At 59.8% G+C, this 115343-nt stretch carries 103 protein-coding genes, 4 tRNA genes, 3 rRNA genes and 2 pseudogenes (2 of these 112 cut by a window edge); 59 read left to right on the top strand and 53 right to left on the bottom strand.

The window, feature by feature from the left end; translation table 11 throughout:
* Positions 1-434, top strand: partial view of a GspH/FimT family pseudopilin gene (locus RHM69_RS25055; protein WP_019817501.1) — the 3' portion only. The gene continues 148 nt to the left of window position 1, outside the view; 434 of the gene's 582 nt are visible here — the last part of the coding sequence; the start codon falls outside the window, past its left edge; its stop codon occupies positions 432-434.
* Here RHM69_RS25055 and ispH read toward each other — a convergent pair.
* From ispH to murJ, 6 genes are all read right to left on the bottom strand, one after another.
* Positions 388-1335, bottom strand: a complete 948-nt coding sequence (gene ispH, locus RHM69_RS25050; RefSeq protein WP_003188409.1) for a 4-hydroxy-3-methylbut-2-enyl diphosphate reductase — start codon at positions 1333-1335, stop codon at positions 388-390. The genes RHM69_RS25055 and ispH overlap by 47 nt on opposite strands.
* A 181-nt stretch (positions 1336-1516) precedes the next feature.
* Positions 1517-1954 (bottom strand): FKBP-type peptidyl-prolyl cis-trans isomerase, encoded by a 438-nt coding sequence (locus RHM69_RS25045; RefSeq protein WP_169855857.1) that lies wholly within the window; start codon positions 1952-1954, stop codon positions 1517-1519.
* 7 nt (positions 1955-1961) lie between these two features.
* Entirely contained in the window at positions 1962-2474 is a 513-nt protein-coding gene (lspA, locus tag RHM69_RS25040; RefSeq protein ID WP_014716859.1) for a signal peptidase II, read from the bottom strand.
* Complete coding sequence (gene ileS / locus RHM69_RS25035) at positions 2467-5298, bottom strand: isoleucine--tRNA ligase (RefSeq protein ID WP_019817502.1); 2832 nt, start codon at positions 5296-5298, stop codon at positions 2467-2469. Before ileS ends, lspA begins: the two co-directional genes overlap by 8 nt.
* A gap of 14 nt (positions 5299-5312) precedes the next feature.
* Entirely contained in the window at positions 5313-6251 is a 939-nt protein-coding gene (gene ribF, locus RHM69_RS25030; RefSeq protein WP_003188404.1) for a bifunctional riboflavin kinase/FAD synthetase, read from the bottom strand.
* A 119-nt stretch (positions 6252-6370) separates the two neighbouring features.
* Positions 6371-7909 (bottom strand): murein biosynthesis integral membrane protein MurJ, encoded by a 1539-nt coding sequence (murJ, locus tag RHM69_RS25025; RefSeq protein ID WP_014716857.1) that lies wholly within the window; start codon positions 7907-7909, stop codon positions 6371-6373.
* 253 nt (positions 7910-8162) lie between these two features.
* Between murJ and rpsT the strand changes: the two genes are divergently transcribed.
* Positions 8163-8441, top strand: coding sequence for a 30S ribosomal protein S20 (gene rpsT, locus RHM69_RS25020; protein ID WP_003188401.1), 279 nt, complete (start codon positions 8163-8165; stop codon positions 8439-8441).
* A 291-nt stretch (positions 8442-8732) separates the two neighbouring features.
* On the opposite strand, the gene ltrA is transcribed toward rpsT, so the two are convergent.
* Together ltrA and RHM69_RS25010 are read right to left on the bottom strand one after the other, a co-directional pair.
* The gene (gene ltrA / locus RHM69_RS25015) at positions 8733-10154 is read right to left on the bottom strand and encodes a group II intron reverse transcriptase/maturase (protein WP_011805433.1); all 1422 of its coding nucleotides are present in this window, start codon (positions 10152-10154) and stop codon (positions 8733-8735) included.
* A 484-nt stretch (positions 10155-10638) separates the two neighbouring features.
* Entirely contained in the window at positions 10639-11124 is a 486-nt protein-coding gene (locus tag RHM69_RS25010) for an FKBP-type peptidyl-prolyl cis-trans isomerase (RefSeq protein WP_003188398.1), read from the bottom strand.
* On the opposite strand from RHM69_RS25010, the gene RHM69_RS25005 reads away from it, so the two are divergent.
* The 3 genes from RHM69_RS25005 (at position 11123) to RHM69_RS24995 (ending at position 14489) form a co-directional block, all read left to right on the top strand.
* The gene (locus tag RHM69_RS25005; RefSeq protein WP_102666761.1) at positions 11123-11410 is read left to right on the top strand and encodes a DUF3565 domain-containing protein; all 288 of its coding nucleotides are present in this window, start codon (positions 11123-11125) and stop codon (positions 11408-11410) included. The genes RHM69_RS25010 and RHM69_RS25005 overlap by 2 nt on opposite strands.
* A 79-nt stretch (positions 11411-11489) precedes the next feature.
* Entirely contained in the window at positions 11490-13589 is a 2100-nt protein-coding gene (gene pta / locus RHM69_RS25000) for a phosphate acetyltransferase (protein WP_003188396.1), read from the top strand.
* On the top strand, positions 13590-14489 hold the full coding sequence (locus tag RHM69_RS24995) for an acyltransferase (protein ID WP_014716856.1): 900 nt from the start codon (positions 13590-13592) through the stop codon (positions 14487-14489).
* A gap of 193 nt (positions 14490-14682) precedes the next feature.
* Here RHM69_RS24995 and cysN read toward each other — a convergent pair whose 3' ends face one another.
* The 3 genes from cysN to RHM69_RS24980 form a co-directional block, all read right to left on the bottom strand.
* A complete protein-coding gene (gene cysN / locus RHM69_RS24990; RefSeq protein ID WP_003188392.1) occupies positions 14683-16581 on the bottom strand; it encodes a sulfate adenylyltransferase subunit CysN in 1899 nt (632 codons plus the stop codon).
* A gap of 9 nt (positions 16582-16590) precedes the next feature.
* A complete protein-coding gene (cysD, locus tag RHM69_RS24985; RefSeq protein ID WP_016971196.1) occupies positions 16591-17508 on the bottom strand; it encodes a sulfate adenylyltransferase subunit CysD in 918 nt (305 codons plus the stop codon).
* 252 nt (positions 17509-17760) lie between these two features.
* Complete coding sequence (locus RHM69_RS24980) at positions 17761-18519, bottom strand: Nif3-like dinuclear metal center hexameric protein (protein ID WP_020302961.1); 759 nt, start codon at positions 18517-18519, stop codon at positions 17761-17763.
* Positions 18520-18620: 101 nt separating this feature from the next.
* Between RHM69_RS24980 and algW the strand changes: the two genes are divergently transcribed.
* Together algW and RHM69_RS24970 are read left to right on the top strand one after the other, a co-directional pair.
* Positions 18621-19781, top strand: a complete 1161-nt coding sequence (gene algW / locus RHM69_RS24975) for a Do family serine endopeptidase AlgW (protein WP_003188388.1) — start codon at positions 18621-18623, stop codon at positions 19779-19781.
* A gap of 112 nt (positions 19782-19893) precedes the next feature.
* On the top strand, positions 19894-21987 hold the full coding sequence (locus tag RHM69_RS24970; RefSeq protein WP_200599256.1) for a TonB-dependent siderophore receptor: 2094 nt from the start codon (positions 19894-19896) through the stop codon (positions 21985-21987).
* A 523-nt stretch (positions 21988-22510) separates the two neighbouring features.
* Here the strand turns inward: RHM69_RS24970 and hemH are convergent.
* On the bottom strand, positions 22511-23536 hold the full coding sequence (gene hemH, locus RHM69_RS24965) for a ferrochelatase (protein WP_014716851.1): 1026 nt from the start codon (positions 23534-23536) through the stop codon (positions 22511-22513).
* Positions 23537-23550: 14 nt separating this feature from the next.
* On the bottom strand, positions 23551-24450 hold the full coding sequence (locus tag RHM69_RS24960) for a TIGR01777 family oxidoreductase (RefSeq protein ID WP_038448815.1): 900 nt from the start codon (positions 24448-24450) through the stop codon (positions 23551-23553).
* A gap of 212 nt (positions 24451-24662) precedes the next feature.
* On the opposite strand from RHM69_RS24960, the gene RHM69_RS24955 reads away from it, so the two are divergent.
* From RHM69_RS24955 to RHM69_RS24900, 12 genes are all read left to right on the top strand, one after another.
* The gene (locus tag RHM69_RS24955; protein WP_014716849.1) at positions 24663-25649 is read left to right on the top strand and encodes an NAD(P)/FAD-dependent oxidoreductase; all 987 of its coding nucleotides are present in this window, start codon (positions 24663-24665) and stop codon (positions 25647-25649) included.
* Entirely contained in the window at positions 25646-25861 is a 216-nt protein-coding gene (locus RHM69_RS24950) for a TIGR02450 family Trp-rich protein (RefSeq protein WP_014716848.1), read from the top strand. Before RHM69_RS24955 ends, RHM69_RS24950 begins: the two co-directional genes overlap by 4 nt.
* Before the next feature lie 112 nt (positions 25862-25973).
* Entirely contained in the window at positions 25974-26933 is a 960-nt protein-coding gene (locus tag RHM69_RS24945; protein ID WP_014716847.1) for a YbgA family protein, read from the top strand.
* 3 nt (positions 26934-26936) lie between these two features.
* Positions 26937-27866 carry a MerR family transcriptional regulator gene (locus tag RHM69_RS24940; protein WP_014716846.1) on the top strand — a complete coding sequence of 310 codons (930 nt, stop codon included), beginning with the start codon at positions 26937-26939 and terminating at the stop codon, positions 27864-27866.
* A complete protein-coding gene (gene phrB / locus RHM69_RS24935) occupies positions 27867-29309 on the top strand; it encodes a deoxyribodipyrimidine photo-lyase (RefSeq protein WP_014716845.1) in 1443 nt (480 codons plus the stop codon).
* A complete protein-coding gene (locus RHM69_RS24930; RefSeq protein ID WP_014716844.1) occupies positions 29302-29724 on the top strand; it encodes a nuclear transport factor 2 family protein in 423 nt (140 codons plus the stop codon). The genes phrB and RHM69_RS24930 overlap by 8 nt, the downstream gene beginning before the upstream one ends.
* A complete protein-coding gene (locus tag RHM69_RS24925; protein WP_014716843.1) occupies positions 29721-30503 on the top strand; it encodes an SDR family NAD(P)-dependent oxidoreductase in 783 nt (260 codons plus the stop codon). The genes RHM69_RS24930 and RHM69_RS24925 overlap by 4 nt, the downstream gene beginning before the upstream one ends.
* Positions 30500-31747, top strand: a complete 1248-nt coding sequence (locus RHM69_RS24920) for an NAD(P)/FAD-dependent oxidoreductase (RefSeq protein WP_014716842.1) — start codon at positions 30500-30502, stop codon at positions 31745-31747. Before RHM69_RS24925 ends, RHM69_RS24920 begins: the two co-directional genes overlap by 4 nt.
* Positions 31744-32553, top strand: a complete 810-nt coding sequence (locus RHM69_RS24915) for a DUF1365 domain-containing protein (RefSeq protein WP_014716841.1) — start codon at positions 31744-31746, stop codon at positions 32551-32553. The genes RHM69_RS24920 and RHM69_RS24915 overlap by 4 nt, the downstream gene beginning before the upstream one ends.
* Positions 32540-33811, top strand: coding sequence for an SAM-dependent methyltransferase (locus tag RHM69_RS24910; protein WP_014716840.1), 1272 nt, complete (start codon positions 32540-32542; stop codon positions 33809-33811). Before RHM69_RS24915 ends, RHM69_RS24910 begins: the two co-directional genes overlap by 14 nt.
* The gene (locus RHM69_RS24905; RefSeq protein WP_014716839.1) at positions 33804-34295 is read left to right on the top strand and encodes a DUF2878 domain-containing protein; all 492 of its coding nucleotides are present in this window, start codon (positions 33804-33806) and stop codon (positions 34293-34295) included. Before RHM69_RS24910 ends, RHM69_RS24905 begins: the two co-directional genes overlap by 8 nt.
* A 54-nt stretch (positions 34296-34349) precedes the next feature.
* Positions 34350-34652, top strand: coding sequence for a YkgJ family cysteine cluster protein (locus RHM69_RS24900; protein WP_003188364.1), 303 nt, complete (start codon positions 34350-34352; stop codon positions 34650-34652).
* A gap of 141 nt (positions 34653-34793) precedes the next feature.
* Here the strand turns inward: RHM69_RS24900 and RHM69_RS24895 are convergent, their stop codons facing one another.
* From RHM69_RS24895 to hemA, 6 genes are all read right to left on the bottom strand, one after another.
* Positions 34794-35312, bottom strand: a complete 519-nt coding sequence (locus RHM69_RS24895; protein ID WP_014716838.1) for an acyloxyacyl hydrolase — start codon at positions 35310-35312, stop codon at positions 34794-34796.
* 111 nt (positions 35313-35423) lie between these two features.
* Positions 35424-36218, bottom strand: coding sequence for a glutamate racemase (gene murI / locus RHM69_RS24890; protein WP_014716837.1), 795 nt, complete (start codon positions 36216-36218; stop codon positions 35424-35426).
* Entirely contained in the window at positions 36211-36966 is a 756-nt protein-coding gene (locus tag RHM69_RS24885) for a molybdopterin-synthase adenylyltransferase MoeB (protein ID WP_014716836.1), read from the bottom strand. Before RHM69_RS24885 ends, murI begins: the two co-directional genes overlap by 8 nt.
* Entirely contained in the window at positions 36960-37790 is an 831-nt protein-coding gene (prmC, locus tag RHM69_RS24880; protein ID WP_014716835.1) for a peptide chain release factor N(5)-glutamine methyltransferase, read from the bottom strand. Before prmC ends, RHM69_RS24885 begins: the two co-directional genes overlap by 7 nt.
* A complete protein-coding gene (prfA, locus tag RHM69_RS24875; RefSeq protein ID WP_014716834.1) occupies positions 37791-38873 on the bottom strand; it encodes a peptide chain release factor 1 in 1083 nt (360 codons plus the stop codon). It abuts the gene before it with no gap.
* Positions 38870-40159 (bottom strand): glutamyl-tRNA reductase, encoded by a 1290-nt coding sequence (gene hemA / locus RHM69_RS24870; protein WP_003188356.1) that lies wholly within the window; start codon positions 40157-40159, stop codon positions 38870-38872. The genes prfA and hemA overlap by 4 nt, the downstream gene beginning before the upstream one ends.
* Positions 40160-40403: 244 nt before the next feature.
* Here hemA and RHM69_RS24865 point away from each other — a divergent pair, with 244 nt between their 5' ends.
* From RHM69_RS24865 to RHM69_RS24780, 18 genes are all read left to right on the top strand, one after another.
* The gene (locus RHM69_RS24865; protein WP_014716833.1) at positions 40404-42128 is read left to right on the top strand and encodes a tetratricopeptide repeat protein; all 1725 of its coding nucleotides are present in this window, start codon (positions 40404-40406) and stop codon (positions 42126-42128) included.
* 4 nt (positions 42129-42132) lie between these two features.
* On the top strand, positions 42133-42750 hold the full coding sequence (gene lolB / locus RHM69_RS24860; RefSeq protein ID WP_014716832.1) for a lipoprotein insertase outer membrane protein LolB: 618 nt from the start codon (positions 42133-42135) through the stop codon (positions 42748-42750).
* Between the two features lie 49 nt (positions 42751-42799).
* Positions 42800-43603 carry a 4-(cytidine 5'-diphospho)-2-C-methyl-D-erythritol kinase gene (gene ispE / locus RHM69_RS24855; protein WP_178114207.1) on the top strand — a complete coding sequence of 268 codons (804 nt, stop codon included), beginning with the start codon at positions 42800-42802 and terminating at the stop codon, positions 43601-43603.
* 37 nt (positions 43604-43640) lie between these two features.
* A tRNA-Gln gene (locus RHM69_RS24850) sits at positions 43641-43715 on the top strand.
* Positions 43716-43761: 46 nt separating this feature from the next.
* Positions 43762-44703 carry a ribose-phosphate pyrophosphokinase gene (locus tag RHM69_RS24845; RefSeq protein ID WP_003171603.1) on the top strand — a complete coding sequence of 314 codons (942 nt, stop codon included), beginning with the start codon at positions 43762-43764 and terminating at the stop codon, positions 44701-44703.
* Between the two features lie 137 nt (positions 44704-44840).
* The gene (locus RHM69_RS24840; protein WP_003188351.1) at positions 44841-45440 is read left to right on the top strand and encodes a 50S ribosomal protein L25/general stress protein Ctc; all 600 of its coding nucleotides are present in this window, start codon (positions 44841-44843) and stop codon (positions 45438-45440) included.
* A 167-nt stretch (positions 45441-45607) separates the two neighbouring features.
* Positions 45608-46192 (top strand): aminoacyl-tRNA hydrolase, encoded by a 585-nt coding sequence (pth, locus tag RHM69_RS24835; RefSeq protein WP_010213318.1) that lies wholly within the window; start codon positions 45608-45610, stop codon positions 46190-46192.
* Positions 46193-46214: 22 nt separating this feature from the next.
* Positions 46215-47315 carry a redox-regulated ATPase YchF gene (gene ychF, locus RHM69_RS24830; RefSeq protein WP_014716830.1) on the top strand — a complete coding sequence of 367 codons (1101 nt, stop codon included), beginning with the start codon at positions 46215-46217 and terminating at the stop codon, positions 47313-47315.
* 321 nt (positions 47316-47636) lie between these two features.
* Positions 47637-48560: a sigma 54-interacting transcriptional regulator gene (locus RHM69_RS24825; RefSeq protein WP_014716829.1), complete on the top strand. Its 924-nt coding sequence runs from the start codon at positions 47637-47639 to the stop codon at positions 48558-48560.
* Positions 48561-48803: 243 nt separating this feature from the next.
* Entirely contained in the window at positions 48804-49028 is a 225-nt protein-coding gene (locus RHM69_RS24820; RefSeq protein WP_014716828.1) for a hypothetical protein, read from the top strand.
* 485 nt (positions 49029-49513) lie between these two features.
* Positions 49514-50314 carry a type III secretion system inner membrane ring lipoprotein SctJ gene (sctJ, locus tag RHM69_RS24815; RefSeq protein ID WP_014716826.1) on the top strand — a complete coding sequence of 267 codons (801 nt, stop codon included), beginning with the start codon at positions 49514-49516 and terminating at the stop codon, positions 50312-50314.
* Between the two features lie 13 nt (positions 50315-50327).
* Positions 50328-50909 carry a type III secretion protein gene (locus tag RHM69_RS24810; protein ID WP_224796991.1) on the top strand — a complete coding sequence of 194 codons (582 nt, stop codon included), beginning with the start codon at positions 50328-50330 and terminating at the stop codon, positions 50907-50909.
* On the top strand, positions 50887-51480 hold the full coding sequence (sctL, locus tag RHM69_RS24805) for a type III secretion system stator protein SctL (protein ID WP_200601347.1): 594 nt from the start codon (positions 50887-50889) through the stop codon (positions 51478-51480). Before RHM69_RS24810 ends, sctL begins: the two co-directional genes overlap by 23 nt.
* A 90-nt stretch (positions 51481-51570) precedes the next feature.
* On the top strand, positions 51571-51786 hold the full coding sequence (locus tag RHM69_RS24800) for a hypothetical protein (protein WP_014716823.1): 216 nt from the start codon (positions 51571-51573) through the stop codon (positions 51784-51786).
* Positions 51787-52179, top strand: a complete 393-nt coding sequence (locus RHM69_RS24795; protein WP_014716822.1) for a hypothetical protein — start codon at positions 51787-51789, stop codon at positions 52177-52179.
* A 14-nt stretch (positions 52180-52193) separates the two neighbouring features.
* Positions 52194-54335: a type III secretion system outer membrane ring subunit SctC gene (gene sctC / locus RHM69_RS24790; RefSeq protein ID WP_200600732.1), complete on the top strand. Its 2142-nt coding sequence runs from the start codon at positions 52194-52196 to the stop codon at positions 54333-54335.
* Positions 54332-54535 carry an HrpT family type III secretion system protein gene (gene hrpT, locus RHM69_RS24785; protein ID WP_014716820.1) on the top strand — a complete coding sequence of 68 codons (204 nt, stop codon included), beginning with the start codon at positions 54332-54334 and terminating at the stop codon, positions 54533-54535. The genes sctC and hrpT overlap by 4 nt, the downstream gene beginning before the upstream one ends.
* Positions 54532-54897: a transcriptional regulator gene (locus tag RHM69_RS24780; RefSeq protein ID WP_102666821.1), complete on the top strand. Its 366-nt coding sequence runs from the start codon at positions 54532-54534 to the stop codon at positions 54895-54897. Before hrpT ends, RHM69_RS24780 begins: the two co-directional genes overlap by 4 nt.
* On the opposite strand, the gene sctU is transcribed toward RHM69_RS24780, so the two are convergent.
* From sctU to RHM69_RS24725, 11 genes are read right to left on the bottom strand one after another with little or no spacing between them, the layout of a single operon-like run.
* Complete coding sequence (gene sctU, locus RHM69_RS24775) at positions 54898-55995, bottom strand: type III secretion system export apparatus subunit SctU (RefSeq protein ID WP_020301452.1); 1098 nt, start codon at positions 55993-55995, stop codon at positions 54898-54900.
* Positions 55992-56780 (bottom strand): type III secretion system export apparatus subunit SctT, encoded by a 789-nt coding sequence (sctT, locus tag RHM69_RS24770; RefSeq protein ID WP_020301451.1) that lies wholly within the window; start codon positions 56778-56780, stop codon positions 55992-55994. Before sctT ends, sctU begins: the two co-directional genes overlap by 4 nt.
* 10 nt (positions 56781-56790) lie before the next feature.
* Positions 56791-57054, bottom strand: coding sequence for a type III secretion system export apparatus subunit SctS (gene sctS / locus RHM69_RS24765; protein ID WP_014716816.1), 264 nt, complete (start codon positions 57052-57054; stop codon positions 56791-56793).
* Positions 57055-57061: 7 nt separating this feature from the next.
* Positions 57062-57715, bottom strand: coding sequence for a type III secretion system export apparatus subunit SctR (gene sctR, locus RHM69_RS24760; RefSeq protein ID WP_102666822.1), 654 nt, complete (start codon positions 57713-57715; stop codon positions 57062-57064).
* Positions 57712-58725 (bottom strand): FliM/FliN family flagellar motor switch protein, encoded by a 1014-nt coding sequence (locus RHM69_RS24755; RefSeq protein ID WP_014716814.1) that lies wholly within the window; start codon positions 58723-58725, stop codon positions 57712-57714. The genes sctR and RHM69_RS24755 overlap by 4 nt, the downstream gene beginning before the upstream one ends.
* Complete coding sequence (locus tag RHM69_RS24750; RefSeq protein WP_014716813.1) at positions 58722-59180, bottom strand: type III secretion system HrpP C-terminal domain-containing protein; 459 nt, start codon at positions 59178-59180, stop codon at positions 58722-58724. The genes RHM69_RS24755 and RHM69_RS24750 overlap by 4 nt, the downstream gene beginning before the upstream one ends.
* Complete coding sequence (sctO, locus tag RHM69_RS24745; protein ID WP_060766643.1) at positions 59177-59605, bottom strand: type III secretion system stalk subunit SctO; 429 nt, start codon at positions 59603-59605, stop codon at positions 59177-59179. Before sctO ends, RHM69_RS24750 begins: the two co-directional genes overlap by 4 nt.
* Positions 59592-60950: a FliI/YscN family ATPase gene (locus tag RHM69_RS24740; RefSeq protein WP_014716811.1), complete on the bottom strand. Its 1359-nt coding sequence runs from the start codon at positions 60948-60950 to the stop codon at positions 59592-59594. The genes sctO and RHM69_RS24740 overlap by 14 nt, the downstream gene beginning before the upstream one ends.
* Complete coding sequence (locus tag RHM69_RS24735; protein WP_038448786.1) at positions 60947-61846, bottom strand: FHA domain-containing protein; 900 nt, start codon at positions 61844-61846, stop codon at positions 60947-60949. The genes RHM69_RS24740 and RHM69_RS24735 overlap by 4 nt, the downstream gene beginning before the upstream one ends.
* A 37-nt stretch (positions 61847-61883) precedes the next feature.
* Positions 61884-63977, bottom strand: coding sequence for a type III secretion system export apparatus subunit SctV (sctV, locus tag RHM69_RS24730; RefSeq protein WP_200600734.1), 2094 nt, complete (start codon positions 63975-63977; stop codon positions 61884-61886).
* Positions 63974-65038 carry a TyeA family type III secretion system gatekeeper subunit gene (locus RHM69_RS24725; RefSeq protein WP_014716808.1) on the bottom strand — a complete coding sequence of 355 codons (1065 nt, stop codon included), beginning with the start codon at positions 65036-65038 and terminating at the stop codon, positions 63974-63976. The genes sctV and RHM69_RS24725 overlap by 4 nt, the downstream gene beginning before the upstream one ends.
* A gap of 264 nt (positions 65039-65302) precedes the next feature.
* Here RHM69_RS24725 and RHM69_RS24720 point away from each other — a divergent pair, with 264 nt between their 5' ends.
* The 6 genes from RHM69_RS24720 to RHM69_RS24695 all read left to right on the top strand — a co-directional run bounded on the left by RHM69_RS24720 (position 65303) and on the right by RHM69_RS24695 (position 69758).
* Positions 65303-65854 (top strand): RNA polymerase sigma factor, encoded by a 552-nt coding sequence (locus RHM69_RS24720; RefSeq protein WP_014716807.1) that lies wholly within the window; start codon positions 65303-65305, stop codon positions 65852-65854.
* Positions 65855-66089: 235 nt separating this feature from the next.
* A tRNA-Met gene (locus RHM69_RS24715) sits at positions 66090-66166 on the top strand.
* 128 nt (positions 66167-66294) lie between these two features.
* A complete protein-coding gene (locus tag RHM69_RS24710) occupies positions 66295-67074 on the top strand; it encodes a PhzF family phenazine biosynthesis protein (protein WP_020301448.1) in 780 nt (259 codons plus the stop codon).
* Between the two features lie 38 nt (positions 67075-67112).
* Positions 67113-68942 carry a gamma-glutamyltransferase gene (ggt, locus tag RHM69_RS24705; protein ID WP_200600736.1) on the top strand — a complete coding sequence of 610 codons (1830 nt, stop codon included), beginning with the start codon at positions 67113-67115 and terminating at the stop codon, positions 68940-68942.
* A 272-nt stretch (positions 68943-69214) separates the two neighbouring features.
* Positions 69215-69457: a hypothetical protein gene (locus tag RHM69_RS24700; RefSeq protein WP_197986766.1), complete on the top strand. Its 243-nt coding sequence runs from the start codon at positions 69215-69217 to the stop codon at positions 69455-69457.
* On the top strand, positions 69444-69758 hold the full coding sequence (locus RHM69_RS24695; RefSeq protein ID WP_019817027.1) for a helix-turn-helix domain-containing protein: 315 nt from the start codon (positions 69444-69446) through the stop codon (positions 69756-69758). Before RHM69_RS24700 ends, RHM69_RS24695 begins: the two co-directional genes overlap by 14 nt.
* A 22-nt stretch (positions 69759-69780) precedes the next feature.
* Here RHM69_RS24695 and ddlA read toward each other — a convergent pair whose 3' ends face one another.
* Positions 69781-70878 carry a D-alanine--D-alanine ligase gene (gene ddlA / locus RHM69_RS24690; RefSeq protein ID WP_038448779.1) on the bottom strand — a complete coding sequence of 366 codons (1098 nt, stop codon included), beginning with the start codon at positions 70876-70878 and terminating at the stop codon, positions 69781-69783.
* A 162-nt stretch (positions 70879-71040) separates the two neighbouring features.
* Between ddlA and RHM69_RS24685 the strand changes: the two genes are divergently transcribed.
* Both RHM69_RS24685 and RHM69_RS24680 read left to right on the top strand, forming a co-directional pair.
* Entirely contained in the window at positions 71041-71850 is an 810-nt protein-coding gene (locus RHM69_RS24685) for an AraC family transcriptional regulator (protein WP_060766646.1), read from the top strand.
* A gap of 437 nt (positions 71851-72287) precedes the next feature.
* Positions 72288-72524: a DUF6124 family protein gene (locus tag RHM69_RS24680; protein ID WP_014716802.1), complete on the top strand. Its 237-nt coding sequence runs from the start codon at positions 72288-72290 to the stop codon at positions 72522-72524.
* A 131-nt stretch (positions 72525-72655) separates the two neighbouring features.
* On the opposite strand, the gene RHM69_RS24675 is transcribed toward RHM69_RS24680, so the two are convergent.
* The 4 genes and pseudogenes from RHM69_RS24675 to RHM69_RS24665 all read right to left on the bottom strand — a co-directional run bounded on the left by RHM69_RS24675 (position 72656) and on the right by RHM69_RS24665 (position 75037).
* Entirely contained in the window at positions 72656-73231 is a 576-nt protein-coding gene (locus RHM69_RS24675; protein ID WP_019817028.1) for a flavin reductase family protein, read from the bottom strand.
* Between the two features lie 60 nt (positions 73232-73291).
* Positions 73292-73723, bottom strand: a pseudogene (locus RHM69_RS31175) (methyl-accepting chemotaxis protein); the annotation flags it as partial.
* Positions 73724-73831: 108 nt separating this feature from the next.
* Positions 73832-74518, bottom strand: a pseudogene (locus RHM69_RS31170) (PAS domain-containing protein); the annotation flags it as partial.
* Positions 74519-74704: 186 nt separating this feature from the next.
* Positions 74705-75037, bottom strand: a complete 333-nt coding sequence (locus RHM69_RS24665) for a DUF2790 domain-containing protein (RefSeq protein WP_014716799.1) — start codon at positions 75035-75037, stop codon at positions 74705-74707.
* Between the two features lie 226 nt (positions 75038-75263).
* Here RHM69_RS24665 and RHM69_RS24660 point away from each other — a divergent pair, with 226 nt between their 5' ends.
* From RHM69_RS24660 to RHM69_RS24650, 3 genes are all read left to right on the top strand, one after another.
* Positions 75264-76583: an OprD family porin gene (locus tag RHM69_RS24660; protein ID WP_014716798.1), complete on the top strand. Its 1320-nt coding sequence runs from the start codon at positions 75264-75266 to the stop codon at positions 76581-76583.
* A 337-nt stretch (positions 76584-76920) separates the two neighbouring features.
* The gene (locus RHM69_RS24655) at positions 76921-77595 is read left to right on the top strand and encodes a heavy metal response regulator transcription factor (protein WP_014716797.1); all 675 of its coding nucleotides are present in this window, start codon (positions 76921-76923) and stop codon (positions 77593-77595) included.
* Positions 77592-79052 carry a heavy metal sensor histidine kinase gene (locus tag RHM69_RS24650; RefSeq protein WP_014716796.1) on the top strand — a complete coding sequence of 487 codons (1461 nt, stop codon included), beginning with the start codon at positions 77592-77594 and terminating at the stop codon, positions 79050-79052. Before RHM69_RS24655 ends, RHM69_RS24650 begins: the two co-directional genes overlap by 4 nt.
* Positions 79053-79111: 59 nt before the next feature.
* On the opposite strand, the gene RHM69_RS24645 is transcribed toward RHM69_RS24650, so the two are convergent.
* The 4 genes from RHM69_RS24645 to RHM69_RS24630 form a co-directional block, all read right to left on the bottom strand.
* The gene (locus tag RHM69_RS24645; RefSeq protein WP_014716795.1) at positions 79112-82255 is read right to left on the bottom strand and encodes a CusA/CzcA family heavy metal efflux RND transporter; all 3144 of its coding nucleotides are present in this window, start codon (positions 82253-82255) and stop codon (positions 79112-79114) included.
* An 18-nt stretch (positions 82256-82273) separates the two neighbouring features.
* Entirely contained in the window at positions 82274-83380 is a 1107-nt protein-coding gene (locus RHM69_RS24640; protein WP_014716794.1) for an efflux RND transporter periplasmic adaptor subunit, read from the bottom strand.
* Between the two features lie 19 nt (positions 83381-83399).
* On the bottom strand, positions 83400-84626 hold the full coding sequence (locus RHM69_RS24635) for a TolC family protein (RefSeq protein WP_014716793.1): 1227 nt from the start codon (positions 84624-84626) through the stop codon (positions 83400-83402).
* Between the two features lie 109 nt (positions 84627-84735).
* Positions 84736-85641, bottom strand: coding sequence for a cation diffusion facilitator family transporter (locus RHM69_RS24630; protein ID WP_014716792.1), 906 nt, complete (start codon positions 85639-85641; stop codon positions 84736-84738).
* 217 nt (positions 85642-85858) lie between these two features.
* Here RHM69_RS24630 and RHM69_RS24625 point away from each other — a divergent pair, with 217 nt between their 5' ends.
* Positions 85859-87229: a gluconate:H+ symporter gene (locus RHM69_RS24625; protein WP_014716791.1), complete on the top strand. Its 1371-nt coding sequence runs from the start codon at positions 85859-85861 to the stop codon at positions 87227-87229.
* A 3-nt stretch (positions 87230-87232) separates the two neighbouring features.
* Here RHM69_RS24625 and RHM69_RS24620 read toward each other — a convergent pair whose 3' ends face one another.
* Positions 87233-88522 (bottom strand): MFS transporter, encoded by a 1290-nt coding sequence (locus tag RHM69_RS24620; RefSeq protein WP_014716790.1) that lies wholly within the window; start codon positions 88520-88522, stop codon positions 87233-87235.
* A gap of 186 nt (positions 88523-88708) precedes the next feature.
* On the opposite strand from RHM69_RS24620, the gene RHM69_RS24615 reads away from it, so the two are divergent.
* The 4 genes from RHM69_RS24615 to RHM69_RS24600 all read left to right on the top strand — a co-directional run bounded on the left by RHM69_RS24615 (position 88709) and on the right by RHM69_RS24600 (position 93963).
* Positions 88709-90127 (top strand): short-chain fatty acid transporter, encoded by a 1419-nt coding sequence (locus RHM69_RS24615; protein WP_003188294.1) that lies wholly within the window; start codon positions 88709-88711, stop codon positions 90125-90127.
* 195 nt (positions 90128-90322) lie between these two features.
* Positions 90323-92023, top strand: a complete 1701-nt coding sequence (gene acpA, locus RHM69_RS24610; protein WP_200600740.1) for an acid phosphatase — start codon at positions 90323-90325, stop codon at positions 92021-92023.
* A 119-nt stretch (positions 92024-92142) separates the two neighbouring features.
* Positions 92143-93312, top strand: coding sequence for a hypothetical protein (locus RHM69_RS24605; protein WP_200600743.1), 1170 nt, complete (start codon positions 92143-92145; stop codon positions 93310-93312).
* 135 nt (positions 93313-93447) lie between these two features.
* On the top strand, positions 93448-93963 hold the full coding sequence (locus tag RHM69_RS24600; protein ID WP_014716787.1) for a hypothetical protein: 516 nt from the start codon (positions 93448-93450) through the stop codon (positions 93961-93963).
* On the opposite strand, the gene can is transcribed toward RHM69_RS24600, so the two are convergent.
* Positions 93960-94604, bottom strand: a complete 645-nt coding sequence (gene can / locus RHM69_RS24595; RefSeq protein WP_003188288.1) for a carbonate dehydratase — start codon at positions 94602-94604, stop codon at positions 93960-93962. The two genes, RHM69_RS24600 and can, sit on opposite strands and share 4 nt — an antisense overlap.
* A 138-nt stretch (positions 94605-94742) precedes the next feature.
* On the opposite strand from can, the gene RHM69_RS24590 reads away from it, so the two are divergent.
* On the top strand, positions 94743-95147 hold the full coding sequence (locus RHM69_RS24590; RefSeq protein WP_014716786.1) for a hypothetical protein: 405 nt from the start codon (positions 94743-94745) through the stop codon (positions 95145-95147).
* A gap of 119 nt (positions 95148-95266) precedes the next feature.
* Here RHM69_RS24590 and rimI read toward each other — a convergent pair whose 3' ends face one another.
* Together rimI and RHM69_RS24580 are read right to left on the bottom strand one after the other, a co-directional pair.
* On the bottom strand, positions 95267-95719 hold the full coding sequence (gene rimI / locus RHM69_RS24585; RefSeq protein ID WP_200600745.1) for a ribosomal protein S18-alanine N-acetyltransferase: 453 nt from the start codon (positions 95717-95719) through the stop codon (positions 95267-95269).
* Complete coding sequence (locus RHM69_RS24580) at positions 95712-96458, bottom strand: hypothetical protein (RefSeq protein WP_014716785.1); 747 nt, start codon at positions 96456-96458, stop codon at positions 95712-95714. Before RHM69_RS24580 ends, rimI begins: the two co-directional genes overlap by 8 nt.
* A 187-nt stretch (positions 96459-96645) precedes the next feature.
* On the opposite strand from RHM69_RS24580, the gene mksB reads away from it, so the two are divergent.
* The 3 genes from mksB to mksF are packed head-to-tail and all read left to right on the top strand — an operon-like array spanning position 96646 to position 101457.
* Positions 96646-97923, top strand: a complete 1278-nt coding sequence (mksB, locus tag RHM69_RS24575; protein WP_014716784.1) for an Mks condensin complex protein MksB — start codon at positions 96646-96648, stop codon at positions 97921-97923.
* Complete coding sequence (gene mksE / locus RHM69_RS24570) at positions 97913-98620, top strand: Mks condensin complex protein MksE (RefSeq protein WP_014716783.1); 708 nt, start codon at positions 97913-97915, stop codon at positions 98618-98620. The genes mksB and mksE overlap by 11 nt, the downstream gene beginning before the upstream one ends.
* Positions 98617-101457, top strand: a complete 2841-nt coding sequence (gene mksF, locus RHM69_RS24565) for an Mks condensin complex protein MksF (RefSeq protein WP_060766653.1) — start codon at positions 98617-98619, stop codon at positions 101455-101457. The genes mksE and mksF overlap by 4 nt, the downstream gene beginning before the upstream one ends.
* A gap of 186 nt (positions 101458-101643) precedes the next feature.
* Here mksF and RHM69_RS24560 read toward each other — a convergent pair whose 3' ends face one another.
* The 10 genes from RHM69_RS24560 to RHM69_RS24515 form a co-directional block, all read right to left on the bottom strand.
* Positions 101644-103947 carry a PqiB family protein gene (locus tag RHM69_RS24560; RefSeq protein ID WP_019817032.1) on the bottom strand — a complete coding sequence of 768 codons (2304 nt, stop codon included), beginning with the start codon at positions 103945-103947 and terminating at the stop codon, positions 101644-101646.
* Positions 103940-104563 carry a paraquat-inducible protein A gene (locus RHM69_RS24555; RefSeq protein ID WP_019817033.1) on the bottom strand — a complete coding sequence of 208 codons (624 nt, stop codon included), beginning with the start codon at positions 104561-104563 and terminating at the stop codon, positions 103940-103942. Before RHM69_RS24555 ends, RHM69_RS24560 begins: the two co-directional genes overlap by 8 nt.
* On the bottom strand, positions 104550-105209 hold the full coding sequence (locus tag RHM69_RS24550) for a paraquat-inducible protein A (protein WP_014716779.1): 660 nt from the start codon (positions 105207-105209) through the stop codon (positions 104550-104552). The genes RHM69_RS24555 and RHM69_RS24550 overlap by 14 nt, the downstream gene beginning before the upstream one ends.
* Positions 105210-105400: 191 nt before the next feature.
* Positions 105401-105516 (bottom strand): 5S ribosomal RNA (rrf, locus tag RHM69_RS24545).
* A 151-nt stretch (positions 105517-105667) separates the two neighbouring features.
* A 23S ribosomal RNA gene (locus RHM69_RS24540) occupies positions 105668-108559 on the bottom strand.
* A gap of 247 nt (positions 108560-108806) precedes the next feature.
* Positions 108807-108882, bottom strand: a tRNA-Ala gene (locus RHM69_RS24535).
* Between the two features lie 30 nt (positions 108883-108912).
* A tRNA-Ile gene (locus tag RHM69_RS24530) sits at positions 108913-108989 on the bottom strand.
* A gap of 81 nt (positions 108990-109070) precedes the next feature.
* Positions 109071-110607 (bottom strand): 16S ribosomal RNA (locus RHM69_RS24525).
* The 16S, 23S and 5S rRNA genes sit together here with 2 tRNA genes alongside, the layout of an rRNA operon.
* Positions 110608-111179: 572 nt before the next feature.
* On the bottom strand, positions 111180-112673 hold the full coding sequence (locus RHM69_RS24520) for a CoA-acylating methylmalonate-semialdehyde dehydrogenase (RefSeq protein WP_014716778.1): 1494 nt from the start codon (positions 112671-112673) through the stop codon (positions 111180-111182).
* 39 nt (positions 112674-112712) lie between these two features.
* A complete protein-coding gene (locus tag RHM69_RS24515; protein WP_200599562.1) occupies positions 112713-114062 on the bottom strand; it encodes an aspartate aminotransferase family protein in 1350 nt (449 codons plus the stop codon).
* Between the two features lie 126 nt (positions 114063-114188).
* Between RHM69_RS24515 and RHM69_RS24510 the strand changes: the two genes are divergently transcribed.
* Both RHM69_RS24510 and RHM69_RS24505 read left to right on the top strand, forming a co-directional pair.
* Positions 114189-115109, top strand: coding sequence for a LysR family transcriptional regulator (locus tag RHM69_RS24510; RefSeq protein ID WP_003188270.1), 921 nt, complete (start codon positions 114189-114191; stop codon positions 115107-115109).
* Between the two features lie 88 nt (positions 115110-115197).
* Positions 115198-115343: the 5' end (the start) of a uracil-xanthine permease family protein gene (locus tag RHM69_RS24505; protein WP_200599560.1), read on the top strand. 1249 nt of this gene lie beyond the right edge of the window; only the first 146 of its 1395 coding nucleotides appear in the window; it begins with the start codon at positions 115198-115200; its stop codon lies off the right edge, out of view.

Below are 115343 nucleotides of genomic sequence, written 5' to 3'. Positions count from 1 at the left end.
GCTACGCACGCACCGAGGCCATCGCGCGCAACCGGGCGGTGGTCATTCATGCAAAGGACGAGGACTGGAGCCTGGGATGGCGCGTGATACTGGATGTGAGTGGGCGCGGCCACCTGGATGACGACAATCCAGTATTGCTGGAGCGCGAGGGCAATGGGCGCGTGTCGGTGGCCGGGAATGGCCCGGTTACGAGCCAGGTGCGCTTCAGCGGCCTGGGGGAGCCGGTGTTTGCCGGCGGGGGATTTCGTGCCGGCACCGTACATGTGTGTGACAAGGACCAGGCACAGAGCCTGTATCAGATCGTGCTGGCCCCCAGCGGGCGCATCAGCCTGCGCAGTGACAAGACCGAACAGGCATTATGCCGAGGCTATTCCAGCACCCTGGCCGTCAGAGCAGCGAGCGGACCCGCAGTTCCTTGGGCATGGAGAACGTGATGTTTTCTTCACGGCCCGCCAGCTCATCGGCGCCGGTGGCACCCCAGGCTTGCAACTGTTGGATCACACCGCGCACCAGTACTTCCGGAGCGGAGGCGCCCGCCGTGATGCCGATACGCTCGACACCGTCGAACCAGCTGCGCTGCATATCTTCGGCGCCGTCGATCAGGTACGCCGGTGTGGCCATGCGCTCGGCCAGCTCGCGCAGGCGGTTGGAGTTGGAACTGTTAGGGCTGCCGACCACCAGCACTACATCGCATTCGTCCGCCAGTTGCTTGACCGCATCCTGGCGGTTTTGCGTGGCGTAGCAGATGTCATCCTTGCGGGGGCCGCCAATAGCAGGAAACCGCGTGCGCAGGGCGTCGATGACGCGGCTGGTATCGTCCATGGACAAGGTGGTCTGGGTGACGAAAGCCAGACGATCAGGGTTGTGTACCTGCAAGTTGGCAACGTCTTTTTCGTCTTCCACCAGGTAGATGGCGCCGCCGTTGCTGGCGTCGTACTGGCCCATGGTGCCTTCGACCTCCGGGTGACCGGCATGGCCGATCAGGATGCATTCGCGACCGTCGCGGCTATAACGGGCCACCTCGATGTGCACCTTGGTCACCAGCGGGCAGGTGGCATCGAACACTTTAAGGCCACGGCCAGCCGCTTCGGTACGCACGGCCTGGGACACGCCATGGGCACTGAAGATGACGATAACGTCGTCGGGTACCTGATCGAGTTCTTCGACAAAGATCGCACCGCGTGCGCGCAGGTCTTCGACCACGAACTTGTTATGCACGACTTCGTGGCGCACATAAATCGGCGGCCCGAAGACCTCCAGGGCGCGGTTGACGATTTCGATCGCCCGGTCCACGCCAGCGCAGAAGCCACGGGGGTTGGCGAGTTTGATTTGCATGCTGTGCCTCGTGCCTTGCAGGCCAAGAAATTGGATCAACTCAGCTCTATAGAATAAGCATCTGTGGGAGCGGGCTTGCCCGCGATGCAAACGACTCGATGTATCAGATACACCTAGGTGATGCTATCGCAGGCAAGCCAGCTCCCACACAAGCCAGCCCCACAGGAACCGGTTTCGTCAGTTAGAGCGCTTTAACGTCGATGATTTCAACATCAAACGTCAAGGTTTTACCGGCCAACGGATGGTTGAAATCGATGGTCACTTGCGCATCATCGAAGGCTTTAACCACACCGGGCAATTCGGTATTGGCCGCATCATTGAAGATCACCAGCAAACCTTCCGACAGGTCCATACCTTCGAACTGCGAACGCGGGATGATCTGCACGTTTTGCGGGTTGGGTTGGCCGAAAGCGTTTTCCGGCAGGATCTGCAGGTTGCGCTTGTCGCCCGCCTTGAACCCGAACAATGCCGCTTCAAAACCAGGCAGCAGGTTACCGTCGCCAACCTTGAAGGTCGCCGGGGCTTTGTCGAAGGTGCTGTCGACCGTGTCGCCATTTTCCAGGCGCAATGCGAAATGCAAAGTGACTTCCGTGTTCTGGCCGATGCGTTGCTCAGCCAATACCTGATCAGTCATTGACGGTTTCTCCGGTTTTCTTGCTCTTGAACATATCCAGCGCCAGCATGATTGCACCAACGGTGATGGCGCTGTCGGCAAAGTTGAACGCCGGGAAGTAGTGGCGGTTCTGCCAATGCACCAGGATGAAGTCGATCACATGGCCCAGGGCGATGCGGTCATACAGGTTACCCAGCGCGCCGCCCAACACCAGGGCCAGCGCGATAGCCAGCCAGGTGTCGTCGCGGCCCAGGCGCTTGAGCCACACCACCAACACGGCACTGACCACCACGGCGATCAGCGCGAACAGCCAGCGCTGCCAGCCACCGCCATCAGCGAGGAAGCTGAAGGCGGCACCCGTGTTATAGGCCAGGGTCCAGCTGAAGTAATCCGGGATCACCACGATTTGCTGGAACATTTCCAGGGAGCCCTCGAAGTGAGCCTTGCTGACCTGGTCAATGACCAGTACCAGCAGGCTCAGTACGAGCCAGCCCAGACGTCCGAAACGACTGGCTGTATTAGGCATAGTGACGAACCTCGCCTTCACCGCTGATGTTGTCGACACAACGACCACAGATTTCCGGGTGCTCAGGGTTCACGCCGACATCTTCACGGCAGTGCCAGCAACGGGCGCATTTAGGGAAGGCCGACTTCACCACCTTGAGCTTCAGGCCCGGCACCTCGGTGACCACGGCATCTGCCGGGGCCTGGGCGAAAGGTGCCAGGCTCGCGGTGGAGGTGATCAGTACGAAGCGCAGTTCGTTGCTCAGCTTGGCCAGGTCTGCAGTCAGGCCGTCCTCGGCAAACAAGGTGACTTCGGCTTGCAGGTTGCCGCCCACGGCCTTGGCCGCACGCTGAACTTCCAGCTCCTTGTTCACCGCAACCTTGACAGCCATGACGCCTTCCCAGTACTCGCGGCCCAGTTCGAAGTCGGCCGGCAGTTCGGTCAGGCCTTCGTACCAGGTGTTGAGCATGACCGACTCGTTACGCTCGCCCGGCAGGTATTCCCACAGCTCGTCGGCGGTGAACGCCAGGATCGGCGCGATCCAGCGCACCAGCGCTTCGCTGATGTGGTACAGCGCGGTCTGCGCCGAACGGCGAGCCTTGCTGTTGGCGCCGGTGGTGTACTGGCGGTCCTTGATGATATCGAGGTAGAAACCGCCCAACTCCTGCACGCAGAAGTTGTGGATCTTGGAGTAGACGTTCCAGAAGCGGTATTCGCCGTAGTGTTCCTGCAACTCGCGCTGCAACAACAGGGTACGGTCCACGGCCCAACGGTCCAGCGCGAGCATGTCTTCGGCCGGCAGCAGGTCGGTGGCCGGGTTGAAACCGGTCAGGTTCGACAGCATGAAGCGCGCGGTATTGCGGATACGACGGTAGGCGTCGGCGCTGCGGGCCAGGATCTGGTCCGACACGGCGATTTCACCCGAATAATCGGTGGAAGCCACCCACAGACGCATGATGTCGGCGCCCAACGTATCGTTGATCTTTTTCGGCTCGATCACGTTCTTCAGCGATTTGGACATCTTGCGGCCCGTCTCGTCGACGGTGAAGCCGTGGGTCAGCAGCTCGCGGTACGGCGCGTGGTTGTCGATGGCGCAACCGGTCAGCAGCGACGAGTGGAACCAGCCACGGTGCTGGTCCGAACCTTCCAGGTACAGGTCGGCACGCGGGCCGGTCTCGTGGCCCATAGGGTGCGAACCGCGCAGCACGTGCCAGTGAGTGGTGCCCGAATCGAACCACACGTCGAGGGTGTCGCTGATCTTGTCGTACAGCGGCGCTTCATCGCCCAACAGCTCGGCGGCGTCCAGCTTGAACCAGGCTTCGATGCCTTCCTGTTCAACGCGCTGGGCCACGACTTCCATCAGCTCGACGGTGCGCGGGTGCAGCTCACCGCTTTCCTTGTTCAGGAAAAACGGGATCGGCACGCCCCAGTTACGCTGGCGGGAGATGCACCAGTCAGGACGGTTGGCGATCATCGAGTGCAGGCGCGCCTGGCCCCAGGCCGGGACGAACTTGGTGTCTTCGATGGCTTTGAGCGAGCGTACACGCAGGGTGTCGCCGCTGGTCGGCTCTTTGTCCATGCCGATAAACCACTGCGCCGTAGCGCGGTAGATCAGCGGGGTCTTGTGACGCCAGCAATGCATGTAGCTGTGCTGGATGGTGGCGGTTTGCATCAACGCACCGACTTCACGCAGCTTTTCGATGATCGGCTGGTCAGCCTTGAAGATGAACTGGCCACCGAAGAACTCGAGCGAAGGCACGTAGACGCCATTGCTCTGCACCGGGTTGATGATGTCATCGTTGACCATGCCGTACTTCTTGCAGATCACGAAGTCGTCCACCCCATAGGCAGGCGAGCAGTGGACAATGCCGGTACCCGAACCCAACTCGACGTAGTCAGCCAGGTACACCGGCGACAGACGGTCATAGAACGGGTGACGGAAGTTGATCAGCTCCAGCGCAGAACCAGTGGTGGTGGCGATCACCGAACCTTTTAGTTCGTAACGCGCCAGGCACGACTCGACCATTTCTTCGGCCAGCACCAGCAGGCGATCACCGACGTCCACCAGGGCGTAGGTGAATTCCGGGTGCACGTTCAGCGCCTGGTTGGCCGGGATGGTCCACGGGGTAGTGGTCCAGATCACGATGGCCGCTGGCTTGCTCAGGCTTGCCAGGCCAAAGGCCTCGGCCAGCTTGGCGTCGTCGGCGATCGGGAAGGCCACGTCGATGGTCGAGGACTTCTTGTCTTCGTACTCCACTTCCGCTTCGGCCAGGGCCGAACCGCAGTCGAAGCACCAGTTCACGGGCTTGAGGCCCTTGAACACGAAACCGCCCTTGACGATTTCAGCCAAGGCGCGGATTTCACCGGCCTCGTTCTTGAAGTTCATGGTCTTGTAGGGGTTGTCCCACTCGCCCAGCACGCCCAGGCGGATGAATTCGGACTTCTGGCCTTCGATCTGCTCAGTGGCGTAGGCACGGCACAGTTCGCGGGTCTTGTCCGCGCCCAGGTTCTTGCCGTAGGTCACTTCAACTTTATGCTCGATCGGCAGGCCATGGCAGTCCCAGCCCGGAACGTACGGCGCGTCAAAGCCCGACAGGGTTTTGGAGCGCAGGATCATGTCCTTGAGAATCTTGTTCAGCGCATGACCGATATGAATCGTGCCGTTGGCATAAGGAGGGCCGTCGTGCAGGACGAATTTCGGACGATCCTTGCCAATTTCGCGCAACTTTCCGTACAGGCCAATACTGTCCCAGCGCTGCAGGATCTGCGGTTCGCGCTGTGGCAGGCCGGCCTTCATTGGGAAGGCGGTGTCCGGAAGGTTTAGCGTGGCTTTATAGTCGGTCATTTAAGGCTCTTCGGTTAGCGATGGGCGCTAGGTGCGGCTAGTGCACGGGCGGCGGCGACATCCGCATTGATCGCCGTTTTCAACGCCTCCAGGGAGGCGAAACGCTGCTCTTCACGCAGCTTCTGGTGGAAAACCACCGTCAAACGCCGGTCGTATAAATCACCGGCAAAATCCAAAAGGTGAACTTCCAGGTGGGCCTTGCCATCACCTGCAACCGTGGGCCTGACGCCTATATTGGCGACTCCTGGCCACGATTGGCCGTCGATGTCGACGCTTACCAGGTAAACCCCGGTCAGCGGCACACGACGGCGCTTGAGTTGCACGTTGGCGGTTGGCGTGCCCAATTGGCGCGCCAGCTTCTGGCCGTGCAATACCCGTCCGGCAATGCGGAACGGGCGACCGAGCAAACGCTCGGCCAGGTCGAAGTCGGCGGCGGCCAGGGCGTTACGCACCTGGGTGCTGCTCACGCGCAGGCCGTCCAGTTCGACGGTTTGCGCGGCTTCGACAGTGAAACCCTGATTGACGCCGGCATGTTGCAGGAAATCGAAATCCCCGACCCGGTCACAACCGAAATGGAAGTCGTCGCCGACCTCCAGGTGCTGTACACCCAAGCCGTCCACCAGGATGCGGTCGACGAACTCGGCGGCGCTGAGGCTGCGCAAACGCTGGTTGAATGCCAGGCAGAGGACACGGTCCACGCCCTCCTCCGCCAACAGCTGCAGCTTGTCCCGCAAGCGCGCCAAGCGGGCCGGCGCGGTTTCGGGGGTAAAGAACTCCCGCGGTTGTGGCTCAAAAATCACCACGCAGCTGGGCACGCCCAACTCGACCGCACGCTCGCGCAGCCGAGCCAGGATAGCCTGGTGGCCACGGTGAACACCGTCAAAGTTGCCAATAGTGGCGACGCAGCCCCGATGCTCGGGGCGCAGGTTGTGGAGACCTCGAACCAGCTGCATAACGCGCTTCTTGCTCATAAAGTGGTCGATTATAACCACACCCAGCCCCGGACGACAGGCAACTGCGCAGGCCAAATGGGTCGAATCGATAAAACAACTGTTTTATCGCGGCAAAGTCTCTATCCCAACGACTTGCGATTGAAATCACGCAGGCGGAAACCCTGCAACAGCAACATCCCGAAGTACACCGCCACGCCCGCGACCACCAATACACCCAGGCGCATGAAGCGCTCCAGCATATTACCTTGGTCCCAGGCCGGCATGAGGTGCATCAGGGCAAAGAGCACAACCGACATCGCGGCGACCGCCACCAGCAGCTTGAGCGCAAACACGCCCCAGCCGGGCTGTGGTTGGTACATCTGCTGTTTACGCAATTGGTAAAACAGCAGGCCTGCGTTTATACATGCCCCCGCGCTGATCGCCAAAGCCAGGCCGGCGTGGGCCAGCGGGCCGATAAACACCAGGTTGAGCAGTTGCGTAACCACCAGGGTGAAAATCGCGATTTTCACCGGGGTACGGATGTTTTGCTGAGCGTAGAAGCCGGGCGCCAGCACTTTGATCACGATAATGCCGAGCAGACCGACGGAGTAGGCGACCAGCGCATGCTGGGTCATCAAGGCGTCATGGGCGTCGAACTGCCCGTATTGAAACAGCGAGACCGTCAACGGTTCGGCGAGGATGCCCAGGGCCAGGGCGCACGGCAACACCAGCAGAAAGCATAGGCGCAGGCCCCAATCGAGTATGCGTGAGTATTCCTGGCGATCCTTGCTGGCGTAGGTACGCGCCAGGGTCGGCAGCAGGATGGTGCCCAACGCCACGCCCAGCACACCGGATGGCAATTCCATCAGGCGGTCGGCGTAGTACATCCACGACACCGAGCCGGATACCAGCAACGAGGCGAACGCGGTGTTGATGATCAGGGAAATCTGACTGACCGACACCCCGAGGATCGCCGGCAGCATGTTGCGCATCACGCGCCAGACGCCGGAATCCTTGAGGTTCAAGCGCGGCAGTACAAGCATGCCGATTTTTTTCAGGTGCGGCAGCTGGTACAGCAACTGTGCCAGGCCGCCGGCCAGGACCGCCCAGCCCAGGGCCATGACGGGCGGATCGAAATACGGCGTAAGGAACAACGCAAAAATAATCATGCTGACGTTCAGCAAGGTCGGCACAAAGGCCGGTACCGAGAAACGATTCCAGGTATTGAGGATCGCCCCGGCGAGCGAAGACAGGGAAATCAGCAATATATAAGGAAAGGTCACCCGCAGCAGATCAGTGGTCAGCGCGAACTTTTCCGGCGTATTGGCAAAACCGGGCGCCGTGGCCCAGATCACCCAGGGCGCGGCGAGCATCCCGACGATGGTTACCAGCATCAGCACCAGCGTCAGCAAACCTGAGACGTAGGCGATAAACGTACGGGTCGCCTCCTCGCCATGCTGGGTCTTGTACTCGGCCAGAATCGGCACGAACGCCTGGGAAAACGCGCCTTCGGCAAAGATCCGCCGCAACAGGTTGGGCAGTTTAAAGGCAATAAAGAACGCATCCGTGGCCATGCTGGCGCCAAAGATGCGGGCCAGCAGGGTGTCACGCACGAACCCCAACACCCTGGAAATCATCGTGATAGAGCTGACGGCAGCCAACGATTTGAGCAGATTCATTGAAAGAGTTTGCGCCTATAGATAAAGAGCAGGCGAACTACGCGCCCACTTATGCGATACTGCGCGCCTGCAACAGCACAGAGCCAAAGCTCGCGAGTTTACAGGTCAAGCGCCGGAAATAAATCACCCGCCTCTTCAGATCGACCACTCAGCAGTTCGCATCAGCCGCCCTTGACAACCCGTCAAGTCATCGGCATGATTCGCGGCCTATTTTGTTTGCTATTTCCTAAAAAGTCTTTCGAGGAGCTCGACGGTGGCCAACACACCTTCCGCCAAAAAACGTGCAAAACAGGCTGAGAAGCGTCGCAGCCACAACGCCAGCCTGCGTTCCATGGTTCGCACCTACATCAAGAATGTAGTCAAAGCCATCGACACCAAAGACGCTGAAAAAGCTCAAGCAGCTTACGTTCTGGCTGTGCCTGTTATCGACCGTATGGCCGATAAAGGCATCATCCACAAGAACAAGGCCGCTCGCCATAAGAGCCGCCTGAATGGCCACATCAAGGCTCTGAGCGTTCCTGCTGCAGCCTAAGTGGTAACAACTGCCACGTAGCCCAGGTTGCGTAACAGTTAAGAAATGCCCCGTACCGAAAGGTCCGGGGCATTTTTGTTTGCCCCCTGAAAACTGTAGGAGCGAGCTTGCTCGCGAAGATCGTTAACGATGACGCGGGAAGCCTGGCGCCCGAGGGGTTCTCAGGTTTTTCGCGAGCACGCTCGCGCCTACAGAAAGTTGACCGGGAATATTCTCAAGGATCGAGTAGGAGGCGGATTCACATCCGCCGTCCTCTCACACCACCGTACGTACGGTTCCGTATACGGCGGTTCAGGTTATACGGTTAAGTCGGTTTATCGTATCCAGTATCGAGACCAGCCCGAGGCGGTCCCACAGCTTCTTCGGCAACGCCTGATTCATATGGGGCGCTCCCGAGTTCCACCATGGGCCTCGGCCATTGACTGCCGATTTCCACGCCCGCGCCGCATTAAGTCCCAAGCGTATCAAGTTGCGCGCCCTCGTAGAGGGCCGCTTCCATTGACGCCAGACGATACAGCGAAGCTTGTGACGCACCCAGCCGTCCAATTCCTCAAGTGGCCGTCTGCTCTGGCTCAGCTTGAAGTAGCCCGCCCATCCGCGCAGCACGGGGTTTATCCGCTCGATGACAGTCGCCACCTTGTGGCCCCGCGCTTTACGTAGCAGCTCTCTGAGCCGGTCGCGCAAGCGACCCAGGCTCATCGTCGCCACTCTCAGTCTCGGTTGCTGATGCCAGCTCATCCCGTAACCCAAGTAATCACACATCCAAGACCCGGCTACTCGGCTCTTATCCCGATTCAGCGTTAGTTTCAGGCGCTGATTCAGGAAGCGCTCAACACTGGCCATCACTCGTTCGCCAGCACGAGGGCTGCGCACATAGATGTTCGCATCGTCGGCATAACGCACGAAGCGATGACCCCGCCGTTCCAGCTCGCGGTCGAGTTCGTTGAGCAGGATGTTCGACAGCAACGGCGAGAGCGGGCCGCCTTGCGGCGTCCCTTCCTGCCGTCGGCTGGCGATCCCACCCGACATCTCACCGGCTTGGAGGTACCGCCGGATCAGTCTGAGCACGCGTTTATCTACGATTTGGCGCGCCACGTACGCCATCAGGAGATCGTGGTTGACCCGGTCAAAGAATTTCTCAAGATCGAGTTCCACGCACCAGCGATGCCCTGCCGCCACATGGGCGCGGGCTGTCTCGATGGCTTGGTGGGCGCTTCTGCCCGGACGGAAGCCGTAGCTGTAATCCGAAAACAGCGGGTCGAAGATCGGCGTGAGCTGTTGCAGCAGTGCCTGTTGGATCAGGCGATCCACGACGCAGGGAATGCCCAGTTGTCGGGTGCCGCCTTTGGGTTTGGGGATGTCGACGGCGCGTACACCTTGCGGGTGGTATTCGCCGGCCAGCAACCTCCTCTGGAGGATCGGCCAATACTGATTCACGTAGTCCGCCAAGTCGTCGACCGTCATGCCATCGGCACCCGGCGCGCCCTTGTTGCTGACCACGCGCTGATACGCACGTCTGAGGTTGGCCGGTGCAAGCACCCGCGCCATCAGCGTGTCCGGCTCCGCGTTCGTCCACGTCACAGATGCCGTCGATACCTTTGCGCTGTCAGCCGTCATCCTCGGATTCTGTCCGGGACTCGGAGTCACAGTCTTCTCTTGGAGAAATTTCTGCATTTCGGTATTCAACGAGACTCTGACGCCTACTGGCGGCATAACCTGTTCGGCCCTTGGTGGCGCGGTTATTCGCCACTTACTACGGCTTCGGCTGACTTCTGCACGCTCATCCCATCGCCTCTCGACGCTCGGTAGCACACTGGCAAACGTGCAGATCTCCCAGGGTAATTCGCGCGACCTTCCTGCTTATGCCTGTCGGATCTACGTCACAGCGTTCCGTGCAAGTATTGGGCTTTGAAGATTTTGGCCTTCTTACCCCGCTGCGCCGCCTCTATCCGCTTCCTGTTCGTCAGGCCAGCATTTTGCCTCGGGCTTCCTTCAGATTCGCAGTCACCCGCGACACCCTTGCCTCTGGCTAACACTTCCCCTTGCCGGGTGTGTAGAGGACTTTCACCTCCCAGTCACCAGCGTGGCCACCACAGCCAAGCTGGTTGCGCTTGCGCGCAACGCGCCATGCCTGGCGCACCAAAAAAACGCCCCGAACCAGTCGGGGCGTTTTTGATACCGATTGATCAAACCACAATCAATGGTGATGACCGCCTTCACCGTGGACGTGGCCGTGAGCCACTTCTTCCTGGGAAGCGTCGCGGATGGCCACGATCTTCACTTGGAAGTTCAGGCGCTGGCCAGCCAGAGGGTGGTTGCCGTCAACGGTAACGTCGTCGCCGTCCAGGTCGCGGATGGTGACGATCTGCATTTGGCCGTCCGGCGCGGAAGCGTGGAACTGCATGCCCACTTCCAGCTCATCAACACCTTCGAACATGCTGCGGCTCAAGGTGCTGACCAGTTCGGCGGAGTATTCGCCGTAGGCATCTTCAGGTTCTACGGCGACGGTCAGTTCGTCACCGACGTTCTTGCCTTCCAGAGCCTTTTCCAGGCCCGGGATGATGTTACCTGCGCCTTGCAGGTAAACCAGCGGCGCGCCGCCGGCGGAGCTGTCGATGACCTCACCAGCGTCGTTGGTCAGGGTATAGTCGATGGAGACAGCCTTGTTAGCGGCGATCGTCATGGGGCGAGACCTTTTGCATAAGAATGAAGAACGGACAAGTCTAAACAAGGATTTGCCCGAAAGCGAACGGAACCCGGACGGACGGGGCCGATCAACGGTCACGATCACAGGTTTTCATCAGGACGACGATGGCCACTGGGTGGCCGAGCTGTCCTGCGGCCACACCCAGCACCTGCGCCACCAACCGCCCTGGCAGTCGCGCGCCTGGGTGCTCGACCCCGCGCAACGCCTTGAAAAAATAGGCCAGGCCTTTGCGTGCGGCTGGTGTGCGCAAGGGCACGAATAACGATAACCTTGGCGCCTGATTCGCGGTAGGCACTCACCCATAGAGCGCCACCCAAGCCATGCACCTCCAGAGAATTCGCATGCAGACTTTTTTTATCGCGCCCACCGATTTTGGTGTGGGTCTGACCTCCATCAGCCTTGGGCTGGTGCGCACCCTGGAACGGGCCGGCCTGAAAGTCGGTTTTTTCAAACCCATCGCCCAGCCACACCCTGGCGATACCGGGCCGGAACGCTCCACCGAGCTGGTGGCGCGCACCCACGGCCTGAAACCGCCGCAGCCCCTGGGCCTGGCTCACGTGGAGCGCATGCTCGGCGACGGCCAGCTCGATGAGCTGCTCGAAGAGATCATCACCCTTTACCAACAGGCAGCCGTAGGCAAAGACGTGCTGATCGTCGAAGGCATGGTGCCGACCCGCAGCGCCAGCTACGCGGCACGGGTCAACCTGCACCTGGCCAAGAGCCTGGACGCGGAAGTGATCCTGGTCTCGGCGCCGGAAAATGAAGTGCTCACCGAGCTTTCCGGCCGTGTGGAATTGCAGGCCCAACTGTTTGGCGGTCCCAAAGACCCGAAAGTGCTGGGCGTAATCCTCAACAAGGTACGCACCGACGAAAGCATGGAAGCCTTCTCGGCGCGCCTCAAAGAGCATTCGCCGCTGTTGCGCAGCGGCGATTTCCGGCTGCTCGGCTGCATCCCCTACCAACCCGAGCTGAATGCCCCACGCACCCGCGACGTGGCCGACCTGATGGGCGCGCAGATCCTCAACGCCGGCGACTACGAAAGCCGGCGCATGACCAAGATCATCATTTGCGCACGCACCATGCGTAACACTGTCGAGCTGCTCAAACCCGGCGTGTTGGTGGTGACCCCGGGAGATCGCGATGACATCATCCTCGCCGTCAGCCTGGCCGCCATCAATGGCGTGCCGCTGGCCGGGCTGCTGCTGACCAGCGACACCCTGCCCGACCCACGCATCATGGATCTGTGCCGGGGCGCCTTCCAGGCCGGGTTGCCGGTGTTGTCGGTGAGCACCGGCTCCTATGACACCGCCAACCAGCTCAATAGCCTCAACAAGGAAATCCCTATCGATGACCGCGAGCGTGCGGAAATCATCACCGACTTCGTCGCCAGCCACCTCGATGCGCGCTGGCTGCACCAGCGTTGCGGCACGCCGCGGGAGATGCGCCTGTCGCCGGCAGTGTTCCGTTACCAGTTGATCCAACGCGCCCAGGCCGCCAACAAACGCATCGTGTTGCCCGAAGGCAGCGAGCCGCTGACCGTACAGGCCGCCGCAATCTGCCAGGCCCGCGGCATTGCCCGTTGCGTGCTGCTGGCCAAGCCTGCGGATGTGGAGGCAGTCGCCCGCGCCCAGGGTATCGACCTGCCCGAAGGCCTGGAGATTCTCGACCCCGACCTGATTCGCCAACGCTACGTGGAGCCAATGGTCGCCTTGCGCAAGAGCAAAAGCCTCAACGCGCCCATGGCCGAGCAACAACTGGAAGACACCGTGGTGATCGCCACCATGATGCTCGCTCTCGACGAAGTGGATGGCCTGGTCTCCGGCGTTATTCACTCCACCGCCAATACCATTCGCCCTGCCCTGCAACTGATCAAGACCGCGCCGGGCTGCACCTTGGTGTCGTCGGTGTTCTTTATGCTGTTCCCCGAGCAGGTACTGGTGTACGGCGACTGCGTGATGAACCCGCACCCAAGCGCTGCGGAACTGGCGGAAATCGCCCTGCAAAGCGCCGACTCGGCGGCCGCGTTCGGCATCACGCCACGGGTGGCGATGATCAGCTATTCCAGCGGTGACTCGGCCAGCGGCGAGGAGGTGGAAAAAGTCCGCGAAGCCACCCTGCTCGCCCACGAACAACAAAGCTCGCTGCTGATCGACGGCCCGTTGCAATACGACGCTGCCGCCAACGAAAACGTCGCCCGACAACTGGCGCCCAACAGCCAGGTGGCAGGCAAGGCCACCGTCTTTGTATTCCCGGACCTGAACACCGGCAACACCACCCACAAAGCCGTACAACGCAGCGCCGATTGCGTGAGCCTGGGGCCGATGCTCCAGGGCCTGCGCAAACCGGTCAATGACCTGCCACGAGGCGCCCAGGTGGACGACATCGTGTACACCATCGCCCTGACGGCGATCCAAGCCGCCAACCGACCCATGGATATCTAAATGCTGGATTTTCTACCTGCCGCCGTGCGCGGGGTGATCGCTTCGCTGTTGCTGGCGCTGAACACGATCCTGCTGTGTTCGTTCCTGTTTATCGTGGCGCTGTTCAAGGCGCTGCCGTTCGCCAAGCGCCTGAGCGAATGGCTGATGAACCACACCCATGAAGCCTGGGTCACCAACAACAAGGGTTGGATGAACCTGGTGCGCCGTACGCGCTGGCACCTGACTGGCCTTGAGGGCCTGGACTACCAGCACTCGTACCTGGTGACCAGCAACCATCAGAGCTGGGTCGACATCATGGTGTTGCAGTACGTGCTCAATCGGCGCATTCGCCCCCTGAAGTTCTTCCTCAAGCAAGAGCTGATCTGGGTACCGGTGATTGGTCTGGCGTGGTGGGCGCTGGGCTTTCCCTTCATGAAGCGCTACAGCAAGGCTTATTTGGAGAAGCACCCGGAGAAGAAAGGCAAAGACCTGGAAACCACGCGCAAGACCTGTGCGAAGTTTCGCGACAACCCCGTGGGGATTTTCAACTTTGCCGAAGGCACACGCTTTACGCCGGGCAAGCATGCGCAGCAGCAGTCACCGTTTCGCTACCTGCTTAAACCCAAGGCGGGCGGCATTGCGTTTGTACTGGACGCCATGGGCGAGCAGCTCAAATCACTGATCAATGTGACCATTCACTACCCCGCCGGGCGCCCAGGTTATTGGGATTTGCTGTGCGGTAATGTGAAGGACGTGGTGGTGCACTTTGAAGAGGTGCAGATACCGGCCGAATTCATCGGCAAGAATTATGAGCAGGATGGGGAATATCGACTGGCGTTCCAGGGCTGGATCAACCAGTTGTGGCAAGACAAGGATGCATTGTTGGAACAGCTGCACAAAGACTTTCCGGCCAGCCGCTGATCAACATGTGGATGCAATTTAATGTGGGGGCTGGCTTGCCTGCGATAGCGGTGGATCAGCTAAGGATCAATAAACTGACAGTCCGCCATCGCAGGCAAGCCAGCTCCCACATTGACCGAGTCCACATTTGAGAATATGTAAAAAGCCCGCCACCGGGTAACCGGTGGCGGGCTTTTTTGTGCGGCAATAAAGCTTAGATCGCGCCGCGCTGACGCAACAGTTCCAGCACTTGCTTGACGCTGTCTTCCAGCGACAACGCCTGGGTGTCGATCACAAGGTCGGCATTCAGCGGCACGTCATACGGGAAGGATTCGCCAGGGATGTTATCCCCACCGGCCGCGTACAAACCTTGCGGGTCACGCTCGGCGCACACCAACGGCGATGCCTGCACGTAGACGGTCAGCAGTCGGTCCGCACCAATCAGCGCCTTGGCCTGTTCACGGCCTTCGGCATCCGGCGCAACGAAGGCTGCCAGAGTCAACAGGCCGGCTTCATTGAACTGACGCGCCACATGAGCGGCACGACGCCAGTTCTCGGTACGCCCGGCACGGTCCTGCGGCAACCCTTTGTTCAGGTCGTGACGCAGGTTCTGGCCGTCCAGTACGAACACCGCACGGCCCATGTCGAACAGCTTGCGCTCGACCGCATAGGCCAGAGTGCTCTTGCCTGCGCCCGACAAGCCGCTGAACAACACCGTGGCCGGCTGCTGGCCGAAACGCAGGGCGCGCTCTTCGGTGGCGACATGCGCCAGGCTGCCGTGCTGCGCAGCGCCGCCATGACCCACCGGTGGCGCGATGATCATGCCCGCGGCGACCGTGCCGTTGGTCAAGCGATCGATCACGATGAACGCGCCGGTGGTGCGGTTGCTGTCGTAACCGTCCAGGGCGATGGCGGCGTCCAGGCTGACCTTGACCCGACCAATTTCGTTGAGCTGCAGCGAACTCGCCGGGCCTTCGGCCAGGGTGTTTACGTCCACGCGGTGCACGATGCTGGTGATGGAACCCGGCACGTAGCTGGTGGCGCGTTTGATGTCGTATTTCTTGCCCGGCAGCATCGGTTCTTCAGCCATCCACACCAGCATGGCGTCGAAGGCGTCGGTCACTTGCGGCACGTTGTCGGCATGCACCAACAGGTCGCCACGGGAGATGTCGATCTCATCTTCCATGGTCAAGGTCACGGCCTGGCCTGGGCCTGCGTGTTCCAGCTCACCTTCAAAGGTGACGATGGATTTGACGCGGCTGCTCTTGCCCGACGGCAATACCACCACTTCGTCACCCTTGTGCACGATGCCGCTCGCCAGGGTGCCGGCAAACCCACGGAAGTTCAGGTTCGGGCGGTTGACGTATTGCACCGGGAAACGCAGGTCGGTGTAGTTGCGGTCGTTGGCGATCTCGACAGTCTCCAAGATCTCCATCAGCGACTGGCCGGTGTACCAGGGCGAACGCTCGCTCTTGTTCACCACGTTGTCGCCCTTGAGCGCCGACATCGGCACGAAGGCCAGGGTGCTCGGCTTGAATGCGATACCTTCGGCGAACTTCAGGTAATCGGCCTTGATCGACTCGAATACGCTTTGGTCAAAGCCGTTGATGTCCATCTTGTTGATGGCCACCACGATGTGTTTGATGCCCAGCAACGAGGCGATGTAGCTGTGACGACGGGTCTGGGTCTGCACGCCGTAGCGGGCGTCGATCAGGATGATCGCCAGGTCACAGGTAGACGCACCGGTGGCCATGTTGCGGGTGTACTGCTCATGGCCGGGGGTATCGGCGATGATGAATTTGCGCTTGGCGGTGGAGAAATAGCGGTAGGCAACATCGATGGTGATGCCCTGCTCACGCTCGGCCTGCAGGCCATCGACCAGCAACGCCAGGTCTATATCGTCACCGGTGGTGCCGGACTTCTTCGAGTCGCGGGTAATGGCTTCCAGGTGATCTTCGTAGATCATCTTGGAGTCGTGCAGCAGGCGCCCGATCAGGGTGCTCTTGCCGTCATCGACGTTGCCGCAGGTCAGGAAGCGCAACATCTCTTTGCGCTCGTGCTGGCCCAGGTAGGCGAGGATGTCCTCGCTGATCAAATCAGATTGATGCGACATGACAGCCCCTTAGAAATAGCCTTGACGTTTTTTATCTTCCATCGAGCCTGCACCATCGTGGTCGATGACACGGCCCTGGCGCTCGGAAGTTCGCGTCAGGAGCATTTCCTGAATGATGTCCGTCAGCGTCTCGGCTTCGGACTCCACCGCACCCGTCAACGGGTAGCAGCCAAGGGTGCGGAAACGTACTTTCTTTTTGACGATACGGGCTTTGTCTTCGTCGGACAGGTGCTCGAGGATGCGGTCGTCGTCGATCATGATCAACGTGCCGTTCTTCTCGATCACCTCGCGCTCGGCGGCGAAGTACAGCGGCACGATCGGAATGCCTTCCAGGTAGATGTACTGCCAGATGTCAAGCTCGGTCCAGTTGGACAGCGGGAACACGCGGATCGACTCGCCCTTGTTGACGTTGCCGTTGTAGACGTTCCACAGCTCCGGGCGTTGGTTCTTCGGGTCCCAACGGTGCTTGCTGTCGCGGAACGAGTACACGCGCTCTTTGGCACGGGATTTCTCTTCATCGCGACGGGCACCGCCGAATGCTGCGTCGAAACCATGCTTGTCCAGCGCCTGCTTGAGGCCCTCGGTCTTCATGATATCGGTGTGCTTGGCACTGCCGTGGGTGAACGGGTTGATGTTCTGCGCCACGCCATCGGGGTTGATGTGGGTGATGAGGTCCAGCCCCAATTCCTCGACCATCTTGTCGCGGAACTTGTACATCTCCTGGAATTTCCAGCGAGTGTCGACGTGCATCACCGGAAATGGCAGTTTGCCCGGGAAGAAGGCCTTGCGTGCCAGGTGCAGCATCACGGCGGAGTCTTTACCGATCGAGTAGAGCATCACCGGGTTATCGAACTCGGCGGCGACCTCGCGGATGATGTGGATGCTTTCCGCCTCCAGCTGTTTCAGATGCGTCAGTTTGTCGACCATGGTTACTCACGGAAAAACGATCTTATGGACGGCCAGCGGGCCGTGTTCGAGCGAGGCATGCTAGCACAGCAACTTCTTCTATTTAGGGAGCCAGCTAGACCGAAACGGTATATGAATATGCCGCCGAGTTTGGCGCCCAACTCGCTCAATGTGGGATCTGGCTTGCCTGCGATACAGGCGCCGTGCTCCTTCAGGCTGACCGAGGTGATGCCATCGCAGGCAAGCCAGCGCCCACGGTGTTCATGCTGTGCTTTAGATCGGATTGGGGCAGTCGATGAACAGATGCTCCAGGGCAAAGCGCCGCGCCAGATAGTCGCCTAGCGCCTGCACGCCATAGCGTTCGGTGGCGTGATGGCCGGCGGCGATGAAGCTGATGTCGTTTTCCCGGGCGCTGTGGAAGGTCTGTTCGGACGCTTCACCGCTCAGGTACAAATCGACACCCGCGGCAATCGCCTGGTCGATGTAGCCCTGGCCGCCACCGGTACACCAGCCGACGCGGCGAATCATCTCGCTGCCTTCGATCAGCAGCGGTTCGCGGCCCATCACGTCCTGCACGCGACGGGCGAAGTCGCGGGGTGACAAGGGCTCGGCCAGGGAGCCGACCAGGCCGACGATTTTTGGGTTGCCGGGGTCCAGCGGGCCTTCGACGGTGATGTCCAGGTGGCGAGCCAGTTGCACGTTGTTGCCGACATCGGCGTGCAGGTCCAGGGGCAAGTGGTAAGCCAGCAGGCTGATGTCATGCTTGAGCAGGGTTTTGAGGCGGCGCTGCTTCATGCCGGTGATGCATGGGTTTTCGCCCTTCCAGAAGTAACCGTGGTGCACCAGTACCAGGTCGGCCTTGGCTTCGACGGCGGCGTCCAGCAGGGCTTGGCTGGCGGTCACGCCGCTGACGATGCGCATCACTTGGGGCCGGCCCTCGACCTGCAGGCCATTGGGGCAGTAATCGGCAATTTTGGCGCTGCCGAGGTAGCGGTCGGCTTCCTCGACGAGGGTAGTAAGGGGCACGGCCATAAAAGACTCCTAAATATCCCGTTCGCAGGCGTCACAGCCTCGTATAATGCGCGACATTATGGGCGCTCTCCCGCCCCCTGCAACCTGTCAGGACTTACTTGATGCTCAAGGCACTGCGTTTTTTTGGATGGCCATTGTTGGCTGGCGTGCTGATCGCGATGCTGATTATCCAGCGTTATCCCCAGTGGGTGGGCCTGCCCACACTGGATGTGAACCTGCAACAGGCGCCGCAGACCAACACAGTGGTGCAAGGGCCGGTGACCTATGCCGATGCCGTGGTCATCGCCGCTCCGGCGGTGGTCAACCTGTACACCACCAAGGTCATCAACAAGCCCGCGCATCCGTTGTTTGAAGACCCGCAATTTCGCCGCTACTTCGGTGACAACGGCCCCAAGCAGCGCCGCATGGAATCCAGCCTCGGCTCCGGCGTAATCATGAGCCCCGAAGGCTACATCCTCACCAACAACCACGTGACCACGGGCGCCGACCAGATCGTGGTGGCCCTGCGTGACGGCCGCGAAACCCTGGCCCGTGTGGTGGGCAGCGACCCGGAAACGGATCTGGCGGTACTCAAGATTGATCTGAAGAACCTGCCGGCCATCACCCTCGGCCGCTCCGACGGTTTGCGCGTGGGCGATGTAGCGCTGGCCATCGGCAACCCTTTCGGGGTGGGGCAAACGGTGACCATGGGCATCATCAGCGCCACCGGGCGTAACCAGTTGGGCCTTAACAGCTACGAAGATTTCATCCAGACCGACGCGGCGATCAACCCCGGCAACTCGGGCGGTGCGCTGGTGGACGCCAATGGCAACCTGACTGGCATCAACACCGCGATTTTTTCCAAGTCTGGCGGTTCACAGGGCATTGGTTTTGCCATCCCGGTAAAGCTGGCGATGGAAGTGATGAAGTCGATCATCGAGCACGGCCAGGTGATTCGCGGCTGGCTGGGCATTGAAGTACAGCCCTTGACCAAGGAACTGGCCGAGTCATTTGGCCTGACCGGGCGTCCAGGCATCGTGGTAGCGGGGATCTTCCGCGACGGCCCGGCGCAGAAAGCCGGCCTGCAACTGGGCGATGTGATCCTCAGCATCGACGGCGCGCCGGCGGGTGATGGCCGCAAGTCGATGAACCAGGTGGCGCGGATCAAGCCGACCGACAAGGTGGCGATCCTGGTGATGCGCAACGGCAAGGAGATCAAACTGTCGGCGGAAATCGGCCTGCGCCCACCACCGGCGACCGCGCCAGTCAAAGAAGAGCAATAACTGTCGCGACCCAAGCGCCCGTTCGCGGGCGCTTGTAAGGCCATATTTCTTAGCGATTCATTCTCATTAGCCATGTTATATTGTTTCAATATCGCTATTGGAACGCTCTATCATGTCGTCTCGAAAGTTTGTGCCCTTGGCCGGCCTGACCCTGGGTTTGCTGCTCGACCCTGCCTACGCCGAAGAAAACACCCTGGAACTGGACACCATCAGCGTCACTTCCGACGCCTATGAATCCGCTACCGGTCCGGTCGACGGCTACCGTGCCACCCGCTCTGCCAGTGCGACCAAGACCGACACGGCCTTGCGCGACATCCCGCAGTCGATCAGCGTGATTCCGGCCACGGTACTCAAAGACCTGGGCAGTACCAGCGTTGAACGCGCCCTGGAATTCGCCGGCGGTGTGTCCAAGCAAAACAACTTCGGCGGCCTGACTCTCTACGAATACAGCGTGCGCGGCTTCACCACATCCGAGTTCTACCAGGATGGTTTCAGCGCCAACCGTGGTTACCCCAGCACCCCGGACGCGGCGAATATCGAGCGCATTGAAGTGCTCAAAGGCCCCGCCGCCAGCCTTTATGGGCGTGGCGATCCCGGCGGCACGGTGAATATCGTCACCAAGAAACCCCAGCCCGAGGCCTTCACCACGCTGCAAACCAGCGCAGGCAGTTGGGACCGTTACCGCACCGCGCTGGATGTGAATACGCCGCTGGACAGCGAGAGGCGTGTGCTGACGCGAGTGAACCTGGCCGTTGAAGACAACCACAGCTTTCGCGATCACGTCGACGCCAAGCGCGTGTTCGTCGCACCCTCCTTCAGTTGGCAACTGGACCCGGACACCACGCTGCTGGTGGAAAGCGAATTCGTGCGCCACAGCTCCACCTTCGACCGGGGCATCGTCGCCAACACCGGCATGTCCCATTCCACCTTCCTCGGCGAGCCCAACGACGGCAATATCCGCAACCACAACAACCGCATTCAGGCGGCGTTGGAACACCACCTCAACGACGCCTGGAAACTGCGCCTGGCCAGCCATTACAAGCAGGGCAGCCTATGGGGCGATGCTTCGGAAAGCCGAGCGTTGAACGCAAACGGCCACAGCGTCAATCGCCGCTACCGTGAACGCTCCACCGGTTGGCATGACAGCATCACCCAGCTGGAACTACGCGGGGTGTTCGATATCGGCAGTTGGCAACATGAGCTGTTGATCGGCACCGAATACGAGGATTACCGCAAGAAAGAGCGTGTGACGACGATCGCTGGCGACTATCCCATCGACATCTACAAACCGGTGTACGGCCAGCCCAAACCCAACGGCAAACGCTCCGGTACCGACTTCTTCGAACAGACCAAAAGCCACGCACTGAACCTGCAAGACCAGATCATCTTCACCGACCGCCTGCGCGGCATGATCGGTGCGCGCTTCGAACACTTCGAACAAAGCACCGACGACTTCACCCTCAACCACGCCAAGAGCCGCCAAACCCACGACGCCTTCACTCAACGCGCCGGCCTGCTCTACCAGCTCACGCCAGAAGTCGGCGTGTTTGCCAACGCCTCCACCTCGTTCAAGCCCAATGGCGGTCTGGATGCCGGTGGCAAGTCCTTCAAGCCCGAAGAAGGCGTGGGTTATGAGGTGGGCATCAAGAGCGAGCTGTTTGACGACCGCCTCAGCGCCACTCTGGCGGCCTTTCATATCGAAAAGGAAAACGTGCTGACCCTGGACCCGGCGACCAACCTCAACCGCGCCATGGGCAAGGCCCGCAGCCAGGGCTTCGACCTGCAAGTAACCGGGCAAGTGACCGACGCAGTCCGCGTGATCGGCGCCTTGGCCTACATCGACGCTGAAGTGACCAAGGGCGACAAAATCATCCCCACGGGCAGCCGCATTCTCGGCGTGGCCAAGCGCAGCGGCAGTGTGTTGGGTGTGTATGAATTCCAGGACGGCGCATTGCGTGGCTCAGACCTGGGCGCAGCGTTCACCTATGTAGGTGACCGCTCAGGCGAAGCCGGCACAGGCTTCGAACTGCCCGCCTACCACACCGTGGATTTGCTGGCCCATTACAAGGCCACGCAGAACGTGACGGTGGGGCTGAACCTCAACAACCTGTTCAATGAAAAGTACTACGAGCGGTCCTACAGCAACTATTGGGTCAACCCCGGCGAGCCGCGCAACTTCACGGTTAGCCTGACCCTTAATCTGTAGATACAGTCAAAATGTGTGGCTTGCCTGCGATGACCATAGGTAATCACGATGCGAAGCGAGCCGCTCTTGATCTTGATCTGCTTGTGATCTTGATCTCAGGCGCCCCGTTAAACCACGCTGGCCGAACGCAGGCTTGAATTCGTGGGTAACCCGGCAGGACGCCGGGTTAGCCGCCCCGCGCCATGGATGGCGCGTGGCGGCGGCCCACGGATTCAAGCCTGTGTTCGGGCACACCGAGCCTAGGCGAGGTGCCGAGTGGTGGGGCAAGAGCCCTTTGGTTACTTTGGGCTGGGCCGGCATTCCGGCTCTTTTCCAAAGTGACCCGCTGTAAAAGCGGAACCCTAAGCAGCCGTTACCGCAGGAATGGATATGTACACAATCCAACTGTGTTGACTGCCATGCCGCCTTCGCGAGCAAGCCCGCTCCCACAATTGGTCCGCGGGGGGTCAAGTAGGGAAGCGTCGCGGTTAGGCCGCCATCGCAGGCAAGCCAGCTCCCACAATTGGATCACCGCAGGGCTCGATTACAAGGCAACCGGCGCCCGTTCGCACAGGGTATTAAGCGCCGCCGCCCACTGCGGCTCGTCATTCAGGCAAGGCACCAACACCAACTCCTCGCCCCCCGCTTCACGAAATTGCTCGCGACCGCGATCGCCAATTTCCTCCAACGTCTCAATACAGTCGGCGACGAACGCCGGGCACATCACCAGCAGCTTCTTCACCCCTTGCTGGGCCAATGCCTCAAGGCGCGCCTCGGTGTAGGGTTCGATCCACTTGGCCCGGCCCAGGCGGGACTGGAACGCCACCGACCATTTGCCCTCCGGCAAACCCAGCCGCTCGGCCACATCCCGCGCCACGCTGAAGCACTGCGCGCGGTAACAGGTGGCAAGCACTTCAGGGGATGCGTTCTTGCAGCAGTCGGCGTCCTTGAAGCAGTGCTGGCCGGTAGGGTCGAGCTTGGTCAGGTGACGCTCAGGCAAACCATGGAAACTGAGCAGCAAGTGATCGTAATCCTGCTCCACATAAGCGCGCACACTCGCCGCCAGCGCATCGAGGTACTCAGGCTGATCGTAGAACGGTTGCAGGATCGAAAACTGCACATTCAGTTGCTTGTCGCGCACCACTCGCTTGGCTTCCTCTATCACCGTGGTGACGGTGCTGTCGGCAAATTGAGGGTACAACGGCGCCAGTGTGATTTTTTGAATACCCTGGGCGGCCAGGCGCGTCAGGACCGTTTCCAGGGACGGTTCGCCGTAACGCATCGCCAGTTCCACCGGGCCTTGGGTCCACTGCGCGGTCATCTGCTGTTGCAGGCGGCGGCTCAGCACCACCAGCGGCGAACCTTCGTCCCACCAGATCGACGCATAGGCATGGGCCGATTGCTCGGGGCGCTTGATCAGGATCAGCGACACCAGCAAGCGCCGCACCGGCCACGGCAAGTCGATCACATAAGGGTCCATCAGGAACTGATTGAGGTAGCTGCGCACATCGGCCACTGAAGTGGACTTTGGCGAACCCAGGTTGACCAGTAACAACGCGTGATCGGTCATGCAACATCCTATCTTTAGAGGCGGCTGGACAAGTCGTCCAGAGCCGCACGCAACTCAGTGAACTGGAAAGTGAAACCTGCGGCCTGCAGCCGTTCAGGCAAAGCCTTTTGCCCGCCCAGCAACAAGCCGGACAACTCACCCAGGCCAACCTTCAACGCAAATGCCGGCATCGGCATGAACGCCGGGCGGTGCAGCACCTGGCCCAAGGTCTTGGCAAATTCGCGGTTGCGCACCGGGTGTGGCGCGCAGGCATTATAAGGACCGTTGGCGTCTTGCTTGTGCAGAAGAAAATCAATCAGGGCGATTTGATCCTTGATATGCACCCAGGGCATCCACTGCCGTCCACTGCCAATCGGCCCGCCCAGCGCCAGTTTGAACGGCAGCAGCAGGCGCGACAAAAAGCCGCCCTCGGCAGACAGCACCAACCCCGTACGCACCAGCACCACGCGAATGCCCAAGGCTTCGGCACGCTGGGCGGTTTCCTCCCAGGCGATACACAACTGGCTGGGGAAGTCATCCAGCACCGGGCCGCTGGCTTCGGTCAGTTCGCGCTCGCCGCCGTCGCCGTACCAACCCACCGCAGAACCGGAGATCAGCACCGCCGGTTTTTGCTCCAGGCTTTCCATCCAGGCCAGCAAGGTTTCGGTGAGGTGAATGCGACTGTTCCACAGCAATGCCTTGCGCTTGTGGGTCCAAGGCCGGTCGGCGATAGGCGCGCCTGCCAGGTTGACCACCGCGTCCACCGCGCCAATCACCTCTTGTAGACGAGCCACCCCGAGCACCTGCGCACCACACACCTGGGCGACCGTTTCCGGTTGCCGGCTCCACACCGTCAGGCGATGGCCTTGCGCGAGCCAGTGCTTGCAGAGTTGGCGACCGATCAAGCCGGTACCGCCGGTCAGCAAAATATGCATGGGACTCTCCTCATGTAACGTTCGCCGCCGCTCACTGGTCTATTTTATAAGCAGGGATCAATTTGATAATTGAGCGTGACGGGGGTTCAAGCCTTAGCTTAACCATAGGTCACGCCACACAATCAGGCACGCCAAAACTTATACCAAAAAACAATATTGTACAGCTATTGGTGTCGGCGTAGTCTGTACCCAACGGTAAAACGAGGCCTCCCATGACTGTTCCCATCGCGATCATTGGTACCGGCATCGCCGGTCTCTCCGCCGCCCGAGCGTTACAAGACGCCGGGCACGCAGTACAACTCTTCGATAAAAGCCGCGGCAGCGGTGGCCGCATGTCCAGTAAGCGCAGCGACGCCGGCGCGCTGGACATGGGCGCGCAATATTTCACCGCCCGCGACCGGCGCTTCGTCAACGAAGTGCAGCGCTGGCAAAGCAACGGCTGGGCCGAGCAGTGGAAGCCCCAGCTGTATAACTTCAAGTCCGGGCAATTGACGCCCTCCCCCGATGAGCAGATCCGCTGGGTGGGCACACCGCGCATGAGCGCCATCACCCGCGCCCTGCTCGACGACTTGCCGGTGGAGTTCGGTTGCCGCATCACCGAAGTCTTCCAGGGCACGCAGCACTGGAACCTGCTCGACGCGGACGGCGGCAATCACGGCCCTTTCAGTCACGTGATCATTGCCACGCCGGCGCCCCAAGCCACCGCCCTGCTGGCCGCCGCGCCCAAGCTGGCGAGCGCCGCCGCCGGGGTGAAAATGGACCCGACCTGGGCCATCGCCCTGGCGTTCGACAAGCCCCTGGATACGCCGATGGAGGGCTGCTTCGTGCAAGACAGCCCACTCGACTGGCTGGCGCGCAACCGCAGCAAGCCTGGGCGCGACACCACCCTCGACACCTGGGTGCTGCACGCCACCAGCGCCTGGAGCAAGGCCCACCTAGACCTGCCCAAGGAAGCGGTGATCGAACACCTGCACGGCGCCTTTGCCGAATTGCTGCACAGCGCCATGCCCGCGCCGTCGTTCAGCCTGGCGCATCGCTGGCTCTACGCACGCCCCTCCAGCAGCCATGAGTTCGGTGTGCTGGCCGACGCCGACCTGGGCTTGTTCGTTTGCGGCGACTGGTGCCTGTCCGGTCGGGTGGAAGGTGCCTGGTTGAGTGGCCAGGAAGCGGCGCGACGCTTGATCGAGCACCTGCAATGAACCGCATCAACCCCGCCAAACTGCTGCTGTCAAAATGGACGGCAGCTCATCCTCGCCACAAGGAAAAACACTTCCTGGTCACCGAGTTGTTCCGTGACGACGAGGGCACGGTGCTGGACATCGAACTGCAGGCCATCCTGACTCGGCGCGCCGAACGCCTGCCCTGGCAGACCCTGAAAAACGCTGAAGACTGGAAAATCGGCTGGAAATAAAGCGGCGGCACAAACCTGTACAAATTATTTGACTTGTACAACATCGAGCCTATGATGAGATTTAGTTGTACAAGATTTTTAGCTTGTACAGGATTCTTGCAGAGGTTTGCTTATGTCCAGCCATGTGAAACCGAAGATCGCCATCAGCGCCTGCCTTCTGGGTGAGAACGTGCGCTTCAATGGCGGTCATAAACAGTCCCTGCTATGCAGCCAGACCCTGAGTGACTACTTCGATTTTGTCCCGTTGTGCCCTGAAGTTGCCATCGGCCTGGGCATTCCTCGGCAAGCGATCCGCCTGGTCGGCGATCCCAACCAACCGCAGGCTGTGGGCAGCGTAAACCCTGCGCTCAATGTCACTCAGCCACTGGACGATTACGGCCAGCAAATGGCCCGGGAACATACCGACCTGTGCGGCTACATTTTCATGCAAAAGTCACCGTCTTGTGGGCTGGAGCGGGTCAAGGTGTACCGCGACAACGGCACGCCCGTCGACGGTGGCGGGCGCGGTATTTACGCCCAGGCGTTTTGTGCCCGCCACCCCAACCTGCCGGTGGAAGAGGACGGTCGCCTGAACGACCCGGTGCTTCGAGAAAACTTCCTCACTCGCGTATTCGTGTACGCCAGTTGGCAGCAACTGTTGGCCGACGGCCTTACCCGTCACCGCTTGCTGACGTTTCACTCGCGCTACAAGTACCTGCTGATGGCCCACAGCCCGGCGCATTACAAAAGCCTGGGCCACTTGCTCGGCAGCATGGGCAAGGGCATTGACCTGCAAGCTCTGGCCGACGGCTATTTCAGCGAACTGATGGCGGGCCTGAAAAAATGCGCAACTCGCGGTACCCATACCAATGTGCTGCAACACATCAGTGGCTACCTCAAGCAGGCCATCAGCGCCGATGACAAACAGGAAATGCAGACCGTCATCGGCCAATACCGCCACGGCATCGTGCCACTGGTGGTGCCGCTGACCCTGCTCAAACACCACTTTCGCCAACATCCGGACCGCTACATCGCGCAGCAGGCCTACCTGCAACCGCACCCGGAAAACCTCAGCCTGCGTAATGCGATCTAACCCATGAAACCTGCCCTGCTCGACGAACCCGGCGAAGACATCGCCCTGGCCCTGGAAAACGGCTGGCTGCCGATCCGCGAGGTGGCGCGCCAGACCGGCGTGAATGCGGTGACGCTGCGCGCGTGGGAGCGCCGCTACGGCCTCATCGTGCCCCAGCGCACGCCCAAAGGGCATCGGTTGTTCAGCGCCGAACACGTGCAACGCATCCAGGCCATCCTCACCTGGCTCAATCGCGGCGTGCCGGTCAGCCAGGTCAAAGGGCTGATCGACTCCGCCCAAGGTAGCCCGGAGCCGATGGAAAACGAGTGGCAGAGCCTGCGCCAGCATTTGGTGAGTGCCATCAGTGAACTGGCCGAGCGCCGGGTCGATGACGCCTTCAACCAGGCCATGGCGCTGTACCCACCACGCACCTTGTGCGAGCAACTGATGCTGCCGCTGCTCAACGAGCTGGAACAACGCTGGCAGGGCCAGTTCGGCGCGCAGATGGAGCGGGTGTTCTTCCTGTCCTGGCTGCGCAGCAAGTTTGGCGCACGGATCTATCACAACAATCGTCAACTCCACGGCGCGCCGCTGTTGCTGGTCAATCATTCCGACCTGCCCCTGGAACCCCACCTGTGGCTCAGCGCCTGGCTGGCCAGCAGTGCCGATTGCCCGGTGGAAGTGTTCGATTGGCCGCTGCCGATGGGCGAACTCGCCCTGGCGGTGGAACACCTGCAACCGCGTGCGGTGCTGCTGTATTCGAGCAAGGCGTTGCAGGTGCCGGCCCTCAGCAAACTGCTGGGCGGCATCCGTTGCCCAACCGTGATTGCCGGACCAACGGTGTGCATCCACCACGCCGAGTTGGGCGTATTAACCCAGGACATCCCTGAGTTGTCCGTGGCCGAGGACCTGTTGTCGGCCCATCAATTATTGATCCAGCGTGGAATTGTCTGAATGCATCTGATCTGGTTGCGCACCGACTTGCGCCTGCACGACAACACTGCCCTGGCGGCCGCGAGCCAGCGCGGCCCCGTCGCGGCTGTTTACCTGATCACACCCGAGCAATGGCAGGCGCATGATGACGCGCCGTGCAAAGTCGATTTCTGGCTGCGCAACTTGCAGCACCTGAGCCAGGCACTGGACAACCTCAACATCCCCCTGTTAATCCGCCACGCCGCGACCTGGGACCAGGCGCCGACGGTACTGAGCCAACTGTGCCGCGAGCTGTCGGTGGAGTCGGTACACGTCAACGAGGAATACGGCATTCACGAGAGCCGCCGCGACAGCGCCGTGGCCCAGGCCCTGGAAGCTGACGGCGTGACCTTCCACAGCTACCTGGACCAACTGTTTTTCCAGCCGGGTAGTGTGCTGACCAAGACCGGCACCTACTTCCAGGTGTTCAGCCAGTTCCGCAAGGTCTGCTACAGCCGCCTGCACAGCGCCCTGCCCCGCAGGGTGCCGACGCCAAAGGCCCAGGCGGAGCCTGGCGTGAAGAGCGACCCTGTGCCAACGGCAGTCGAAGGGTTCCCGACACCCAGCGAAACCTTGCGTGCCCTCTGGCCCGCTGGCGAAGACGAAGCGCGCCGTCGCCTTGATGCCTTCGCCGATCAGCAGATCAGCTATTACAAGGACGAACGCGACTTCCCGGCCAAGCCCGGCACCAGTCAGCTTTCTGCCTACCTGGCCGCCGGAGTGGTTTCGCCGCGCCAGTGCTTGCACGCCGCGCTGCAAACCAACCAGGGCGAGTTCGAAAGCGGCGACATCGGCGCCATCACCTGGATCAACGAGCTGCTGTGGCGCGAGTTCTACAAGCACATCCTGGTCGGCTACCCACGGGTTTCCCGCCACCGCGCGTTTCGCCCGGAAACCGAAGCGCTGGCCTGGCGCAAGGCGCCCGAAGACCTGGCCGCCTGGCAACAGGCGCGCACCGGCTTGCCGATCATCGACGCGGCCATGCGCCAACTGCTGGAAACCGGCTGGATGCACAACCGCCTGCGCATGGTGGTGGCGATGTTCCTGACCAAAAACCTGCTGATCGACTGGCGCGAAGGCGAGCGCTTCTTCATGCGCCACCTGATCGACGGTGATCTGGCGGCCAACAACGGCGGCTGGCAGTGGAGTTCGTCCACCGGCACCGACTCGGCGCCGTATTTCCGGATATTCAGCCCGCTGAGCCAATCGGAAAAATTCGACGGCGACGGCGTATTCATCAAACGCTGGCTCCCGGAACTGGCCGCGCTGAATAAAAAACAAGTGCACAACCCCGAAGCGGCTGGCGGCCTGTTCGGCGTGGCGGATTACCCGCGTGCCATCGTCGATTTGAAACAGTCTCGCGAGCGCGCCTTGGCCGCATTTCGCCGGCTGCCTTCGCGTCAGGAGATGGCCGAACATGAGTGACTTCCTGCGCCAGTTCGCCCCCACCTTCGCCACGCTGGACAAGCACAACCTGCACCTGCTCGGCCGCCTGTACAGCGAGGACGTCGCCTTCGCCGACCCCCTGCATGAAGTTCAGGGCCTGCCAGCGTTGCAGCGTTACTTTGCCGACTTGTACAGCAACGTCAGCGAGCTGAATTTTGACTTCCACGGCTTCGATACCGTGGCCGAAGGCGAGGGCTACCTGCGCTGGACTATGCGTTTTCGTCACCCACGCCTGGCCGGCGGCCAGGTGATCGAGGTGCCAGGCTGTTCCCATTTGATGTGGCACGACAAGGTTTACCGCCATCGCGACTACTTCGATGCCGGCGCCCTGCTCTATGAACATGTCCCCCTACTGGGTCGCGTTATTCGTTGGCTGAAAAGGAGAATGGGATGAGCCTTACACCGCCCCGTCGTTATTGGCTGACCGGCGCCAGCAGTGGTATCGGTGCGGCGCTGGCCGTGGAGTTGCTCGAGAGCGGCGCCCAAGTGGCCCTGAGTTCCCGCACCCAAGGCCCGCTGGATGCCCTCGCCGTTCGATATCCAGGCCAGGTGCTGGTGGTGGCCGGCGACCTGACCAACAGCCAGACCGTGCGCGAGATCGGTGAGCGTATCAGCGAGGTCTGGGGTTCGCTGGACACGGTGATCCTCAACGCCGGCACTTGTGAATACGTCGACGCCCGGCAATTTGACGCCTCGATCATCGAGCACGTGGTGCGTACCAACCTGCTGGCGAGCAGTTATTGCATCGAGGCCGCGCTGCCGCTGTTGCGCGCCGGGCGTACCCCGCATCTGGTGGGCGTGGCCAGTGCCGTGACCTACCTGCCCATGCCTCGCGCCGAAGCCTACGGCGCGTCCAAGGCCGGCCTGCGTTACTTGTTCGAATCCCTGCGTATCGGCCTGTCGCCAGAAAACATCGATGTCACGGTGATCAGCCCAGGCTTCGTCGACACGCCGCTGACCGAGCGCAATGATTTCCCGATGCCCCTGAGCTGGCCGGCCGACAAAGCCGCGAAACACATCTTCGCCAAGCTGGAAAAACGCCCGCTGGAAATCGCCTTTCCGGCCCTGTTCATTGCCACCTTGTGGCCGCTGTCGAAGCTGCCCAACCGCGCGCAACTGATCATCGGCAAACGCATGCTGCGCAGCCCGCCACCGAAGAAGGACGACCTGTGAAGATCGCCATTATCGGCAGCGGCATCGCCGGGCTGACCAGCGCCTACCTGCTCAGCCGTCGCCACGACATTACGCTGTTCGAGGCCAGTGACTGCATTGGCGGGCATACCCACACGGCCAAGGTGACGGTCGACGGCAAAAGCTATGCGGTGGACACGGGCTTCATTGTGTTCAACGACTGGACCTACCCCAACTTCATCCGTCTGCTGGAGCAGATCGGGGTCAGGTTCAAACCCACCGAGATGAGCTTTTCGGTGTGTGACCAAAGCACTGGCTTTGAGTACAACGGCAACAACCTCAACAGCCTGTTTGCCCAGCGCCGCAACATCCTGTCGCCGGGGTTCTGGGGCATGTTGCGCGATATCCTGCGCTTCAATCGCCAGGCGCCCCTGGACTTGCAAGAGCAGCGCATCAGCGCCGACATGACCCTGGGCGATTACCTCACCGCTGGCGGCTATGGCCCCAGGTTTATCCGGCATTACATCGTGCCGATGGGCGCGGCCATCTGGTCGATGTCCCTGGCCGATATGCTCAAGTTTCCGCTGCAGTTTTTTGTGCGTTTCTTCAAGAACCACGGCTTGCTCTCGGTGAGCAACCGCCCGCAATGGTGTGTGATCGAAGGCGGCTCCAGCTGTTATATCGAGCCGCTGACCCGCAGCTTTCGCGAACAGATACGGCTCAACTGCCCTGTGCATAAGGTGCAACGCAGCGACGAGGGTGTGGTTATCCACAGCCCGGCCGGCAGCGAAACCTTCGACCGCGTGGTGTTCGCCTGCCACAGCGATCAGGCCCTGGCCTTGCTCGATGACCCCAGCCAGGCCGAACAGCAGATCCTCGGTGCCCTGCCCTACGCCGACAACGACGTGGTGCTGCACACCGACACACGCCTGCTGCCCGACCGCAAACTGGCCTGGGCCAGCTGGAACTATCGGCTGACGGGCAACGTGCAACAACAGGCCGCCGTCACCTATGACATGAACATCCTGCAAGGCATCGACAGCGCCACTACCTTTTGCGTCAGCCTCAACCAGACGCCGATGATCAACCCGCTAAAGATCCTGGCGCGCTACACCTACGCCCATCCGCAATACAGCCTGGCCGCAGTCGCCGCACAGGCACGCTGGAAAGAATTGAACGGCGTGCGCAATACCTTCTACTGCGGGGCCTACTGGGCCAACGGCTTTCACGAAGACGGCGTGGTCAGCGCTCTGCGCGTGGCCCAGGCGTTTGGGGAAACCCTGTGAACAGCGCCCTGTACAGCGGCTGGATCGCCCATCGGCGGTTTACGCCCAAGGCCCACGCCTTTCGCTACCGCATCGGCCTGCTGTACCTGGACCTCAGCGAAGAGGACGAAGTACTGGGGCTCTCGCCGCTGGCTGGCACGAGTCGCCTGGCGCCTTTCGGTTTCCGCCAGCAGGATTACCTGCGTGAATTCACGCGCCACGGCATGAGCTTGAGCGATGCTGTGCGCGACGAAGTCGGCAAGGCCCTGGGGCATACGCCCCAGGGCGCTATCTGCCTGCTGACCCAGGCCCGCAGTTGGGGCCTGGCTTTTAACCCGGTGAGTTTCTTCTACTGCTTCGAGGCTGACGGGCGACTGGCCGCGATCCTGTGTGAAGTGACCAACACCCCATGGCGCGAGCGCTATCACTACGTGCTGCCTGCCCAGGCACTGGGCGCCGATGAGCACCAGCATTTCGCCGTGGCCAAGGCCTTCCATGTGTCGCCGTTTTTGCCTCGCGAGCTGGAATACCGCATGAGTTTCAGCCCGCCCGCAGCCAGGCTCGGCGTGCATATGGCCGATTGGCAGGGCACGCAAAAAGTCTTCGACGCCACCTTGAGCCTGGAAAAACAGGCACTGAGCCGCGCCAGCCTGCATCGCTATCTGTGGCGCTTCCCCTGGATGACCGCCAAGACCGGCCTTGCGATCTACTGGCAAGCCTTGCGCCTGCTGCTCAAACGCACACCGATTTTTTCCCACCAGGCCGCCGATGGCGCCTCTCGCACCGCAGTCGGGTATACCAAGGATCGCCACCATGAAATCCCCTAGCTTATCGGTCAAGGCTAACCGCCTGAACGTCAACGGCATGACCGCTGCGCTGTTGCGCAAAGGCGTGTTGCGCCAGCTCAGCCAATTGCGCCACGGCCAGTTGGTGATCATCGAGGATGGCGAGCGGCAAGTCTTCGGCGCACGGGAAGCGCACCTGCTGGGCGAGATCCAGATTCTCGACGCGGCGGTATGGGGGCTGGTAGCGGCCAATGGATCGATCGGCGCCGGCGAAGCGTTTATCCATGGTTACTGGACCAGCCCCGACCTCACCGCCGTCGTGCGGGTGATGGTCAGCAATCTGGAGGTGCTCGACGCCATGGAAGGCGGGCTGGCACGCCTGGCCCGGCCGTTCACTCAGGGCCTGCACTGGCTCAACCGCAACACACGCAAAGGCTCGCAAAAAAACATCGCCGCCCATTACGACCTGGGCAACGACCTGTTCGAAGAATTTCTCGACCCCACCATGATGTACTCGGCGGCGCAGTTCCTGACGCCTGATGACACCCTGGAGCAGGCACAGCTGAACAAGCTGGCGCGGATTTGCCAGAAACTGGCGCTCAAGCCCAGCGACCATCTGCTGGAAATCGGTACCGGCTGGGGCAGCATGGCGTTGTATGCGGCGCAGCATTATGGTTGCCGGGTCACCACCACGACCTTGTCCAAGGAGCAGTTCGCCTACACCGCCCAGCGTATCGAGGCGCTGGGCCTGCAAGATCAAGTGACCGTGCTGCTGAGCGATTACCGCGACCTCACCGGTGAGTACGACAAGCTGGTGTCGATCGAAATGATTGAAGCGGTGGGCCATCGTTTCCTGCCCACCTATTTCAAACAATGTGCCCAGTTGCTCAAGCCCGACGGCCTGATGCTGCTGCAAGCCATCACCATTCGTGAACAGCGCTTTGAGCAAGCCAAGCGCAGCGTCGACTTTATCCAGCGCTACATCTTCCCTGGTGGCGCGCTGCCCTGTGTACAAAACATGCTGCAGATCGTCAGCCGCGAAACCGACATGAACCTGCTGCACATGGAAGACTTCGGCCTGCACTACGCTCGCACCCTGCGCCTGTGGCATGAAAACTTTCGCCGCGCCCATGGCCGTCTTGCGGAACTCGGTTATGACGAATACTTCCTGCGCCTGTGGGAGTTTTACCTGTGCTACTGCGAAGGCGGCTTTATGGAGCGCACCATCGGCACCGCGCAGTTGCTGCTGGCCAAACCGGCGGCCATCAATCCGCCGCTGCTCGGGCGTTTCAGTGCTTAAATCCCTGGCCAATGCCGTGCTGTTTCAGTGCGGCTGGTTTGCCTGCGTACTCGGCGGCGATAGCCGTTGGTTGCTGATCGGCGTCGCGGCACTGGGCGCACACTTGCTGTGGATAAGTGCTTGGGCAAGAGAGGGGCAAGTGATTCTGGCCGTGACGGTGCTGGGAACGCTGGTCGATACAGCACTGCGCGGGCTCGGCGTGTTTGAGTTCAATACGCCGGGACCACTGATTCCGCTGTGGCTGATACTGTTATGGGCCTTGCTGGCCACCACCTTGCGCCATTGCCTGGCCTGGAGCGCACGGCCCTGGTGGCTGGCCAGCCTGCTAGGCGCGGTGGGCGGGCCGTTGTCTTATTACGCCGGCAGCCAATTGGCAGGCGTGAGTTTTGCGTACGGCACCACCCCGACACTGATCGGCCTGGCGCTGTTATGGGCCATGCTCTTTCCGCTGTTGCACGGGGTTGCACAGAGGCTGGAATACTGACGCCCGTCCGAGCATTCATACGCGTCTAGCGCACTTGCCTTACACTGCGCGCCTATGACCAACATCCCTCACATTCAAATCACCGAACCCGTCACCTGCTCGACGTGCGCGGCCTGTTGCTGCCAGCTGGAAGTCATGCTGATCACCGACACCGGCGTGCCGCAACGCTTTATCGATACCGACGATTGGGGAGGTGAGGTGATGCTGCGCCTGGACGACGGCTGGTGCGCAGCGCTGGACCGCGACACGATGATGTGCACGATCTATGAGCTTCGGCCGTTGATTTGCCGGGAGTTCGAGATGGGGGCGCCGGAATGCCTTGAAGAGCGCGAAGGTATTACCACGGCCTATCGCTGACCCCGAACTTCGTGACGATCACGGGCTTGTGTGGGAGCGGGCTTGCTCGCGAATGCGGTGGGTCAGTCTAAGTATGTGCTAGCTGATACACCGCTTTCGCGAGCAAGCCCGCTCCCACAGGGGGGCCAAGTGTTCTTGAGATTAGAGCGGCATGGTGTAGTGCAGCGAGTAGCTCTCTACCCCATCGTTATTGCTGCTGATGCCGGCATTGGAATAATGCGTGGCACGAATGCCCACTTCATGCCCGCCGTTGAACCGCAGGCCGAAACCCAGGCGGTCTTCGAACTGGAAGGACTGGCCGATGTTGTTGTCTTCCAGCCGAGTGCGAGAGAACAACGCCACGCCGATACCGGCTTCGATGTAGGGCTTGACCGACTCGCCGGCAAACTCATACACAAATACCGGCGAGAACGACAGGCTGCTGGCGCCTGCACGGTCGTCCCCTTCCCAATAGGTATAGGCGCCGCTCCAGTAGCCGGTCAGTCGGCCGACATTGCTCTGCATCCAGCTTTTGTCCCAATCGGAGGTCAGGCCCAGGCGGTAGGTCAGCGTCGAATCGCTGGTGCTCCCCAAGCCGAACTCCAGGCCGGCGGCCTGGGCTGAAACAGAGTGTCCCAACATAGCGGCCGCAATCGCAGCCAAACAGAACAAGCGCTTCATGTGAAACGTCCTTTGCAAACGGAATAATTGGGTTATGTACAGGCTAACGGGCTATAGAAGCCGACGCATAGCCAGAAGTTCAGCTTTTTTCAGTGTTATTTCACGAAATTTTCACGAGCCAAAGCTTCGCACAACTCCAGGATGTTTCCAAAGTGTCGGTAGGATATTTCTTAGGTGACACAGATCGCCGCTGGTCCAGAACTGTGTAGCTTCAGGTTCGCCAGCGGCCAGCAGGTCGCGCTCACCCAGCAAGCGCTTGAGCTGGCGCGCCACAGCGGCGCCGGTATCAATGAGGATGATGCTGGGGGGCAGCATCTGCGCCAGGAGTGGCTTGAGGAAGGGGTAATGAGTGCAACCCAGGATGATGGTGTCGCAACCGGCGCTGAGCAGCGGCTCTACATAGCCTTGCAGCAGGGCGCGCAAGGCCGGGCTGTTGAGGTCGCCGGCTTCAATCAGCTCCACCAGGCCTGGGCACGGCTGGGTAATCACTCGCACATCGGTGGCGAAGCGGTCGAGCAAGGCGGCGAACTTGGCGCTTTGCAGGGTACCGGTGGTGGCGAGCACACCCACCACGCCACTGCGCGTGGCTGCGGCCGCAGGTTTCACCGCAGGCTCCATACCGACCAATGGCCAGTCAGGGTAATCCTGGCGTAAGTCGGCCACGGCGGCGACAGTCGCCGTATTACAGGCAATCACAAAGGCCTTGGCGCCCCGCTCGCGGAAAAACTCAGCGACCGAGCGAGAACGCTCAAGAATGAACGCCGGCGTTTTCTCGCCATAAGGAATGTGCCCGCAGTCAGCCACGTACAACAGTGACTCGTGGGGCAACAACTGCTGGATTTCTTCCAGCACCGTGAGGCCGCCGATGCCGGAATCGAACACACCAATAGGCGCGCCCTTAACCATGCTTTGCCCCGCAGACGCTGCAGCCTGGGTCACGCTTGACGCGCAACTCGCGAAAACGCGTGGTCAGCGCATCGATCAACAACAGGCGCCCCACCAACGGCTCACCAAAACCGGCCAGCAGCTTCAAGGCTTCCAGCGCTTGCAGGCTGCCAACCACCCCCACCAACGGCCCGACAACGCCGGCTTCGCTGCAGGTCAGTTCAGTGTCGCTGCCGTGCCCGTACAAACAGTGGTAACAGGGGCTGTCGGCGCGACGGGGGTCGAATACCGACAACTGCCCCTCAAGGCGAATGGCCGCGCCACTGACCAGGGGTTTGCCGGCGGCGACGCAGGCCGCGTTGACCGCCTCGCGGGTAGAGAAGTTGTCGCTGCAATCGAGCACCAGGTCCACTGCGTTGACCGCAGCGGCCAGCGAGTCGGCATCCAGCGCAGCACGATAGGCGACCAGGGTGACTTCAGGGTTGATCGCCCTCAGGCGCCCCATGGCCGAATCGACCTTGGTCTGCCCCACGCTGTCGGTGTCATGGATGATCTGGCGTTGCAGGTTGGTCAAATCGACTGTATCGAAATCCGCCAGGTGCAATTCGCCCACCCCAGCAGCGGCCAGGTAAAGCGCCACTGGAGCGCCCAGGCCACCCAGGCCGACGATCAACGCGCGACTCTGCTTCAGGCGCAATTGGCCGTCGATGTCGACAGGCTGCAACAGAATCTGCCGGCTATAGCGCAACAGCTCCTGGTCGGTCAGCACGGGCGGCGCCCCAAGGTGATGCGTTGGTGACCGCCGAGGTCGATGCGGCTATGTACGCCTTCGAACCCCTGGTTCAGCAACAATTCGCGCACGGCCTGGGCCTGGTCGTAACCGTGCTCGAGCAACAGCCAGCCTCCGTCGTTCAGGTGGTCAGGAGACTCTTGGGTGATCAGGCGCAAGTCGTCCAGACCATCGTGCCCCGCCACCAGCGCACTGGCCGGTTCGAAGCGCACATCGCCGGCCGCCAGGTGCGGGTCATTGTCGGCAATGTAGGGCGGGTTGCTAATGATCAGGTCGAAGCGGTGGCCTTGCAGGGCGCTGAACCAATGGCTGTTGAGCACCGTAGCGTTATTGAGGTGCAGACGTTGACGATTGCGCTCGGCCAGGGCCACGGCCTCCAGCACGCGGTCGACCGCCGTGACCTGCCAGGCCGGCCGTTCGCTGGCCAGGGCCAAGGCGATGGCACCGCTGCCGGTGCCCAGGTCCAGGATCTGGGCGGGCGTGGCGGGCAGCAATTCCAGGGCAGCTTCCACCAGCAACTCAGTTTCCGGGCGGGGGATCAAAGTGTGCGGTGCTACTTCCAGGTCGAGTTTCCAGAAGCCTTGCTGGCCGAGGATATAGGCCACCGGCTCGCCGCTGCGGCGTCGCTGCAGGTAGCCGGCAAAGGTCAGGGCATCTTCGCTGCTGACGATCTTTTCCGGCCAGGTATGCAGGTAGCTGCGCGATTTGCCCAGGGCAGCGGCCAGCAGCAACTCCACGTCCAGGCGCGCCGTTGGCGAGTCGGGCAGGTCAGCGGCGCGCAGCAGGCTGGCAATGATGGTCATTCAGTCACCTATCGCCGCCAGTTGGTCGGCCTGGTATTCGGCGAGCAACGGCTCGATCACCGCATCCACGCCACCGGCGAGAATTTCGTCGAGGGAGTACAGGGTGAGGTTGACCCGATGGTCGGTAACCCGGCCTTGGGCAAAGTTGTAGGTGCGGATACGCTCGGAGCGGTCGCCGGAGCCCACCAGCAGCTTGCGTTCGCTGGCAATTGCGTTGGCCGCGGCGCTGGTCTGCTGGTCGTTCAACTTGGCCGACAACCAGGACATGGCCCGTGCACGGTTCTTGTGCTGGGAACGTTCTTCCTGGCACTCCACCACAATGCCCGACGGCAAGTGAGTGATACGGATCGCCGAGTCGGTCTTGTTAACGTGCTGGCCACCCGCGCCGGATGAGCGGTAGGTGTCGACGCGCAAGTCCGCCGGGTTGATCTCGATGGCTTCCTGTTCGTCCGGCTCAGGCAACACCGCGACGGTGCACGCCGAGGTGTGGATACGGCCTTGGGACTCGGTGGCCGGCACCCGCTGTACGCGGTGCGCACCGGACTCGAACTTCAGCTTGCCATAGACGTTGTCGCCTTCAACCCGGGCGATGACTTCTTTATAGCCGCCGTGCTCGCCCTCGTTCTCGGAGAGGATCTCCACCCGCCAGCCACGACGCTCGGCATAACGCGAATACATGCGGAACAGGTCGCCGGAGAAAATCGCCGCCTCGTCGCCACCGGTGCCGGCGCGGATTTCGAGGAACACGTTGCGTCCGTCGTTAGGGTCCTTGGGCAGCAACATGCGTTGCAAGTCACCCTCAAGCTCAGCGAGTTTGTCCTTGGCTTCGCGGACTTCTTCCACGGCCATTTCACGCATGTCCGGGTCGCTGTCCTTGAGCAGGGCCTGGGCACCTTCGAGGTCGGCCTGGACTTTCAGCAGGTTTTTATAGGTGGCCACAATGGGCTCAACTTCGGCGTATTCCTTGGAATAGGCACGGAATTTGGTCTGATCGGAAATGACCTCGCCATCGCCGAGCAAGGCGGTCAGTTCTTCGAAACGGTCCTGGAGCACGTCCAGTTTATTGAGCAGTGACGCTTTCATTGCGGTTTTTTATCCGAAGAGCTGTCTGACGCGCCCTCACCGAGGGCAAAGAGTTCCTGGGCCATGGCCAGCGCATCGAGGCGGCCTTCGGCGGTAAGCTTTTTCAACTGGACGCTAGGCGCGTGAAGCAGTTTGTTGGTCAGGCCACGGGCCAATTGCATCAGCACCTCTTCGGCGCCACTGCCATTGGCCAGCATGCGCTGGGCCTTGAGCAACTCTTCATCACGCAGGCGTTCACCCTGCTGACGATACGCCTTGAGCACATCCACTGCCGCCAGTTCACGCAGGCGCACCATAAAATCTTCGGCACCGGTGCTGACCATTTCCTCGGCGGCCTGGGCGGCACCCTGCCGGCTCTTGAGGTTTTCAGCGACCACTTCATGCAGATCATCGACGCTATAGAGGTAAACGTCGTCCAACTCGCCGACTTCGGGCTCGATATCCCGGGGAACGGCGATATCCACCATGAAGATCGGCTTGTGCTTGCGCAGCTTCAAGGCGCTCTCGACCGCGCCCTTGCCCAGAATCGGCAATTGGCTGGCGGTGGAACTGATGACGATATCACTGCGTACCAGTTCAGCGGGAATGTCCGACAGCAGCACCGCATGCGCACCGAACTGCTCGGCCAGAATGCTGGCGCGCTCCAGGGTGCGGTTGGCGACCACGATGCGCTTCACGCCAAGATCGTGCAGGTGACGGGCCACCAGGGTGATGGTTTCACCAGCGCCGATCAGCAGGGCCTGGCTGCGCTGCAAGTCGCTGAAAATCTGCTTGGCCAGGCTCACAGCGGCAAAGGCCACGGACACCGGGTTTTCGCCGATGGCCGTATCGGTACGCACTTGCTTGGCGGAATTGAAGGTGGCCTGGAACAGGCGGCCCAGCAATGGGCCGACGGTGCCGGCCTCACGCGCCACGGCGTAGGCGGACTTCATCTGGCCGAGAATCTGCGGTTCACCCAACACCAGCGAGTCGAGACCGGCCGCCACGCGCATCATGTGACGAACTGCCGCATCCTCTTCATGCACATAAGCGCTGGCGCGCAGGTCATCGAGGCTCAAATGGTGATAATCGGCCAGCCAGCGCAGCACCACATCCGCCGAGAGATGTTCCTGCTCTATATAGAGCTCGCTGCGATTGCAGGTCGAAAGAATCGCAGCTTCGCGGCTGTCGGTAAGCCGGCAGAGCTGCTGCAGGGCCTCAACCAACTGCTCTGGCGTAAACGCCACGCGCTCGCGCACGTCTACGGAGGCAGTCTTGTGGTTAATACCGAGTGCGAGGAAGGCCATTCAATATCGCTGATGATGTCGGGAAGCCGACAATTGTCCTACTTCGAAAGATCCAGAACAACCACCGTCGTCTATTGTCCCTATATCTTATGCCTATCAATGCACTTTTGTAGGAGCGAGCAAGCTCGCGCCTACAAAGGAAAGGCAAAAGGCAGCAATAGTCGTATTCCGAGTGCCCCGGTTATGTTTGGCCGAAGGCTTGTGTCATGATGATCCGACCGCAGGTTAGTCGTCCTCTTCCTATATGAATAGATCTTCCGCGTTGCTCCTCGCTTTTGTCTTCCTCAGCGGCTGCCAGGCCATGGCACCCGTGTCGCCGGACGCTACGTCGCCGGTGGAAGACAGCACTCCCGCCCCTGAAAAACCCAAGGTTTATTCCTCGTTCAGTGAAGAAACGATCTACAGCCTGCTGACCGCTGAACTGGCCGGCCAGCGCAATCGCTTCGATATTGCGCTGGATAATTACGTGACCCAGGCCATCAACACCCAGGACCCGGGGATTTCCGAGCGAGCGTTTCGCATCGCCGAATACCTGGGCGCCGACCAGGCAGCGCTGGACACCTCGCTGATCTGGGCCAAAAACGCGCCGGATGATCTGGAAGCCCAACGCGCCGCGGCGGTGCAACTGGCGCGTGCCGGGCGCTATGACGACTCCATGGTCTATATGGAGAAGGTTCTGCAGGGCAAGGGCGACACACATTTTGACTTTCTTGCGCTATCGGCCGCCGACACCGACCAGGACACGCGCAACGGCCTGATGAAGAGTTTCGATCGCCTGCTGCAAAAGCATCCGAAGAACAGCCAGTTGATTTTCGGCAAGGCCCTGCTGCTGCAACAGGACGATGAAGCCGACGCCGCGCTCAACCTCTTGGAACAGAACCCGCCGGAAGAAGGCGAAATCGCGCCGATCCTGTTGCGTGCACGCCTGCTGCAAAGCCTTAACCGCGGCAAGGAAGCGATTCCGCTGCTGGAAAAAAGCATCAAGAAATACCCCGGCGACAAGCGCCTGCTCCTGACCTATGCACGCATGCTGGTTGAGCAGGACCGGATGGAAGACGCCAAAGTGCAGTTCGCCAACCTGGTCCAGCAATACCCGGACGACGACGAACTGCGTTATTCCCTGGCATTGGTGTGCCTGGAAGCCAAGGCCTGGGACGAGGCCAAGGGCTACCTGCAAGAGCTGATCGAACGTGACAGCCACGTGGATTCGGCGCACTTGAACCTGGGCCGCATCGCTGAAGAGCGCAACGACCCGCAGGCGGCCCTGCTTGAATACGCCCAAGTCGGCCCCGGCAATGATTATCTGCCAGCGCAGTTGCGCCAAGCCGACATCCTGATGAGCAACGGCCGCACCGACGAAGCGGAAAAACGCCTGGCCGCGGCCCGCGATGCCGAGCCGGACTATGCGATCCAGCTGTACCTGATCCAGGCCGAGACCTTATCGGCCAACAAGCAGGGCGAACGCGCCTGGAAGTTATTGCAACAGGCGTTGCTGCAATACCCCGACGATTTGAACCTGCTGTACACCCGCGCCATGCAGGCGGAAAAACGCAATGACCTGGCGCAGTTGGAGAAAGACCTGCGCCTGATCATCAAGCGTGACCCGGACAACGCCATGGCCCTTAACGCCCTGGGCTACACCTTGTCCGATCGCACCACGCGCTACGCCGAAGCCAAGGTGCTGATCGAACAGGCCCACGCGCTCAACCCGGAAGACCCGGCCGTACTCGACAGCCTGGGCTGGGTGAATTACCGCCTGGGCAACCTCGACGAGGCCGAGCGCTTACTGCGCCAGGCGCTGGAGCGTTTCCCGGACCAGGAAGTTGCCGCACACCTGGGCGAAGTGCTCTGGGCCAATGGCAAGCAGCGCGAAGCCCGACAAATCTGGGAAAAGTTCCTCAAGGAACAACCCGACAGCCCTATCCTGCGCAGCACCATCAAGCGCCTGACCGGATCCGAGACCCTTTAAGCTTATGTTCTTGCGCCACATTATCGTTTTCAGTTTCATCGCCCTGCTCGCCGGTTGCGCGGGCATCGGCAGCCGTGAATCCGTTGAAGGCCAGGGCAACCCGGCACAATGGAAACAACACAAGGACCAGCTCAGCAGCATCGATGGCTGGCAGATCGAGGGCAAGGTCGGGGTGCGTGCGCCGAAAGACTCCGGCAGCGGCACCCTGTTCTGGCTGCAACGCCAGGACTACTACGACATTCGCCTCTCGGGCCCCCTGGGTCGTGGCGCAGCCCGCCTGACTGGCAGGCCAGGGCAAGCAAGCCTGGAAGTGGCCAATCAGGGCCGCTACGAGGCAACCTCTCCGGAAGAACTGCTGGAGCAGCAGATTGGCTGGAAGCTGCCCGTCTCTCATCTGGTCTGGTGGGTCCGCGGCCTGCCGGCACCTGACAGCAAGAGCCGGCTGAGCCTCAATGGCGACAGCCGCCTCGCCACCCTGGAGCAGGATGGCTGGCAGGTCGAATATTTGAGCTACGTGGAGCAAAGCGGCTATTGGCTTCCCGAACGTATCAAGCTGCATGGCACCGACCTTGATGTCACGCTGGTGATCAAGGACTGGCAACCGCGCAAACTGGGGCAATAACGTGTCCGCACAAAAATTGACCCTGCCCTCCCCGGCCAAGCTCAACCTGATGCTGCACATCCTTGGCCGTCGTGAAGATGGCTACCACGAGTTGCAGACGCTGTTTCAGTTTCTCGACTACGGCGATGAGCTGACCTTTGCCGTGCGTGAGGATGGCGTAATCCAACTGCACACCGAATTCGACGGCGTGCCCCACGACAGCAATCTGATTGTGCGGGCAGCCAAAAAACTTCAGGCACAATCCGGCTGCCCACTTGGCATTGATATCTGGATCGACAAAATCCTGCCCATGGGCGGGGGTATCGGTGGCGGCAGCTCCAATGCCGCGACCACTTTGTTGGGCCTCAATCACTTATGGCAACTGGGCTGGGACCACGATCGCCTTGCTGCGCTGGGCCTCACGCTGGGCGCCGACGTCCCGGTTTTCGTGCGGGGGCACGCCGCATTTGCTGAAGGCGTTGGGGAGAAACTCACCCCTGTAGAGCCCGAAGAACCTTGGTATGTCGTGCTGGTGCCGCAAGTATCTGTAAGTACAGCAGAAATTTTTTCAGATCCGTTGTTGACACGTAACTCTTCTCCCATTAAAGTGCGCCCCGTTCCCAAGGGAAACAGTCGAAATGACTGCTTACCGGTTGTAGCAAGGCGTTATCCAGAGGTACGTAACGCTTTGAATTTGTTAGGTAAATTTACCGAAGCAAAATTAACCGGCACTGGAAGTTGTGTGTTTGGGGGCTTCCCAAGCAAAGCTGAAGCTGATAAAGTCTCGGCCCTTCTTACAGAGACCCTTACAGGGTTTGTAGCAAAAGGAAGCAACGTTTCGATGTTGCATCGCAAGCTGCAAAGTCTGCTCTAAAAGGAACCGAGTGTTAGGCACTCGTTGCAACAGATACAGGGGCGTCGCCAAGCGGTAAGGCAGCAGGTTTTGATCCTGCCATGCGTTGGTTCGAATCCAGCCGCCCCTGCCATTTTCTAATACTCATCCAGGTTACCCTCAGCCTCTAGGTACTGCGCGTGTCCAAGATGATGGTCTTTACGGGGAATGCCAACCCCGATCTGGCTCGACGTGTCGTACGTCAGCTGCATATCCCTCTCGGTGACATCTCTGTCGGTAAATTCTCCGACGGCGAAATTACAGCCGAGATCAATGAAAATGTCCGCGGTAAAGACGTCTTCATTATTCAGCCGACCTGCGCTCCGACCAACGATAACCTGATGGAACTCGTCGTGATGGCTGATGCCTTCCGCCGCTCCTCAGCGACTCGAATCACAGCTGTAATCCCTTACTTTGGTTATGCCCGTCAGGATCGCCGTCCGCGCTCCGCACGTGTAGCTATCAGCGCGAAAGTCGTTGCTGACATGCTGACCGTGGTAGGTATCGACCGTGTGCTCACGGTTGACCTGCACGCTGACCAAATCCAGGGGTTCTTCGATATTCCGGTAGATAACATCTACGGCTCCCCCGTCCTGGTGGATGACATCGAAGACCAGCGCTTTGAAAACCTGATGATCGTGTCCCCGGACATTGGTGGCGTCGTGCGTGCACGGGCTGTTGCCAAATCCCTGGGCGTGGACCTCGGGATCATCGACAAACGCCGTGAGAAAGCCAATCACTCTGAAGTGATGCATATCATCGGTGATGTCGAAGGGCGCACCTGTATTCTGGTTGATGACATGGTCGACACCGCCGGCACCCTGTGCCACGCGGCGAAAGCCTTGAAAGAGCACGGTGCAGCAAAAGTCTTCGCCTACTGCACACACCCTGTGCTGTCGGGCCGAGCGATCGAAAACATCGAGAACTCCGTGCTGGACGAACTGGTGGTGACTAACACCATCCCGTTGTCCGCCGCAGCTCAAGCCTGTGCACGTATCCGCCAACTGGATATTGCACCGGTCGTTGCCGAAGCGGTTCGCCGCATCAGCAATGAAGAATCGATCAGCGCGATGTTCCGTTAAGGGTCAAACCAACGGATCACCTCACTGACGAAAAGCGCCCCGCCCCAGCATTCCGCTGGGGCGGGGCTTTTTTGCCCATATCGAGTTCGGCGCTGGTCGCAAACGCCCCTCGATGATGGCTATTTTGGAGATACAACATGAACGAATTTACTCTGAACGCCCAAGCGCGTACTGACCTGGGGAAAGGTGCGAGCCGCCGCCTGCGTCACGCCGCCAACATCCCAGCCGTTGTCTACGGTGGTAACAAGCCTGCTGAATCCGTGACCATCCTGGCCAAGGAAATCGCCAAGCTGTTCGAAAACGAAGCTGCCTACAGCCACGTTATCGAGCTGAACGTCGACGGCGCCAAGCAGAACGTCATCGTTAAAGCGATGCAGCGTCACCCTTCCAAGCAGTTCATCATGCACGCTGACTTCGTTCGCGTTGTAGCTGGCCAGAAACTGACCGCCATCGTGCCTGTGCACTTTGTGGGTGAAGAAGCTCCGGTCAAGAAAGGCGGCGAGATCTCTCACGTCCTGAACGAAATCGAAGTGACCTGCCTGCCGAAAGACCTGCCTGAGTTCATCGAAGTCGACCTGTCGGCTCTGGAAATCGGCGCCATCGTTCACCTGTCCGACCTCAAGGCCCCTAAAGGCGTTGAGTTTGTCGCACTGGCTCACGGTGATGACAAAGCTGTTGCCAACGTTCACGCTCCACGCGTTGCTCCAGAAGAAGCTGAAGAAGGCGCTGCAGAGTAATTCACTCTGTATTGCCGGAGCTTGAGGAAACATCGCGGACCGAAACGTAGCGAGAAAGCGGGCGATAACGCGGCGTTTACTCTTGAGTAAATGATGTAGTGTCGTCCACTTTCGCCGCACCTGGGTACGGCGATGTTATCCACAACTCCAAAGGAAGGGCTCCTGTCGTGACTGCCATTAAACTGATCGTTGGCCTGGGAAATCCAGGCGCCGAATACGAACAGACCCGGCATAACGCGGGGGCCCTTTTTGTTGAGCGCATCGCCCACGCCCAAGGCGTCAACCTGGTGGCCGATCGCAAATATTTTGGCCTGACCGGGCGCTTCTCGCACCAGGGTCAGGATGTTCGTCTACTGATTCCCACCACCTATATGAACCGCAGCGGCCAGGCTGTCGCGGCGCTTGCGGGCTTCTTCCGGATCAAACCCGAAGAAATCCTGGTGGCCCATGACGAACTGGACCTGCCACCCGGCGTAGCCAAGCTCAAGCTCGGCGGCGGGCATGGTGGGCACAATGGCCTGCGTGACATCATCGCGCAGTTGGGCAATCAGAATAATTTTTACCGTCTGCGGCTCGGCATTGGCCACCCAGGCGTTGCCAGTATGGTTTCAAATTTCGTCCTGGGTCGTGCGCCACGCGCCGAACAGGAAAAACTCGATGCCAGCATCGATTTTGCCCTCGGCGTGCTGCCGGATATCTTCGCCGGTGAATGGAACCGTGCGATGAAAAACCTGCACAGCCAGAAGGCCTGACTCTTATCCGAGGGGAAACACCATGGGATTCAATTGCGGCATCGTCGGCCTGCCCAACGTCGGCAAGTCCACCCTGTTCAACGCCCTGACCAAGTCCGGTATTGCGGCGGAGAACTTCCCCTTCTGCACCATCGAACCCAACAGCGGCATCGTGCCGATGCCGGACCCGCGTCTTGACGCACTGGCGGCCATCGTCAATCCCAAGCGCATCCTGCCGACCACCATGGAGTTCGTCGACATCGCGGGCCTCGTCGCCGGCGCCTCGAAAGGTGAAGGCCTGGGCAACAAGTTCCTGGCCAACATCCGCGAAACCGATGCTATCGCCCACGTGGTCCGCTGCTTTGAAGACGAGAACGTGATTCACGTCTCCAACAGCGTCGACCCCAAGCGCGACATCGAGATCATCGACCTGGAACTGATCTTCGCCGACCTCGACAGCTGCGAAAAGCAACTGCAGAAAGTCGCGCGTAACGCCAAGGGCGGCGACAAGGATGCAGTGGTCCAGAAGGGCCTGCTGGAGCAACTGATCGCGCACTTCACCGAAGGCAAGCCAGCGCGCAGCCTGATGAAGAACATGGGCGCAGACGAGAAGGCCGTGATCAAGGGCTTCCACCTGCTGACCACCAAGCCTGTGATGTACATCGCCAACGTTGCCGAAGACGGCTTCGAGAACAACCCGCTGCTCGACGTGGTCAAGGCTATTGCCGACGAAGAAGGCGCCATCGTTGTTCCGGTGTGCAACAAGATCGAAGCGGAAATCGCCGAGCTCGATGACGGCGAAGAAAAGGACATGTTCCTCGAGGCCCTGGGCCTGGAAGAGCCTGGCTTGAACCGCGTGATCCGCGCAGGCTACGAAATGCTCAACCTGCAGACCTACTTCACCGCCGGTGTCGAAGAAGTCCGCGCCTGGACCGTCAAGGTCGGCGCCACCGCGCCACAGGCTGCTGGCGTGATCCACACCGACTTTGAGAAAGGCTTTATCCGAGCTGAGGTGATCGCTTACAACGACTTCATCCAGTTCAAGGGTGAAGCCGGTGCCAAGGAAGCCGGTAAATGGCGCCTGGAAGGCAAGGACTACATTGTTAAAGATGGCGATGTGATGCACTTCCGCTTTAACGTGTAAGCACCACCGCAGTATTGACTGCGAACAAAAAGCCGATGCATTGCATCGGCTTTTTTGTGGCCGGCATTTAAGCTTACAAATAAAAACACATATCCAAATACTCAACTATCTCAGAATTCTCCTACTTACCTTTTTCGACGCTTTAACCAAACTAAAGCCGAGCACATTAAAAACTTAAACTTACAGTCATTTTCCTACATTATTCCGGCACATAACTACCTCTTCGCCGGGTGACAACTTTTATATTCTGCGTTCTACTGAGTTGGCGCTTGCACACCGTCCTTCTACAGTGAAGTACTAGCGAACAGGGAGTACACATCGATGTCGGCCTACGTCCAGAAGGATAATACAACAGACGTTTCACTCATCGATGGTCAGGAAATTGAAACCACACTTAACAACACCGCCGCGCTTAACGTTGACATCCTGCTGTTGGGAGAAACGGGTACCGGCAAAGATACGCTTGCACAACGGATTCATCGCTTATCGGGTCGACGAGGTAATTTTGTCGCCGTGAACTGTGCGGCCATCCCTGAAAGCCTGGCGGAAAGCCAGCTGTTCGGTGTCAACAGCGGCGCCTACACCGGGGCAGTGCAATCAAGGGCTGGATTTGTCGAAGCCGCCCACTTGGGTACTCTGTACCTTGATGAGATCGACAGCATGCCCTTGAGCCTGCAAGCCAAGCTACTGCGTGTGCTGGAGTGCCGCGGGGTGGAGCGCCTGGGTTCGACTCGGTTCATTTCCGTGGACATGCGCGTCATTGCATCGGCCCAGCAATCCCTGCAAATCATGGTCGACCAGGGCGCCTTCAGGCGTGATCTCTACTTTCGGCTGAATGTCGTGAACATCGAACTGCCCGCCCTGCGCGATCGGCGCGAGCGCATCATCCCGTTGTTTCTGCAGATGATTCAGGAAGAAGCAGACCAGTTCAATTGCACACCTCCATCGCCTTCTGACGGCCTGTTGCATGAACTGCTCTGCCACCCCTGGCTGGGTAATGTTCGCGAGCTACGCTCGGCGGCGAAACGGTTCGTCCTGGGCCTCCCGCCGCTCTCAGCCCCCGCCTGCCGTCAGCCGCCCCCTCAGACGGACCTGAAGGCACGCCTTCAACAAATTGAAAAAGCGTTGATTGAAGAGTCGATGTACCGTCACCAACACTGTGTGGATACCGTAGCCATTGAGCTGGGGGTTGCGAAGCGCACGCTGTATTACAGAATGAAACAATTGAACATATCATTGGCATAAGCTTGATGACGCCCGGTTCAAAAATCTTATAGTCAAAACCTCAATGATACGAGCCAGCACATGAAGAGCCGATAGTTTCTCAAATATTGAGGATCATATTTCGTTACACCTCCGCTCAAAACTTTTGGAACGCATCCGTTTTATAGGCCACACAATTATAGCTGCAAAATATGTCAACAGCGTCATATCTATGATGATGTTACGGGCAGCGAATACAATTCTTAATTCACAAAGGACCCTTATATGTCAACTATTACCTCAGGTTCGATCTATTCACAAGCGTTGGCAAACACGTCTAACCCATTCACTAAATTTAACGGAGGCACAGGAGACGGATTTGCTGGAGGTGGCGAAGATGGCGCCGAAGGCATCTTCGAAAAGATGAAGGCTGATGCCATAAAAAACGGCTGGAGAAGCGCTGAAGTGAAAAACATTCAAGGGTTGATCCGGTCGGGGTCCGGTCAATAATTATCGGGTGATCGATTACCTTTCAGGCTCTCTAGTCCGAAAGGTAATCATCCCCCCTCCCGACAGGCCAGTGTGTACGCCTGTAAAGCTGCGCCCACTTTGATCGAGTAAACCGCCATGCGAATAGCAAACGACCCTTTCTCACAGAAAGGCAGCAGTACGGAACATACCCGTGCAGCCCAGGAACAGTCGCCAGACGGTATGGATGCCAGTTTTTTCACATCGATGCTTGAACGCCCCACCAACGCGACTTCTGCCAAGCCTGAAGTCTCGCTCCTTTTGACAGAGGCCTCAAAGCACCTCAGTCACTCAAGAGATGGCTTCGCAAAAATAATCCGCTCAACCAAAAAAGGTATAGATGTTGAGGCCATCAGTACTTACCCACGAGAGTTATATAGCGCACAACTCACATCACAACTCATGGTGAAATGTCTGGCCAAGACAACACAGTGCATCGACAAGATCAGTAACATGCAGTCCTGAGCATGAATAACTCTCTGCGTGTCGTTTTAGTTTTGATCATGGCTTTTATACTGAGCGGATGCGGTGACCGAGTGGAACTTCATCGCCAATTGTCCGAGCAAGAAGCCAATGAGGTCGTCGCCGAATTGGCTGATAAACATATTCGTGCGCAAAAGACCCCGGCCAAAGATGGCGTCGTCGTAACGGTCAATACAAACGACATCGGGCGCGCCGTACGTACCTTGGAAGCGGCAGGCCTTCCTCGACTTGCCCGGACCACCATGGGGGATACATTTCGCAAGGAAGGGGTCATTTCCACCCCCCTGGAAGAGCGTGCCCGCTACATCTATGCCTTATCCCAAGAGCTTGAAACCACCTTGTCCAAGATCGATGGCGTTATTGTCGCACGCGTGCATGTGGTGTTGCCCGAGCGCATTGCGCCAGGAGAGCCGGTCCAACCTGCATCTGCCTCCGTGTTTATCAAGCATGATCCACGCCTGGATCCCGACAACATCCGTGCGCGGGTCCGCAGAATGGTGGCAAGCAGTATTCCCGGGATGACCACAGCGGTGGATAACCCGCAAAAACTCACTGTGGTGTTTGTACCTGCCTCCACTTATCAGGAACAGCAACGCCTGGTGTATTTCGGCCCCTTCCTGGTGCCTGGCGACGATCTCGGCTTCTGGCGAACCAGCATAATGATTGTGCTGCTCGCTCTGGTTTCGGCCGTGGCCGCCATGATCTTCCTCCAAGCGCGGCGCAAGCGTCACTCCCAGGAGCCGGCCATTAAAGGCGACTCAGCGGGGTCAACGCATGGCACCTAGACCCGACCCTCTCATGCGTGAACAACTGGCCTGGGCTCAGTGGTGGGCTTTTCCCTGGAAGCAGGCCCACGAAGACTGGCGAGGTGAGGAGTATCGTGCGATTGAAAGGCTTTTTTACAACGGCCGGTCAGTGCCCGACAACCTGACGGGTTTTAAAGCCTGCTTGCCTGCTGCGCCTCACGCTACCGTGCTTCGGTTGGCCCTGGCCACGACGGATCAACTGAACCTGGGGCTGGCATTGGTCACGCACATATTCAATCCCGAAGCGCCATCACCATTGAGTGAAAGTCATCACCAGTGGTGCATGCGCCTCTCCATGGCGCTGCACCCCTCCATGCTGCCCCCACATTCCGATCCACTGCGACTGCTTCATAGCTGGGTTGAACCGGCTATCTGGCAGCGTCTTCGATTGCGCTTTCCCCGTACACGTGTGAGCGAGGCTGAAATAGCAAACGCCCCACTCGAACATGCAAGCGGCCGATTGAACACTCTCTGGCAGGCCGTCGTCTGGCGCGTCACGACCATGGCGAGCGGCAACACGCCCCTGTCTCGCACAGGTGAGGAAAACAGTAATGTTATGCCGACATACTATTGAGTTACGCAATGACGCATCCGGCGCACGAGGAAGCCTTATCAAGCGCGAAGAGCTTGCCCATTGGGAACACGCCAACCACCTCTTGAGCCACGCCAAGGCCCAGGCCGACGAATTGATAAGTATGGCCGAGAAAAAATGCGAGGCCATGCTTGAACAAGCCTCATTGGAAATCTGGCAACGCGCAGATGCACAACTCAAGCAATGGGAACGCGACCGTCAAACGATGCGCGACAACCTTGAACACTATGCGACCTCCATAACCAACCAGGCCATTCGCTGCTTGCTCGGCGAGACGACTGCCCCGCAAAGGCTCGCAGCACTGTTAAAGCACTTGCTGGAGAGCCAAGTTCAGGAAGTCAGCGCGACGCTGCTCTGTCATCCCCTTGATCTTGAGGAAATAAGGCAAAGCCTTACACGCCACAAGAGCAACGCCTGGAAGTTAAGCGCCGACGACACAGTTCATCTTCAGACCCTCGTACTGAAAACAGATGAGGGCGACTTCCGTATCAGCTGGAACGCCATGCTCGACACTTTTTTCAAGCAGGATAAAGAGTACTTGATCGAGATTTAATCCTACGAACATAGAGACTTTCTTTATGTTAAGCACTCAGAGCTGACTGTTTAAATTCATCCATCGACAATAGAAAACCGAGGAAAAATCATGGATTTTTTCAAAGAACTGACTCATTCGATTGCCCGAAATAAAACATCGACATACAAGGAGTTCAAAGCCGGCTTCGAAGAAAGCCTGGCCGCCGAAGACAGCGAACTCTTTCACAACTTGGTAACGCGTAGAGAGGTCACCTTTGCGCTTTATAACGAGCACGGTAAAACCGTCAACCAAATGCTTAAAACAACTATTGAAAGCTTCCAGTAGATGAAGGCGCTCGTGAGTGACTGGTTGAGCAGCGGAAAGGAAAAAATCGCTCTATTTGAGGGCGACGACGAAGTCACCCTGCAACGTCAGGGAGACACCGTTTTATTGGGGGCTCAACTGACCTCTTCTCTACCCGATAACTCAGCCTTGCAAGGCTGGCTGCGCCTGGGCGCGGCCAGCTTGAATCATTTTCAAGGTGCATTGGCTCAAAAAGCCGACACGGGAGCGCTATGGGTGATTAACAGCCTGCGCGCCGACCGTGGAGAAGCCGGCCTGCTTGGCTGCCTTGAAGCCCTGCTCAACCAACGCGACACATGGCGCGCAATCAATGCACGACTTGCTCGCCCAGTTCAAAACCTCAAACCCACCCCGCTAAGTTCACGTTCGTACTAATTAGAGAACTGTCTATGTCTAACAAGACCCATAAGGGCAATCGCTCGTACCTTGGCTCGCCTGCCGCTACAGCCAAAAGAACCCACTGGCGGAATGTGTTTTTGTTTTCCTGGTTGCTGGTTTCAGCACAAAGCGCGCTGGCCGCCATCCCTTCGGAATGGAAAAACACCGCCTACGCTTATGAAGCCGAGCATAAGCCGGTGCGCGAGGTACTCGAAGATTTCGCCCAGACCTTCGGTACACAGCTGCAGATCGAGGGCCTGCTGGAAGGCATCGTCAATGGCAAGATACGCGCTAACACCCCGCAGTCATTGCTCGACCGCCTGGGGGTAGAGCATCGCTTCCAATGGTACCTGTACAACAACACGCTCTACGTCAGTACTCTGGACCAGCAAGAGTCAGCGCGCCTGGAGGTCTCCTCCGAGACCATTGCCGACCTCAAGCAAGCCCTCACTGATATCGGCCTGCTCGACAGCCGCTTCGGTTGGGGTGAGTTGCCCGACGATGGCATCGTGTTGGTCTCAGGGCCTCGGCGCTATATCGAGCAAGTCAAACAGTTCAGCAGCCAACGCCGCTCGGTGGACGAAAAACAGAGCGTGCTGAGTTTCCCGCTGAAGTTTGCCAATGCAGCGGATCGCCACGTGGATTATCGCGGCCAGAAGATCACCATTGCCGGTGTTTCCAGCATTGTGCGGGGCTTACTGGAGCCACGCTCCAACGCGACACCCCCTGCGTTAGCCCAGCGCCCCGCCTCACAGCCCGCCCCTCTCGTACCCAACGTTCCCCGCTTGAGCAACCCGTTGCTGGGGCAGATGCTCGCTACAAACAGCACTCCCATGCCAATGGATATTGGCGCCACACTCACCCCGCGGGCGCCGGCCCCCACCAGTCGCATTCGCGTCGAAGCCGATATGCGCAATAACGCGGTGCTCATTTATGACCTGCCAGAGCGCCAGGCCATTTACCGCGAGTTGATCGCTCAACTCGATGTGGCGCGCAAGTTGGTGGAAATCGATACGATCATTCTGGATATCGAGCGCACCCAATTGCGTGAATTCGGCGTGAACTGGGGGTTTCAGAACAGCCGTTTCCGTGGTGGTGCAAATATGGCGCCCGGCACATCGCAGCAGTTGTCGATCGAGAATCGCGACCGTTTCTATGCTGACATACGCGCCCTGGAAGCCAAGGGGCTGGCGACCATGGTGTCCAACCCCTCCGTGCTCACCCTGGAAAACCAACCGGCGGTGATCGACTTCAACCGCACTCAGTACCTGACACCCGGTCGTCAGAACGCAACCATCCTGCCGGTCACCGTGGGTACCAGCGTGCAGGTCGTGCCCCGCGTCATCACCAGCCGAGGCAGCCATCAGATTCACTTGGTGGTGGATATCGAGGACGGTACGTTCGATGAGTCCAACCCCAATCGTGACCTCAATAACTTGGATGTGCGCCGCGGTAACGTCAGTACCCAGGCGGTCATGGCGGAAAAACGCTCAATGGTGGTGGGCGGATTCCATGTCACGGAAAGCACCGACAAGCACAACAAGGTGCCGCTGCTGGGCGATATCCCACTGCTGGGCAAGGCGTTGTTCTCTTCAAGCGAACGGCAGAACAATCGGCGTGAACGCCTGTTCATCATCACCCCACGCGTCATCGGCGACCAGGCCGATCCGTCCCGCTACTTGCCTCAGGCAGACCAGGCCGAGTTGCAGACGGCCCTTGCACCACTGGCCAGGCGCAACGCCCCTCACCAGCCCGAGATCAAGCGTAGCGACATCATCAGCACGTTGGCGCATCTGGTGACGGGAGAAGTGCCCAAGGCCTTCAAGTTGGCGCCCATGCCCCTGGGATTGAACACGCTGTGCAGCCCCCGCGACTTGCTGGCGCTGAACACCGAGCGCAGCCAATGGTACGCAGGCCCCGAGTACAACGTCGCCGTCGTGGTGATGCGCAACCAGTTCAACCGCAATGTGCGCATCGATGAAAAAGAATGCAGTAACTCGCAGACTTTGGCCGTCACCGTGTGGCCACGCGCCTGGTTGAAGCCGGGAGAAGAAGCCGAAGTCTTTATCGCCATGCGCCCGGTGAAGAAGGATGAACACCTCAGCGTACCGCGCCCTACCTTGATTACTCCTGTCAAAAAGGCCCGACCATGAAGCATCAATTGTTGTGCGTCACCCTGATCGGTGCGGCGCTGCTCGTCAGCGCTTGTACCCCAACATGCAAAGGCGACTCCTGCTCACGCCCGCAGTCGACCGCGCAGAAGATGGTGATCTGGTGGCCATCGCACATGCGCGTCCAGCCTGGACCGTCCGGGGAGCGCGCGGACTACCAGACGGTATCGCTGGAGCGATGAGCACGACGCAAATGCCCGGCAACCAACCCCAGGTAGTGCTGAACGACCTGGTGAGCGGCGCTGCCGCTCACCAGTCCCTCGCGCCCGGTATCAAAGTGTGCACGTTGCAGGCCGGCAATCGCCCGGGGCTGGCTCTGCATGTCGCTCGCGAAGCGTTGCAAGCCGGGCAATTGCAACGGATATTACAGCGCCGCTTTGAGCAGGCCCTGGTCTTCGAGGGGTGCTTTGTCTACCTCGATGCCCAGGGCGCCATGGTGATCTGGCACGCGCTGCCAACACCGCCCGGCAATCTGGACAGGACGCTGAGCCGGATGCTCTCGCTGGCAGGTCTCAGTGTCCTGGACCCACGATCCATTCGCTGATCAGCGCTGGTCAAGCTCCGGGAGCTCCAGCGTCTCGCGTTTGGCGTCATCGTCCAGCTCGCGCAAGGTGCGATAGATCAACGCCACGGCCTGCAGGGTTTCGCGAGGAATGCTGGCTCCCAACTTTTTGGTGTAGATCGTACGCGCCAACCACACACACTGAATCACGGGCACCTCGGCGGCCTTCGCGCGCGCGATCAGTTTTCGCGCCTCGTCGTCCGTGCCTTTACTGATCAGCAGGGGCAGAGGCGTCTTGCCAGGACGGTAATACAGGGCGACCGCAAAGTGCGTCGGGTTGACTACCAGCATGTCTGCCTCTTCCAGCTTGGGCAGTTTGACCTTCGGTTCCTCCTGGGCCAATTGCTGCGCCAACTGACGGCGCTGCCCCTTCACATGAGGGTCGCCTTCCATGTCTTTGTATTCTTTGACGACCTCAACCTGTGTCATGCGCATACGCTTGGCGAAGAAGTGCTTCTGCAACGTCAGATCGATCAACGCCAACACCAGCAACAGCCCCAGGCAGGCATGCAGCAAGTGACGGAACAACGCGATCAGCGCCAGTAGGTAACTCTGCAGATCGCTGTTGGCAAGATTGATCAACGCCCCCAAAGAGGGCCAAACCACCACGTACACAATCAGGCCCAGGAGGAACGCCTTGGCTATGCTCATCAACAGATTCATCAAAGACTGGGCAGAAAACATCTGCTTGATCTGGCTGATAGGGTTGAGGCGATTGAAATCCAGCTTGAGCGTTTGCGGGGCGAACAACAAGCCGAACTGCATCCAGCTGCCAATCAGCTTCGCAGCAATTGCAAGCCCGGCCATCAGCAGAGAGAACGAGAAAAACATGACCAGGCCCTCCACCAGTACTTCTTCCAGCACTCGCACAAACGGCTGGCTCAAGCGCGACATCGGGAACACCATCAGTTGCTGAAAGCGCTGCAAACTGGTCTCGGCAGTGAACAAGGCGACTTCACTGATAGCCGTCAGTGCCAACAGCTTGCTCACATCCTGGCTTTGCGCGACCTGACCTTTCTTGCGTTGGTCACGCAGTTTCTTGGCGGACGCCGGGTGCTTTTTTTCCCCCGAATCACTCACGGTGCCGAGACCGAGAACAAAAGCCCCAGATAGTGCTTAAGGTCACCCAGCTGGCTCATACGCCCGACAATAAGATCCTGCAACAATGCAAAGTACAGCAACAAAATACCGATTCCCGCCAGGCATTTAACCGGTGGCGCCAAGGTACTCACTTGCAATTGCTGGCTGTAGACGCCCAGCAACGCGATGCCAAACTCCAACAGCAACAACACGGCAATAAAGGGCGCAGCGTAAAGCATCATGTGCATGAACGTGTCACTCAGCATCCCGACAAATACGCTCATGCCATCAGCCGCTGGAAACGGAAACCACACGGTGGGTGGCCAGATCAGATAACTGTCCCAGATCACCTGGGTCAGCGTGCCCAACCCCAGAACGGCCATCAACAGGTAAATCGCCAGTTGCTTGAACATGTGCCCGATCGGTGTCGCGTCCGGCCCCAGTGACGGGTTAAGTTGGCCACCTGCCAAGGCTCCACGCTGGTTGTCCAGCAGTGCCCCGACCGACTCGAACATCCAGAACGGCATCGCCAGCAACACCCCGAGCAGCAACCCCAGGACCACTTCCTTGATCATCAGCGCACCGAGCATGATTGCTGAAGGGTCCTGCCCTGCCAAAGCTGCGTGAATACCCGGCGCGGGCAGCAGCGCCAGGACCATCACGATGGTGTGCCGAGGCAGGCCTCGCACGTGCTGAAAACAAAACGCCGCCACCAAAATGCCACAGGGGTAAATACGCGCCATGCCAATCACCAGGCTGGGCAGGTAGTCAAGATAAAGCAGCACAGGCAACGCCTCAGTTCAGGGCCGAACGGCCGATCATTTCAAACGTCAGGTTGATCAGCTGGATCAACTCAACGCCAATCCAGCGGCCCGTCAGGATCAATGTGACACCCACCGCCACCAGCTTGATACCAAAGGGTAATGTCTGGTCCTGGATCTGCATCAGTGCTTGTACCAGGGAAGTCAGTACCCCCACCACCACCGCCACGATCAGCGGCGGCGCCGACAGTACAACCACCAGCAACATGCCCTGCTTGAACAGCACGATAGGTTCCATACGCCACTCAGAGATAAGAAAGGAACAGGCTGTCGAGCAACCGCGACCAGCCAGACACCAGCACGAACAGCAGCAGCTTGAGCGGCAGGGAAATGGTCATCGGCGAGACCATCTGCATACCCAGCGCCAGCAGCAGGTTGGAAACAATAAGGTCGATCACGATGAAGGGGATGTAGATCAGGAACCCGATCTCGAACCCCGCCTGCAATTGCGAAAGCACAAAGGCCGGAATCAGCAGGATAAGATCCTCACGCTGCACCTCCTGCGCCATTTTCGCTGGCCACAGACGTGCGGTATTTTCCAATAGATGGGTCAGCACATCCGGGTCCACATTACGCAGCATGAAGGCACGCAAGGGGTTGATGGCCTCATTGCCGGTACTCAGAAACGTTTGCACGTTGGTCATGTCCAGAGGCGAAGCCCTGAGGTTCTCGGCGATCTCATACCCCACCGGTGCCATGATGAACAAGGTGGCAGCCAGGGCGATTCCGTTGATGGCCATGCTTGGAGGCACCTGTTGTACGCCGATGGCATTGCGGGTAATCATCAGCACAATCACGATTTTCAAGAAGGCTGTGCAGACAACCAACAGCATGGGCATCAACGACAACGCCCCCAGAAATACCGCCAGAACTACCGGGTCCAGCCCCTGAAGAATCATCGACCGAACACCACTCGGGACAACTGCAACCCCAGACGCCCGTCAACTTCCACCAACTGTCCCTGGCCGATGGGTCGATCACCGTAATACAGTCCCGCCGTGCCCGGGGCGAAACCGGCAATGCCCAATACCGAGCCGGGCACGAGGTTACGCAGCTCCCCCAGGGTAAGGTTCAGTGTTCCGCAGCGTACGTTCAGCGTCATGCTCAACTCATCGAACGGCTCGGGGCCGAATACGTCCATGACAGGTTCATCGTTTTCATGCCCCGAGTAATGAGGTACAGCTAAATCTTCGTCCACGGACATGTCCTCGATAGAAGTAAGAATGAAACGTAACCGCCCGTTGTCATCGTCAATGCCCCCGTGCAGGCGCTCTCTGCCAACCTGCACATAGCCGCTGCCCAGGGCCTGGAAAAAGGTCTGTTCAAGCACCAGCACATCGCCGGTCCGCAGGCTACTGGCCTGTACAATCGGTAACCGCAACCGCCCAAGGGTCACGGCAATTGCCAATTGAAACGACAACGGCAGTGGCGCAGCCGTGGCCCGCCAGGAACTCGCCTCGTGCAAGGCCAAAAAGCTTTCGGGGCTCAACCAGGCATAACCCTCAGCCCAGGATGCCCCCAGGGTCACGGTGAGGCGGCAGCCAAACCCCCTTGGTCGCTCGGTGTGCAGCAATCTCACATAACCCAACAACGACCGCACTTCGGGGCTCAGGTAATACTGGAACAACGCCCAGAACCAGGAGTCTGGTTCGTTGTCGGCCCCAGCGAGGGTCACCGGACACTCGCCCATCAGGCTGAGCAACGGCCCTGCCTTAGCGAGCGCCAGCACGCCGCACTGCGTGTCAAAGCACACCGCTTCACTGCCAACTGGCGCACGTCCAGGCTCAAGCCGCAGCTCACCGGCCTGACCCGCGACATGGAACGGCAGGTACAGGCCGCGCCCCAGTCGGTTGCGTGCGGCAACCAAGTCGCTCTTGATCGACGGGAATGTCAGTAGCGGTACGATCATAGGTTGCCGACGCTTGGCACAAGTACGCTGACTGGCCGCCCCAGCGCTTGCGCAAAACGTTCCTCACACTGCTGTCGTACGCCACTGAGCCAGCGTGCCGTGGCGCCCTGTTCTGCTTCCAGCTCAATGGTCCAGGCGCTCTGTTCTCGGCGCACGCTGGCATTGATCCGTCCCAGACGTGGCAAGTACAACACTGCCTGCAACGGCCATTGCGAACCGGCCAATACACGCGGCGCCAGCTGTTCGGCGAGCGCCTCGATCATGGCGATACCGGATGCTGATTTTTTTCCCGATAAGGAGGCTCCCGTCCCTGTGCCCTCACGCTCATCAGCAAACAGCCGCGCAAACAGTCGCCCTTGCTCCCAGGGCACCACGCCCGCTGTTCCCGGCTCACGTTCTTCCCGTGGCTCACGCAGGGGCGGTCTTTGAGGGGGTTTATTAGCAACCTTAGTCATGCCGGCTCCCGTGCCAGTAAAAGTGATAACTCCTGTAACTTTTCGACCTGTCGCAAGCATTCGGTGGCTTGCCTCTGGGCTTTGCCAACGTGGCTTTCTTTTACTGGCCGTTGGCTGCGCAACGCCTCAAGCTGCCCCTCTTCTCGCTGGGTGCTGGCGGATAAGGTGTGTTCCTGCGCGCGCCAGGATTTCAGCCCCTTCAAGGTCAGGGTCTGGCCCTGATGCTGACTGAGCAACTGCGCACTTTGCCGGGCTTCCTCCTGCCGAGTCTGTTCAAGTGCTTCCTGGGCCTGCTGGATGTGCGCAAGCAGGGCCTGCTGCGCACGCTTGGCCTCACGCAGGGCACGCTCGGCCCGATCGGCCCGGTGCCTGCGCAGGCGCCGCAGCGTCTCCACCTCACCGAGCAGTACGTCAGAATGGGACATGGGCGGTCAGCTCCTTGAGTTGCTCCAGCGTGACAGCCATCGGTGTCGGCTCACGCAAATCCTGGCGCAGGAAACCATCCACCGCTTGGCGACTGTTCACCGCCAGGTCCGTCAGGGCATCGCTGCCAGGCTGGTACTCGCCCAGCTTGAGCATCAACTCAATCTGCTGGTACGCCGATAGCAAACGCCGCAACGCCGTGCCCGCCTGGATATCCGCAGGTTCTGCGACGTTGCTCAATATTCGTGAAAGGCTCGCCAGCACATCTACCGCCGGATAGTGCCCACGCTCGGCCAATTTGCGCGACAGCACGATATGGCCGTCAAGCAACGAACGCACTTCGTCGGCCACTGGGTCGTTCATGGAGTCCTGCTCGATCAGCACCGTGTAGATCGCTGTGATCACACCGTCACGGGTCAACCCGGCGCGTTCCACCAGACGCGGCAGCAAGCTGTACACCGAAGGCGGCAGACCACCGCGTCCCAGGGGCTCACCGGCAGCCAGGCCAATTTCGCGCTGGGCCCTGGCGAAACGAGTCAGGGAATCAATCAGCAACAACACCCGTTGACCCTTGCGCCGGAAACCTTCAGCCAACGCCGTGGCGGTGAATGCAGCGCGAGCGCGCTCCATGCTGGAGCGATCAGACGTAGCACACACCAGTACCGCTTTGGAGCGCAATTGCTCATCCAGCTCATGGTCGAGAAACTCACGCAACTCGCGGCCTCGCTCGCCGATCAGGCCGAACACGATGACGTCGCATTCGACGTTACGGGCGATCTCGGCCAACAGAGTCGTCTTGCCGCAACCGGCCCCGGCGAACAGACCGACGCGCTGGCCTTCACCCAGCGTCATCAAGCCATCAATGGAACGCACCCCAGTGGCCAGGGCACGGTTGATCCGCGGGCGCTCGGTGGGTAACGGCGCTTCACACAGCACCGCACTGGTATCGGGCAGTTCAGCTTCGACAAACGCACTGGCGCCCTGCCCCGTAATCGGTCGCCCGAAACCATCCAGTACTTGGCCCAACAGCGCCTCGCTGACCTGCACACGATGCGAAACGCCCAGGCGCTCAACGCCAGCGCCCACTCGTACGCCTTCCAGATTACCCAGGGCACTGAGTACTGCATCCTGCTGATCAAAGCCGATGATTTCGGCGAGCATGAAATCGCCCGGCCCTTTTTCCACTTGGCACAAATCGCCGATGCGCGCCTGAGGCAATCGGCATTGCAGCAACATGCCATTGACGCGCTGGATGCGACCACGCATCGCCACTGGCGCAAAGCTGCTCAGCGCCTGGGCCTGGCGCTGTTGCCAGGCGTCGAGACGCGCTTGCAATTGCGTACTCACCAAAGCACCTCATAACGCTGCGCACCGTCGAAAACCACCTTGCTGTTGTCGATCAGCACCAGGCGCAGGCCGTCTATCTGATCCCCCAGAAAAAGCCGGCTGCCCTCTTCCAGAACCACGTGGCCGTTCGGTCCGCCCACTATCTGCACAATCCTGAACGGCAAGGCCTCATCGCGCACACGGACACGACTGATCACCGGCACCGCACTGTCGAATTGCTCACCAAAACGGCTGAGCATCCGCGACACCAACTCCACATCTTCCTGGGAAACATCCCCGCTCAGCACGACTTGGCCGTTGATCACCTGCAAGCCGATGCGCGGGTTCAACTCACGCTCGCCAAGCATCTTCACCAACTGTTGGCGCACATCAATCGGTGAGGCCAGTTCCTGTTTGCCAGCCACCGCAGGCATCAGCGAAGCCTGGGCCTCATGCTCCCCTGTCGAGACCATGCCCACTACGGCGATGATGATCGCCATCACCAGCACCAGGCTGATCAAGCGCTTTTGCTGCGAGGGCGCAATGGCGGACAACATCAGTGCCTGCACGGGTTCATCCGGCGATGGCACCGCTGCGGCCGCCGGCGCCACAGGCTCGGGCCACGGTTGATCCGCCAGGGTGACGCACAACCTTACGCTGCCCACCAGAAAGGGCACGTTCAATGCCAGATTCGGGATCTGCGCCATGGCTTGCCCAGCAGCCCCGTACAACAGTTCCGCCTGGGCCTGCACCGACCAGTTAGCCTCAAAAAAGCGCAGCAACGCATGCTGCTCGGCAACCCCTGGATCGTTCAGCACCAAGTCAGCATCTGCCTGGGCGCCAATGCTCCATTGTTCGCCAAACAACGGCAACGCAGCGCCCTGGCGCTGGCCATCAAGCACCCTTAGCTCATACATTATCGAGCCCTCCTTCGTATTAACCATGGCCGCAGGCTCATGCCGCCGCCCCCCGCATCAAGGCTTCGTGGCCCAGGTCTATGCGCCCCAGGACCTTGACCTTGGATGTGCTTCCCAACTCAGCGAAAGACAGCACCGGTACATGGTTGAACTCTTCCAGCAGCAAGGTCCGCAATGGGCTGCGCAAGTCTTGCGCCACCAACATCACACTTTTTCTCTTGGCCCTTAGTACAAAGGCTTGGTTGAGCAAACTGATAAAGGCCGCGCTGTGGTTCTCGTCCAGCGCGAAAAACACGCCGGTCTGGGTCTGGCGCAGCGCCTCGCGCAGGATGTTTTCGCTCTGCGGAGATAACAGCCAGGCATGCAGGCCATCGGCCTCGCTGTACTGGTGGTAGATCTGTGCCTTGAGGGCAATGCGCGCATAGTCGGCCAGGGCTTCCGGCTCACGCTCATGCTGCCCGTACTCGATCAGCGACTCGACAATCAGCCGCACTGCTCGCAGCGGTACGCCTTCACTGGCCAGGCGTTGCAACACCGCCGAAAAACGCGAGAGCGGCATGATGCGCTGCAGTTCCTGCACCAGTTCCGGCTGGTTATGCTCAAGCCAACTCAAGATCGACTTGCTCTCCTGAATCCCCAGGAACTGCGGCCCGCTGAGCATCATTGCCTGCCTCATGCGTTCCAGGATCAGGTGCGTAGCCGTGAAGCGCTCCAGCTCTGGGTCCTCCAGCAGCGGGTCATCAGGAGGCAACCAGAGCCAATCCTGTTCATCCCGCTCAGCCAGCCCCGGTATGGCGTGCTCAGGCTCAACCGTCAGCGCCTTGCGCTCAACAGCCACATGGTTGACCACTGACGCCCTGACCATGGGCACCTCATGCACGCAAAAGCGCATTTCATCGGCGGCCAGGGAATCATCGAGTTCAACTTCGAACGGCGGCAATGTCAGGCCGATATTGGCGACCAGCGAGTTTCGCGCCTGGCGAATCCCATGAATCAGGTCCGTCACCTCAGGCGTTCCGCGCAGCACGGGGGAAAACTGCAACAGGTAGGGGCGCGACGGATCAAATCCGCGCAAGTCCTCTTTACCGTTCTCTTCAGGTCGAACGACCTCGGCGGCTTCGTTGGCGGGCTCTGCCTGTCGTTGACGCTGGCGTACCAGGTAGTAACCCACACAGCCGGTGATCAGCGCGATAAGAATAAACACCAGGGTAGGCATGCCCGGCACTAGGGCAAACGCAAGCATTCCCACCGAGGCAATCACCCAGCTCTTGGGCTCGCTGGTCATTTGCCGAGCAATTTCGACGCCCATGTTACTGACGCCTTTGCGTCCATCCGGCGCCACGCGGGTGATGATCATGCCCGCAGTCAGAGAGATCAGCAGCGCTGGAATCTGTGCTATCAGGCCATCGCCAATCGTCAGCACCGAATACAACGAAATGGAATCGGCAGCGCTCAACCCGTGCTGGAACATGCCCGTGGAGAAGCCGCCCAACAGGTTGACCACGACGATGATCAAACCGGCGATGGCGTCGCCTTTGACGAACTTCATGGCGCCATCCATGGCCCCAAACAGCTGGCTTTCACGCGACAGCTGATCGCGTTTGTCGCGCGCCTGCACACCGTCAATCAACCCGGCACGCAAATCGCTGTCGATAGACATCTGCTTACCCGGCATTGCATCCAGGCTAAATCGCGCCGCGACCTCGGCAACCCGCTCCGAACCCTTGGTGATCACCAGGAAGTTGACCAGGGTCAGGATCAGGAAGATCACCATCCCCACCGCCAGGTTTCCCCCCACCACAAAATTACCGAACGCCTCAACGATGTCACCGGCGTCCTGTTCCAACAAGATCAGGCGCGTGGTCGCGATCGACAGCGCCAATCGAAACATAGTGGTCAACAACAGGATCGACGGGAACGACGAGAACGCCAAAGGGCCCGGTAGATAAAGCGCCAGTACGATCAACAGGCAAGATATGCAGATATTGAGAGCAATCAGAATATCTACCAGCCAGGTCGGCAGTGGAACGATAAAGATAAAGATAATGGCCATGACCACCACAGCGCCCAGCACTTCAGCTCGCTGTGCCACTTTGAGCAGTAAGCCATTGATGGTCGACAGCAGAGTCACGTCATAGCCTCGGCCAGCTCAGGAGAACGCTGGGTTCCGCCATCGATCCGGTTCAGTTCGTCCATCACCGCTACAAACTTGAACAAGGTTTCCTCACGGACTCTGGTGTCAGGCCACAAGGCCAAAGGTAACTGCCGGATCAGAGGGTAAAGCGCGTTGAGAGCTGTCAATTGCCTGGTAGGCGAACCACTCCCCATCTCATTCCCCAACCGCAGAATTTCATCGGCGCCTATGCCGCTGCTGGCATATCCGAGCAGGCGCTGCAGCAGCGTAACGGCCTCATCCTCCATCTCCAGGCGCTGCTTGCACGTCACGCAACTGGCCAGCACTGCGCTCAACTGCCCGCAGCTTCGCAGCCCCACCAGCAAGGAGCGCAGCAATGGTGTAGGCACCGAGGACACCAAGGCGGCAATATCGTCTGCCAGGGCTTTACGCATCACGTTAAGCCCTTCTTGAAACCCATCACCGCCGTATACACCCAGCAGGGCTTGCATCATTGTTGCCAGGGATTGGCGCGTGACCACGCTGGCGTAGTAGAGCGCACGTAGGGCCTGGCGCTCCTCGGGGTCCACGCTGGCGGCTTGCAGTGTTAAGGCGATGTTCAGGCCGGCCTGGATTTCGCCCTTGAAACGCGCCTCCAGCTTGGCGATGGCTGCGTGTGCAAGGGCCGCTTCGGATTTACGGACTTCAGCGTCCGCCTCGCTCACCACATGCTTGAGCACCACGAAAGCACGCGCCGGGTCGCCTCCGGCGAGGTCGAGCAATTTTTCGAGACTGGCGCTTTGCAGCAACTGCATCCTGATTCGGCGCGAAACCGAAGCCATGCTCGCCTGGGCCGGGTGACCCAACTGGTCATAAAGCTCCACCAGCTTTTCAGCCGCAGGCACGCGCACGCCCATTTGCCGATGGGCCAGCGGGAGCTTATTGAGCTCCACTTCCTGATTGAACAGATGGGCCAGTTCGTCGACACCCTTCGCAGGTGCAGGCACGGAGCCAGTGTTGATAACAGGTTGATCCGAGCTTTGGACCGTTTGCACATCGTTGCGAGATTCGACTTTCATGGACAGGCCAGTTCAGGAAGAGTGTTTTCCCTGTGTGGCGAGGCCCACCCATACGGTTCCATAGAAATTTGAGGCTGAGCCGGGTTTGAAAAGACTTGCACAGGCACCTGTTCCCCCGTGCAAAAGTCTGCGTAAAAACACCTCCATTCAAAATATTTATCTATGTATATCAAGCTATTAAACGATTTTTTCTCTTTGGCACACGCAGTGCAATCGGGTTCCTGTCGATACGTTTTCGACTGCGTCTACCTTAAGGAAAAAATCATGAATATCCCTATTGAAGCCTTAGTTCACCTTGGTGGCAATTCGCCTCAATTCATGCTCCATCTGACAGACGATCAACAGAAAAAACTGCGGCGCTTCATTCACAAACGGGTCCTCAACCCGGAAGACGCGGATGATCTATTGCAACTGACTTACTTGGAGGCCTGGCGCAATCGCGAGCGCTTCAGTGGTACCGCGACGCTCAGCACCTGGATGTGCGGCATCGCGCAGAACCTGATCCGCAATCACTTCCGGCGCCTGTATGCCAAGCCCTCTCATTGCGAATTCGACGAGTCGCTGTGGCATGGCCATGAAGAAAACCACAGCCTGGATTGGGAATTCGAGGTCAACCGACGCCTGGAAAATACCCTGAGCGCAATTGATCACTTGCCCACAGAGATGCGCAGAACACTGTATGCCTCCCTGGAAACCGACGGCAGTTACCAGGACACCGCCGACGTACTGGACATTCCTATCGGCACCGTGCGCTCGCGCCTGTCACGGGCACGCGAACAGCTCAAGCGCGTCACCCACACCCCACTGCATCAGTAAGTTGAACTAGCCAGTCAAGCGTTGGGCGACAGGGATATCTGCCCAACACTGTCGGACTGGGCCCGTGAGTAGACCCTCGAAGACGCTTAGCGCTTGCGCTCCCCTCATGCACGGTGCATTCGCCACCGCCCGTCGCCAAAATCAGCGCTTTGGCTTAAACAGTTGAAAGCGTAGAAAAATTTTCAACAAAAACGCTTGACGCATTGCCGTTCCAAGCGAATAATGCGCGCCACTTGGCTACATAGCTCAGTTGGTTAGAGCATAGCATTCATAATGCTGGGGTCCGGGGTTCAAGTCCCTGTGTAGCCACCAAGTACTAAAAACGGCTTACCGAAAGGTAGGCCGTTTTTTTATGCGCGCAAAAAAACTCCCCAACTGTATTTTGACGCCCCCCAACCCCACTGTTAGTGTCCTGCCTCCCCTAAACACGGAGTGCCCCGATGCAACTGGACATCTACCAAGTCGACGCTTTCAGCCACCATCCCTTCGGCGGCAACCCGGCAGCGGTGTGCCCACTCACTGAGTGGCTGGCCGACGAGCAACTGCAGCAGATTGCAGCCGAGAATAATCTTTCGGAAACCGCGTTCTTTGTACCCCGTGGCGAGTTCTATGAGTTGCGTTGGCTCACGCCGGAAGTTGAGGTGGATCTGTGCGGCCATGCCACGTTGGCAGCCGCGTGGGTATTGATCCACAAGTTGGCGGACGCCCCGCAGGTTCTGCGCTTTGCCACCCGTAGCGGCGAATTGCGGGTAACGCGCAACGGCGATGAGCTGGCGATGGATTTTCCGGCCAAAAAACCCGAACGCTGCGAGCCGCCCCACGGCATGTTGAGCGCCCTGGGGCTTGAAAACGCCGAGGTGTTTGGCACCGACGACTACATCGTGCTGGTGGAAGATGAAGCACAGGTGGCGGCTCTCACACCGGACTTTGCGCGGCTCAAAGGCCTGCCTAAACGCGGGGTTGCGGTGACCGCTAAAAGCACTCGGTTTGATTTTGTCTCGCGCTGGTTCGGCCCGAATGTGGGCGTTAATGAAGACCCGGTTACCGGCTCGGCGCACACGTCGCTGGCACCTTTCTGGGCCGAGCGCCTGGGCAAATCGCAATTGAGCGCCGAGCAAGGCGGCCAGCGTAAGGGCCAGCTGCGCTGTGAACTGCAGGGTGACCGGGTGATTATTTCCGGCAAGGCCGTGCTGTACATGCAAGGCACGATTTACCTGTAAACAACGCAGTAGCCCAAGGACCACAGCACCTTCTCAACATGAACGGAGTTCAGCGCGTGTTTTTGATTTCCCGCCGCAGCCTGACAGTCATCGCCGCAACCCTGGCCCTCACCGCCTGCCACACGCCCGTCAACGAACAGCCTCCGGCGCCAGAGCTGGGCTCGGGCTACCGCACCGACCTGAGCACCCGCCACGCCGAGCGCCATATGGCCGCCGCCGCCAACCCGCTGGCCGCTGAAGCCGGGCGTGAAATGCTGCGTCAAGGCGGTTCAGCCATTGATGCGGCGATTGCCATGCAAGCGGTATTGACCCTGGTGGAACCGCAGTCTTCCGGCATCGGCGGCGGTGCGTTCATCATGCTGTGGGATGGGCACAACGTGCAGGCTTATGACGGCCGCGAAACTGCGCCGGCCGGGGCCACGGAGCGTCTTTTCCTGAAGGCCGACGGTACGCCCATGGCGTTCACGGATGCGCAGATTGGCGGGCGCTCGGTGGGCACTCCAGGGGTATTGCGCGCCCTGGAGATGGCGCACAAAAAGAGCGGCCACTTGCCATGGGCCAAGCTGTTTGAACCGGCGATTCGCCTGTCGGAGCAAGGCTTCGCCATTTCCCCACGCTTGCACAGCTTGATCGCGGCTGACCGCTTTATCGCGCAATCGCCCGACATGGCGGCGTACTTCCTGAATGCCGATGGCTCGCCAAAAGCCACCGGCACGCTGTTGAAAAACCCGGCTCTGGCCGCGGTGTTCAAGCGCATCGCCAAGGAAGGGCCGGATGCGTTGTACCAAGGATCGATTGCCGATGAGATCGCACGCAAGGTGCAGGGCCATCGCAATGCCGGCAGCCTGTCCCAGGCTGATCTCAAGAGCTACACCGCCAAGCAACGCGCACCGCTGTGCACCGACTACAAACAATGGAAGGTCTGCGGCATGCCACCGCCGTCCTCGGGCGGGATTGCCGTGGCGCAGATCCTCGGGACACTGCAGGCGCTGGAAACCCGCACCCCGCGCCTGGCCATCGCCCCTATGACACCGGTCAAGAGTGCCTCGCCGGCCGGGCTTGAGCCGACACCCGAGGCCGTGCACCTGCTCGCCGAAGCCGGGCGCCTGGCCTTTGCCGACCGCGCGCTGTACGTGGCCGATGCAGACTTCACCCCCGTACCCGTCGCCGGCCTCGTCGCACCGAGTTACCTGGCGCAGCGCGCCACGCTGATCGGCGAACGCAGCATGGGCATCGCCAAGCCCGGCCAACCCGCCGGTATTCAGGTAGCGTATGCGCCAGACCGCTCGCCGCTGCGCATCTCCACCTCACAGGTGGTGGCGGTGGACGACCAGGGCGGCGCCGTGTCGATGACCACCACGGTTGAAGCGGCATTCGGCTCTCATGTGATGGTCCAGGGCTTTTTGCTCAACAACCAGATGACCGACTTCTCCTTCATCCCCGAAGAAAACGGCCAGCCTGTGGCCAACCGCGTGCAACCGGGCAAACGCCCACGCTCGGCCATGGCGCCGACCTTGGTGTTCGACCGCAACTCGGGCGAACTGCTGGCTACCGTCGGCTCCCCCGGCGGCTCGCAGATCATCGAGTACGTGAGTAAATCCCTGGTGGCCATGCTCGACTGGAAGCTCGACCCGCAGGCGGCCATCAGCCTGCCCAACTTCGGCAGTCGCAATGGTGCTACCGAGTTGGAAGCTGGGCTGTTCAGCCCGGCGCTTAAACAGGCGCTCAAGGACAAGGGCCACGCCCTGAGCGAGATCGAGATGACCAGCGGCGTGCAGGCCATCGTGCGCACACGGGATGCCCAGGGCAAGGTGACGCTCAGTGGTGGCGCGGACCCTCGGCGTGAAGGTGAGGCGTTGGGTGATTAAGGTGTTGATCTATCCGTACAGGCTTATAAAAAAAGACCTGCACCCTTACGCCTTAAATCCTACGCGGAGCGCCAGAACTCAAAGTGCCATGTCATCTTTTGCGATAAAAACCTTCTTGAGCAGCCCCATCTCACCTGCGATTTTCTGGCCCGCCCTTTCTTGCCAGAGGCTACGTCAAAGACGTAGAATTTCGCGTGTTCACTCTCATAGAATCCCCTCTCTTCAGCAGGCAATGGCCTGACTATTGGACTGAAGATGAAAAAGGTATCTTCATGGCGTTTCTCGCCAGCCATCCTGATGCTGGAAATGTCATTCCGCGCTCGGGAGGTTGCCGAAAGATACGCTGGAGCATGGAGGGCCGGGGTAAAAGTGGATCAGTGCGGGTCATCTACACCACACAACTGGAGTGCGGAGCAGTCGTCGCGCTACTGATTTATGGCAAGAGCGCCACGGAGAATATTCCGGCACATATCCTGTACAAAATCGCAAAGGAAATGAACCATGCCACTCACTGATAAAGAACTGAAGGAACGTGACGCCAAACGCAATATAGGCGAAGAACTACTCACAGCCATTCAGGATGTCAAAGCGGGACGTTACGGTGCCGTGCAGCACGTTGAGGTCACTCAGGCTGCCGAAGCAAGAAGCAAGACAGGGCTCTCACAACCCAAATTTGCCGAGCTTCTGGGCGTGTCAGTAAGAACCCTTCAAGAATGGGAGCAAGGGCGTCGCGCACCTTCCGGAGCAGCACGTTCGCTACTGCATATTGCGGCCATAAGGCCGGACGTTTTTCGCGAAGTACTCAGTAACGCCTGATCGCGTTACTGCTTCGGGCCAATCACTGGCGGTTGATCTTCAAGCCCTTGCGCCCCGCATGCCGCTCCAGCGCCAGCTCGATCAACCGGCTCACCAGCTCGCTGTAGCTCATGCCTGCCGCCTGCCACAGCTTGGGGTACATGCTGATGCGGGTAAAACCGGGCAGTGAGTTGATCTCGTTGATCAGCACTTCGCCGTCCTGCGTCAGGAACACATCCACCCGCGCCAACCCGGCGCAGCCCAACACTTCAAACGCCTCAATGGCCAGGCTGCGGATCCGCTCGCTGGCGTCATGACTGATCGCCGCCGGCACCACCACCTGGGCGGCCTGGCCATCGATGTATTTGCTGTCGTAGGAATAGAAACCACTGCTCACCACGATCTCGCCACAACCGCTGGCGATGGGCTCGTCATTGCCCAGCACGGCGCATTCGATCTCACGGCCCTGGACGGCGGACTCCACCAGCACCTTCTCATCAAACCCCAACGCCAGTTCAACGGCAGCGCGGTACTCGGCTTCGCTGCCGACTTTGCTTACCCCCACCGACGAACCCTGGTTGGCGGGCTTGACGAACATCGGCACACCGAGCTTGCCAGCGGCCGTTTCAAAAGAGGTGCGCGCCGCATTAGCTCGCGTAAGGGTGATGAACGGCGTGACCGCAATGCCCGCGTCGCGCAGCAAGCGCTTGCTGATGTCTTTGTCCATGCACACCGCCGAGCCGAGCACGTCGGAACCGACGAAGGGCAAGTCCGCCATGCGCAGCAAGCCTTGCAGGCAACCGTCTTCACCGAGGGTGCCGTGGACAATCGGGAAGATCACGTCGATGTGTTCAAGCACGCCCTGGCCAGAGGTCTCTACCACTTGCTGGCTGGCCTTGCCGGGCACCACGGCCAATTCACGGTTGGACTGGTTGAGGGCGATGAGCGCCGGGTTTTCCTGGTTGAGCAGGAAGTTCGAGGTGTCATTAAGGTGCCAGTGACCGGCCTTGTCGATACCGATCAAAACCGGCTCGAAGCGTGAGCGATCAAGGGCATCGACAATGTTGCGCGCCGATTGCAGCGAGACCTCATGCTCAGCCGAACGCCCCCCAAAAATAATCCCTACCCGCACCTTGCTCATGACCCGGCCTCACTGTTGAAAGTAAGGCTTCTTACCATGGGTGGTCAGCGATTCGCTACCCGATGTGCATTGCCCAATACCTGCACAATCGTACAAGACCCCAGCAGACAACCGGTGCAGACTCAGTTAACGTGTTTCCACCTCCTTTTGTGACAAGTCACCATGGGCAACCCCATCCACTCCCTCGACTGGCTGCACCGCGCGCCCCACGCCAGTGGCCTTGACCGTATCGAGGCGTACTTTGCCGGCTTTGCCTTCGACCCTCATCGCCATGACACCTACGCCATCGGGCGCACGTTGTTCGGCGTACAGAGTTTTCATTATCGCGGCGGCACGACCCACAGCCTGCCTGGCACCACCATGGTGATCCACCCCGATGAAACCCATGACGGTCGCGCCGGCAGCGACGAAGGCTTCAAGTATCGGATGATTTATGTGGAGCCGGCGCTGATCCAGCAGATCCTCGGTGGCCAGCCGTTGCCGTTTATCCCCGGCGGCTTGTCCACCGACCCACGGCTGCACCGCGCCAGCGAAGTGTTGCTGCAGAGCCTGGATTGCCCGATAGACCCGATGCAAGAACAAGACGCTATGTTCGACCTGGCCCACGCGCTGAGCGCTGCGTCCGGGGCCCTCATTCGCCCTAAATCCTTCGACTACGTCGCGGCCGAACGCGCCCGTGAATTCATCCACAGCGCCCTGGGCCGCAGCATCACCCTCGATGAAATTGCCGACCATGCCGGCCGCGACCGGTGGGCGTTATCGCGGGATTTTCGTCTGTTGTTCGGCACCAGCCCCTACCGCTACCTGACCATGCGCCGGCTGGACCTGGTGCGCCACTTATTGGCCCAGGGCCAATCGTTGGTGGATGCGGCGATGACCGCAGGCTTTACCGACCAAAGCCACATGACCCGCCAATTTCGCAGCACCTACGGCATGCCGCCATCGCGTTGGGTGAAAATGCTCGGACGCTGAGTACTGGGTTGGACTGTGGGAGCTGGCTTGCCTGCGATGCAGACACCTAGGTGTATCAGGCACACCGCTATCGCAGGCAAGCCAGCTCCCACAGTTGGATGAGGTGGCGTTGCTGGCATTTGGTCATGGTTTGTAAAGGGCCAGCAAGCTGCGTCCCTTTAAATTGCAGGACGTTTCCGAGACAATCCCTGCCGCCTTGTGCCTGTTGGAATCGATGGCTAGTCTTCGGCCCGTCACTGCCTTTTCAGTGATCGGGTTTAGTCGCCCGGACTCTAATCAGGCGCATGGTCCTCCATGAGGTTTTATGGTGGCTGTGCGCAGGGCACCCTCGGGTGCGCCGGATTTTCCTGATTAGCCGGTCGACTAACCTGCGTACAGCCGCCACCCTTCGTTTAGTCGCGACTGGGCCGGCTTCTGCCTCAATCAGGAGTTACACCATGACCAAAGCACTTCCCGATCCACCCATGGATTGCCTAGTCGTCAATGAAGAACTCAGCTTCGAAGACGCTCAACTCTATATTTCCCATCTGATCAACAGCGCATCGGCCACGGTGTGGGACTGTTGCGATCACCTGCAACCCCACGACCGCGCCCGAATCCATGCCGTATGGCACTTGCTGGAGATGGCCAAGACCGTAGTAAACCGCACCCTCGAGTGCATGCCACGAACCTGAAGACACCATAAACCCCATGTGGGAGCTGGCTTGCCTGCGATGCAGACACCTCGGTACATCAGGTACACCGAGGTGATGCCATCGCAGGCAAGCCAGCTCCCACAGTTGATCTTCGTGGCTTTGCGCCTCTGTCAGAGCTGGCGCCCGACAATCGGTTGGCCAATGGCCAGGAAATTCCCGCCCGCCACATGGTGCAACGTGCGCAGTTCATCATGCCCCTCAAAATGCCAGCGGCCCTCGCTGAATACCCGCTCATCAGCATAGGCCGCGACCACTTCGCCCAGGAACAGGTCATAGGTCTGCTGATTATGCGGCTCGGGCAGCAAGCGGCATTCCAGCCAGGCCACGCAGCCTTCCAGCATCGGCGCCCCGGTGTGCTCACCGCTGAAAGTGTGCAGGCCATAGGCTGCGAATTTGTCGGTTTCAACGCCGCGGGTATTGCCCACCGTCTGCACCAGATCAGCCTGCGCAACACAAGGCACCTGCAGCACAAAAGTGCCGGCGCCTTCCAGTAGTTGGCGGGTCCAGGTGGCCTTGTCGAGCACCACCGCGACTTTCGGTGGTTCGAAATCCAGCGGCATGGCCCAGGCAGCGGCCATGATATTGCGCTGGCCGTTGTGGGCTGCACTCACCAACACGGTCGGCCCGTGGTTGAGCAAACGGTAAGCCTTGGACAGTGGTACGGGGCGACGGAACGTAGGGCTCATGGTCGATCAGCTCTGCAAGCGAGAAAAGACCTACGATACCTCAAGCACAAGCCCGACAGGTCAGCTCGACAGCTGATTGGCAAACTGCCCGACCGCACTCACCACCTTTTGCGCACCGTCCTGAATCTCGACGATCACGGTACCCGCCTCCGCCGCCAGGGCCAGGCCCTGCTCGGCTTGCGCACGACCGTCGGCCATCAAAGCCACCGCGTCGCGGGCCATGTCCTGGTTCTGGCGCACCACACCGACAATTTCCTCGGTGGCTTTGCTGGTGCGTGACGCCAATTGCCGCACTTCATCGGCCACCACCGCAAAGCCCCGCCCCTGTTCACCGGCACGCGCCGCTTCGATGGCGGCGTTGAGCGCCAAAAGGTTGGTTTGCTCGGCAATGCCGCTGATGGTCTTGACGATGCTGCCGATCACTTGGGACTGGGCATTCAGCGCCTCGATACCTTCGCCGGCCTGCTGCATGTGCTGGGCCAGGTCGCGCATCACGTCCACGGCCTGGGTGACCACAGTGGTACCGCGCTGGGCGCTGTCGTCGGTTTGCAACGAGGTGCTGTAGGCAATATTGGCGGCCTCGGCCACCGCCTGCTCGCGGTTGACCTGGTCGGTAATGACCGTGGCGAACTTGACCACTTTGTACAACCGCTCATTGGCGTCCAGCACCGGGTTGTAGGTGGCCTCCAACCACACCAGGCGGCCGTGGCTGTCCACGCGTTTGAAGCGCGCGGCGACGAACTCACCGGCGTTCAGGCGCTTCCAGAACTGTTGGTATTCGGCACTGTTGTATTCCTGTGGTTCACAGAACATACGGTGATGTTTGCCTTCGATCTGCGCCAGACTGTAACCCATGGCGCCGAGGAAGCGGTCATTGGCGGTGAGTACATGCCCCTCCAGATCGAACTCGATCAACGCGGTAGAACGCATCAGCGCGGTGATCAGGTTTTCATGTTCACGCGAACTCTCGATGGTGCGAGTAAGGTCGCTGGAGAACATCGAAAACTGCTTGATGCGCCCCTCAGAACTGCGCACCGGCTGCACGATTGAGCGCAACCAGGCTTCCTTGCCATTGCCGCGCATCAGGCGCACGGCGCCGGCAAAGTGTTCGCCGCGGGCCAGCGCGTGCTTGAAGCGCAGCTGGAACTCGTCCTGGCGCACGTGGGCCGGCACCAGGTCTTCGATCGCGCGCCCGACAATCTCGCCCAGCGAGTAAGCCAGCTCCTGCAGGAAGTTGGCATTGGCCCACTCCACACGGCCTTCAGGGTCCAGCGTCAGGCAGAGCATTTCGCTTTCCAGGCTCTCTTTCACCTGAAGCAAGCTCGACAATTCTTCGCGCAGAGCGGTCAGCTCCTGCTTCAGGCGGGTATTGAACATGGGGCACCGTTAGGCAAGTGAGGTGGGTGTACTCCCTTGCATCGGCGCTGCCGGGGTTTTCTGAAGAGCGCTTGAGCCCTGGGCCGAACTATATTTTCAACCGCCATTGTTACGGCATACGCCCATGACCTGATATTCCAGGGTATTGAGCTTGCCGCTGGAGTCTTCATAGGTCATGCGCGACGGCACGGCGTTGCACGAGCGGATCGGCGGCGTCACGTTGACGACCTTGGCAATGTCCAGGTCCATGCCATAGCGGTACGCCTGGACCTCGGGCACCGGCTTGCCTTTTTTGATGGCGTAGGCGGCCATGGCTTTCTCATTGCGCTCCATCATCAGGGCAAAGGTGCGATCCCCACCCCCTTCGGCCAGTGCGCCGAATGACAACACAGCCGTTAATACAGCCAAACCTGCTTTATAAAAGTTCATCGCGGTTTCCTCGACTGAAAAGTTCAGTGTCGAGATTAACCAACCCACCCTGACGCCAGGTTCACCAGAACATTACTTATTTGTTAGATGGCCGTTAGTTTCCAGAATTGTAATCTTCGCGCCATGCAGCTGTTATCCGTCGTTTGCAACTATCAGCCAGGGCCAGATCAATAAAAACGCCCGCCTCTATAAGAAGCCGATAACTGCCATCACCGAGGAGCGCATCATGAGCATTCGTCATTACACCCTTCCCTTTTCACTGATGGCTGCACTGCCCATGGCCGCCTTGGCGGTGGAGGACAAGCCCGAAGGTTTTATCGAGGGCAGCCGCATCAACGTGCTGGCACGCAATTTCTACTTCAACCGCGATGACCGCAAAGGCCAGTCCAGCCCCACTGGCAATGGTTACTCCGAAGCCTGGGCCCAGGGCTTTATCGGCAAATTCGAATCCGGTTTTACCCAGGGCACCGTGGGTTTTGGCCTGGACGCGTTCGCCATGTACGGCCTCACACTTGACTCGGGCAGCGGCCGCAGCGGCGGCAAAGGTTCGTTCGGCGTGCTGCCGGTGAACAGCGACAACCAGCCGGAAGACAGCTACAGCAAAATCGGCGGCGCGGCGAAACTGCGCGTGCTGGACACGGTGATCAAGGCCGGCGACGTGTTCCCACTCACCCCGGTGGTGGCCTACGGCGACTCTCGCCTGTTGCCCGAGAGCTTTCGCGGCGTCACCCTGCAAAACACCAGCCTGGAAGGCTTGAGCCTGCAAGGCGGGCGCCTGAGCGGCATGAGCCAGCCCAGTGAAAGCGGCATGAACAAAGGCTTTGCCACCTTCTATGCAGGCAAGGTCGACTCGCCCTGGATCGCCTACTTCGGCGGTGACTACCAGCTCAACAGCCATCTGGGCTTTAGCCTGTACAGCAGCCGCTTGAAGGACGCCTGGGATCAGTACTACTTCGGCAGCAATGCCAATTACGCATTGACCGACGACGTGTCATTGTTCGGCGACTTCAACTACTACAAGGCCGTGGACGAAGGCCAGAAACGGCTCGGCGAGTTCGACAACAACATCTGGAGCGCCAGGCTCGGGGTCAAGGTCGGTGCCCACAGCCTGGCCGTGTCGCACCAGCGCAACAACGGCGACGATGATTTTGATTACCTGCGCCAGTCAGACTCGATCTTCCTCAACAACTCCATCCAGTACAGCGACTTCAACGCGCCCAAGGAGCGCTCATGGATGCTGCGCTACGACCTGGACATGCAGGCGTTCGGCATTCCCGGCCTGTCGTTCATGACCCGCTACGGCAAAGGCACCGGCGCCGAATATAGCAACGCCAATGCCGTGTATATGCGCCGCGATGCAGCGGGTAACCCCTTGACCGATCAACGCCGCTGGGAACGGGATATCGAGGCCAAGTACGTGGTGCAAAGTGGGCGTTTGAAAGATTTGTCCCTGCGCTTGCGCCAGGCCACCGTGCGCTCCAGTGCGTTCGAGTCAGACCTGGAAGAAGTTCGTCTGATTGCCGAATACCCATTGGTCGTGCTGTAGCCCTTACATTCGCTCGCGATTAACTAACATCTGTTCACAAATAGCCAGTTATCAAAATTGTAATATTGGCCTCAGCTTCTCGTTAAGTGGAACTTTCTATACTCGCTTCAACTTATTCACCCGAGCACATTCATCTCTGAAGCTTTTGTGTAGCTCCTTTGGAAAGAGATGAATTTTTAACGCCCCGCTTGGGGCGTTTTTTTTGCCTGCGACACATGCGACCGACGGTCGCAGTTGACCCTAAAGCTACTTTAGCCTTCAGACTTTTCCCACTTCCGAAACCGCCGCCATAGGGACATGGGCGCCTTCTCTCCCCCTAATTCAAGAGGTAACCCCCATGCGTATTCTTGTGGTTGAAGACGAGCAGAAAACCGCCGACTACCTGCAACAGGGCTTGAACGAAAGTGGCTACGTGGTCGACTGCGCCGCCAATGGCGTCGACGGCCTGCACCTGGCAGGGCAACACGCCTATGAACTGGTGATTCTGGACGTCAACCTGCCGGGCAAGGATGGCTGGCAAGTACTGGAAGAATTGCGCCGCAACGGCACCCAGCGCGTGATGATGCTCACCGCCCGTGGCCGGCTGGCTGACAAGATCAAGGGCCTGGACATGGGCGCCGACGATTACCTGGTCAAGCCGTTCGAGTTTCCCGAACTGCTGGCCCGCGTGCGCACCTTGATGCGTCGCAGCGAGCACATTCCACAGCCGGAAGTGTTCCGCGTCTCGGACCTGGAACTGGACCCGCGCCGCCACCGCGCTTATCGCGGCACCCGGCGCATCGACCTGACCACCAAGGAGTTCGCCCTGTTGCAAGTGCTGATGCGCCAGGCCGGCGAAGTGCTGACCCGCACACAGATTATTTCCCTGGTCTGGGACATGAATTTCGACTGCGACACCAACGTGGTCGAAGTCTCCATCAGCCGCCTGCGCGCCAAGGTGGATGACCAGAGCGAGGTCAAGCTGATCCACACCATTCGCGGCGTGGGCTACGTGCTGGAAGCGCGCCCATGAAGACCGGCAGCCTGTCGATGCGCCTGGGCTTGACGGTCAGCCTGATGGGCGCGGGCCTGGTGTTGCTGCTGGCGACCCTGGCCTACCTGGCCCTCACCCATGAGCTGGAAAAACTCGCGCGCAAGAACCTGGAAAGCAAAATGGAACAGATCCAGCACAGCCTGGCCCTGGGCCTGGACGCCCACGCCATTCGCGGCCGGCCGCACTCGCTGATGGACCTGGTGATCGGCCACGACAATTTCCACCTGACCATCGTCGGTACCGCGCCCGATAACAGCGTGCTGCTGAACGTCGGCAGCAAGCCCCAGGAGCCACTGCTCACCGACTTCAAGCCACGGGAAACCCTGGGCTATCTCAATTGGGTCGACAGCTACGGCAACCAGATACTCAGTGCCTCCAGCTTGATGCGCCTGGCCAACGGTGAACGCGTGCGGGTGCTGCTGTCCCTGGACCGCATGGACGACCAGGCATTGCTCAGTGCCTACCTGCGCGCCACGCTGATTGCGTTGCCGCTACTGCTGATACTGATTGGCATGGGCGCCTGGTGGCTGGTGCAACGGGGCCTGGCACCGTTGAAGCAGTTCAGCCAGGTGGCGGCGAAAGTCACCACCCAAGACCTCACCCATCGCTTGTCTGTGGACAACCTGCCCCACGAACTGGGTGAACTGGCCCACGGCATCAACGTGATGCTCGACCGCCTGGACGCCGGGGTGCAGCAACTCTCGCAATTCTCCGATGACCTGGCCCACGAACTGCGCGCGCCCTTGACCAACCTGATGGGCAAGGCCCAGTTGACCCTGTCGCGCCAGCGCCCGCCGCAGGAATACAAGGCGGTGCTGGAATCCAACACCGAAGAGCTCGAACGCCTGGCGCGGATTGTCAGCGACATGCTGTTTCTGGCGCAGGTCAGCCACCCGGCGGCCCGGGCCTCATTCACCGAGGTGTCCCTGGCGCAGGAAGCCCAGCGGGTGATGGAGTTGTTTGCCCTGAGTGCCGAAGACAAACACATCACCCTGAGCCTGCGCGGCGATGCCTGGGTGACGGGCGATCGGCTGATGATCCAGCGGGCGATTTCCAACTTGCTCTCCAATGCCATTCGCCACACACCCGAGGCCTCTACCGTGTTGCTGTTGGTGGAGACCTACGAGCAGAGCGTATCGCTGTCGGTGGGCAACCCGGGGCGAGGCATTGAAGCGCACCACCTGCCGCACCTGTTCGAACGTTTCTACCGCGCCGACAGCAGCCGTACCCGTGCCGAGGGCGGCACCGGGCTGGGGCTGGCCATCGTGAAATCGATCATGCATTTGCATCAGGGGCATGCTCATGTCACCAGCCAGCCTGGGCGTTTTACGCGGTTCAGCCTGGTGTTTCCCCAGGCTCTGGAAGCACCGTTGGCCCCCTGTGGGAGCGGGCTTGCCCGCGAAGGCGGTGTATCCGTCAGTACAGGTATCGACTGACCCGGCGCATTCGCGAGCAAGCCCGCTCCCCCAGGGGGGTTGCGGCGTTTTCACGGTTGTCAGGCGGTCTCTTCATCGCGGCGATGAGCCCATTGGTACAACGCCGGCAGCACCAGCAAGGTCAGCAAGGTCGAAGAAATAATCCCGCCAATCACCACTGTCGCCAATGGGCGCTGCACTTCGGCACCGGTGCCGGTGGCGAGCGCCATGGGGATAAACCCCAGGGACGCCACCAGCGCGGTCATCAGCACCGGGCGCAGACGGGTCAACGCGCCTTCGTGGATCGCCACCGATAATGAGCGACCTTCCTCGCGCAGGTTTCGGATGAAGGCGATCATCACCAGGCCATTAAGCACCGCAACGCCCGACAAGGCGATAAAGCCCACCCCCGCTGAAATCGACAACGGAATATCGCGCAGCCACAGCGCCATGATCCCGCCGGTGAGCGCGAATGGGATGCCGGTAAACACCAGCAGGCCGTCCTTGAGGTTGTTGAACATCATGAACAGCAACCCGAACACCAACAGCAAGGCCACCGGCACCACGATGCGCAAGCGTTCAGAAGCCTCCTTCAACTGTTCGAACTGGCCGCCCCAGGTGGTCCAGTAACCGGCGGGGACTTTCACCTGGGTGGTGATGGCGGCTTCGGCCTCCTCGACAAACGAGCCGATATCGCGCCCGCGCACGTTGGCGCTGACGATCACCAGGCGCTTGCCGTTCTCGCGGCTGATCTGGTTGGGGCCCAGCACCAGGTCGAGGCTGGCAACCTGGGACAAGGCGATAAAGCCCAACTGCCCCGAGGTACTACTCGCCAGCGCCGGCACCGGGATCAACAGGCGTGACAAGCCGTCGATATCGGTGCGCAACGTATCGGACAAGCGCACCACCATGTCAAAACGCCGATCACCCTCGTACAGCGTACCGGCCTGGCGCCCACCGACCGCGACGGCGATGGTGTCCTGCACATCACCTACATTCAGGCCAAAGCGAGCGGCCTTGTCGCGGTCGATATTGATGGTCAGCACCGGCAGGCCGGAGGTCTGTTCCACCTTCACTTCCGAGGCGCCGTTGAGCTTCTGCAAGGTCTCGGCGATTTCCCCGGCAGTCTGGTTGAGCACCGCCATATCATCGCCAAACACCTTCACCGCCACATCGCTACGCACTCCGGAAATCAGCTCATTGAAACGCAACTGGATCGGCTGCGACAGCTCATACACGCTGCCCGGCACAATCGCGCTGGCCCGTTGGATGTCAGCGATAATTGCCTCGCGGGACTTCTTCGGGTTCGGCCATTGGTCCTTGGGTTTGAGCATCACGTAGCTGTCGGAAATATTCGGCGGCATCGGGTCGGAGGCGATTTCCGCCGTACCGGTGCGTGCAAACACCCGCTCGATTTCCGGCACTTGGGCCAGTAAGGTTTTTTCCAGTTGCTGCTGCATCTGCACCGATTGGGTCAGGCTGGTGCCGGGCACACGCAGCGCCTGCTGGGCAAAGTCGCCTTCGCTGAGGCTGGGGATAAATTCACTGCCCATGCGGCTGGCAACCAGACCCGAGACGACGATGCTGAGTGCGGCCAGGCCGAACACCAAGGGCCGACGCACCATCACCCAGTTGAGCACCGGGTCATACACCCGGCGTGCACTGCGCATCACAATGTTTTCTTCTTCCTTGACCTTGCCGGTGACAAACAACGCAATCGCCGCCGGTACGAAGGTCACCGACAGAATCATCGCGCCGAGCAAGGCAATCACCACCGTGAAGGCCATGGGGTGGAACATCTTCCCGGCCACGCCCGTGAGAGCGAAGATCGGCAGGTACACCACCATGATGATCAACTGCCCGAAGATCAGCGCACGTCGCGCCTCCTTGGCCGCGGCGAACACTTCGTGCAGGCGTTCACTGCGGGTCAGCAACCGGCCATGACGGTGTTGCGCATGAGCCAGACGGCGGATGGCGTTCTCGACGATCACCACCGCACCGTCAACGATAATGCCGAAGTCCAGCGCGCCCAGGCTCATCAGGTTGGCGCTGACTTTGTTGGTGAACATGCCGGTGAAGGTGAACAGCATCGCCAGCGGAATCACCATCGCCGTGATCAGCGCTGCACGGATATTACCCAGGAACAGGAACAACACCGCCACCACCAGCAACGCACCTTCGAAGAGGTTTTTCTTCACCGTGGCGATGGCTTTTTCCACCAGGTTGGTGCGGTCGTAGACGGTGACGGCCACCACACCTTCGGGCAGCGAGCGGTTGATCTCCTCAAGCTTTTTCGCCACCGCCTGGGACACGCTGCGGCTGTTCTCGCCGATCAACATGAACACCGTGCCCAGCACCACCTCACGGCCGTTTTCGGTGGCAGCGCCGGTACGCAGCTCACGACCAATGTCGACCTGGGCCACATTGCGCACGCGGATCGGCGTGCCGTCCGAGGTGGTGATGACAATGTTGGCGATGTCGTCGATAGACGCCACCTGGCCCGGCGCGCGGATCAACAACTGTTCGCCGCTGCGCTCGATGTAACCGGCGCCGACGTTGGCATTGTTGCGCTCCAGCGCCGTGACCAGATCGTTGAGCGTCAGGTTGTAGGCGGCCAGGCGCTTGGGGTCTGGCGCAATCTGGTATTCCTTGGCGAAGCCGCCGATGGTATTGATCTCGGCCACGCCTGGCACGTTGCGCAGCTGCGGTTTGATGATCCAATCCTGGATCACCCGCAGGTCGGTGGGGGTGTAAGGCGTACCGTCCTCTTTGCGCACACCGTCCTCGGCTTCGACGGTCCATAGGAAAATTTCCCCCAGGCCAGTGGAAATCGGCCCCATCGCAGTTTCGATGCCGTCGGGCAATTGCTCGCGCGCCACTTGCAGACGCTCGTTGACCAGTTGGCGGGCAAAGAACAGGTCGGTGCCGTCCTTGAAAATCACCGTGACCTGGGACAAACCGGAACGCGACAGCGAACGCGTCTGCTGCAGGCCCGGCAGGCCGGCCATGGCCGTCTCGATGGGAAAGGTAATGCGCTGCTCGGTTTCCAGCGGCGAAAAACCGGCCGCCGCCGAGTTGATCTGCACCTGTACGTTGGTGATGTCAGGTACCGCGTCGATGGGCAGTTTCTGATAGCTGGCGATGCCGACACCGGCCATCAACAGCACCGCCAGCAACACGATAATGCGCTGCTCGATGGCGAATTGGATAAGGCGCTCAAACATGGGGAATCACTCGCAGGATCAATGGGCGTGTTCGGCCGAGCCTTTGCCCAGTTCGGACTTGAGGATGAAGCTGCCAGCCGTCGCCACCTGCGCGCCGGCCTCCAGGCCTTTACGCACTTCGACGTAACCGTTTTCACTGACGCCCAGTTCAAGATGGCGGGTGATAAAGCCGTCCGCCGTGCGCACAAACACCGAGGGTTTGTCCTCGACGGTCTGGATAGCGGTTTGCGGCACGGTCACCTTGGCCTGGTAGGTATCGGTGGCCACTTGCACGGCCACGAACAAGCCCGGGCGCCAGGCGTCGTCAGGGTTGGGGACCGTCACCCGCACGGTAGCGGTGCGCGTCTGCTCACCGAGCAAGTTGCCCACATAGGCCACGGTACCCAGCACTTCGGTGCCCATTTCCGTCGAGCTGACTTTCACCGGTTTGCCCACGCGAACCTTGTTCAAGTCTTTGGGAAATACGCCGAAGGTGACCCACACCTGGGACAGGTCCGAGAGGGTGAAGGCATTGCTGGTTTCACTGACCACCTCGCCCACCCCCAGGTGTTTTTCCACCACCACACCGGCGAAGGGCGCACGCAGTTCATAACGATTGCCGCCGGCCAATACGGCAGTGCCGCTGAGCGCAGTCATTTTTTGCCGCGCATTGTTCAGGGCGATTTCGGCTTCTTGCAGAGTTTGCCGCGCCAGCAGGTAATCCTGTTCGGCAGAGATTTTGTCCTGCCACAACTGACGCTCGCGCTTGAAGGTAGTGCGCGCCAGTTCGACCCGGCGCTCGCTGGAGGCCAATTCGCTGCGCTGGTCGGAAATCTGCTGGCTGGCGATCACCGCCAACAGTTCGCCCTTCTTCACCGACTGGCCCAGGTTGACCTTCACCGCCTCCACCACGCCCGCCGCACGGGGCACGATGTGGGAGGTACGGTCTTCATCAAAACGCACCTCGCCCGGCAGCGTCAGCACGGTGCTGATGGCACGCGGTTGCGCCTGGGCCAACTGGATGCCGGCGGCTTGAATCTGCTGCTCGGTGAGTTCGAGCTTGCCTTCTTCTTCCTCGGCGTGGGCGAAGCCGGAAAGCATCAGGCCCAGGGCGACGGCGAGCGCCATGCCATGTTTTTTGTTCATCAGGAGACTCCAGGAAAAATCAAAAGCGGGCGAGGTCGCCGTAAATGCGTTCGATGCGTACCCAGGCCTCGGTGGCCTGGGCGGTGGCCGCAAGGTATTGGGTGCGGGCCGCGATCAAGGTGCGCTGGGCGTCGAGCACGTCGAGGAAGTTGAACTTGCCCATCTCGAAGCCACGGGTGGCGCTGTCTACCGCACTTTGTGCGGCGGGCAGGATCTGCTGGTTGAACGCGCGCACTTCGGTATTCGCGGTCTGCCACAGGTCCAGGGCCTGGCGGGTTTCGGTGCGCAGGCGCAGTTCGGCGGCGTTGCGCAGGTCGCGGGCCTGGTCGGCGCGTCGGGTGGCCGCGAGGATGTTGCCCTGGTTGCGGTTGAACAACGGGATCGGCATCGACACGCCCACCAGGTTCACCCGTTCGCGCACGCTGGCGTCGTATTGGCTGCCGATGGACACGTCCAGGTCCGGAATGCGCTGGGCTTTTTCCAGGCCCACGCTGGCTTCGTTCTGCACAATGTTGAGTTCGGCCAGGCGCAATTCGGCGGTCTGCTCAAGGCGTGCCAACAATGGCGCGGCGGCGGGTAACGCCGGTACGGAAGTGCTTGGCGTGGCGACGACCTGGAAGTCGGTGGCGGCGCTGCCGGTGCTGGTGGCCAGACGACGGTAGGCGTCAGTGAGGCCGATCTGGGCGCGGTTCAATTCCAGACGGATTTGCGACACCTGCACCTGGGCGCGAGTGGCTTCCACGGGTGACGACTTGCCAGCAGTGACGCGCCCGTTGGCGACCACCAGGCCGCGCTCGGCAAGCGTCATGGAGCGTTGCGCCAGGTCAAGGCGTTCCTGGGCGCGCAGGGCGCCGTAGTAGCTGTCGATGACCTCGGCGCGCAACAAGTTGCGGCGCTGCTCCAGGGTCAGCGCGGCGGCATCCTGGGCGCGGGTGGCCACTTCGATACGCGCACCGCGCTTGCCGCCCAGTTCCAGGGTCTGGCTGAGTTTGATGCTGGTGGTGCGGCTGTTGCGGCGGGTGTCTTCGGCGTCCCAGGAGGCCACCGGATTGGGGATCAAGCCGGCCTGTTGGCGGCCGCCTTCGGCGATGTCGATTTCCCATTGTGCGGCCGCCAGGTCCGGGTTGTTGGCGAAGGCGGTTTGCAAGGCAGCATCGAGGGTGAGGGGTTGTGTCTGGGCGGCGTTTGCGGATATCCACACTACCAATGCCGCCGCCCCCAACAGTGTTCTAACAAAAATTGCCATAACGAGAGTTCCACGCCCATGAAGTCGCTGAGGTTTCCCAGCGGGGGCAATGTAGCTTTCGGTACTTATCAGGGCCGTGGGCGAAAGATTACAAATCCGTTAGCCAGGCTCAGGCATGCACTTCGTCGTGATCGTCATGTTGAAAACCCTCGCCCTCGACCTGGATCGTGGCGTGGGAAATATCGAACTGTTCGTGCAGTAACTCCGTCACTCGGCTGAGGATCTGTTGCTCAGTGCCCTGGGACGCATCCGCGACCAGATGCGTACTCAGCACGTTCTTGCCACTGGTGAGGGCCCAGATATGCAGGTCGTGCACGTCCCTGACCCCCGGCACGCTGCGGATGGCCTGCTCCACCTGCTCGATGTCCACACCCTCCGGCACACCTTGCAGCAGGATGTTCATGCTCGCCTTGAGCAACGTCCAGGTGCGCGGCAATACCCAAAAGCCAATGGCGGCCGCGACCACGGAGTCAACCCAACCCCAGCCAGTGAACATGATCACCAGCGCGGCAATGATCACGCCGACGGAGCCCAGCATGTCGCTCCAGACTTCCAGGTAGGCGCCCTTGACGTTAAGGCTCTCGCCACTGGCAGCGCTGAGCAGGCGCATGGAGATCAGGTTGACCACCAGCCCCAGCAGCGCAATCACCAGCATGCCGGTGGACTGGATTTCGGCGGGCGCCTGCAGCCGCTGGTAAGCCTCGTACAAGATGTAGAACGCCACGGCGAACAGCAGTAATGCATTGAAGGCGGCCGCCAGGATCTCGAACCGCGCATAACCGAAGGTGCGCTTGCGGTCTGCCGGGCGCTTGGCGACCTGGATCGCCACCAGGGAAATCGCCAGGGCCAGGGCGTCGGTCATCATGTGCGCTGCATCGGACAACAGCGCCAGGCTGCCGGTGACAAAGGCGCCGATGACTTCGGCCAGCATGAAACTGCCGGTCAGCCCCAGGGCGATCCATAACTTGCGTTCGTGGCCGGCGCGTACTTGGGCGTGGCTGTGTCCTGCGCTCATGAAATGTCCTCGTGGGTTGGGATGGGGCGGATCATAGAGCTATAGGCCAGTTCCACTGGCATGGTTTGCAAAATTGTCATCTGAGCGCCAGAGCGTCGTTAGCTTCGGGCGCACCAAAATCGTTCATGCACGCGTTGGGGGAGCGCTATCAGGTATGCTTTTCAGGCTGAAACAAAAAGAAACATATTAGCCAACCTGCTCGATAAGGAGTCCCGTCTTGGAGTTATCGACTGCCGCGTGGATGGTTCACGACACCCGCCTCATGCTCTGCGTGCTGTTGGCGATCGCCAGCATCATTGTGCTAATCAGCGCGACCAAACTGCCGCCCTTCCTGTCGATTTTGATCGGCACCTTTATCGCCGGGGTCGGCGCCGGCCTGCCGCCGGAAGAAGTGGCAAAGGCGTTCAGTAAAGGCGCCGGGGCGATTCTCGGCGAAGCCGGGATCATCATTGCCCTGGGTGCGATGCTCGGCGCGCTGATGGCCGAATCCGGCGCGGCCGACCGTATTGCCACCACGTTGCTCGGGCTGGGCAAAGGCAAGTCATTGCCCTGGGTGATGGCGTTGGTTGCCATGGTGATCGGCCTGCCGCTGTTCTTCGAAGTGGGCCTGGTGATGATGGTGCCGATCATCTTTGTGATGGCCAAGCGTTCAAACCAGCCATTGCTGAAAATCGCCATCCCTGCGCTGGCGGGCATGACCACCCTGCATGCCTTGATGCCGCCGCATCCGGGGCCGCTGATCGCCGTGGGCGCATTGCACGCCGACCTGGGCCTGACCATGTTGCTGGGCTTTTGCCTGGCGGTGCCGGCCGTGATCCTGGCAGGGCCGCTGTATGGCAACTGGCTGTCCAAGCGCCTGCACGTGGATGAACCGGCGGATATCGGCGCCTTGTTCAGCGCACCGCCCAAGGCCCCGCGCCAGCCGAGCTTCGGTGTGTCATTGCTGATCATTCTGTTGCCGGTGATCCTGATGCTCGGCAGCACCTTGGCCAAAGTCGCGTTGGCGCCGGAAAGCACCCTCGCCCTGACCTTGAAATTCCTCGGTGAACCGCTGGTCGCCCTCGGCCTGGCCGTAATCGCCGCGGTCGTCTGCCTGGGTTGGGCGGCGGGCATGCCACGCGCCGACGTCGGCAACACCCTGCGCAAAGCCCTGGCGCCTATCGCCGTACTGCTGCTGACCATCGGCGCCGGCGGCGGCCTCAAGCAAACCCTGCTGGACGCCGGCGTCAGCCAGACCATCAGCAAAGTCGCCGAAGGCGCGCACATGCCCTACCTGCTGCTGGCCTGGCTGATCGCCGTGGCCCTGCGCCAGGCCACCGGTTCGGCCACCGTGGCCACCACCACGACCGCCGGCATCCTCGCGCCGATGATGGCCGGGTTGGCGGCGACTCAAAGCTCATTGGTCGCCCTGGCCATCGGCGCCGGCTCGGTGTTCTTCTGCCACGTCAACGACGCCGGGTTCTGGATGGTGCGTGAGTACTTTGGCTTGCAGTTGAAGCAGACGATCTGGGTGTGGTCGGTGCTGCAGACGATTGTTTCGGTGGTTGGGTTGGCGGGTACCTTGTTGCTCTGGCACTTCCTGACCTGACCCTCAGGCGGCCAAGGTGTGGCGCTTGCCAAACAGCGCCACACTCGCTACCCCAACCGCCCCCATCACCACGCAATACCCCACGCAGATCCACGGGCTGGTTGGCATCAGCGCGATCAACAACAACGGTGTAGTACTTGCCCAGAGTGCGTAGGCAATGTTGTAGGTGAAGGAAATGCCCGACACCCGCACCTGCGCCGGAAACAGCCCGACCATCACCGACGGCACCGCGCCCACCACGCCGCAACTCAGGCCCGCCACGGCATACGCCGCGCCGAGCCACACGCCGCCGGCGATCAGGCTGGCGTACAGCAGCGCAATGCCCACCGGCAGCAACAGGCTGTAGACCAATACCGCGCGCCACGCGCCGATGCGGTCCACCAGCAGGCCGGCGAGGACGCAGCCGATATTCAGGAAGACGATGCCCAGGGCACTCAGAGCGAAGGTGTGGCTGGGGCTCATGCCGAAGGTTTTCTGCATCATGGTCGGGGTGATGACCACCAGCACCACCACAGCAGACGTCAGCACGCAGGTGAGGATCATCGCCGGCAGCAGCACGGCGCGATGGTCGCGCAGCACGGTGCGCAAGGGCATTTCGGCGGCGGCTTGGCGACGCGCCTGCATCTCTAGGAATACCGGGGTCTCGCTGAGCCAGCGGCGCAGCCATACGCCGATCACGCCGAATACGCCGCCGAGCAGGAAGGGGAAGCGCCAGGCGTAGTCGAGGATTTCGGCGGGGCTGAAGACTTGCGCGAGCAAGGTGGCGGTCAGCGCCCCCAGCAGGTAACCGAAGGTCAGGCCGGCCTGCAAAAAACCCAAGGCATAGCCACGATGGTGACGCGGTGCGTGCTCGGCGACGAAGGTCCAGGCGCTGGGCACTTCGCCGCCCACCGCTGCGCCTTGCAGCACGCGCAGCGCCAGCAGGATCAGCGGGGCGAAATAGCCGATTTGCGCATAGGTCGGCATGACGCCGATCAGCAGGCAGGGCAAGGCCATCATGAGAATGCTCAGGCTGAAGACGCGCTTGCGTCCCAGGTGGTCTGCAAAGTGCGCCATCAGGATGCCGCCCAGTGGACGGGCGAGGTAACCGGTGACGAAGATGCCAAAGCTTTGCAGCAGGCGCAGCCACTCGGGCATTTCTGGGGGGAAGAACAGTTGGCTGAGGGTCAGCGCAAAGAACACGAAGATAATGAAGTCGTAGATTTCCAGGGCTCCACCCAAGGCGGCCAGGCCCAGGGTTTTGTAGTCGGAGCGGGAAAAACGCTGCGCCCGTGGGGAAAAGGTGGCAGTCATGTGCAGGCTCGGCAGACAAACAAAATGGCGTGCAGGTTATGAGCTGAGCCCATCGATGGCAATCGCGGCGGATATATTTGTTTTCCTCATTGATCGTTGAAGATAACTACATTCCCAAATCAATGGCCGTAGAGGAACATGCCGTAAAACTGCCAAACCCCATAATAACTACAAGAGGAAAGACTCGTGGCCGATGCTATCGAAGACAGCCGCTATGCCCGATTTGCCCTGCGTTGCTCCAACTTCGCCGAGCGCTGGTTTCCTGACTCCTGGGTATTTGCCGCCCTTGCCGTGATCATCGTCGCCGTGGCGACCCTGGGCATGGGCGCCGCACCGGCCGAAGCGGCCAAGGCATTTGGCGATGGGTTCTGGAGCCTGATCCCGTTCACCATGCAGATGGCCTTTGTGGTGATCGGCGGTTACGTGGTCGCCAGTTCACCGCCGGCAGTGAAGTTGATCGACCGCCTGGCACGTATTCCCAAGAATGGCCGTTCGGCCGTGGCCTGGGTGGCGTTGATTTCCATGGTGGCTTCATTGCTTAACTGGGGCCTGTCCCTGGTGTTCGGCGGTTTGTTGGTAAGGGCATTGGCCCGGCGCACGGACTTGCGCATGGACTACCGCGCCGCTGGCGCTGCGGCGTACCTGGGTCTGGGTGCCGTATGGGCGCTGGGGCTGTCGTCGTCGGCCGCGCAGTTGCAGGCCAACCCGGCCAGCTTGCCGCCGTCGATCCTGTCGATCACTGGGATGATCCCGTTCACCGAGACCATTTTTTTGTGGCAATCCGGCGTGCTGTTGCTGGCGCTGATCGTAGTGTCGCTGATCATCGCCTACGCCACCGCGCCTGGCCCCAACAGCGCCCGGGATGCCAAGGCCTGCGGCATTGACCCGGCCTTCAACCTGCCCAAGCCGCAGGCGCCGACGCGCCCCGGTGAATGGCTGGAACACAGCCCGTTGCTGACGATTCTGCTGGCGTTGCTGGCGGCCGGCTGGCTGTTCCATGAGTTCTCGACCAAGCCGGCGATCAGCGCCATCTCGGGGCTCAATACCTATAACTTCCTGTTCATCATGGTGGGCGCGCTGCTGCACTGGCGCCCACGCAGCTTCCTCGATGCCGTGGCCCGTGCGGTGCCGACCACCACCGGCGTGCTGATCCAGTTCCCGCTGTACGGTTCGATCGCCGCGCTGATGACGGTAGTCAAGGGCGGCGACGGCCAGACCCTGGCGCACCACATCTCGACGTTCTTCACCTCCATCGCCTCACACGACACCTACGCCCTGCTGATGGGTGTGTACTCGGCAGTGCTGGGCTTCTTCATCCCCTCGGGTGGCGGCAAGTGGATCATCGAAGCGCCGTATGTGATGCAAGTGGCCAATGACCTGCAATACCACCTGGGCTGGGCGGTGCAGATCTACAACGCCGCCGAGGCGCTGCCGAACTTGATCAACCCGTTTTATATGTTGCCGTTGCTGGGTGTGCTGGGGCTGAAGGCGCGGGATTTGATCGGGTTTTCGTTTGTGCAGTTGCTGGTGCATACGCCGCTGGTGTTGTTTTTGCTGTGGGCGTTGGGGACGACGCTGAAGTATTTGCCGCCTGTGATGCCTTAAAAGGGGTCGGTGCGGGCTTGCTCGAGAATGCGGAGTGTCAGTCAGCGGATTCATTAACTGATCCATCGCATTCGCGAGCAAGCCCGCTCCCACAGTTTGTTTTGTAGCGCTCTTAAACCTGTCTTTGTTCCGTCACATTCCGTTGCTACCGTCCTGCGAAATATCTTGCAACATCTCGCCAAGGACTCCCCCGCAATGAGTGATGAGCACGAAGACCTTCCCTCCTCCGATTCCGCCATCCAACCGACGGTAGACACCAGCCGCCGGCGCTTCCTCGGCGGTGCGGCGGTGTTGGGCGTGGGTGCGACTTTGAGTGCCTGCGGCAATACCAGCGAAGCACCGAGCCCACCCGTGACCCGGCCGCTCACGCCTCAGGAGTTGGATAAGGCATTGCGCGAGCAGGTGAAGACCGTGGTGGTGATCTACGCCGAGAACCGCAGCTTCAACAACCTGTTCGCAGATTTCCCCGGGGTGGAGAAACCGCTGTCGGCGTTAACCGCCAAGGACTTCCAGCAGCGCGACCGCGATGGCAGCGTATTGCCTGCTCTGCCACCGAGCTGGGGCGGTGTGTTGCAGGTCGGCCCACAAACGGTGGACGGGGTGACTTACCCCAGCGAAGTGCAATTCCAGCAAAACCTGCCCAACGCGCCGTTCGCCCTCAAAGGCCCGCAGGGCGAAGACCTGCCATTGAGCCTGGTGACTCGCGACCTGTGGCACGTGTTCTACCAGAACCAGATGCAGATCAACGGCGGCAAGAATGATGGTTTTGTCGCCTGGGGCGATTCCGGTGGGCTGGTGATGGGCCATTACGCCCAAAGCCGTTATGCCCTGCGCCTGTGGGACGTGGCCAAGGAGTTTGTGCTGTGCGATAACTTCTTCCAGGGCGCGTTTGGTGGCTCGTTCCTTAACCACCAGTACCTGATCAGCGCCACCGCGCCGTTTTATCCCAATGCCGCGCAGTCGGTGGCCAAAGCGCAGATCGCCACGCTGCAAAGCGATGACCCTCGCGGCACACGCCTCAAACCCTTGGACACGTCACCGGCCAGCGCCATGTCCGGCCCGCCGCAATTCGGCCCCAGCGCACTGACACCCGATGGTTACGGGGTAAACACCCTGGCCCCGCCCTACTGGCCCACCTGGATCCGCGACCCGCAGAACCCGGATTATTCCAAGCCCGACCTGCCCAATGTGCTGGTGCCGCAAACCCACGAGCATATTGGCGACAAGCTGTCGAAGAAGAACATCGACTGGGCCTGGTACGCCGGTGCGTGGCAAGCCACCCTGGAGCAGTTCAAGGACTCCGGCGGCATCCCCAAGATCCCGAATTTCCAGTACCACCACCAGCCGTTCAATTACTTCAAACAGCAAGGGCCGCAAAACCCCGCAGAACGTGCCAAGCGCTTGCGCGACGGTGGCTTGGGCGACGAGTCGAGCACCAACCGGTTCTTCGCCGACGCCCAGACCGGCAAGCTGCCCGCCGTGAGCTTCTACAAACCCCAGGGCAACCTGAACATGCACGCCGGTTATGCCGACGTGGCCTCGGGCGACCGCCATATCGCCCGCGCCTTGAAGGTGCTGCAAGAAAGCCCGCAGTGGAAAAACATGGTGGTGGTGGTGACCGTGGATGAAAACGGCGGCTGGTGGGACCACGTGGCGCCGCCCCAGGGTGACCGCTGGGGCCCAGGCTCGCGGGTTCCGGCGCTGGTGGTGTCGCCGTTTGCCCGCAAAGGCACGGTGGACCATACGGTGTACGACACGGCATCGATCCTGCGTTTGATCACCCGGGTGTTCCAATTGGAGACCCTGGACGGCCTCAAGCAGCGTGATGACGCGATGATCGCGCGCGGCCAGAAGCCCATGGGCGATCTGAGCAATGCTCTGCAGTTCAGCCTGTAGGGGCTTATCCAATAACGACATGCCGGGCGATTTAACACGCGATTTTCCTGGTCAGCCGCTACTGTGTGCAGGTGGGCTTCCATCCCGCGCAGACGGGCTTCGCTGACAAGGAATTGACTATGTTTAAACCGACCAGGCTGTCCTTCACCCTCGCCGCACTACTGGCGAGTGCGGTCGTACAGGCCGACATCGAGGTGCCACTGGGCAGCACGCAGCGCGTCACCCAGTTGTTCGCGTACCCCAATAACTGCAACGTGATCTGCTTTCGGCCATGGTCACTGGAGCAGACCGCCGAACACTATTTGAACCAGAGCCTGCAACGTGATGGTTACAGCCGGGCCAAGGTCAGTGTGAAGACCCACGACGGTCAGGTCATGGCGACCTTCAGCGGCGTGCCAGACGGTTACGGCCAGCCACTGACCACGCTGCTCAATACCGCCGACCTGGCTTACCAAGGTGCGCGCCAGCTCAACAGCGATGGCAAATGGGCCTACAACTGGTACCTGTTCCTGCCGTTAGGCATGGCCTTGGAAAACCGCAAAAGCATTGAGCTGTTGCACTTCCCTCCGGATTACTCGCTGACCCAGGCTCAGGATTACCTGGAATCGGCCACCACCGACCGCTGGGCCACCTTGTTAAGCGAAAATGGCGTACCGGCCACGGAAACGCCGGCGTACCAGACCATCATCGATATCGCGCCCATCGCTGCGCCGTCCAATGCCGGCAAAGACCTGGAAACCGTCTACGGGTATTTCACCGACTACCAGACCCGCATGGTCAAGGAGCTGAGCCTGCGCCCTGGCGGCGCATTGCCGATGGTGGCCTTCGGCGCGCCGGTGCGTAGCTGGATCCAGCAACAATACGGGCAAACCGTGGGCGTGCTGAGCCTGGCGCAGATCAGCCCGGAGCCTGGCAAAACCGTCGCGGTATTGGGCGCCAACCACCCCAGCTACATTTGGTATGCCGCCAGCCCCGACAGCTATGACGGTGACGAGCAAAAAGCCGACGACGCCGGCTTGAAAGTGATGGGCCAGGACTTGAGCGCCGCCTGCTGGCAAGCCGGCATGGGCCAGAAGCCCGCCAGCGATGCCAATGTATTGCTCAAGGCCTGCCAGAACACGTGGCAGGTCACGCGCAAGGAGCAGACGTGTGAGTTGTTCTACACCTCGGTGCGCCACCTGACACCCGAGCAGGCCAACGCCAAGTGCGCCACAGCGCCCATCAAGGCGCAGTTGAAACAGCTGAGAAATGCCGCCCCCGCCCCCACCGTCACGGCCCCTGCGCTTTAAGGTGAATAAACCGTTTCTACTGTCAACTTTGACAGTAGAAATCGGATCCCACTTCGGCGAATCTTGGGCCGCGCCCATTTGCTGCAAGACTGGCCGCCAGGTCCGCAGGTCCATGCAGCCCCGTTCAGGAGAGTGATGAAAACTCGAGCCATGGATAAGGCTAAAGCGGCTGTGAATGACGGCCTCTATCCCTTTGAGACGCTGCAGGTGGAACAGGGTTACCCCTCGACCGCACAATTCAAGGTCGTGCGATACCCTAATGGCAAGAGGGGTGGAATCAAGGCGCGCATCGACTTTGACAGTCGAGTACGCATCGCCCTGGTTTCAGGCTACGCAGTCAGCGAGCGCCGCTCGCATACGCTGCAACTGTCGTCGCGTATCCACTTGTACGATAGCTGGTTCTGCGGCCTGATACGGCACTCCTGCAAGCCCAACGTGCTCCTGGACACCACGTACATGGAACTATGGACCCTGAACACCATTACCGCAGGCAGCCTGCTGACCCTGGATTACGCCATAACCGAAGACGCGCTGTACCGGCAGTTCGCTTGCCATTGCGGCGAGCTGAACTGCCGGGGTTGGATCACCGGCAGCAAAGAGCCGTTGAACGCCCAAGGCCTGGCCTGGTGGCACGAAAACAAACGGCTCTAGGCTTCGCCCAACGGACGCAGGCGGTATTGCGGCGGCAGTTGCTCGAAGCCACTGATGGTGGTGTTCAAACTCTTCCAGCGGCCGTCCTTGATGCCATAGATGCAGCCATGGATCGACAGGCTCTGCCCACGGTGCCAGGCATTTTGCACAATGCTGGTGTGGCCGACGTTGGCCACCTGCTGGATCACGTTGAGTTCGCACATGCGGTCCACGCGCTCTTCTTCGGTCGGCAACTGGGCCAGCACATCGCGGTTTTCGTAGTAAAGGTCGCGAATGGTGCGCAGCCAGCCATCGATCAAGCCGAACTGACGGTCCTGCATCGACGCACGCACGCCACCACAGCCGTAGTGGCCAGTGACGAGGATGTGTTTGACCTTGAGCACGTCCACCGCGTACTGGATCACCGACAGGCAGTTGAGGTCAGTGTGCAGCACCACGTTGGCGACGTTGCGGTGCACGAACAGGTCACCAGGCAACATGCCGACGATCTCGTTGGCCGGTACACGGGCATCGGAACAGCCGATCCACAGGTATTCCGGGGTCTGCTGGCGGGCGAGCTTGGCGAAGAATTCGGGATCTTCCTGTTTGATCGCATCCGCCCAGCGTTCGTTGTTATCAAGCAGGTCTTGTAGTTCGTTCATCAGGGAAGCCTCAGGAATGATGCGCAGGTTTGTGACTGACAAGCCCTCGTCCGGGTCACGCCAGGCGCTAATTAGCTTGAATTTTTTGGCTGCCATGCCTGTCCACACACTATAAGCCCCACAGTATGAGGATTGGCCATGACTGAATCACGACGTCCCTATGGCGCAACACAGCCGGAACCGATCGATGACAACGAAGACCGCATGGGTGAGATGCGCGAGCTTGATTTTGACGAGCAGGACCAGACTGCGGAAATCGGCGACGAGCTGCCGCGCCGTGAGCGCGACCATCTGATGCCCGACGAACGGGTGCGCGAAGCCGGGCTGACCGGCGCTTCGACGGATGATCATGAATCCACCGATGACGATATGAGCCCGCAGACGCTGATCCGTGAGGACGGCGCACGAGATGCGCAGGAGGAAGGCGAAGACAATGCCGCCGACTATGACTTGAGCGTCGTGGGAGAAAATGACATTGGCGGCGGGAGTGGGCTGGATGAGGCGGAACTGGCTGATCTGGACCCACTGAACGGCAAGCGCTGACCCTATGGGAGCTGGCTTGCCTGCGATGGTATCACTGCGGTGTTACTTGAAAACCGGGTGTCTGTCATCGCGGGCAAGCCCGGCTCCCACAGAGGCTCTGCACATAGGGGGCTGTGTATTTAATCAACCAGGGTGCAGGCCATCACGACTGCATCTTCGCGGCCACCCACAGCGGGGTAGTAATCCCGGCGACGGCCGATCTCGTTGAAGCCATAACGCTCATACAGGCGACACGCGCCGGTATTGCTGTCCCGCACTTCGAGGAAGCATTCTCGCGCATTGGCGGCATAGGCGCGCGACATCAAATGCTCCAGCAGCGCCAGGCCCAGGCCACGGCCCTGGTTTTCCGGTTTCACGGTAATGTTCAGCAGGTGCGCTTCATCGAGGATGATCTGCACCACCCCATGCCCCACTTGCTGCTCGCCTTCGAACATCAGCCAGATCTGGTACTTGCCCAGCCCGTCGAGAAAAATCCCGCGGGTCCAGGGGTGGCTGAACGCCGCGTATTCGATTTTCAGCACGGCGTCGAGGTCGGCCTCGGTCATCGGGCGAAAGGATAAAGCCTCACTCATCAGTTGTTTTCCAGCGCGCCATCAGCCGGCGCATGGCTTGCCAGACATCAGCCTTACGCTGTGGCTCTTCCATTAATAATTCCAGGCCCGGCAGGGCCCACACCGAACCCAGGCCTTCAACCTGCAGCTCGCGGTACCAGGCCTCGGCGTTGGCTTCACCGGCAAACCGCACGGCGGGCAGGCCAATCAGCCACAGGCACACGCAGGGCTCGTCTTCCAGGCGTGCCGAGACAAACCCCTGGACGAAATCTCGTGCGGCCTCCGGGCCCTGGTCCATGGTGCCGCGCACCAGCAGCGGCCAGCGCACCGGCTCACCGACTATCTGAGGACTGTCAGGCAGGCCGGCGGCGCGCAGCATGTCCTTGAGCAACAGGTAGGCCGGGTCGCGGGACTGGAAACGCTCGCCGGTCGGCAGTTCCACCAGCAACAGGCAACGCCCGGCCCGCAGCAATTGCAGGGCAAAGCGTGGCGGCGGCACCACGGGCGCCTTGGCCACCGGCGCAGCCTCCTCCACCACCTTGGCAGCCTTGGTCGCCGGCGCAGGGCGCGGCACTTCGATCTTGGCCCGCTCGACCGCCGGGCGCGTCTCTGGGGTGGGTTTGACCACCGCCACGGGCGCGGCCGCCTCTTCTCCCGACGACTCGAACGCCTCGTAGGGCTCAAGCGCCTGCAACAACTCGGGCCGCGATGGTGCGGCAAACGGCAGTTCGGTGCGGGGCAGCCAGTTGACCACCTGCATGGCGGTCAAGTAAGCGCGACGTCGGGACTCGATAAGCACAGCTCGGCCACTTGTGGATAAGTAAAGAGCGGGGATTCTACCGCTGTTCGGCCACAATCGCCCACTGCGCACTGACCGGCTGTGGATAAATCCCGCGCCTGATGCAGTACAATCGCGACTTTTAATCGCCAACCAGCCGGCCATTCCCATGATCGAACCCAAGCGCGTCCTGCGCGCCCTCGCCGAACACTGGGCCTTACTTGAGCCTCTGTGCGAACACTTCGACCAAGGCACCCTGAGCCTGGGCGAGCTGCGCGCGCAATTGGCCGCCCAACAACTGGACAGCACGCCCCAGGACATCACCAGCCTGCTGGACGTGTGGATTCGCCTGGATATCCTGGTGCCTGTCGCCAAGAGCCCGAACCGTTTCGAGCTCAACGCGCAGATCCACGACTTCCTCGCCTATCTTCGCAAGGAGCACCGGCTTGGCCTGTGCCTGGAAATCGAAGCCTACCTGCGCCACCTGGAGCGCCTGGCCGGTTATATCCAGGACGCCTTCGACATCCGCGACGGCCATGACCTGGCTCGGCAACTGCGCCTGCTGGATATGCGCGTGCGCGACGTGCTGAAAAAACTTGCCAACGACGAACAGGCCCTCGCCGCCGTGGCTGACCGCGCCAAGACCAGCGACCGCCAGATTCCGTTGCGCCAGCGCTACGCCGAAGTACTGGCGACCTGGGACGAATACGTCGAGCCGATGATCCAGTTGGTGAACGCCGACGGCGCCTTCGAGCAAGGCGTGCGCAAGGTGGAAAACGTGCTGCTGCGCATGCTCACCGAGCAACAGCGTCTTGGCCACCTGGTGGACGACGACATGCTGCTGCGCACCCACGCACGCATTCTCGAAATGCAAACCAGCGCCCAGCTGACCTTGCGCCATGCACGGGAGTTGCTGCTGCCGCTGCGTGAAGAAGCACGCCGGCATAACGCCGTGACTCGCGGTGCGGCGCTGGCCCTGTCGGCGATTCGCCGCAAAGGCCTGGACGCGGTGCCGCAAGCGGCGATGCCGATGTTCACGCGGCCGCAAAGTACCTTCCTGGGCAGTGCCAGCCAAGTCGAAGCCTATGTGTACGCCTTGGCGAATTTCGAGCCGAAACCGGCGCGTTTCCCCAAGGCGCACAAGTCCCACAAAGGCGAAGCCCCGCGCGCACCGCGTACGGTCAAGGAAATGCTTGAACGCTGCGAAGACGCGTTGCCAATGCCGGACCTGATGACCTGGCTGCTGGAGCAGGAACCGGACGGCGCCACCGATGAATTGCTGTACTGGTTCTCGCGCCTGTCCCGGGAAAAACGCTTCAAGCGCGAGCGCCTGGAACGTCGCGATTACCACACCCACGAGCACCAGGTCAGCCTGCGCTCCTTCGCCCTGCTCCCGGCCGGCGTCGATGCCACCGAGAATTCTGCGAGCACGCCTTATGCATCTTGATCTATCCGAACTGTCCCAACTGGCGCCGATCTTTCGCGAGCTGTTCAAGGGTTACCACGTCAGCCGCCGCGACCCGGAGCTGTACGCGCAATTGTCGAACTTCCAGGACCAGTACCGCACGCTGTTCAAGGCGCTGGGCTTTGAGCTGGTGTGCGATACCCGCGGCTTCTATTACTTCGTGCCGGACACTGCCGTGGCTGCCGCGCAGGTGAACAAAACCGCCCAGCGCCTGGCCTTGTTTACTTTCATCATCGTCGAACACCTGGCCGACCAAGGCCGCGACCCGGTTGCCGTGCTCGACGGCGGCAGCCTGGGCCGTGATGAATTGCCTTCGTTGCTGGAGAAATACCGTGACCTGTTTATCCAGGCCGAGGTGCAGACCCAGGAAGAACTCGAAGAAAAGATCATGCGCCGCATGACCCAACTGGGTTTTGCCAGCGAAGACAACGGTATCTACCGTTTCCTGCCGCCGATGCACCGCTTCCTGGATGTGTGCCTGTCGGTGCAGCAAGACCGCGACCTCGCCGCCAGCGTGCACAGCGTACTGCCACTGCCAGCACCGGTGATTATCGACGAAGACAGCGATGAGAAACTGCTGAAGACCGATGACCCGCTGGATTTGAGCGCCTTCACTGAGGAAAGCGAAGAAGATGCCCTGGCCCGTGCCATTGCCGAAGAACAGGAGACCGACGCATGAGTAAGGAACGCTACGGCATCCGCCGCTTCGCCCTATTGAACACCGCCGGTTACAGCCTGGGTTTGTTCCCGCTGGAAGAACCGCTGTCGGTGTACGGCGCCAACAACCTGGGTAAATCCGCCTCGATCAACGCCTTGCAGTTCCCGATCCTGGCACGTATGTCGGACATGAGCTTCGGCAAGTACACCCTGGAACAATCACGGCGCTTCTACTTTGCCACCGACACCAGCTACATCCTGGTAGAAGTCTCGCTGCCCCACGGCCCCCACGTCATCGGCGTGGTCGGCCGCGGCCCGGGCGGCGGCTTTGGTCACCAGTTCTTTGCCTACGCCGGCAAGCTGGACCTGGCCCACTACCAGAAAAACGACACCTGCCTGCGCCAGAAAGAGCTGTTCACCAACCTTGAGCGCGAGGGCCTCAAAGCCTACGAACTCAAGCCTGATGAGCTGCGGCGCTTGCTGGTGGGCGGGCATACGTCGATCCCGCTGGACCTGACCCTGATTCCGCTGCGCTCCACCAGCGAGCAGAGCCTGAAGACGTTCCGCGCGCTGTTTATCAACCTGCTACACATGCGCGAAATCACCGCGGCCAAGCTCAAGCAACTGTTCCTTGATGCCTTCGAACACAGCCTGCGTTCGGGCAGTGTCGATTACATCGCAGCCTGTGAAGAAGCCTTCCGCGATGTGCGACGCATGGAGCAGGACTACAACTCGCTGGTGGCAGCCGGCCCCTTGGTTGAAGCCTTGGCCAATGGCGTGAAACAGCGCGACGCCCTGCGCGGCAAACTGCATCGCCTGTCGCCACTGCTGGATTCATTGCTGGGCACTTGGTCGGACTACGCCAGTGCGCGCAAGGAAGAGCTGACCATCCAGGCCGAACACTACCGCAACGAGCAGGACGCGCTGCAAAACGACCAGCGCGGCGGCACCCAAGAGCTGATGCGCCTGGAGCGCGAAATCAGCGGCATCCAGCGTTGGTTGGGCGAGTTGTCGGTGCTCAAGCATCGCTTTGCTCTGGTGGATGACGTCAAGATGCTGGAGCAACAACTGCTCGCCGCCAAAGACGCCCACGATGAACTGGCGGGCGCCTTGGCGCAGTCGCGACAGTTCAGCGCCGAGGACCTGGACGAGCGCCTGCGCGACCTGGAAAAGCGCTTGAAGTCGGTCAAGCAGCAGCTCGATCACGCGGACAACAACAGCTACGCCAAGCTGCGCGAAGAGTTCTCGCAGCAGGATGTCGAGCGCCTGATGCGCCTGTTCAACAGCTCGTTGTTCAGCCTGCCGCTGGGCGAACATGGCATCACGCTGGACGAAGACGGCCAGTGGGTCAAATCCCTGGAGCAGATCCTCGATAGCTTCAAGGGCGAGCGCTTTGAAGTGCCGGGGCTGTCCATCGACATCTCGCACATCGAGCCGCCGGCACTGCAAGCCCTGGCGGACCGCGCCGCGTTGCGTGACCAGAAAGAACGTCTGGAAAAAGAACTCAAGCAACTGAAAACCCAGCAGGCCGTGGCGTCCGACCGCGCCGCGAGCAAGACCCAGACCGAAGCGCTGTACCAGCAGGTACTGGATGCCCAGAAGGCCCTGGAAGACTTCCGCCGCACCCAGACCCTGAGCGCCGAAGAAGGCGAGAAGCTGGAAAACCTGGCGCAGATGGAAGCCGCCCAGGACGAGTTGAAACGTTCCAGCGATGCCTTTACCGAGCGCGTCCAGCAACTGTCGGCCAAGCTGCAATTGGTCGGCCGCCAGATCGGCGATATGGAAGCCAAGCAACGCACGCTGGATGACGCCTTGCGCCGTCGTCAGCTCTTGCCGGCGGACCTGCCGTTCGGCACGCCATTCATGGACCCGGTCGACGACTCCATGGACAACCTGCTGCCGCTGCTCAATGACTATCAGGACAGTTGGCAGGGCTTGCTGCGCGCCGATGGCCAGATCGAAGCGCTGTACGCCCAGGTGCGTCTCAAGGGCGTGGCCAAGTTCGACAGCGAAGATGACATGGAGCGTCGCCTGCAGCTGCTGATCAACGCTTATGCGCACCGCACCGATGAGGCGTTGACGCTTGGTAAGGCACGTCGTGCGGCGGTCACCGATATCGCCCGTACCCTGCGCAATATCCGCAGCGACTACGACAGCCTTGAACACCAGTTGGCGTTGTTCAACCGCGAGATCAACAAACGCCAGGTGTCCAACCTGCAGAGCTTTCGCATCGTGCTGGCGCCGAACAAGGAAGCCCTCAAGCATATCGACCAGATCATCCACAGTGCCGGTCAGTATGAAGAAGGCGAGACCCTCTCGGTGTTCGACCTCAGCCAGAGCGCCGAACAGGACAACAAGAACGAAGAAGCCAAGGAATACCTGGCTCGCCTGGTAGCCGCCAACCATAACCAGTTGGGCCTCAAGGACTTGTTCGAATTGGCGTTCGAGATCACCAAGGTCAACGGCCAGCCGGTGATCCATACCGACATCGACGGCGCTGCGTCCAACGGCACCACCATGACCATCAAGGCACTGACCAACATGTACCTGTTGCTGCACTTGATGGACCGCGACCAGGCCGGTCGCGTACGGTTGCCGTACTACCTCGATGAAGCGGCAGATATCGATGAGAAGAACCAGGCCGCCTTGCTGGAAACCAGCCTGCAATTGGGCTTTGTACCGATCCTGGCCAGTGTGAAGCCGCAGGTGTCCGCCCAGGTGGCGATTGACCTGGAAGGCGGCAGCGGGCCGAACGGGATCTACATCGATGAGGCGGACTGGAAGTACATCCGTCGCCATGATGTGGTGAAGGCGACGATGAATGTACAGGCGGACGAGCCGGAGCTGGATGAAGTCTGACGGGTTGTACTGAAAGGCAAAAAGGCCGCGATCCTTTGGATCGCGGCCTTTTTTTCGGTTTGGGATTTGCGGTGTGTTTGTGGGCCTCATCGCGGGCAAGCCCGGCTCCCACAGGGATATGCATTTTCAGCAAGTATGCATTCCAACTATGGGAGCCGGGCTTGCCCGCGATAGCCGCGCCTCGGTTTATTTACCGAGTGGAATCTTAGGCGCCCAGGTCAGCCACTCATCCTCAAACTTGTCGAACAACGGGAACGTCTGCTGCGGCCGTGCCGGGTTACCCATGCGCTCGCCATCCGGGGTGGCAAAGGCGATCCCGCCGGCCACCAGCGTTTCCAGGGACTCGGTACGCACGGTCGCGCCCTTGAACAAGCCGAAGTCGAGGCCAAAGCCGCTGGTGTTCCAGAAGCGGCTGCCACTGCGTACCAGCGGCGCGTACTTGGGTTCGATCAGGATGTGCACCAGCACGCGGTCAGCGGTCTGGCCCAACTCGTAGCCGGTGACTTTACCCACCGTCACTTCACGGTAGGTGACCGGTACCCCTTCCTTCAGCGAACCACGGCGGGCGGCGCTGAGTGTGAGGCTCAGGCCAGCCTCCTGATGCACCGCTTCGGGCGGCTGGGCCAGGGCGACAAAACTCTTTTGCGGGCCGGCATTCTTCGCGGCCGGTTGCACTTCGATGTATTGGCCGGTGACCAGGGTCTCCAGGTTAGCCGTCTTCATCAGCCCCAGTTCCGGCTTGACCACCCAGAACTGACTGCCCGTACGCGCAATGCGGTCCGCGACCTGAGTGATACGCGCCTTGAGCAGCACCGACTGCATGTCGGCACTGAGGTCGACACTTTCGATCTTGCCGACATCCAACCCCTTGAAGCGCACCGGTGTGCCGGCGCTCAGGCCGTCGGCGCGGTCGACTTTGATGGTCACCAGAGTGCCGTGCTGGTTGGCGGCATCACGGTCGGCATACAGGCGAAAGCGCGGGATGCGATGTTTCAATGGCACATTCGGTTCCGGCGTTTCGAAGGCGATACCACCCGCCATCAGGCTGGCCAGGGACTCGCTTTTGACCTGGATGCCGCCGGTGAGGCCGCCCGTAAGGGTGACGCCGCTGGCATTCCAGAAGCGCGTCGAGCCGTTGACCAGGCTTTCGTATTCCTTCTCGATATGAACGCCGATCACCAGCTGTTTTTTCTTGCGTGAAAACTGGTAGCTCTGCACCGAACCGACTTTGACCTGTTTGTACAGAATCGGGCTGCCGACATCCAACGAGCCCAGGCTGTCGGTGAGCAGCACCATGTGCAGCCCCGGGGAACGCAGGTCCAAAGGCGGGGCCTTGGCGCGGGCTACGTATTCGCGTTGTGGCGGGGTGCCTTTGTCGCCTGGGCGAATCGCGATGTAGTTGCCCTTGACCAAGGCCTCCAGGCCAGTGATGCCTGCCAGGGAGATGGACGGCTTGACCACCCAGAATTGCGTGTCTTCGACCAGGTAATCTTCAGCCAATGGATCGAGGGTCAGCTCGGCGCTGGCGCTGGACAGGTCCGGATCGATCTTCAGGGTTTTCAGGCTGCCGACCTGGATGCCTTTGTACATGACCGGCGTACGCCCGGCCTGCAGGCCTTCAAAGTCAGTGAGCTTGACCTTGACCTTGATCCCCGCTGCGGCGGCATCGAAATCTTCGTATAGGCGGAAAGGCAGGCTCGGGTCGGTGGGCGGGCTGTCTTTGCGGTTTTCAGGAGTGGCGAAGGCGATACCTCCGGCGACAATGCTGGAGAGGGATTCGCTGCGCACTTTCAAGCCGGAAAGGTTGGCGTCGATACTGATGCCGCTGGCATTCCAGAAACGCGTGTGTTTGCGCACCAGGTTGGCGTAGGTCGGCTCGATATAGACCTTGATCTCGACGGTGCTCTGGTCTTCAGACAGCAGGTAGCTTTTAACCTGGCCGACCTGAATCTGCTTGTAGAACACCGGGCTGCCACGGTTCAGCGAGCCCAGGCGATCGGCCTTGAGGGTCAGGTGCAAGCCGGGCTTGGCGTCGGATAACGGCGGTTCTTCGGAGAGCGCCTTGAACTTGCGCGTGGGCTCGCCGTCACCGGGGCTGGCGGCGATGTAGTTACCTGAAACCAGGGTTTCCAAGCCGGTGATGCCGGCAAGGCTGACGCTGGGCTTGACCAACCAGAAGCGGGTGTTGGTCTTCAGGTACTGCTCAACGTCCTTGTTCATCTCGATGGTGGCGATCACCCCGCGATTGCTGCCCTCGTCATCCAGGGCCAGGGTTTTGACCTTGCCCACGGTCATGCCTTTGTAGACCACTTCGGTCTTGTTGATCTGAATGCCTTCACCGCTCTCAAAGCGAACTTGAATCTCGATACCTTGCTGGGAATAGGCACGCCACCCCAGCCAGCCACCGATGATCAGGGCAATCAGGGGCAACACCCAAATGGCCGACCAGTTAGAGGCTGGGCGGGTTTTAGCTTTAGGCAAATCACTCATGGTCGTCGTCCGACTCCGTGTTATCCCAAATCAGTCGGGGATCGAAAGTTACTGCGGCAAGCATCGTCAAGATCACCACACTGGCGAACGCCGCAGCGCCGAGGTTGGCCTCGACACTGGCGAGTCGCCCAAAGTTAACGACCGCCACCAGGATGGCGATCACGAAAATATCCAGCATGGACCAACGCCCAATGAATTCGATAAAGCGATACATCACAATGCGTTGTTGCGCGGACAGTGGCTGGTGACGCTGCACCGAGAAAAGCAGCAAGCCAATGCCGACCAACTTGAAGGTCGGTACCAGGATACTGGCGATGAACACCACGGCAGCGATAGGAAACATCCCGTGCTGCACCAATTGGATGACACCCGACATGATGGTGCTGGGGTCGCCTTGGCCGAGGGAGCTGACCGTCATGATGGGTAACAGGTTAGCGGGGATATACAGGATTGCGGCGGTGATCAACAGTGCCCAGGTGCGTGTAAGGCTATTAGGGCGACGGGCATGGATCAACGCGCCGCAACGGGTGCAGAGTTGCTCATCGGTATCCGCTTCCTGCTTGTTCAACTCATGGCATTCGGTACAAATCAGAATGCCTGCATCAATCGCCCGCATGGTCATCCTCTCCTGACAGCGCTTGCCAGATCTGATGAGGTGACATCACCACCTCAAGCAGAACTTGGACTATTAATAAACTGACGAAGCAGACCAGACCCAGGCCAATGGTGATGGAGGCCATATCGGCGAGCTTTACGATCGCCACCAGCACACCCATCAAGTAGACCTCCAACATCCCCCAATCCTTCATGTGGTGGTAGATGCGGTATAGCAGCAGCCCGTAGTTGCGACCGATGTTCCAGCGAATGCTGAGCAGCACTGCCAATTGGCACAGGAGCTTAAGCAAGGGGATGCCCATGCTGCACAGGAACACTACGGCGGCAACGCCTTGCATACCGGTATCGAACAGGCCGACCACGCCGCTCCACACGGTGTCCTCCGAGGACTGCCCGAGTAGATTGAGCTGCATGATGGGCAAAAAGTTCGCGGGGATGTACAACAGCAGGGCTGCCAGTACCAAGGCGAGGCTGCGCTCGACCACATTGTGCCGATGAGCGTATAGCTCGTAACCACAACGTGGGCATTGGGCTTTTTCGCCGAGGGCGAGCGTTGGTTTGCGCATCAGCAAGTCGCACTCATGGCATGCCACCAGGTCGTCCAGCGGTAAATCCGACACCTCGCGGGCATCAACCGGATCGGGCATAGATAGGGCTCTGACTCTAATAATGGTTAGGTGGCTATTCTAGTGGTGTCGCTCAGAAATAACTGTGCAAATTTGTCGGGCCAGTCAGGTCGCAGGTGGGGGCGGACAGGCGTGCGGGGACAAGGCGGACACTTTTCGAGCGCCCAAAACAAAACCCCAACTGCTTTCGCAATTGGGGTTTCGGAATTTAATCTTGACGATGACCTACTCTCACATGGGGAAACCCCACACTACCATCGGCGATGCATCGTTTCACTGCTGAGTTCGGGATGGGATCAGGTGGTTCCAATGCTCTATGGTCGTCAAGAAATTCGGGTACTGAGTCGTGGCCAGTTGGCCTCGCTTCAGCAAATTGGGTATGTGATAGTTTTCGGTGTTTTGTGAGCGTCGAACTTTCGGTTCATTGCGTCTTCACACACCGCAATCTGGCCTTTCGACTCAAATTGCTTGGGTGTTATATGGTCAAGCCTCACGGGCAATTAGTATTGGTTAGCTCAACGCCTCACAGCGCTTACACACCCAACCTATCAACGTCGTAGTCTTCGACGGCCCTTCAGGGAACTCAAGGTTCCAGTGAGATCTCATCTTGAGGCTAGTTTCCCGCTTAGATGCTTTCAGCGGTTATCTATTCCGAACATAGCTACCCGGCAATGCCACTGGCGTGACAACCGGAACACCAGAGGTTCGTCCACTCCGGTCCTCTCGTACTAGGAGCAGCCCCTCTCAAATCTCAAACGTCCACGGCAGATAGGGACCGAACTGTCTCACGACGTTCTAAACCCAGCTCGCGTACCACTTTAAATGGCGAACAGCCATACCCTTGGGACCGGCTTCAGCCCCAGGATGTGATGAGCCGACATCGAGGTGCCAAACACCGCCGTCGATATGAACTCTTGGGCGGTATCAGCCTGTTATCCCCGGAGTACCTTTTATCCGTTGAGCGATGGCCCTTCCATACAGAACCACCGGATCACTAAGACCTACTTTCGTACCTGCTCGACGTGTCTGTCTCGCAGTCAAGCGCGCTTTTGCCTTTATACTCTACGACCGATTTCCGACCGGTCTGAGCGCACCTTCGTACTCCTCCGTTACTCTTTAGGAGGAGACCGCCCCAGTCAAACTACCCACCATACACTGTCCTCGATCCGGATAACGGACCTGAGTTAGAACCTCAAAGTTGCCAGGGTGGTATTTCAAGGATGGCTCCACGCAGACTGGCGTCCACGCTTCAAAGCCTCCCACCTATCCTACACAAGCAAATTCAAAGTCCAGTGCAAAGCTATAGTAAAGGTTCACGGGGTCTTTCCGTCTAGCCGCGGATACACTGCATCTTCACAGCGATTTCAATTTCACTGAGTCTCGGGTGGAGACAGCGCCGCCATCGTTACGCCATTCGTGCAGGTCGGAACTTACCCGACAAGGAATTTCGCTACCTTAGGACCGTTATAGTTACGGCCGCCGTTTACCGGGGCTTCGATCAAGAGCTTCGCGTTAGCTAACCCCATCAATTAACCTTCCGGCACCGGGCAGGCGTCACACCCTATACGTCCACTTTCGTGTTTGCAGAGTGCTGTGTTTTTAATAAACAGTCGCAGCGGCCTGGTATCTTCGACCGGCATGAGCTTACGGAGCAAGTCCTTCACCCTCACCGGCGCACCTTCTCCCGAAGTTACGGTGCCATTTTGCCTAGTTCCTTCACCCGAGTTCTCTCAAGCGCCTTGGTATTCTCTACCCAACCACCTGTGTCGGTTTGGGGTACGGTTCCTGGTTACCTGAAGCTTAGAAGCTTTTCTTGGAAGCATGGCATCAACCACTTCGTTACCTGAAAGGTAACTCGTCATCAGCTCTCGGCCTTAGAATCCCGGATTTACCTAAGATTCCAGCCTACCACCTTAAACTTGGACAACCAACGCCAAGCTGGCCTAGCCTTCTCCGTCCCTCCATCGCAATAACCAGAAGTACAGGAATATTAACCTGTTTTCCATCGACTACGCTTTTCAGCCTCGCCTTAGGGACCGACTAACCCTGCGTCGATTAACGTTGCGCAGGAAACCTTGGTCTTTCGGCGTGGGTGTTTTTCACACCCATTATCGTTACTCATGTCAGCATTCGCACTTCTGATACCTCCAGCAAGCTTCTCAACTCACCTTCACAGGCTTACAGAACGCTCCTCTACCGCATCACTTACGTGATACCCGTAGCTTCGGTGTATGGTTTGAGCCCCGTTACATCTTCCGCGCAGGCCGACTCGACTAGTGAGCTATTACGCTTTCTTTAAAGGGTGGCTGCTTCTAAGCCAACCTCCTAGCTGTCTAAGCCTTCCCACATCGTTTCCCACTTAACCATAACTTTGGGACCTTAGCTGACGGTCTGGGTTGTTTCCCTTTTCACGACGGACGTTAGCACCCGCCGTGTGTCTCCCATGCTCGGCACTTGTAGGTATTCGGAGTTTGCATCGGTTTGGTAAGTCGGGATGACCCCCTAGCCGAAACAGTGCTCTACCCCCTACAGTGATACATGAGGCGCTACCTAAATAGCTTTCGAGGAGAACCAGCTATCTCCGAGCTTGATTAGCCTTTCACTCCGATCCACAGGTCATCCGCTAACTTTTCAACGGTAGTCGGTTCGGTCCTCCAGTTAGTGTTACCCAACCTTCAACCTGCCCATGGATAGATCGCCCGGTTTCGGGTCTATTCCCAGCGACTAGACGCCCTATTAAGACTCGCTTTCGCTACGCCTCCCCTATTCGGTTAAGCTCGCCACTGAAAATAAGTCGCTGACCCATTATACAAAAGGTACGCAGTCACCCAACAAAGTGGGCTCCCACTGCTTGTACGCATACGGTTTCAGGATCTATTTCACTCCCCTCTCCGGGGTTCTTTTCGCCTTTCCCTCACGGTACTAGTTCACTATCGGTCAGTCAGTAGTATTTAGCCTTGGAGGATGGTCCCCCCATATTCAGACAAAGTTTCTCGTGCTCCGTCCTACTCGATTTCATGGCTAAGAGATTTTCGCGTACAGGGCTATCACCCACTATGGCCGCACTTTCCAGAGCGTTCCGCTAATCTCAAAGCCACTTAAGGGCTAGTCCCCGTTCGCTCGCCACTACTAAGGGAATCTCGGTTGATTTCTTTTCCTCAGGGTACTTAGATGTTTCAGTTCCCCTGGTTCGCCTCTTGCACCTATGTATTCAGTACAAGATAACCATCTTATGATGGCTGGGTTCCCCCATTCAGACATCTCCGGATCAAAGTCTGTTTGCCGACTCCCCGAAGCTTTTCGCAGGCTACCACGTCTTTCATCGCCTCTGACTGCCAAGGCATCCACCGTATGCGCTTCTTCACTTGACCATATAACCCCAAGCAATCTGGTTATACTGTGAAGACGACATTCGCCGAAAATTCGAATTTCTCAACTAAGAGAACTCACAAATTTTACCTTAGCCTGATCCGTTACCAGTGAAAGTAACGTTCAGTCTATCTTTCTATCACATACCCAAATTTTTAAAGAACGAACTAGTCAAAGACTAGAAATCAACATTCACCATCACAACGATGGAATGCTCATTTCTAAGCTTTATACAAACAGAAGCAGTAGTGGTGGAGCCAAACGGGATCGAACCGTTGACCTCCTGCGTGCAAGGCAGGCGCTCTCCCAGCTGAGCTATGGCCCCGTATTTCTACAGGCGTTTCCCACACAAAATTGGTGGGTCTGGGCAGATTCGAACTGCCGACCTCACCCTTATCAGGGGTGCGCTCTAACCAACTGAGCTACAGACCCAATTTCGGGCTGCTTCTTTCGTCTTCTTCAATGAATCAAGCAATTCGTGTGGGAACTTATGGAGCAGCTGATGTCGTCGATTAAGGAGGTGATCCAGCCGCAGGTTCCCCTACGGCTACCTTGTTACGACTTCACCCCAGTCATGAATCACACCGTGGTAACCGTCCTCCCGAAGGTTAGACTAGCTACTTCTGGTGCAACCCACTCCCATGGTGTGACGGGCGGTGTGTACAAGGCCCGGGAACGTATTCACCGCGACATTCTGATTCGCGATTACTAGCGATTCCGACTTCACGCAGTCGAGTTGCAGACTGCGATCCGGACTACGATCGGTTTTATGGGATTAGCTCCACCTCGCGGCTTGGCAACCCTCTGTACCGACCATTGTAGCACGTGTGTAGCCCAGGCCGTAAGGGCCATGATGACTTGACGTCATCCCCACCTTCCTCCGGTTTGTCACCGGCAGTCTCCTTAGAGTGCCCACCATAACGTGCTGGTAACTAAGGACAAGGGTTGCGCTCGTTACGGGACTTAACCCAACATCTCACGACACGAGCTGACGACAGCCATGCAGCACCTGTCTCAATGTTCCCGAAGGCACCAATCTATCTCTAGAAAGTTCATTGGATGTCAAGGCCTGGTAAGGTTCTTCGCGTTGCTTCGAATTAAACCACATGCTCCACCGCTTGTGCGGGCCCCCGTCAATTCATTTGAGTTTTAACCTTGCGGCCGTACTCCCCAGGCGGTCAACTTAATGCGTTAGCTGCGCCACTAAAAGCTCAAGGCTTCCAACGGCTAGTTGACATCGTTTACGGCGTGGACTACCAGGGTATCTAATCCTGTTTGCTCCCCACGCTTTCGCACCTCAGTGTCAGTATTAGTCCAGGTGGTCGCCTTCGCCACTGGTGTTCCTTCCTATATCTACGCATTTCACCGCTACACAGGAAATTCCACCACCCTCTACCATACTCTAGTCAGTCAGTTTTGAATGCAGTTCCCAGGTTGAGCCCGGGGATTTCACATCCAACTTAACAAACCACCTACGCGCGCTTTACGCCCAGTAATTCCGATTAACGCTTGCACCCTCTGTATTACCGCGGCTGCTGGCACAGAGTTAGCCGGTGCTTATTCTGTCGGTAACGTCAAAATTGCAGAGTATTAATCTACAACCCTTCCTCCCAACTTAAAGTGCTTTACAATCCGAAGACCTTCTTCACACACGCGGCATGGCTGGATCAGGCTTTCGCCCATTGTCCAATATTCCCCACTGCTGCCTCCCGTAGGAGTCTGGACCGTGTCTCAGTTCCAGTGTGACTGATCATCCTCTCAGACCAGTTACGGATCGTCGCCTTGGTGAGCCATTACCTCACCAACTAGCTAATCCGACCTAGGCTCATCTGATAGCGCAAGGCCCGAAGGTCCCCTGCTTTCTCCCGTAGGACGTATGCGGTATTAGCGTCCGTTTCCGAACGTTATCCCCCACTACCAGGCAGATTCCTAGGCATTACTCACCCGTCCGCCGCTCTCAAGAGAAGCAAGCTTCTCTCTACCGCTCGACTTGCATGTGTTAGGCCTGCCGCCAGCGTTCAATCTGAGCCATGATCAAACTCTTCAGTTCAAACATCTTTGGGTTTTTAAGAAACCCTAAACTTGGCTCAGCAATCGTTGGTTACATCTTTGATTTCTCGCGGAGTAACTTGTGATGCTGATAATCTTGTTGACTATCAGTCTGACTCCACAAGCACCCACACGAATTGCTTGATTCAGTTGTTAAAGAGCGGTTGGTTAAGATCTTTCGTCTCAACCGAGGCGCGCATTCTACAGCAGCCTCATTTGCTGTCAAGTGGTTATTTTCAGAAGTTTTCGAAGATTTCTTCAACAACTTCAACCACTTGCGCTTGCGATCTCTCGTAAGCGGGAGGCGAATTCTACAGCGTTACACGCTGCTGTCAACACCTCTTTTTCAACTTCCTTTTGGCTTCGATGAACTGAAGCAACTTGCTGTCGAGAACCGCGTAACTCATTGTTTACCAAGGAGTTTTCCGTTTCTACTGCGCCGGAAGTGGGGCGAATTATAGGCTTCCAGAATTTGCCGTCAACCTTCTTTTTCACATTTCTGTCATATAAGTCAAAAAAGCTCCAACAACGCAAAGGCCGGCCCCAAGGGGCCGGCCTTTTACCTACCGAGCCTTACAGGCTGGGAAAGGCGAATTGCGACGCTTCATGGCTGGCCCGTTGCGGCCAACGCTGGGTGATCGCCTTGCGACGAGTATAGAAACGCACCCCGTCCGGCCCATAGGCATGCAAGTCGCCAAACAGCGAACGCTTCCAGCCACCAAAGCTGTGATACGCAACCGGCACCGGCAGCGGCACGTTAACACCCACCATGCCGACTTCAATCTCATCACAGAACAGACGCGCCGCTTCACCATCACGGGTGAAGATACAAGTACCGTTGCCGTATTCATGATCGTTGATGAGTTGCATCGCCGCTTCCAGGCTATCCACCCGCACTACGCACAACACCGGGCCAAAGATCTCTTCTTTATAGATACGCATCTCAGGGGTGACGCGGTCAAACAAGCTGCCACCGAGGAAAAAACCTTGCTCATGCCCGGCAACACTCAAGCCACGGCCATCAACGACCAGCTCAGCCCCCGCCGACACACCGTCTTCTATATAGCCACTGACTTTATCTCGCGCCTGCCCCGTCACCAACGGGCCCATATCCAGCCCGCAAGAAGTGCCCGCACCAATCTTCAACGCCTTGACCTGTGGCACCAGCTTGGCAATCAATGCATCCGCCACCTGATCGCCCACGCACACAGCCACCGAGATCGCCATGCAACGCTCACCGCAGGAACCATACGCCGCGCCCATCAGGGCACTCACAGCGTTATCCAGGTCTGCATCCGGCATCAGCACCGCGTGGTTTTTCGCCCCGCCCAGCGCCTGCACACGCTTGCCACGTTTGGTCGCTTCGGAATAGATGTACTCGGCAATCGGCGTCGAGCCTACAAAGCTCAAGGCTTTGACTTCAGGCGCTTCGATCAATGCGTCCACCGCGCCCTTGTCGCCATGCACCACGCTGAGCACGCCTTTGGGCAGCCCGGCTTCCTGCAACAGCTGCGCGATCAACAGCGTCGAACTCGGGTCGCGCTCTGAAGGTTTAAGGATGAAACAGTTACCGCAGACAATCGCCAGCGGGTACATCCACAACGGCACCATCGCCGGGAAGTTGAACGGGGTAATACCCGCTACCACGCCCAATGGCTGGAAGTCCGACCACGCATCAATGTTCGGCCCTACGTTGCGGCTGTATTCACCCTTGAGAATCTCCGGCGCCGAGCACGCGTACTCCACGTTCTCGATCCCACGCTTGAGTTCACCCGCGGCGTCTTCCAGGGTTTTGCCATGTTCTTCGCTGATCAACTGCGAGATCCGTGCTTCGTTCTGCTCCAGCAGTTGCTTGAAACGGAACATCACCTGGGCACGCTTGGCCGGCGGCGTATTGCGCCAGGCCGGAAACGCCGCCTTGGCTGAGTCAATCGCCTGTTGAATGGTTTCACGGCTGGCCAACGGCACCTGGTGAATCACCTGGCCGGTAGACGGGTTATAGACGTCGGCACTACGACCGCTGTCGTTGACCAGCTCACCGTTGATCAAATGCTGGATAAGGCTCATGCAGGGCTCCTGAAAAATTGTTCTATATAGAAGGAGAAATCAGTCGATCTTGTTCAGCACTTCGCCGACCGCGTCAAACAGACGGTCCAGGTCCTGCGGCTTGCTGTTGAAGGTTGGCCCGAACTGCAGGGTGTCGCCGCCAAAACGCACATAGAAACCGGCCTTCCACAATGCCATGCCGGCCTCGAATGGACGCACGATGGCATCTCCATCACGCGGGGCAATCTGAATCGCACCGGCCAGGCCGTAGTTGCGAATGTCGATCACGTTCTTGCTGCCCTTCAAACCGTGCAGCGCATTCTCAAAGTGCGGTGCGACTTCGGCTACGCTCTGCACCAGGTTTTCTTTCTGCAACAGGTCCAATGCCGCCAAGCCCGCCGCGCAGGCCACCGGGTGCGCCGAGTAGGTGTAGCCGTGGGGGAATTCCACGGCGTATTCCGGCGTCGCCTGATTCATGAAGGTCTGGTAGATCTCGCTACTGGCAATCACCGCGCCCATCGGGATCGCGCCGTTGGTGACTTGCTTGGCGATGCACATCAGGTCCGGTGTCACGCCAAAGCTGTCGGCACCGAACATCGAGCCGGTGCGGCCAAAGCCTGTGATCACTTCGTCGAACACCAACAGGATATTGTGCTGGTCGCAAATTTCGCGCAGGCGCTTGAGATAACCCTGCGGTGGCACCAATACGCCAGCGGAACCGGCCATCGGCTCGACAAACACGGCTGCGATGTTCGACGCATCATGCAGCTCGATCAGCTTGAGCAACTCATCGGCCAAGGCAATACCACCCTGCTCCGGCATGCCCCGGGAGAAGGCGTTGCTGGCCAGCAAGGTGTGAGGCAGATGGTCGACGTCCATCATCGCCTGGCCAAACAGCTTACGGTTACCGTTCACACCGCCCAGGCTGGTACCAGCAATGTTCACACCGTGGTAACCACGGGCTCGACCAATCATCTTGGTCTTGGTGGCCTGACCTTTGAGGCGCCAGTAGGCCCGCACCATCTTCACTGCCGTATCGGCACATTCAGAGCCCGAATCGGTGAAGAACACATGATTCAGCTTGCCTGGGGTCAGGTCGGTGATCTTTTCCGCCAACTGGAAGGACAACGGATGACCGTATTGGAAGCCTGGGGAGTAGTCCAAGGTGCCCAATTGCTTGGCGACCGCTTCCTGGATTTCCTTGCGCGTATGCCCGGCGCCACAGGTCCACAGGCCCGACAACGAATCATAGACCTTGCGCCCCTTGTCATCGGTCAACCAGCTACCCTCGGCGGCCACGATCAGGCGTGGATCGCGCTGGAAGTTGCGGTTGGCGGTGTAAGGCATCCAGTGCGCATCCAGCTTCAATTGGCTGGCCAGTGACGATGGGGCGTTTTCGGGCATGTTCATCAGCAAAACCTCGCAGGGCAAAAGGCAGCGTCGGGATTGAAAAAGCGTTGTTGCAGCTAAATTGCCACGGGGATAAAGTCGGTGAAATCCAACTCTTCTAACCTTCAGTCAGGCCTTCACTAAACTATGAGCAGCCGTCGTCCCGACCCTTTGGCCCAAGTCAGTGACTTCGATATTCGCTTGCTGCGCATCTTTCGCAGCGTGGTGGAGTGCGGCGGCTTCTCGGCAGCGGAAACCGTCCTTGGCATCGGGCGCTCGGCCATCAGCCAGCAGATGAGCGACCTTGAACAACGGCTCGGGCTGAGGCTCTGCCAACGCGGCCGCGCCGGGTTCTCTCTGACAGAAGAAGGCCGCGAGGTCTATCAGTCTGCCCTGCAACTGCTGAGTGCCCTGGAAAGTTTTCGCACCGAGGTCAACGGCCTGCACCAACATTTGCGCGGAGAGTTGATCATTGGCCTCACCGACAATCTGGTGACCCTGCCCCATATGCGCATCACCCACGCATTGGCGCAGTTGAAGGAACGCGGCCCGGACGTGCAGATCCAGATTCGCATGATCGCCCCCAATGAAGTGGAGCAAGGCGTACTCGACGGTCGCCTGCACGTCGGTGTGGTGCCCCAGGCCAGCGCACTGTCGGGCCTGGAATACCAGCCGCTGTACAGCGAACGCTCCTTGCTCTATTGCGCGGTCGGCCACCCGCTGTTTTACGCCGACAACAAGCAACTCGACGACGAACGCATCGACAGCCAGGATGCCATCGCCCCCACCTTCCGCTTACCCGCGGAAATCCAGGCCCATTACCAGGCGCTCAACTGCACCGCCAGTGCGTCAGACCGTGAAGGCATGGCGTTCCTGATTCTCACCGGGCGTTATATCGGCTATTTGCCCGATCACTACGCCAGCCTATGGGTGCAACAAGGCCGACTACGTGCGCTGAAACCGGCGACACGTTTTTACGATTTGAGCCTGGCATCGGTCACGCGCAAGGGCCGTCGCCCTCATTTGGTGCTGGAAAGCTTCCTCGAAAGCTTGGCCGCCACCCGCTAACTCGGGCCTTGCACAAAAAGCTGAGCACATGGACAGCTTTTTGCAAGAGCTCAAGGACCTTGAACCGTCCGCCTTGAGTTGACCCGCCATGCCCCCAGAATCCTCCAGCCCCAGCGACCTGATCTACGGCCTCAACGACCGGCCGAAACCACTGCCCGCTCTCCTCGCGGCGCTGCAACATGTCCTGGCGGCGTTCGTCGGCATCATTACGCCGCCGCTGATTATTGGCTCCAC

Origin of the sequence: Pseudomonas sp. CCI1.1, from assembly GCF_034348165.1 — a bacterium.
GTDB classification, from domain to species: Bacteria; Pseudomonadota; Gammaproteobacteria; order Pseudomonadales; family Pseudomonadaceae; genus Aquipseudomonas; species Aquipseudomonas paracarnis.
This window is presented reverse-complemented; position numbering and strand designations above follow the sequence as displayed.

What these genes read in the sequence shown, in the direction of transcription:
- ispH (WP_003188409.1), bottom strand. Translation starts at nt 1,335, where the DNA reads ATGCAAATCAAACTCGCCAACCCCCGTGGCTTCTGCGCTGGCGTGGAC.
- lspA (WP_014716859.1), bottom strand. Translation starts at nt 2,474, where the DNA reads ATGCCTAATACAGCCAGTCGTTTCGGACGTCTGGGCTGGCTCGTACTG.
- ileS (WP_019817502.1), bottom strand. Translation starts at nt 5,298, where the DNA reads ATGACCGACTATAAAGCCACGCTAAACCTTCCGGACACCGCCTTCCCA.
- ribF (WP_003188404.1), bottom strand. Translation starts at nt 6,251, where the DNA reads ATGCAGCTGGTTCGAGGTCTCCACAACCTGCGCCCCGAGCATCGGGGC.
- murJ (WP_014716857.1), bottom strand. Translation starts at nt 7,909, where the DNA reads ATGAATCTGCTCAAATCGTTGGCTGCCGTCAGCTCTATCACGATGATT.
- ltrA (WP_011805433.1), bottom strand. Translation starts at nt 10,154, where the DNA reads ATGCCGCCAGTAGGCGTCAGAGTCTCGTTGAATACCGAAATGCAGAAA.
- RHM69_RS25005 (WP_102666761.1), top strand. Translation starts at nt 11,123, where the DNA reads ATGGGGCGAGACCTTTTGCATAAGAATGAAGAACGGACAAGTCTAAAC.
- RHM69_RS25010 (WP_003188398.1), bottom strand. Translation starts at nt 11,124, where the DNA reads ATGACGATCGCCGCTAACAAGGCTGTCTCCATCGACTATACCCTGACC.
- pta (WP_003188396.1), top strand. Translation starts at nt 11,490, where the DNA reads ATGCAGACTTTTTTTATCGCGCCCACCGATTTTGGTGTGGGTCTGACC.
- RHM69_RS24995 (WP_014716856.1), top strand. Translation starts at nt 13,590, where the DNA reads ATGCTGGATTTTCTACCTGCCGCCGTGCGCGGGGTGATCGCTTCGCTG.
- cysN (WP_003188392.1), bottom strand. Translation starts at nt 16,581, where the DNA reads ATGTCGCATCAATCTGATTTGATCAGCGAGGACATCCTCGCCTACCTG.
- cysD (WP_016971196.1), bottom strand. Translation starts at nt 17,508, where the DNA reads ATGGTCGACAAACTGACGCATCTGAAACAGCTGGAGGCGGAAAGCATC.
- RHM69_RS24980 (WP_020302961.1), bottom strand. Translation starts at nt 18,519, where the DNA reads ATGGCCGTGCCCCTTACTACCCTCGTCGAGGAAGCCGACCGCTACCTC.
- algW (WP_003188388.1), top strand. Translation starts at nt 18,621, where the DNA reads ATGCTCAAGGCACTGCGTTTTTTTGGATGGCCATTGTTGGCTGGCGTG.
- RHM69_RS24970 (WP_200599256.1), top strand. Translation starts at nt 19,894, where the DNA reads ATGTCGTCTCGAAAGTTTGTGCCCTTGGCCGGCCTGACCCTGGGTTTG.
- hemH (WP_014716851.1), bottom strand. Translation starts at nt 23,536, where the DNA reads ATGACCGATCACGCGTTGTTACTGGTCAACCTGGGTTCGCCAAAGTCC.
- RHM69_RS24960 (WP_038448815.1), bottom strand. Translation starts at nt 24,450, where the DNA reads ATGCATATTTTGCTGACCGGCGGTACCGGCTTGATCGGTCGCCAACTC.
- RHM69_RS24955 (WP_014716849.1), top strand. Translation starts at nt 24,663, where the DNA reads ATGACTGTTCCCATCGCGATCATTGGTACCGGCATCGCCGGTCTCTCC.
- RHM69_RS24950 (WP_014716848.1), top strand. Translation starts at nt 25,646, where the DNA reads ATGAACCGCATCAACCCCGCCAAACTGCTGCTGTCAAAATGGACGGCA.
- RHM69_RS24945 (WP_014716847.1), top strand. Translation starts at nt 25,974, where the DNA reads ATGTCCAGCCATGTGAAACCGAAGATCGCCATCAGCGCCTGCCTTCTG.
- RHM69_RS24940 (WP_014716846.1), top strand. Translation starts at nt 26,937, where the DNA reads ATGAAACCTGCCCTGCTCGACGAACCCGGCGAAGACATCGCCCTGGCC.
- phrB (WP_014716845.1), top strand. Translation starts at nt 27,867, where the DNA reads ATGCATCTGATCTGGTTGCGCACCGACTTGCGCCTGCACGACAACACT.
- RHM69_RS24930 (WP_014716844.1), top strand. Translation starts at nt 29,302, where the DNA reads ATGAGTGACTTCCTGCGCCAGTTCGCCCCCACCTTCGCCACGCTGGAC.
- RHM69_RS24925 (WP_014716843.1), top strand. Translation starts at nt 29,721, where the DNA reads ATGAGCCTTACACCGCCCCGTCGTTATTGGCTGACCGGCGCCAGCAGT.
- RHM69_RS24910 (WP_014716840.1), top strand. Translation starts at nt 32,540, where the DNA reads ATGAAATCCCCTAGCTTATCGGTCAAGGCTAACCGCCTGAACGTCAAC.
- RHM69_RS24900 (WP_003188364.1), top strand. Translation starts at nt 34,350, where the DNA reads ATGACCAACATCCCTCACATTCAAATCACCGAACCCGTCACCTGCTCG.
- RHM69_RS24895 (WP_014716838.1), bottom strand. Translation starts at nt 35,312, where the DNA reads ATGAAGCGCTTGTTCTGTTTGGCTGCGATTGCGGCCGCTATGTTGGGA.
- murI (WP_014716837.1), bottom strand. Translation starts at nt 36,218, where the DNA reads ATGGTTAAGGGCGCGCCTATTGGTGTGTTCGATTCCGGCATCGGCGGC.
- prmC (WP_014716835.1), bottom strand. Translation starts at nt 37,790, where the DNA reads ATGACCATCATTGCCAGCCTGCTGCGCGCCGCTGACCTGCCCGACTCG.
- prfA (WP_014716834.1), bottom strand. Translation starts at nt 38,873, where the DNA reads ATGAAAGCGTCACTGCTCAATAAACTGGACGTGCTCCAGGACCGTTTC.
- hemA (WP_003188356.1), bottom strand. Translation starts at nt 40,159, where the DNA reads ATGGCCTTCCTCGCACTCGGTATTAACCACAAGACTGCCTCCGTAGAC.
- RHM69_RS24865 (WP_014716833.1), top strand. Translation starts at nt 40,404, where the DNA reads ATGAATAGATCTTCCGCGTTGCTCCTCGCTTTTGTCTTCCTCAGCGGC.
- lolB (WP_014716832.1), top strand. Translation starts at nt 42,133, where the DNA reads ATGTTCTTGCGCCACATTATCGTTTTCAGTTTCATCGCCCTGCTCGCC.
- ispE (WP_178114207.1), top strand. Translation starts at nt 42,800, where the DNA reads ATGCTGCACATCCTTGGCCGTCGTGAAGATGGCTACCACGAGTTGCAG.
- RHM69_RS24840 (WP_003188351.1), top strand. Translation starts at nt 44,841, where the DNA reads ATGAACGAATTTACTCTGAACGCCCAAGCGCGTACTGACCTGGGGAAA.
- ychF (WP_014716830.1), top strand. Translation starts at nt 46,215, where the DNA reads ATGGGATTCAATTGCGGCATCGTCGGCCTGCCCAACGTCGGCAAGTCC.
- RHM69_RS24825 (WP_014716829.1), top strand. Translation starts at nt 47,637, where the DNA reads ATGTCGGCCTACGTCCAGAAGGATAATACAACAGACGTTTCACTCATC.
- RHM69_RS24820 (WP_014716828.1), top strand. Translation starts at nt 48,804, where the DNA reads ATGTCAACTATTACCTCAGGTTCGATCTATTCACAAGCGTTGGCAAAC.
- sctJ (WP_014716826.1), top strand. Translation starts at nt 49,514, where the DNA reads ATGAATAACTCTCTGCGTGTCGTTTTAGTTTTGATCATGGCTTTTATA.
- RHM69_RS24810 (WP_224796991.1), top strand. Translation starts at nt 50,328, where the DNA reads ATGCGTGAACAACTGGCCTGGGCTCAGTGGTGGGCTTTTCCCTGGAAG.
- sctL (WP_200601347.1), top strand. Translation starts at nt 50,887, where the DNA reads ATGTTATGCCGACATACTATTGAGTTACGCAATGACGCATCCGGCGCA.
- RHM69_RS24800 (WP_014716823.1), top strand. Translation starts at nt 51,571, where the DNA reads ATGGATTTTTTCAAAGAACTGACTCATTCGATTGCCCGAAATAAAACA.
- RHM69_RS24795 (WP_014716822.1), top strand. Translation starts at nt 51,787, where the DNA reads ATGAAGGCGCTCGTGAGTGACTGGTTGAGCAGCGGAAAGGAAAAAATC.
- sctC (WP_200600732.1), top strand. Translation starts at nt 52,194, where the DNA reads ATGTCTAACAAGACCCATAAGGGCAATCGCTCGTACCTTGGCTCGCCT.
- hrpT (WP_014716820.1), top strand. Translation starts at nt 54,332, where the DNA reads ATGAAGCATCAATTGTTGTGCGTCACCCTGATCGGTGCGGCGCTGCTC.
- RHM69_RS24780 (WP_102666821.1), top strand. Translation starts at nt 54,532, where the DNA reads ATGAGCACGACGCAAATGCCCGGCAACCAACCCCAGGTAGTGCTGAAC.
- sctS (WP_014716816.1), bottom strand. Translation starts at nt 57,054, where the DNA reads ATGGAACCTATCGTGCTGTTCAAGCAGGGCATGTTGCTGGTGGTTGTA.
- sctR (WP_102666822.1), bottom strand. Translation starts at nt 57,715, where the DNA reads ATGATTCTTCAGGGGCTGGACCCGGTAGTTCTGGCGGTATTTCTGGGG.
- RHM69_RS24755 (WP_014716814.1), bottom strand. Translation starts at nt 58,725, where the DNA reads ATGATCGTACCGCTACTGACATTCCCGTCGATCAAGAGCGACTTGGTT.
- RHM69_RS24750 (WP_014716813.1), bottom strand. Translation starts at nt 59,180, where the DNA reads ATGACTAAGGTTGCTAATAAACCCCCTCAAAGACCGCCCCTGCGTGAG.
- sctO (WP_060766643.1), bottom strand. Translation starts at nt 59,605, where the DNA reads ATGTCCCATTCTGACGTACTGCTCGGTGAGGTGGAGACGCTGCGGCGC.
- RHM69_RS24735 (WP_038448786.1), bottom strand. Translation starts at nt 61,846, where the DNA reads ATGTATGAGCTAAGGGTGCTTGATGGCCAGCGCCAGGGCGCTGCGTTG.
- RHM69_RS24725 (WP_014716808.1), bottom strand. Translation starts at nt 65,038, where the DNA reads ATGAAAGTCGAATCTCGCAACGATGTGCAAACGGTCCAAAGCTCGGAT.
- RHM69_RS24720 (WP_014716807.1), top strand. Translation starts at nt 65,303, where the DNA reads ATGAATATCCCTATTGAAGCCTTAGTTCACCTTGGTGGCAATTCGCCT.
- RHM69_RS24710 (WP_020301448.1), top strand. Translation starts at nt 66,295, where the DNA reads ATGCAACTGGACATCTACCAAGTCGACGCTTTCAGCCACCATCCCTTC.
- ggt (WP_200600736.1), top strand. Translation starts at nt 67,113, where the DNA reads ATGAACGGAGTTCAGCGCGTGTTTTTGATTTCCCGCCGCAGCCTGACA.
- RHM69_RS24700 (WP_197986766.1), top strand. Translation starts at nt 69,215, where the DNA reads ATGGCGTTTCTCGCCAGCCATCCTGATGCTGGAAATGTCATTCCGCGC.
- RHM69_RS24695 (WP_019817027.1), top strand. Translation starts at nt 69,444, where the DNA reads ATGCCACTCACTGATAAAGAACTGAAGGAACGTGACGCCAAACGCAAT.
- ddlA (WP_038448779.1), bottom strand. Translation starts at nt 70,878, where the DNA reads ATGAGCAAGGTGCGGGTAGGGATTATTTTTGGGGGGCGTTCGGCTGAG.
- RHM69_RS24685 (WP_060766646.1), top strand. Translation starts at nt 71,041, where the DNA reads ATGGGCAACCCCATCCACTCCCTCGACTGGCTGCACCGCGCGCCCCAC.
- RHM69_RS24680 (WP_014716802.1), top strand. Translation starts at nt 72,288, where the DNA reads ATGACCAAAGCACTTCCCGATCCACCCATGGATTGCCTAGTCGTCAAT.
- RHM69_RS24675 (WP_019817028.1), bottom strand. Translation starts at nt 73,231, where the DNA reads ATGAGCCCTACGTTCCGTCGCCCCGTACCACTGTCCAAGGCTTACCGT.
- RHM69_RS24665 (WP_014716799.1), bottom strand. Translation starts at nt 75,037, where the DNA reads ATGAACTTTTATAAAGCAGGTTTGGCTGTATTAACGGCTGTGTTGTCA.
- RHM69_RS24660 (WP_014716798.1), top strand. Translation starts at nt 75,264, where the DNA reads ATGAGCATTCGTCATTACACCCTTCCCTTTTCACTGATGGCTGCACTG.
- RHM69_RS24655 (WP_014716797.1), top strand. Translation starts at nt 76,921, where the DNA reads ATGCGTATTCTTGTGGTTGAAGACGAGCAGAAAACCGCCGACTACCTG.
- RHM69_RS24650 (WP_014716796.1), top strand. Translation starts at nt 77,592, where the DNA reads ATGAAGACCGGCAGCCTGTCGATGCGCCTGGGCTTGACGGTCAGCCTG.
- RHM69_RS24645 (WP_014716795.1), bottom strand. Translation starts at nt 82,255, where the DNA reads ATGTTTGAGCGCCTTATCCAATTCGCCATCGAGCAGCGCATTATCGTG.
- RHM69_RS24640 (WP_014716794.1), bottom strand. Translation starts at nt 83,380, where the DNA reads ATGAACAAAAAACATGGCATGGCGCTCGCCGTCGCCCTGGGCCTGATG.
- RHM69_RS24635 (WP_014716793.1), bottom strand. Translation starts at nt 84,626, where the DNA reads ATGGCAATTTTTGTTAGAACACTGTTGGGGGCGGCGGCATTGGTAGTG.
- RHM69_RS24630 (WP_014716792.1), bottom strand. Translation starts at nt 85,641, where the DNA reads ATGAGCGCAGGACACAGCCACGCCCAAGTACGCGCCGGCCACGAACGC.
- RHM69_RS24620 (WP_014716790.1), bottom strand. Translation starts at nt 88,522, where the DNA reads ATGACTGCCACCTTTTCCCCACGGGCGCAGCGTTTTTCCCGCTCCGAC.
- acpA (WP_200600740.1), top strand. Translation starts at nt 90,323, where the DNA reads ATGAGTGATGAGCACGAAGACCTTCCCTCCTCCGATTCCGCCATCCAA.
- RHM69_RS24605 (WP_200600743.1), top strand. Translation starts at nt 92,143, where the DNA reads ATGTTTAAACCGACCAGGCTGTCCTTCACCCTCGCCGCACTACTGGCG.
- RHM69_RS24600 (WP_014716787.1), top strand. Translation starts at nt 93,448, where the DNA reads ATGAAAACTCGAGCCATGGATAAGGCTAAAGCGGCTGTGAATGACGGC.
- can (WP_003188288.1), bottom strand. Translation starts at nt 94,604, where the DNA reads ATGAACGAACTACAAGACCTGCTTGATAACAACGAACGCTGGGCGGAT.
- RHM69_RS24590 (WP_014716786.1), top strand. Translation starts at nt 94,743, where the DNA reads ATGACTGAATCACGACGTCCCTATGGCGCAACACAGCCGGAACCGATC.
- rimI (WP_200600745.1), bottom strand. Translation starts at nt 95,719, where the DNA reads ATGAGTGAGGCTTTATCCTTTCGCCCGATGACCGAGGCCGACCTCGAC.
- RHM69_RS24580 (WP_014716785.1), bottom strand. Translation starts at nt 96,458, where the DNA reads ATGCAGGTGGTCAACTGGCTGCCCCGCACCGAACTGCCGTTTGCCGCA.
- mksB (WP_014716784.1), top strand. Translation starts at nt 96,646, where the DNA reads ATGATCGAACCCAAGCGCGTCCTGCGCGCCCTCGCCGAACACTGGGCC.
- mksE (WP_014716783.1), top strand. Translation starts at nt 97,913, where the DNA reads ATGCATCTTGATCTATCCGAACTGTCCCAACTGGCGCCGATCTTTCGC.
- mksF (WP_060766653.1), top strand. Translation starts at nt 98,617, where the DNA reads ATGAGTAAGGAACGCTACGGCATCCGCCGCTTCGCCCTATTGAACACC.
- RHM69_RS24560 (WP_019817032.1), bottom strand. Translation starts at nt 103,947, where the DNA reads ATGAGTGATTTGCCTAAAGCTAAAACCCGCCCAGCCTCTAACTGGTCG.
- RHM69_RS24555 (WP_019817033.1), bottom strand. Translation starts at nt 104,563, where the DNA reads ATGCGGGCGATTGATGCAGGCATTCTGATTTGTACCGAATGCCATGAG.
- RHM69_RS24550 (WP_014716779.1), bottom strand. Translation starts at nt 105,209, where the DNA reads ATGCCCGATCCGGTTGATGCCCGCGAGGTGTCGGATTTACCGCTGGAC.
- RHM69_RS24520 (WP_014716778.1), bottom strand. Translation starts at nt 112,673, where the DNA reads ATGAGCCTTATCCAGCATTTGATCAACGGTGAGCTGGTCAACGACAGC.
- RHM69_RS24515 (WP_200599562.1), bottom strand. Translation starts at nt 114,062, where the DNA reads ATGAACATGCCCGAAAACGCCCCATCGTCACTGGCCAGCCAATTGAAG.
- RHM69_RS24510 (WP_003188270.1), top strand. Translation starts at nt 114,189, where the DNA reads ATGAGCAGCCGTCGTCCCGACCCTTTGGCCCAAGTCAGTGACTTCGAT.